Raw genomic sequence first — 111,736 nt, forward strand, 5'->3', positions numbered from 1 at the left:
AACCCGTCCAACGTCCGTGACGACGGCCGACGCCCTTCTGAGTAGGACGGGATGGGCGAATATATGCACCTGATTTGCCATTCTGGTAAACAGAAATATTTTTTATTTCGGGGCTTGACACGATTTCCGTAAATCAGAACTGATTTGCCCGTCGGGTTGTTTTGTCGCAGGCTCCGTCATTGCGAGCGCAGCGAAGCAATCCATGCCACGGCTTGGGGCCAATATGGATTGCTTCGCTGCGCTCGCAATGACGAGGGGAGAGCCGTGGCCTAATTCACGCTCGCCTCGTCCGGCGTGGATTCATACACCGACGAGCAGAATTCGCTCTCGGCGCGTTCCGGGCCGCGCTACATCACGCGGATGGGGATCGTGACGTTGACGCCGCGCCCGTTGGGAAAAAGCGCCTGCAGCACCACAAGGTCAGAGCCGAGATAGCCGCGTTGCGAGACGTAGGTCGCCTTCACGCCGGGCACGCGCCGCCGGTTGCACGCGCTACGGGGATTGATCGACGAAAAGCTCGGAAATACTCCGGCATGCTGGATCGAGACGCGACCGTGGGCGGGCGCTTGCGCGACGCGCAGTACGACAGTCCCGGCCGACGTACAGTCCGGATTGGTGGCAACGGCCCAATAAAGCTGCAGCGGCCTGCCGGACGCGACCACCTTACCGGCGTGGGCCGACCCAATCGACAACAGCAATGCAACAAACATCAGTATAATTCGCATCGTTCAATTCCCCAGCCCATTCGATGATGGCGGGGATATTTACACGTACTAATTGCATCGCGTCGAGAGGGCCTTCTCGCTATTCCACACCCGCCCGTTCCATCTTTGGACATATTCGTGGGCTGTCTGGGGTTCATTCCGCTGAAGGATACTGTCCGTGCTCAGAGCCATCCATGCGATCAATCTGGCGCTTCCAATCCTGGCACTGTCCTGCGGCGAGGCCAACGCACTCGTCGGCGCCGATCTCGCCGATCGCACGGTGCAACGCTACACCGTGGTCGTCGCAAGTGCGAAAGGCCGATGCAGCGGCGTGGTGCTGGCCCAGGACATCGTCTTGACCGCCGCGCACTGCGTGGAGGGAAAGTCGAATCTGCATATCCGCGGCAATACCGGAGGAGGTTACCAGACCCTCGCGCCGTCAGCGCTGAGTGCCGTCATCGAGACCATCCAGCACCCCCTCTACAGGGCTACGGAGAGCGGCTCACCCGACCTTGCAATCGTCAAACTCGAGAAACCCCTGCCCGATCGTTTCCTGCCAGTAGTGGTCAATCCTCGCAGCCTCAACGAGGGCGACAATTTGATCGCCGCGGGATACGGACAGAACTCGGACAGGGATACCGCGGCGGTGCTGCGAATGGTGTTGCTGCGGGTTTCAAGCGCAGAGAGAGATTGGGTGACACTTGTCCGCGCCGGCGCGGATGCGTCCGGAGCCCGCCCCGGCGATTCCGGCGGCCCCGTTTTTGCTTATCGCGGCATGCACAGCGTCGTCGCGCTCATGGTCGGCGCAAGACCCGACCGCACCAGGGCCGTCGCCCTGTCGGCGCATTACCGCTGGATCAGGGAGACCATCGAGAAGCTAAGCACGCCTTATTGGATCAGGAACACCACGGACAAATTGGGCACGCCCTGACCGCACCCTATTCCACACCCGCTTCATCCGGCGTGAACTCATAGACCGACGAGCAGAACTCGCAGGTCACCACCACCTTGCCGTCCTTGACCATTTCGGCGCGGTCCTGCGGCTGGAAGCTTTTCAGCATCGATGACACCGCGTCGCGCGAGCAGGAGCATTGCGCGCGCAGCGGCAGCGGCGTGAACACGCGCACGCCGCGTTCGTGGAACAGGCGATACAACAAGCGCTCGCCCGACAAATCCGGATCGAGCAGTTCGACATCCTCGACGGTCGAGATCAGCGACTGGCCTTCGACCCAGGCGTCGTCTTCGGCCACTGCATGCGTCACGGCGCCTTCCGGCGCATCGCCGGGATCGAGGTCGGCCTGCCGCGCCCGCTCCGGCGCCTGGGGCAGGAATTGCAGCAGCATGCCGCCGGCGCGCCAGCGGTGTTTCGGACCGTCGCCGCTGCCGCGCCATTCCTCGCCGACCGCAAGGCGCACGCGGGTCGGGATCTGCTCGGAGCGCAGGAAATATTCATGCGCGGCATCTTCGAGATTGCCGCCTTCCAGCGCCACCAGGCCTTGATAGCGGCTCATGTCCGCGCCCTGGTCGATGGTCATCGCCAGGTGACCGTTGCCGAGCAGCGCACCGGAATCTTGGCCCTCCTTCAGCCGCGTCGCATCGAAGCGCGCATAGGCGCGCAACCGATCCGGCAGCTGGAAATCAACGATCAGAAACGACACCGGGCCGTCGGTCTGGGTCTGCAGGATGAAGCGGCCGTCGAACTTCAGCGACGAGCCGAGCAGCGTCGCCAGCACAATGGCCTCGCCGAGCAGCTTGCAGACCGGGGCCGGGTAATCGTGCTTGGTCAGGATGTCGTCGAGCGCCGGGCCGAGCCGGGTCAGCCGTCCGCGCAGGTCGAGCGCGTTGACCTCGAACGGCAGCGCCGCATCGTCGATGGGAACCGCCGATGGCGCGCGGATCGGCGCTGAGGGCGTGATTTTGATGTCGGGGGATTGAGTCATGGCGCTTTATCTGGGGTCGGGGGACAGGAATCGGAAGGGGTATTACGTCGTCCCGGCGAAGGCCGGGACCCATAGCCACCGGCGGCAGTTGTTGCACGCTGGCCGTTGTCTTCCGTTTTCAACAATCGGGGCCGCGGCGTATGGGTCCCGGCCTTCGCCGGGACGACAGCTACATTGGGGCCTCTACGCCACTTCGTTAAAACACCAGGCCAGAATGCCCTTTTGCGCATGCAGGCGGTTTTCGGCTTCGTCGAACACCACCGATTGCGGGCCGTCGATCACCTCGTCGGTGACCTCCTCACCGCGATGAGCCGGCAGGCAGTGCATGAACAGCGCGTCGGGCTTGGCCAGCGACATCAGCTGGGCGTTGACCTGGTAGGGCTTGAGCACGTTGTGGCGATGCTCGCCGTCCTTGTCGCCCATCGACACCCAGGTGTCGGTCACGACGCAGTCGGCGCCGGCGACGGCGGCTTCCGGGTCGTTGCCGAGCACGATCGGCGCCTGCGTCGCCTTGATCCAGTCCTTCATCGCCTTGTTCGGCGCGAGCTGCGGCGGGGTGGCCACGTTCAGTTTGAACTTCAAACGCTCTGCCGCATGCGCCCATGACGCCAGCACGTTGTTGTCATCGCCGGTCCAGGCCACGGTGCGGCCCTCGATCGAACCGCGATGCTCCTCGAACGTCATCAGGTCAGCCATCACCTGGCAGGGATGCGAGCGCCGGGTGAGGCCGTTGATGACGGGCACAGTGGCGTTGGCGGCGAGCTCCAGCAGCGCATCGTGGTTGAGGATGCGGATCATGATCGCATCGACGTAACGCGACAGCACGCGCGCGGTATCGGCGATGGTTTCGCCGCGGCCGAGCTGCATTTCCGCACCGGTCAGCATGATGGCTTCGCCGCCGAGCTGGCGCATGCCGACGTCGAACGAGACCCGGGTGCGGGTCGACGGCCGTTCGAAGATCATCGCCAGCGTCTTGCCCTCGAGCGGCTTTCTGGGCGTCTCATGCGCCTTCAGCTTCGCCTTCATGGCGACGCTCAGGTCCAGCATGTTGCGCAATTCCTTCGGCGGCAGCTCGCTGATATCGAGAAAGTGACGTAGGGACTTGCTCATCACCCCGCCGCCTTCTTCTTGTCGCCTGACAGCGCGATGCAGGCGCGTTCGAGGCTTTGGACGGATTGCTCGATCTCGGATTCGGAAACGATCAGGGGCGCGAGGAAGCGCACGACATTGTCGCCGGCGCCGACCGTCAGCAGCTTCTGGTCGCGCAGCGCGGCGACGAGATCGCCCGAGGGCACCACGGCCTTGACGCCGATCAGCAGCCCTTCGCCGCGCACTTCCGCCAGCACGGCAGGATAGCGATCGACCACGGAAGCGAGCTTCTGTTTCAAGAGCAGCGACACTTTCTGCACGTGGTCGAAGAAGCCGGGTTTGAGCATCACGTCGAGCACCGCGTTGGCGGAAGCGATCGCAAGCGGATTGCCGCCGAAGGTCGAGCCGTGCGAGCCCGGCGTCATGCCGGACGCCGCCTCTGCCGTGGCAAGGCAGGCGCCGATCGGAAAGCCGCCGCCGAGCGCTTTTGCCAGCGACATGATGTCGGGGGTGACGCCAAGGCGCTTATAGGCAAACAGATCGCCGGTGCGGCCCATGCCGGTCTGCACCTCGTCGAAAATCAGCAGCAGGCCCTTGTCGTCGCACAATTGGCGGAGCGCCTTGTAGAACGCATGCGGCGCGCTGCGGACACCGCCCTCGCCCTGCACCGGCTCGATCAGGATGGCGGCAGTCTCTGGCCCGATCGCCTTCTTGACCGCTTCGAGATCGCCATGCGCGACCTGGTCGAAGCCGTCCAGCGGCGGACCGAAACCTTCCAGATATTTGGCAGATCCCGTAGCCGCCAGCGTGCCCAGCGTGCGGCCGTGGAACGCGCCCTCGAAGGTGACGAGGCGATAGCGCTCCGGATGTCCCTTGGCGGCGTGATAGCGGCGCGCGACCTTGATCGCGCATTCCATCGCTTCCGCGCCGGAATTACAGAAGAACACCAGATCGGCAAAGCTCTGCTCGCACAGCCTTGCTGCAAGCTTGTCGCCGTCCGGGCTCCGGAACAGGTTCGACATGTGCCAAAGCTTGGTGGCCTGCTCCTGCAAGGCCGCGACCAGATGCGGATGGCAGTGGCCGAGCGCATTCACCGCCACACCCGAGGTGAAGTCGAGATAGCGCTCGCCTGACGTCGAGATCAGCCACGCGCCTTCGCCGCGTTCGAAACCGAGATCGACTCTCGCGAATACGGGAAGCAGATGCGACGGGGCGCTGTTGGTCATGGCTATCACTGACGGTTAGAGACCGGCCACATAGCGTGCATTGGCGCGAACGCGGCACAGCCGGTCTTGCGAAAACAAAACGTGCCGCCTTTTCGGGGCGGCACGTAGCAAGCATTCTATGCTGGCTTTGGACCGTGTCAACACGCCTAAAAACCGCTTCCCTGCGGTGCAGGATAAAGCAATCCGTAGCATTCCGGTGCCGTGGAAAACGCCAATTGCAATGCATAAGTACCGGAACATGTGGACGCGCGGACGCGGACTCTTGCGCCAGAGTCCCGCCATATTGTAGCGTCTGGGCTGTCGGGTACGACATCTCGTGCGGAAGTACTGACCCCTAGAGTCCATTTTGTAAGGCGTAAACGTTCGGGCGGCTTTTTTGCGCCCGGCGAGGGCTAAGGGATTCTGCCCGCTGGGATTTTTGAGAATTGGCATCGCCAGCGCTGCCCCCGGTTTGGCCGGCTCTGTGCGAAGGGAAGAATGCGATGACGGTATTGACCTGGTCCGACGAGCGCGTCGAGCAGCTTAAAAAGCTCTGGGAGGGCGGACTTTCCGCCAGCCAGATCGCCGCGGAACTTGGAAATGTGACGCGAAATGCAGTGATCGGCAAAGTGCACCGGCTGGGTCTTTCCGGCCGTGCCAAGAGCCCCTCCTCGGCCGCGCCGCGTCAGCGCAAGGCGCGCCCCGCCCAGCAGATGATGCGGGTGGCGCGCCCGGTGTCGCGCGGCAACACCGCGCTGGCCCACGCCTTCGAGGTGGAGATGGAGCCGGATCCGGTCGCCTACGACAATGTGGTGCCGATGAGCCAGCGGCTGACGCTGCTCGAATTGAACGAGGCCACCTGCCACTGGCCGATCGGCGATCCCTCCAGCTCGGAATTCTTTTTCTGCGGCGGCAAGGCGCTCAGCAGCCTGCCCTATTGCGCGCATCACTCGCGCATCGCCTATCAGCCGGCCTCCGATCGCCGCCGCCCGGCGCCGAAGCCGACCAGGTAAGAGCTGCGCTCACAGATGTCGTCCCGGCGAAGGCCGGGACCCATAACCACAGGCGTTCGTGGTTATGCCCGGCTGGAGCTCCAGCTCATTTCAAAAATTGACATCAGTGGTTATGGGTCCCGGCTCAAGGCCGGGACGACAGCGGATTTTGCCGCGCCTTACGCGTCCTACTCCACCTTCGCGAACCGATCATCCAGCGCGTAGCCGGCGCCGCGCACGGTGCGGATCGGGTCCTGTTCGCGGCCGGGGTTGAGCAGTTTGCGCAGGCGGCCGATATGGACGTCGACGGTACGCTCGTCGATGTAGATGTCGCGGCCCCAGACGCTGTCGAGCAGTTGCTCGCGGCTGAACACGCGGCCGGGATGTTCCAGGAAGAACTCCAGCAGGCGATATTCGGTGGGCCCGAGATCGATCGGACGGCCCGAGCGCGCGACGCGGCGCTTCTCGCGGTCGAGTTCGATATCGCCATAGGTCAGCACGGTGGCGAGCCGCTCCGGGCTCGCCCGCCTGAGCAGGCCCTTCACCCTCGCCAGCAGCTCCGGCACCGAAAAGGGTTTTACGATGTAGTCGTCGGCGCCGGTCGCCAGCCCCCGCACCCGTTCGCTTTCCTCGCCGCGCGCGGTCAGCATGATGATCGGCAGCGCCTTGGTCTCCGGCCGTGCCCTTAAGCGACGGCACAGTTCGATGCCGGACAGGCCCGGCAGCATCCAGTCCAGCACGATCAGGTCGGGCACCCGCTCCTTCAGCCGTGTATCGGCGTCGTCACCGCGGGCGACGGTTTCGACCTCATAGCCTTCGGCATCGAGGTTGTAGCGCAGAAGCGTGGTGAGCGCTTCCTCGTCTTCAACCACCAGAATGCGTGCGTTCATCTATGTAAGCCTCTTGTGTTTTGACGCGCTGTCGATACGCGAAAAACGTCTCTCGTTCCGCTGTCAGTTCAGTAACTAGTTTCCCGGCACAGTCGTGGCGAAATTCGTCATGTCGCCCTTCGGGCGCTTGTCGAGGATCTGCTGGCCTTCGATCATGTAGAACACGGTCTCGGCGATGTTGGTGGCATGGTCGCCGATCCGCTCGATGTTCTTGGCGCAGAACATCAGATGGATACAGAACGAGATGTTGCGCGGATCTTCCATCATGTAGGTCAGGAGTTCGCGGAACAGCGAAGTGCAGATGGCGTCGACTTCCTCGTCGCCCTTCCAGACCGCCATCGCCGCCGGCAGGTCGTGCGACGCGTAGGCGTCGAGCACGGACTTGACCTGCGACTGCACCAGATCGGTCATGTGTTCAAGACCGCGGATCAGTTTCAGCGGCTGGAAATCGTTCTCCAGCGCCGCGACGCGCTTGCCCATGTTCTTGGCGAGGTCGCCGATCCGTTCCAGATCGGTGGCCACCCGCATGGCGCCGACGATCTCGCGCAGGTCGATGGCCATCGGCTGGCGGCGGGCAATCGTCAGCACCGCGCGTTCCTCGATCAGGTGCTGCAGGCGGTCGATCTCGGCGTCGGAGGCGACGACGCGTTTTCCCAGCGCAACATCGCGCCGGATCAAGGCATCGACGGATTCGGTGATCATGCGTTCGGCAAGGCCGCCCATTTCGGCGACCAGGCGGGTCAATTCCTGAAGATCGCTGTCGAACGCCTTCGCGGTATGCTCTGAAGCCATTGTCTTCTCCTCGCGATGTGCGCTTAGCCGAACCGGCCGGTAATGTAATCCTGGGTGCGTCGATCGCCCGGCGAGGTGAAAATCTTGTTGGTGTCGTCGAATTCGACCAGTTCACCGAGATACATGAAGGCGGTCTTGTCCGAGACGCGCGCCGCCTGCTGCATGTTATGGGTCACGATGGCGATGGTGTAGTCCTCCGCCAATTCTGTGATCAATTCCTCGACCTTGGCGGTCGAAATCGGGTCCAGCGCCGAGCAGGGCTCGTCGAACAGGATCACTTCAGGGCGCACCGCCACGGTGCGCGCGATGCAGAGCCGCTGCTGCTGGCCGCCGGACAGGCTGAGGCCCGATGCATTCAGCTTGTCCTTGACCTCGTTCCACAGCGCACCGCCACGCAACGCCTTTTCGACGCGGCCGTCCATCTCGGATTTCGATATCTTCTCATAGAGGCGGATGCCGAAGGCGATGTTTTCGTAGATCGTCATCGGAAACGGCGTCGGCTTCTGGAACACCATGCCGACCCGGGCGCGCAGCAGATTGAGATCGAGCTTGGGGTCGAGGATGTTGGTCTGGTCGAGCATCAATTGCCCGGTCGCCTTCTGGCCCGGATAGAGGTCGTACATCCGGTTGAAGATCCGCAGCAGCGTGGACTTGCCGCAGCCGGACGGCCCGATGAAGGCGGTGACGCGGTGGGTGCCGAGCGTGAGGTTGATGTTCTTCAGCGCATGGTGCTCGCCATAGTAGAAGTTCAGGCCGCGCGCGGTCACTTTCGGCGGCGCGTCGGGCAGCGCCACGTGGGGAACGCCCGCGTTGACGGCACTCATGGATACAGAAACTTCGGTCATTTTGCGGTCCTCTCGGCGCCAAGGATGCGCGCGCCAATATTCAGGGCGAGTACGGTCAGGGTGATGAGCAGCGCCCCGCTCCAGGCGAGCTGCTTCCAGTATTCGTAGGGGCTCTGCACGAAGTTGTTGATGGTGACCGGCAGGTTCGCCATCGTCTTGGTGAGGTCGAGGCTGAAGAACTGGTTCGACAGCGCGGTGAACAGCAGCGGCGCGGTTTCGCCGGCGACGCGGGCGGTGGCGAGCAGCACGCCGGTGATGAGGCCACTTCGCGCGGCGCGATAGGCGATCCGCTTGATCACCAGCGAGCGCGGCAGGCCGAGCGCGGACGCCGCTTCACGCAGCGGATTGGGCACCAGGCCGAGCATGTCCTCGGTGGTGCGGACCACCACGGGGATCACGATCACGGCCAGCGCCAGACAGCCGGCAAAGGCCGAGAAGCCGCCCATCGGCACCACGATGGCGCCGTAGACGAACAGGCCGATGATGATCGAGGGCGCGCTGAGCAGGATGTCGTTGATGAAACGGATCACCGAGGTGAGCCGGTCATGCTTGCCGTATTCGGCCAGATAGGTTCCGGCCAGCATGCCGAGCGGCGCGCCGATGCCGACCCCGATCACAGTCATGATGATCGAGCCGATGATGGCGTTGCGGAGGCCGCCATCGGTCGAGCCGGGCGGCGGCGTGTCCTGGGTGAAGACGGCCAGGTTGAGGCCGGCCAGGCCGTTATAGAACAGCGTGAACAGGATCAGCGCGAGCCAGGTCACGCCGAACAAGGCGGCGCCGACGCAGAGGCCCCGGATGATGATGTCGTTGCGGCGGCGGGAGGCGTAAATCGGGTTCATGGCTCAGTTCCCCGCCTTCTTTTCCAGCCGCATCAGCATCAGCCGGGCGGCCGACAAGACGAAGAACGTCAGCACGAACAACAGCAGGCCGAGCAGGATCAGGCCGGACTGATGCAGGCCGTCGCTCTCGGCGAATTCGCTAGCGATCGCCGCCGAGATCGTGGTGCCCGGCGCGAAGATCGAGGACGAGATCTTGAACGAATTGCCGATGATGAAGGTGACCGCCATGGTTTCGCCGAGCGCGCGGCCGAGCGCCAGCATCACGCCGCCGATCACGCCGACCCTTGTGTAGGGGATCACCACGTTGCGGACGACTTCCCAGGTGGTGCAGCCGACGCCGTAGGCGGCTTCCTTCAGCACCGGCGGCACCGTCTTGAAGACGTCGACCGAGATCGAGGTGATGAAGGGCAGCACCATGATCGCAAGGATCAGCGCGGCGTTGAACAGGCTGAGATAGGACGGGGGACCTGCGAAGATGGTGCCGAGAACCGGGACGCCGTCGAAGATGCTGATCATGAACGGCTGGAACGAGTTGGCCAAAAACGGGCCCAGCACGAAGAAGCCCCACATGCCGTAGATGATCGAGGGAATGCCGGCGAGCAGTTCGACCGCGAGCCCGATCGGACGGCGCAGCCAGATCGGACAGATCTCGGTCAGGAACACCGCAATGCCGATACCGACCGGAATGGCGATCATCATCGCGATCACGGAGGTGATCAGCGTGCCGTAGATCGGCCCGAGCGCGCCCAGCACCGGCGGATCGGCTGATGGCGCCCAGCGCGAGGTGAACAGGAACGAGAAGCCGTATTCCCTGATCGCAGGCCAGGCGCCCACGATCAGCGATAAGATGATGCCGCCGAGAATGAGCAGCACCGAGATCGCGCAGGCGCGCGTGAGCCAATAGAAGGTAACGTCACCAAGCTTGAAGGCGCTGAGGGCCCTGGCGCGATCGTAAGGTCCTGCAGCTTCCATCACGTCGCTCTGAACGGCCATGTCTGCCACGCCAATCCCCTGTACTGTATAGCCCAACTGCCCCGGACCCGGCGCCGGTTTTGCACCGGACTCTTGAACCAAGACCCCTGTCGGCCAAGACCCTGTCGACCAAGACCTTGTCGACCAAGTCACTCGGCAAACCAGACCCGCCTGTATTCGCCCTCCTGCCCGGAGGGAAAGACCCAACCCGGAAAGACCCGGGTTGGGCAGAGTGGGAGCACGCTCCCATTGTCGCCGGGCCGGAACGCGGCCCGGCTCTTGTTCTTAAGTTCAGCTCTTGATCTCGGCGGTCCAGGTCTTTTCGATCAGCTTGACCACGGAGTCCGGCATCGGGATGTAGTCGAGTTCCTCAGCCATCTTGCCGCCCTTCTCGAACGACCATTTGAAGAACTTGATGGCTTCCTGGGACGCGGCCTTATCGGTCGCGGACTTGTGCATCAGGATGAAGGTCGCGGCGGTGATCGGCCACGAGGTTTCGCCGGGCTGGTCGGTGAGGATGACGTAGTAGCCGGGCGCCTTCGCCCAGTCGGCGTTGGCCGCAGCAGCCTGGAACGAGGCTACCGTCGGCTGCACGGTCTTGCCTGCCTTGTTGACCATCGCGGCATAGGTCAGCTTGTTCTGCTTGGCGTAGGCGTATTCGACGTAACCGATCGCGTTCTTGGTCTGGCCGATGTTGCCGGCAACGCCTTCATTGCCCTTGGCGCCAACGCCCGTCGGCCATTCGACCGCGGTGCCGAGACCGACCTTGGCCTTCCACTCGGCGTTCGACTTCGACAGATAGTCGGTGAAGTTGAAGGTGGTGCCCGAACCGTCGGAGCGGCGGACCACGGTGATGGCGTCGGTCGGCAGCTTCAGCTTCGGATTGAGCTTGGCAATCGCGGGATCGTCCCACTTCTTGATCTTGCCGAGATAGATGTCGCCAAGCACTTCGCCCGAGAGCACGAGTTCGCCCGACTTGATGCCTTCGAGGTTCACGACGGGGACGATCGCGCCCATCACCATCGGCCACTGCACGAGGCCATCCTTTTCGAGGGCCTCAGCCTTCAGCGGCGCATCGGTGGCGCCGAAGGTCACGGTCTTGGCCAGGATCTGCTTGATGCCGGCGCCGGAGCCGATCGACTGGTAGTTCAGACCGTTGCCGGTCTCCTTTTTGTAGGCATCGGCCCACTTGGAATAGACCGGGAACGGGAAGGTGGCGCCCGCGCCGGTGATATCGGCGGCGAACGCCGAGGTCGAGGCGGCGACGAGGCCTGCCGCGACGATTGTCTTGATGAAATTCATGGCTGGTCTCCATCTGGTGAGCGAAGCGCCTGTTAACGCCCGATCGCGCTCACGCCGCATCCGTTTAGGTGCGGTCAATAGAGCTTTTACGAAGGTTCGATGACAGTTGGATGACAGCCTCAAGCAATTGAAATCGCTAGAGTTTAAGCCCCTGCCGGGGGTTTTGCCTGGGGAAAGCAGGCGGTAAAAGTGGCCCCGTTTTTGGGCACGCTTTCGATCAAAAGCCGGCCGCGATGGCGGTTAACAATATGTTTCACCAAGGATAAACCGAGCCCGGTTCCACCCTGCGCCCGGCTGTCGCCGACATCGACCCGGTAGAACCGCTCGGTGAGCCGCGGCAGGTGTTCCGGGGCAATTCCGGGCCCGAAATCGCGCACCAGCACGCGGACCTCAGGCGCGCCGTCGGCGGAATTCGCATGCACCAGCGAGACGATGACCTTGCCGCCGGACGCGCCATATTTGAGCGCGTTCTCGATCAGATTTTCGAACAGCCGCAGCAGCTCCTCGCGATCGCCCGCGATCGTCACCGGCAGCTCAGGCAGATCGATCTCGATGGCGACCTGGCGTTCATGCGCCAGCGGCTCCAGCCCGTCGGCGACCTGGCGGATGATGGGCACGATGTCGACCGAGGTATCGGGCCGAACATGCGCCGACAATTCGACCCGCGACAGCGACAGCAGATCGTCGATCAGCCGCGCCATGCGCGTCGCCTGCGCGTGCATGATGCCGAGAAAGCGCTCGCGTGCCTTGACGTCATCCTTGGCCGGCCCTTGCAGCGTATCGATGAAGCCGGACAGGGCGGCGAGCGGCGTACGCAGTTCGTGGCTGGCATTGGCGACGAAATCGGCGCGCATCTCCTCGACCCGGCGCAGCGGCGTCTGATCGTGGAACGTCATCAGCATGCATTTGTCGGTGCCGCCGAACAGCGTCGGCACCGGCACCGGCGTGATGATCAGCTCCATCCAGCGGTCGACCGGCACATGGTCGAGATAGGTCGCGCGGCGCGGCTCGCTGGTCGCGATCGCCTCGCGCAAAGCGGTGATGATTTCGGGCGAGCGAAGCGCGAACTGGGCAAGCTCGTTCTTGCGCAAAGCGGGGGCAAGCTGGGCTGCCGCCGCATTGAGATGGATCACGCGGCCGGCGCGGTCGAGCAGCACGGCCGGATCCGGCATGCCGGCCACGACGGCGCTGACGGCGGCGGCTTCGACCGGATTGACGCCGCGAACGTCTTCGCGCGAGGTGGCCGCGTCATGCAGCCGCCATGGCACCAGGGCTGCGGCGGCAATGCAGATAAAGGCGGCAATTGCGCGCGCCACCCCGAGTTCGCCGGTCGCAACGAATACCGACAAAGCGAGGCCCGCAACCAGCAGGATGATGGCCGAATGCCGTAACCGGTCGGACCATGGGGCAAAATAGGAGGAGGAAGAGGAGGAATCGTCTATCGCCATTGTTGGCTTTGTTCCCTCTGTCTTTTGCATCTTTTACGCGCTTTCAGGCGCCGGTGTCTCCACGCTCGCGCACATAGACGGCCTCACGTCTCGGCTCGGCGTCGGGGCCAGGCGCCAACTGGCGCAGGCGCTTCGACCGCGCACCCAGGATAACCTCCCGAAGCGTCAGCAAGATTACAGATATGACAAAAGGCGCAATATAATAGAGGACCCGGAACAGCAGCATCCCGGCCAGCAAATCCTCCCGGTCCATCTGCGAGAGGCCGACCAGCATGGCGGCATCGAAGACGCCGAGCCCGCCAGGGGAATGGCTGGCGAAACCCAGCAGCGTCGCCGAGACGAAGATGACCGCGACGAAGATAAAGTCGACATTGGACTCGTCCGGCACCAGCATATACATCGCCAGCGCGCAGAACCCGAGGTCGACGATGCCGATGCCGATCTGCAGCAGCGTCAGCGGCCCGCCCGGCAGCGTCACGCTCCAGGGTCCACGGCCGACGCCGCGGGGCTGGCTCCAGACCCAGACCACATAGCCGACGAGGCCGGCGATAATCGCAAACGCCAGGGCACGGTTGAGCCAGGCCGGCAACTGATCGATCGAGGCCGCGGCTTCCGGGTGATAGGCGATGCCCAGTCCGAGCACCGCGGCATTGCCGAGCCAGAAGGTGAGCCCGGCCAAGAAGCAGATCTTGGCGACGTCGATCGCGTTCAGCCCCCAAGCCGAATAGATCCGGTAGCGCACCGCGCCGCCGGTGAAGACGCTGGCGCCGACATTGTGGCCGATCGAATAGGAGGTGAAGGCGGCCAGCGCGGTGATGCGGTAGGGGACGTGGGTGTGGCCGATCGTCCGCACCGCAAACAGATCGTAGAAGGTCAGCGTGAAGTAACCCGCCGCCACGAACAGCGCCGCCAGCACGATCTGGCGTGGTTCGGTGCTCTTGATGGCCTCGATCACCTCGTTGGAGTCGATGCCGCGCAGCATGTGATAGAGCACGTAGCACGCGGTTCCGATGACCGCGATACTGATCACAACCCCGAGCTTATGCAGGACCTGCTTCTGGCGCAGAAACGAAATCGCCCTGCGTATTGCTTCCAGCATCTAGACCTCGAATTGCGATCCCGCGACGACGGCAACGGTGCGAATTCCGCCGACGCTCCGCTGCTCCCTAGGCACTCCAGTAGCGCGTTTTGGGCCGGAGTGGAATTCGTCTAACGACAATAAAACGCGGTTCTTCAATCTATTAGGCGGAATTGATGACAGTGGATGCACAGTTTTGCTGCATTCTGCGCGCCCAAATCGGGCTCCGGCCGGGTCCCTTGGGCAATCCCCTGGGCAATCCCTTGACCAATCCCTTGACCAATCCCTTGGGCTGGAAGGCGTCATGCCGGGCGTTTCAAGCCGCCGGCGCGCTGCGCGAGACCACCCAGGCCCGCAGCCACGACCCCACCGCGCAGCCGCAAAGATAGAGCGCAAACATGATCAGTCCGAGGTCGAGCCAATAGCCAAACCGGCCGGGAACCACGCGCGAAAGCGCGGCCGCCACCAGCACGACCGCCAACGCCGCCAGCCACCGCTTCCAGTTTTTCGATACGCCCTCGCCGTGCTGAACGATGGAAATCCAGCCCATCGCCAGCCCAAGCAGCAGCGAGCCCAACAGCCAGCCCCAGAAGAACGTCGTCAGATAGGCCATCCTTACCTCACCACGAAATCGATGCGGCGGTTCTGCGCCTTGCCCTGGTCGGTATCATTGCCGGCGATCGGCTGTGTGCTGCCATAGCCGACCGACGTGAAACGGTTCGCGGGCAGTCCGGCCTTGACCAGGTATTCGGTGACCGCCTGGGCGCGCTTCTCCGAGAGCGCCTGATTGGCGGGTTCCTCGCCGTCGGAATCGGTATGTCCAACGACCTCGATATTGGCGTTCGGGCAGCGCAATGCGGTCTCGATCAGCCGGTCGAGCAGCCCGGCGGAGTCAGCCACGATGTCGGCCTTGGCAGATTCGAACCGGATCCTGGCCTTGCCGAGCAGGTCGGTAAACAGCTGCTGGCAGACCGTGGGGTCGACCGGCGCCGCGGTCGGTTTGACCGAGATTTCAGGCTTGAATTGCCAGCCCTGCGGAAACTCCTTGCCAAGGCCGGCTCGGATCTGGGTCGCGGCCGCCTCGTAAAGCGCATCGCCCGACAGTTTCACCTCGCGGTCGCTGACCACGAGCGTCCCGGTCGACAGCCGCGACAGCGCGCCGAGCGCCGGCACGACGGCGGCGGCAAATCCTGATGGCGCGCCGATGCTCGCCTTCAGGTTGTCGACGACTTTCTCGCTGAAGAATTTGCGGCCCGCCGCCGCCACCAGCGCCGCATGGGCGTTGTTGTCCGGCACATAGCCGGTCAGCGTCAGCGTCACCGCGACCGGATCCTTGTAGGCCTGGAAGATGTAGGGCGGCGCCTTGACGTCGTTGGCCGCGACCGAATAGCCCTCCGGGAGATTTTTCAGCGCGGCGGCGATGGCTTCCCGGCCGCCAAGTTCACGCGCCATCCCCGACAGCGTGACCTTGTTGTCCGACAGCGTGATCTTTCCGTCCTTCAGTTTAGCGATCTGGTCGAGCAACAGCAGCGCGGCATTGTCGAAGCGCTGCGGCGCTCCGCGCGCCAGATTCATCCGGTCGGAGACTTCGACGCCACCGAGCATCGCGCGCGCGGCTTCCATGAGCTTGCTCTTGCTCGAAGGCAGCGGCGAACTGCCGCCCAGCGTCACCCGGACGACGTCGCGTTCAGCCGACCACACGAACGGCTTGGCTTCGGGAACGAGGCGGGTTTCGTCGTTAACCAGCCGCACGCCCGGCACCGCTTCCACCGACGCAACCGCGCTCAGCCGGCCCTCTTCCGAGAATGCTTCGGCCGCAAACGACACGTCGCGGCCCGCAACCGCTATTCGCCTTTTGTCGAGGACGGTATCCTTGAGCGCTGTGGTAGAACGTTGCGCCAGGTCGGCTTCCAGCGGTGCGGTGCTGGTCCAGGCGGCGAGAGCCCAAAGGATGACGAACGGAATCACACCCGGCCACCATTTGCCACTCCACCTGAAAAGTCCGTGCATTCGAGTTCCTAAAGGGCTAGTGCCCGTTTCCGAAGTTCGTCCGCTGTCGCGGCACCCTTGATACGAACTTCGGAAACAAGAGGGGCACTAGCAAAACAACAAATTCCGGTGCCGCTTGTCGATTTGAAGTCCCTAATCGAATTCGCGGAGCCCGTGTAGGGACTTCAAATCGGCGGCGCCGGGAACAGAGAGAAAACAAACCCTTGCGGGGCTGTCAAACCCGAAATAACACAGAAGCGTCGGGGTGCGGATATTTGCCCAGCTAACCGTTTATTCAACGGTCTGCCGCTAAGTTCGAAACATAATGAAACAGGCGGCAAGTCCTGATGAAAACGCTCCGCAACACCGTTATCCGCGCCGGACTGGAGGCGCTTTACTTCTCGGGTGCGCACTATCTGCTGCGACCAATCTTCGCAGGTATCGGCGCAATTTTCATGCTGCACCATGTGCGCCCGCGCCGCGACGTGGAATTCCAGCCCAATTATCATCTCGAGGTCGAACCGGAATTCCTGCGCGCGGTGCTCGCGCATCTGCGGTCCCTCAACGTCGACCTGGTTACCATGGACGAGGCGCATGCGCGGCTCTCCCAAGGCAATTTCGCGCGGCGCTTCGCCTGCTTCACCTTTGACGACGGTTATCGCGACAACCGCGATTTCGCGTTGCCCGTGATGCGTGAATTCGACGCACCCATGACAGTCTACGTCACCAGCGATTTCGCCGAAGGCACCGGCCGGTTGTGGTGGGTTGCAATGGAGCTGGCGCTCGCCAAGGCTTCCTCGATCGAGGTGCCGATCGGCGGCGTAGTTACCCGCCTCGATGCCTCGACGCCGGTTGCCAAGCAGCTCGCCTTCGACCGGCTGCACGAGTGGCTGCGTAGCCTGCCGGGCGAGCTCGACGTGCAACGCGAAATCTCCACGCTATGCACCCGCTATGATGTGGACGAGACCAAGATCGCCCGCGACCTCTGCATGTCCTGGGACGAGTTGAAGGCGTTTGCCGACGAACCGCTCGTGACCATCGGCGCGCATACAATCACGCATTGCAATCTGGCCAAGCAGATCGAGGCGACCGCCAGTTTCGAAATCGCCACCAGCCGGATGCGGATCGAGGCGGCGCTGCAACGCCCGGTGCTGCATCTTGCCTATCCCTATGGCGACAAGATCGCCGCCGGGCAGCGGGAGTTCACACTCGCCAAGGCGGCTGGCTTCAAGACCGCGGTGACGACCCGGCCGGGCATGATCTTCCCGGAAAGCGCCGGTCATTTGACCGCGCTGCAGCGGGTCTCGCTCAACGGAAATTACCAGGACGAGCGCATCATCCCGGTGCTGACCTCCGGCGCCGCCACCGCGATGTGGAACGGTTTTCGGCGCATCGACGCGGCTTGATCGTCGTCCCTGCGAAAGCAGGGACCCATACGCCGCGGCCCATCGGCTGAGCGATGGAGCAGTTACCTTCCCCTACAATCGGCTCCTGTGGTTATGGGTCCCTGCGTTCGCAGGGACGACAGGAGTGGACTTCCTTGACTCGCCCTCCCCTCGCGCTCAAAACCGCTGGCAAAGCAAAGGAGGAACGCATGTTCAAGGATCTGTTTTCACTGAAAGGCCGCGTCGCGCTGGTGACGGGCGGATCGCGCGGGATCGGCAAGATGATCGCGGCCGGGTTTCTCGCGCAGGGAGCTGCGAAGGTCTACATCACCGCGCGCAAGGCCGGTCCCTGCGAGGCGACCGCGAAAGAGCTCACCGCGGCCTATGACGGCGAGTGCATCGCGCTGCCGATCGATATTTCGACGGTCGAAGGTTGCGACAGGCTGGCAGCCGAGATGATCAAGCTCGAGCCGAAGCTCGACATCCTCGTCAACAATGCCGGCGCCGCCTGGGGCGCGGAGTTCGATGAATTCCCGGAGAGCGGCTGGGACAAGGTCATGGACCTCAACGTCAAGTCGCTGTTCTTCCTGACCAAGGCGCTGGCGAAACCGCTGCGCGCGGCGGCCTCGCACGAACGGCCCGCCAAGGTCATCAACATCGCTTCGGTGGATGGCATCTTCGTCAACCCGACGGAGACCTATTCCTACGCCGCGAGCAAGGCCGCGGTGATCCATCTGACACGGCGCATGGCGACCAAACTGGTCAAGGACAATATCAACGTCACCGCGATCGCGCCGGGCGCCTTCAAGTCGGACATGAACAAGGCCGCACGCGATCACGCCGACGACGTCGCGAAGCGCATTCCGGCGAAGCGGATCGGAACCGACGAGGATATGGCGGGAATTGCGATCTATCTCGCCTCGCGCGCCGGCGATTATGTCGTCGGCAACACCATCGCGGTCGATGGCGGCGTGGTGTACGCGAATGCGGGACTGGAAATCGCGGGGTAGTAGTTACTGCGCACGCGAGGACCGGCAAAAATGGTGTCGTCCCGGCCTTGAGCCGGGACCCATAACCACAGAAGTTAGTGGTTGAAAGCAAGTCGTCGAACAGCGCCTCTCATCATAGCTGCCGCGGCGTATGGGTCCCGGCTCAAGGCCGGGACGACAGAGAGATCACGTCTCGATTTTCACGTACTCGAAATCGCCGGGCTTGTTGTCGATGCCGACCTTGGGCGGCGAAATCCAGGAGGCGTAGGTGCCGGCTTCCGTGACCGGCGTCATCAGCGAGGCGATGAAGTCGCCATCGTCCGACGACGGCAGCCAATCGTTCTTGCGCGCGTTCCAGGTGGCGGCGTCGATCAACACGCCTTCCGGGGTCGCGTTGATGTCCTTGAACTCGCCGATATGGCGGTGGAACGCGACGTCGGGCAGCGTCAGCTTGTACTGGTAGCCGGCGAGCGAGATGATCTTGTTCCAGCGCAGCATGCCCTTGGCACAATCCTGCGTGTAGTCGTCGCGCAGGCGCATGTTGAGCGCGGTCAGCGCCGGCTCGTCGACGCGCTTGATCACGCCGTCGATCAGCTTCAGCACCGGATAGGTGGCGTTCTTCAGCTGATGGTCGTCGTCGATCTGGGTTTCCTTGTAGCGGCCCTTGATGCCGGCGTTGAAGGCATTCGCGGCGTTGGTGGAGACTTCCGAGCCGAACAGATCCAGTGACAGCGAGTAATGCAAATGCAGCTTCTTCTGGATGGTCGGCAGATCGATCACGCCGAGCGCGCGGACTTTTGCGATATCGGTGGGATCGGTGATGCCGGCCGCCTTCATCGCCTCGCAGGTGCGCTGCACGACGCGGCTGATGCCAGTCTCGCCGACGAACATGTGGTGCGCCTCTTCGGTCAGCATGAAGCGGCAGGTGCGCGACAGCGGATCGAAGCCGGACTGCGCCAGCGAGTGCAGCTGCATCTTGCCGTCGCGGTCGGTGAAGTAGGTGAACATGAAGAACGACAGCCAGTCCGGCGTCGCCTCGTTGAAGGCCCCGAGCATGCGTGGGCTATCCGCGTCGCCGGAGCGGCGGCGCAACAAATCATCGGCCTCTTCGCGGCCGTCGCGGCCGAAATACTTTTGCAAGAGATAGACCATCGCCCAGAGATGGCGCCCCTCTTCGACATTGACCTGGAACAAATTGCGCAGGTCGTACAGCGAGGGCGCGGTCTTGCCGAGATGGCGCTGCTGTTCGACCGAGGCCGGCTCGGTGTCGCCCTGGATCACGATCAGGCGGCGCAGCGTGGCGCGGTGTTCGCCCGGGACTTCCTGCCAGGCCGGCTTGCCAAAGTTCTCGCCGAACGGAATGACGCGATTTTCCTCCTGGGGAGCAAGGAGAATGCCCCAGCGATATTCCGGCATCTTGACGTAATCGAACTTGGCCCAGCCGCGCGGATCGACCGAATAGGCGGTGCGCAGGTAGACCAATGATTGCTGGAAGCCTTCCGGCCCCATGTCGCTCCACCAATCCATGTAGCCGGGATGCCAGCCTTCGAGCGCCTTGAGCACCTGGCGATCTTCACTGAGATTCACGTTGTTGGGAATCTTGGTTGAGTAATCGACGTTCATGAAGTTCATGGCGTGCTCCCTTTGTCGGTCTCGCGTCTTGCTCTGCCGTCATCCTGAGGTGCGAGCGCTACTTGCGCGAGCCTCGAAGGATGCTTGTCTGGCATTCTTTGTTTTCAATCATCCTTCGAGGCTCGCTTACGCTCGCACCTCAGGATGACGTCTGTGGTTGGTCTACACCCGCGTCATATCGAATTGCGCCTTCTGGCCGGTGCCGTAGCGGCGCAGCGCGCCGTCTTCGCCGACGGCGTTGGGGCGCTGGAAGATCCAGTTCTGCCACGCGGTGAGGCGCGAGAAGATCTTCGATTCCATGGTCTCAGGTCCGACGAAGCGCAAGTTTGCTTCCATGCCGGTAAGGCCGTCGGGCGAGAAGGAGGTGCGTTCCTCCAGGAACACCCGCACCTCGTCATCCCAGTCGATATCGTCGAGCGCGAAGGTGACGAGGCCGAGTTCTTCGGCCGCCTCCGCATCGAGCGTGGTACCGATAGTGGCCTCGGCGCGCTCGAGATCCGACGGATCGGCCTGGAAGCGCGACTGCAGCCGCGTCAGGCCATGGCTCATGGGATACGGCCCGAAATTCATCGCGGTCAGTTCGATGGTCGGCGGGGCGCGGTTGTCGCCCTGCTTCTGGCCGATCAGCATGTAGGAGCGGTCGGCGGCGAACACGAGTTCGGCCAGCGTGCCGACGAAGCAGGAGCCGGGCTCGACCAGCGTCACCAGCGTGCGCGAGGTGACGTCGATGCGTTTCAGCACCCGCTTCCAGTATTGCCTGATCTCGTTGACCAGCCAATGCGCCTTGTTGGCCTCGAGGAACGCGTCGCAGGCGACGACGCCTGCGCGGTCGCCATGCGACTTGAACAGCAGCATCGCGGTCTCGAGCTCGTTGATGCGCAGATGCAGGATCGCGTCATCGAGTTCGCGCGCGACCTGCAGCGGCCAGAACGACGCGCCTTGCGCGATCAGGCCGTCGATGTCGGCGGGCGGGGCTTCTTCCGGCGCCTTGATCGAGATGGTGGCGATGCGCTGTGCGCGGTCGATATCGACGCTGACAAAGCCGTAGCGGATGCCGGCCTCATTGATGGTGCGCTTGAGCGGCGTCAGCGCGAGACCCTTGCCATTGCCGTTGCGCCTGGAGGCGGCGGCGAATTCCTTGGCGCGGTCGGCGACCTTGGCCTCCAGCTTGCTGTTCGGCACGATCTCGTCGACCAGGCGCCATTGCACGGCGCGCTTGCCCTTGATGCCTTCCTCGATGGTGCAGAAATAATCGGCGTGATCGCGGCGCACCTTGCGCTTGTCGACCACGCGCGTCAGACCGCCGGTACCCGGCAGCACGGCGAGCAGCGGCACTTCCGGCAGCGACACCGCGGCCGAGCCGTCATCGGCGAGCATGATGTGATCGGTCGCAAGCGCCAGCTCATAGCCGCCGCCGGCCGCCGTGCCGTTGACGACGGTAATGAACCGCTGCCCGGAATTCTCGGAAGAGTCTTCCAGACCGTTGCGGGTTTCGTTGGTGAATTTGCAAAAATTGACCTTGTGGGCGTGGGTAGCGCCCGCCAGCATGCGGATATTGGCGCCGGCGCAGAACACGCGGTTCTTGCCCGAGCGCATCAGCACGACTTTTACTTCCGGATGCTCGAAGCGCAGCCGCTGCACGGCATCGGCGAGTTCGATGTCGACGCCGAGATCGTAGGAATTGAGTTTTAACTGATAGCCTTCGAACAGGCCGGCGTTCTCGTCGACGTCCATGGTCAGCGTCGCGACGTCACCAGCCACATCGAGCTTCCAATGCCGGTAGCGCGACGGATCAGTCTGGAAATCGATGTACTTTGCACCGCCTGCGAGGACGCGATCTTCGCCAGCCATTGGGCCACCCTGACGCTTTTGTTAGCCTTACCTGACATGCACAATAATGCATGTTTTTGATCAGGTCTAGTCTAAAACGTCGGAACATGCATTTTGTTTCATGTTCGGCTCACAGAGCCAAAGGCCACCCAATCGGCCTTGGCAAGCTGTGGCCGGGCCAGTTTGGACTTGATAAGTTCGCCCAACGCCGCGACCGGAAAGCCGTCGGCGAAGCCGTCGCCGCCGGCGTTGCGCATGCCGAGCGCCTTGAGTTCGGCGAGCGCTTCCCCAAGCAACCTTGCGGCGGCGTGCGGCTTCTGCATACGCAGGCGCAAATTCGCGGTCGCGATCTGGATGCAGGCGCGCAGCAGGATTCGCTCGCGGCCGCCTTGCGGTGCGGCGGCCCACACCGCCTCAAGGATCTCCTGCGACTCCCAGAAATAGCCGTGGTCGTTGAGCCGCAGCGCATAACGTAGCGCCGGATGCCGCGCCGGCACATGGCCGCCGAACCGCGACGGCACGAGTGCGGTGACCTGCGCCAGCGTTTCGTAGTCGGCGTCGGCCTCAACAGCCTCGCCCGGCACATAGGCCCATCGCGGCAACGGAAGGTTGCCTGCGGCCAGCGGCGGCGTGGTCATCGGGACATGACCCGACGACCGACAATCCCAAACAGTGCACGGAAAAATAGCTTACGCGGCCCGTCCCTGCGAGCCGTCAACACGCAACACCGCGTTTGCGAATTCCTGGACCGCATCCAGCGTCGCCCCCGGCGCTTCCCGATGCGGCTGGTGTCCCGCCCCCGGGATCACGGTCACATCAACAGGACAATAGCACTCTTCCTGGGCGATCTCGATCTGGCGCATTGTCCCATACTCGTCATCCCGACCCTGCAGGATCGCGACGGGCACGCGGATATAGGCGAGGTATTCGGAAATGTCCCAGTTGCGGAAGGCCGGATCGAGCCAGGCGCCGTTCCAGCCATGGAAGGCGTTGTCGACATCCTTGTGCCAGCGCGCCAGCTTTGCCTTCAGGTCCGAGGTCTCATAGGCGGCCTTGATCTTCGCGATGGACGCCACCGAGATGTCCTCGACGATGAAATGCGGCGCGATCATCACGACGCCTTCGACGCGGTGATCCTGATGCGCACCGGTATAGATCGCCGCGATCGAGGCGCCGTCGGAATGCCCGACGAGCAGCCCGCGGCGAAAGCCGATTGCGTCGAGCAGTTTCGGCAGCACGTCGAGCGCTTCGCTGTGCATGTAGTCGACGGCACGCGGCAGTTTCACCGGCGTCGATGCGCCGTAGCCCGCGCGCGAGTAAGCAAAGACACCGGCGCCGGTCGCAGCCTGAAGCTTGTCCGGGAAGTCACCCCACAGGCCGGCCGAGCCGAGGCCTTCATGCAGCATCACGATGGTCGGCGCGTCCGCAGGTGCGGGACCGATCATGCGGTATTCGAGATCGGACGCGCCGATGGTGAGGAAGCCAGTGGGGGAGAGTGTTTGCATAATATGATCCAGAGGTCGCAGTCCTTATGGGTGTCGTCCCGGCGAAGGCCGGGACCCATAATCCCGGTCATCTGTTGCTGAATGAAGGCGTCGACCAGTGCTCAACAATGCCTGCCGCGGCGTATGGGTCCCGGCGCCCGTGCGCAATTGCGCACTAGGCCGGGACGACGCTTGTTTATGGCGCACCATCCCGCAGCTTGAACCGCTGGATTTTTCCCGTCGCCGTCTTCGGCAAACTTTCCACCACATCGATCCAGCGCGGATATTTCCACGGCCCGATCTTCTGCTTGACGTGCTCCTTCAGCGCGTCATGCAGGCCGTCGGTTTTGGTATCGGCGCGCAGCACCACGAAGGCTTTTGGCTTCAGCAGGCCTTCCGGATCGGCCTCGGGCACCACGGCGGCTTCCAGTACCGCGGGATGGGTGATCAGCGCGCTCTCGACCTCGAACGGCGACACCCAGATGCCGGATACCTTGAACATGTCGTCGCTGCGGCCGCAGAACGTGTAGCGCCCGTCGGCGTCGCGGATGTATTTGTCGCCGGTGCGGGTCCAGTGGCCTTCAAACGTCTGCCGGCTCTTGCTGCGCTGGTTCCAGTAGCCTTCGCCGGCCGAGGGCGCATCGACCAGCAATTCGCCGACCTCGCCATCCGGCACGTCGCTGCCCGCTTCATTGACCAGCCGCACCCGGTAGCCCGGCACGGGGCGGCCGGACGAGCCGTATTTGATGTCGCCGGGCGCGTTGGACAGAAAGATGTGCAAGAGCTCGGTGGAGCCGACGCCGTCGAGAATATCGACGCCGAACCGTGCCTTCCAGGCATTGCCGACCGATTCCGGCAGCGCCTCGCCCGCCGAGGTGCAGACACGAAGCCGCTTGCCGGCTCCCGTGTCCTTCAGCGTCTCGTCGTTGAGCATCGCCGCGAACAATGTCGGCACGCCGAAGAAGATGCTGGGGTCGTATTTGTTCATCAGCGCGAACATCGCCGCCGGCGTCGGACGATCGGAATTCAGCACCGTTGACGCGCCGACCGACATCGGAAAGGTCAGCGCGTTGCCGAGGCCGTAGGCAAAAAACAGCTTTGCCGCCGACAGGCCGACGTCGTCCTCGCGAATGCCGAGCACTTGTTTGGCGTAGGTTTCCGCGGTCGCGGCGAGATTGGAATGCAGGTGGCGCACGCCCTTGGGCATGCCGGTGGAGCCCGAGGAATAGAGCCAGAATGCGGGCTCATCGGGATGCGTCGCCGCGGTCGCAAACGCGTCGCTTTCGCGCGCGAGTTCGTCGGCAAGCTTCTTGTGGCCGTGCGCCTCCTTGCCAGCCACCACGACATGTTCGAGGTCCGGCATCCGCCCGACGATGTCTTTCACGACCGGCAGCAGCGCCTCGGAAACGAACAGCACCCGCGCGCGGCAATCCGCCAGCACATAGGCATATTGATCCGCCGTCAGCAGCGTGTTGAGCGGCACCGGCACGATGCCGGCGCGGATCGCGCCCAGGAACACGCAGGGAAAATCGACCGTGTCGAGCATGATCATCGCGACGCGCTCTTCGCGGCGGACGCCGAGCCGGCGCAGCATGTTGGCGACGCGGCAGCTTTGCCGCTGCAGATCGCCATAGCTGAGTTCGGAGACCGTATCGGTGAAGGCGAGCTTGGCGCCGCGGCCCTCGTCGACATTGCGATCAAGCAGCCAGGTCACCGCATTGTAGGAACCGGACGTGCCGCTCAAGACGCTTCTCCCCAATTTTAAGAATTATAATTCATATAAAGACCACCGGGCGCGCTTGCTGTCAATCCTCATCGGCATTATGTTTCCGAAACGCGCTGATTTGCAGCCAGGGCGAGCTAAGGGCTACCCAAGGGAAATGTCCGAAACCAGCGATCCCGAAACCGGCTTTCTTGAGCAGCTCGGCCAGCGCGTGCGCACCATGCGGGCGTTGCGCGGCATGTCGCGAAAGGTGCTCGCGAAAGTTTCCGGCATTTCCGAACGCTATATCGCCCAGCTCGAAAGCGGCAAGGGCAACGTCTCGATCGTGCTGTTGCGCCGGGTGTCGAACGCGATGGGCGCGCATCTGGAAGATCTCATTCCCTCCACCGAGCCTGTGCCCGACTGGGCTGTCATCCGCGACCTCGTGCGCAAGGCGACATCCGCGCAGATCGCGCAGGCCAAGGATGTGCTCGCGGGCGGCAGTACGGCGGCGCATCGCAAGATGTCGTTCTCGGGCATCGCCCTGATCGGCCTGCGTGGCGCCGGCAAATCGACGCTCGGCAAGATGCTGGCGAAGAAGATCGGCTGGAGCTTCGTCGAGCTCAACAAGGAGATCGAGGCGCAGAACGGATTGTCCGTCGCCGAGATCATCGCGCTCTACGGCCAGGAGGGCTTTCGGCGCATGGAGCAGGCAGCCCTCGGGCAATTGCTGGCGCGCAAGGAACTGATGGTGCTGGCAACCGGCGGCGGCATCGTCTCCGAACCACTGACGTTCGACCTGATCCTGTCGTCGTTCTACACGATCTGGCTGAAGGCGAAGCCCGAAGAACACATGGCGCGGGTGCGCGGCCAGGGCGACCTGCGCCCGATGGCGGATGATCGCTCCGCGATGGCCGAACTGCGCACCATTCTGATCAGCCGCGAACCGCTCTACGCCCGCGCGTCGGCCGTGGTGGATACCGCGGGGCTCAACGTCAACGACGCCGCGGCGCGGCTGGTCGATGCGGTGGCGCCGGTGCTGCACGATGAAGCGCGGATGTTCGCGCGGGGCTGACAGGCGCAGTGTCTTCGTGCACCGCTCGCGAAAGAACGGCGCCATTAACCACGGCCGCGGTTAACCACCGCAACAGTTCCATGCGGAAACACACCCTCTAATAGTGTTACCAAAGCGTTAAACGTATGGAATACAGATCATGTCCGAGCGCCGCAAACTGCCGAGAAACCGCGTCTATTACGGCGGAAGGGTCGCGTTCAACGCCCGCTCTTCGACGCTCGCCTGCATCGTGCGCAACTTCAGCCAGTTCGGGGCCAGGATCGAATTTGAGAATGCCGCCCTCGTGCCCGACGAGGTGGATTTCGAAATCGAACGCAAGGGGATTTCCTGCCTGGCGCGCCTGGTCTGGCGCGATCGGTTCGCCGCGGGCCTGGTGTTTTCAGGCGCAAGCGAGGCGGGAGGCGTCGTTGAGCTGAACTGGGCGCGCAAGCTGCGCGCCAGCCAACGGGCGAACCGGCAACTACAGTCGCGGCTCGATCAGCTGCGATCCGAACACTGATGCGATCCGCTCAGCCGCCATACAGGATGAAATCGCATGAGTACCCTTGAAGACGACGCTTCCATCCGCACCGCCGCGAAGATGCCGAGGAGCCGGCCGCGCCCGCTTCGCGCGATACTGGCGGTGTTGACGGCGCAGTACACGATCGTCGCGATCGTCGTCAGCCTGTCGGTTGCCGGCACGCTTCGCTATCTGGTGACACCGCAGATCGTCGCCAAGTTCGAAATGATCGCCGCCGCGCTCAAGCGGATTTAGCATCCCATCAGATGTCGGCAATCCGGCAGACTTCTTCGTGAAACACGAGGTAGCGCTTCGGCGCGATCAGATGCGGCGTGTTCTCGCGCCACCATGCGGCGGCTTCCGGACTCGCTTTGGCGAGAATGCCGACGGCCGGCGCCGCCTCCACCGCATAGCCCGCGATCAGCTCCGCCTGCCCGCGAGACACGGCCGCCCATTGCGCCGGCCATGAATGCGGCCGCGACAGAACGCCGAAGGCGAGAAGTTTTCGATGCACCGCATAGCGGATGACCGGCAAATCGAGGCCGACCCATTTCTGGCGCACCCATAGCGGGGCTTCGCCGGGGGGAACGGCGACGATACGGACAGCCCAGTCGGGATTGCTCATTTCATTTCTCACGGCATCTGCATCGACTTCGTGCAGGCCGGAGGGGATCGCGTTCATGGCATGGGGCAGAAAAATTCAGCCATGCGGTTGTAGGATGGGTGGAGCCACCGGGTCGCGCGAATGCGCGCCCGATGACAAACTCCACGAAACCCATCACCTTCGTTGATGTGCGGCGTCAATAGCTGGTGGGTATCGCTGCGCTCCACCCACCCTACGGACTCACAACAACATCGACTTGACCGACTCCGCGCCCTCTTTCAGCAGCGGCAAAAACCGCTCGATCATCTCGTTCGTCGAGACGCGGTCGACATGCGCGCCCATGTTGATGGCGCCGACGATCACGTCGTCGTAGCGGCGCACCGGCACCGAGATCGAACGGAAATGCGGCTCGGCCTCGCGATCGACCAGCGAATAGCCCTGTTCGCGATCGCCGCGCACGCAAGCGAGCAATCGTTTTGGATCGGTCACCGTGTGTGGCGTCATCGGCTCGCGCCGCATGGCGGCGAGCCGCGCCGTGAGATCGCCATCATCGAACTGGCCGAGCATGACGCGGCCGACCGAGGTGCAGAACGCCGGCAGGCGGTAGCCGATGTCGAGGCCGGCGGAGAACACCCGCGTCGGACTGCCGCGCGCGATGAAAACGACCTCGTCGCCATCGAGCACCGCGAGCGAGCTTATTTCCTGCGCGGCCAGCGCGATCCGGTCGAGCACCGGTTGCAGCACCGTCACCACCTGGCTCGATTGCAGATAGGAGGCTGCGAGGGTCAGTACGCGCGGCGTCAGCGTGAACAGTTTGCCGTCTGACGTGACGAAGCCGCCGTGCTCGAGCGTGAACAGGATGCGGCGGGCGGTGGCGCGCGGCAAATCGGCGGCGCGCGCCAGATCGCTCAACGTCGCCGGGCCCCCGATCGTGCCGAACACCTGGAGCAGGCGGATGCCGCGGTCGAGACTCTCGACAAAATCGGTGGCGCGCTCTTCGCCCTCGGCGCGTTTCAGCTTTGGCATTGGCCCTTCCGATTGGAAGCGTTCAAAATTGTGCTTGCCGTCCTCTCCAGTCATGGCATAATTCGCCCATTCGTTCAATAGGCGAACAAACTGCCTCCGACGAAAGGGCCGAACGCCATGATGAGCCAGGAAGCGAACGACCTGATCACCCGCACCGGGGCAAAGGACCCCTGCGGGAAACTGATGCGGATGTACTGGCAACCGGCCGCACTGGTCGACGAGCTACAGGGCCCGCGGCCGGTCAAAGCCGTCAAGCTGCTCGGCGAGAACCTCGTGCTGTTCCGCGACGAGAACGACCGCTACGGCCTGATCGACCGCCATTGCGCCCATCGCGGCGCAGACCTCGCTTTCGGCCGGCTCGAACATGGCGGCCTGCGCTGCGCGTTCCATGGCTGGCTGTTCGACACATCGGGCCAGTGCATCGAAACGCCGGCGGAGCCGAAGGGCTCGAACCTGTGCAAGGGCATCAAGCAGCGCTCCTATCCCGTGATGGAAAAGAGCGGCATCCTCTGGGCTTATCTCGGCGAAGGCGAGCCGCCGGCATTTCCGGAGATCGACTGCTTCATCGCGCCCGACAGCCATACGTTCGCATTCAAGGGCCACATCAATTGCAACTGGCTGCAGGCGCTCGAAGTCGGCATCGATCCGGCGCACGCCTCGTTCCTGCATCGCTTCTTCGAGGATGAGGATACTTCGGCTTCCTACGGCAAGCAGTTCCGCGGCGCGTCCGCCGGGTCAGACATGCCGATGACCAAAATCCTGCGCGAATACGACAACCCGATCATCAATGTCGAGCATACCGAATATGGCCTGCGGCTGATCGCACTGCGCGAGATCGACGAGGAGCGCACCCATGTGCGCGTCACCAACCAGCTGTTCCCGCACGGCTTCGTCATCCCGATGAGCCAGGAGATGACGATCACGCAGTGGCATGTGCCGGTCGACGACGAGAACTGCTACTGGTTCGCGATCTTCACTTCCTACACGACGCCGGTCGACAAGAAAAAGATGCGCGACCAGCGCCTCGAACTCTATGAATTGCCCGATTATAAATCGCGCAAGAACAGATCGAACGATTACGGATTCGATCCGCACGAGCAGGCGACCGAGACCTATACCGGCATGGGCGCCGACATCAACGTGCACGACCAGTGGGCGGTGGAGTCAATGGGCGCGATCCAGGATCGCACCAACGAACATCTCGGCACCTCAGACAAGGCGATCGTGCAATATCGCCGCCTGCTGCGGCAGGAGATCGAAAAGGTCTCCGGCGGCGAGAAGCCGTTCATGTTTCTCGACCCGTCCCGCGCGCGCAGCATCCAGGGTCCGGCCACCATGGACGGCATCGGGCCGACCCGGGGCTGGGAAATCTACTGGATGGAAGTCGACGTCAAACGCCGCCGCGGCGCGCCATGGGCCGCGCCGGTGCCGGGCGAGATATCGGACAAGATCCGGCATCTGACGGCGGCTGAGTGATGTTTGAGGCATTGTCATTCCGGGGCGACGCGAAGCGTCGAACCCGGAATCTCGAGGTTCCGGGTCTGGTCCTTTCGGACCATCCCGGAACGACGGCAACGAATGGAGTGACGCGTTGAGTTTCGTGGAGCGTCACGGCCTGTGGTCGGCGGAGCAGAAGGAGGCGGCAAGCCGCCTGCGCCGCATTGTCGAGGAACAAAAACTCGAAGTCATCCGGCTGTCGTTCCCGGACCAGCACGGCATCCTGCGCGGCAAGACGCTGGTCGCAAGCGAGGCGCTGGCCTCGCTGGAGAGCGGCTGCTCGATCACCACGACCATGCTCGCCAAGGACACCTCGCACCGCACGGTGTTTCCGGTGTTCACGTCCGGCGGCGGTTTTGGCATGCGCGAGATGGAAGGTGCTGCCGACGTGCTGATGGTGGCCGACCCGACCACGTTCCGCGTGCTGCCCTGGGCGCCGACGACCGGCTGGCTGCTGTGCGACATCTATTTCAGCGATGGCCGCCCGGTTCCGTTCGCCACAAGGCATCTCTATCGCGGCGTGCTCGATCAACTCGGCCAGCGCGGCTACGATTTTGTGGCCGGGCTGGAGGTCGAGTTTCACATCTTCAAGCTCGAAGACGCGCACATGGCGCCGGAGGATGCCGGGCAGCCGGGTCAGCCACCGTCGGTGAGCCTGCTGTCGCACGGCTATCAATACCTGACCGAGCAGCGCTACGACCAGATGGAGCCGGTGCTGGAAATCATCCGGCGCGACGTGCTGGCGCTCGGCCTTCCGCTGCGATCGGTCGAGGTCGAGTTCGGCCCGAGCCAGTGCGAGTTTACGTTCGCGCCGACCAGGGGCCTGACGCCCGCCGACAACATGGTGCTGTTTCGCAGCGCCGTAAAACAGGTCGCCCGGCGCCACGGCTTTCACGCCACCTTCATGTGCCGGCCCAAACTGCCGAACGTATTCGCGTCCGGCTGGCACCTGCACCAATCCATCGTGTCGCGCGCCAGCGGCGCGAACGCCTTCATGACCACCGAAGGCGACGAGGTGCTCAGCCCGTTTGCCCGCAACTATCTCGCCGGATTGCTGGTCCACGCCCGCGCCTCCGCCGTGTTCACAACGCCGACCATCAACGGCTACAAGCGCTATCGCACCTATTCGCTGGCGCCGGACCGGGCGATTTGGGGCCGCGACAACCGCGGCGTCATGATCCGCGTGCTCGGCGGCCCCAATGATGCTGCGACACGTCTGGAAAATCGCATCGGCGAACCCGCCGCCAATCCCTATCTCTACATGGCCTCGCAGATTCTCTCAGGGCTCGATGGCGTCGACCGCAAGCTCGATCCTGGCCCGTCAGCCGACACGCCCTATGAGACCAAGGCGGCGCTGTTGCCGAAGACGCTGCGCGAAGCAGTGACCGCGCTCAGCGACGATCCGTTTTTCCGTCAAGCGTTCGGAAAAGAGTTCGTCGACTATTACGTCCACATCAAGAACGCCGAGATCGAACGCTTCCAGGCCGAGGTCTCGGAATGGGAGCATCGCGAATATTTCGAGATGTTTTGATTCGTCGCCCCGGCCTTGAGCCGGGGCCCATACTCCGCGGCGGTCGTTGTTTTAGAAGATATCTGACGCCGTCGCTTTCACGGAAGGATCACGCGGTATGGGTCCCGGCCTTCGCCGGGACGACAGCGACAACCACACGCGGCCACCTCACACCACCGCGTTCTGCCTGATAACCTCCCGATAGAACGACGCACTTAGTTTCGGCGTGCGGCGCTGGGTGTTGAAGTCGACATGGTAGATGCCGAAGCGTTTCTGGTAGCCGTCCATCCATTCGAAATTGTCGATCAGGCTCCACAGGAAGTAGCCGGCCACCGGGACGCCCTCCGACGTCGCGCGCTGCAGATGGAACAGATAGTTGCGCAGATACATGACCCGGTCGACGTCATAGATGTTGCCGTCCGCGGCCGGCTGATCGGTCGACGACGTCCCGTTCTCGGTGATGTAGATCGACTTCACGCCCCAAATCTTCGCTGCGTGACGCGGCGCCCAATACAGCGCCTCCGGCCCGATCCTCAGCCACGACGCATCCATATGCGGGAACGATGCCGGAAACGGCGCCAGCGTGTAGCCGCGCGCATTGTCCGCGGCCAGCACGTAATGATCGGGCGTGTAGACATTCAGCCCTACGAAATCGATCGGCGACGAAATGATGCTGAGATCGTCGGCGGTATGTTTCGGGGCGTCGGGCTGCGCCAGATAGGCGTCGGTGAATTTTCCCTCGAGGATTGCGGTCAGGTAGCCGGCATTGAGCTCGCGTACCGCGATCTCGGCGGCGCGGATATTCGCCGGCGTCTCGATCGCGGGGATGCAGTTGACCATGTTCTCGGCGAGGCCGATTTTGGTTCCGGCCTTGGCGTGCGCCCGGATCGCCTGCACGGCAAGGCCGTGTCCGAGGGCAACGTGGTGACGAACCTGGTTCTGTTCGCCTAGCGACAGTTTCAGGCCCGGCGCGTCGAGGCCAAGGCCATGGCCGAGATGAACCAGCCTCGAACATTCGTTGATCGTGAAGATATGCTTGACGCGATCACTCAGGCGCTCGGCGACATAGCCCGAGTAATCTGCAAAGGCTTTCGAAGTGTCGCGCGACATCCAGCCGCCGAAGCGGTCTTGCAGCGCCTGCGGCAAGTCCCAATGATACAGCGTGGCAAACGGTTCGATGCCGTTTGCCAGGAGCTCGTCGAGCAACCGGTTGTAGAAGTCGAGGCCTTTTGGATTCGGCGTGCCCGTTCCTTCCGGGAAAACGCGAGGCCATGCAATCGAGAAGCGATAGGTCTTCGTCCCCAGCGCCTTCATCAATTGGACGTCGTCCTTGTAGCGATGAAAGTGGTCGTCAGCGACGTCGCCCGTGCTGTGATCGACAATTTTTCCGGGCGTGTGCGCAAAACGATCCCAGATCGACGGCCCTCGACCGTCCTCGTTGACGGCGCCTTCGATCTGATAGGAGGAGGTCGCGGTGCCCCATCTAAAATCAGCGGGAAAGGCCGCGATGGATTTCTGGCCGCTGGAACTGCTTTGGGCATCGGCTGACTTGACCGATCCCGTCGACAGGCCGAGCGCCGCCCATCCTGCAAGCTTGCCCAAACGGCGCCGGGAAAATTGGTTCGACCACATACGTTCGTTCCCGGACCAGAGCCCTGTTCAGCACACAGCTATTTGTCGCATTCGACCTTTGACGTCGCCGCAACGAAGCCGCCGGCGGTAGCGGCCTGCGGTTTAGGCGGCGGCAGGGAAGCGACGGCGATCGGTTGTACGGCGAGTTGTTGCTTGCGGAGCGTCTTCCGGAAGACGAACGGCATGTTCGGGAGCACGCTCCACACGGCAACGAAGCGCGGCGGCGACAGCGCGGCGCCAAACAGGACGAACGCCGCTGCGGTCCACAGCGATTGCCAGTTGTGAACACCCTCATTGAAAAAGAGGAAAAGCGCAGCCGCCACGAGCAGCCCAGCGAACATAGCCTCGGCGGTGACGCCGACGTCCGACTTTCGACGGCAGAGCAGCGCCACCGTCCAGACCGGCACAGCCGCCATGGTCACGCTGGCAAACGGGAAATCCCGCGAACGCGGATCGAACACGAGGCCGAGCGCGACCTCTACGGTGATCAGCGTGGTGACCATCAGCACAACGCCCAGGACCAGCGCAGGCCATGATGAGGGCCAGCCTTCGCGCGGGCCGAGCAATTCCCGGAACGACGGCAACGGCCGTCCTTCCATCAACGCGTTGGCGCACAGCAGCGGCAGCGTGATGGCCGCGGTCAGAAGCCATCCCTGGTTCAACAGCCCGGCGATGCCATAGTTTTCATAAAAGGCCTTTTCGGCGCCGAGCCCCAGCAGGATTCCGCCCATCGTCGCGCACGCCGACACCGCCAGCCACGGCGCCGATCCTGTCGCCGTCGGCCGACGCCAAAGCGTCAACAATGCAACGGCAAAAACACAAATGCCGAAAGCAAGGCCAGCTCCCAGTTGCAGCTTCCAGAACGGATAATTGCTGACGGCCGCTCCGTGCGCGTGCTTGATCTGACGGCTATCACCGTCGAGAAGGCCCCAATGGGCGCCGACCGTGCCTTCCCACTGGCGCTTCCATGATTCGTCGTAGGCCTCAAACACATTGACGCGGATTTTTTCCCGCTCCGCCCGGTCGAGCAGTTCGGAAACGAAGCGAGCCTGATTGATGCGTGACGGCAGCGAGACCTCCCGCATGCGTCCCTTGCTCGGCCAACCCGCCTCCCCGATCAGGATTTCCTTGCCGGAAAAAGCCTGCGCGACCTTGTGGTAGATATCGATGACATGTGCCGCCGCGTTTTCGGCTCGGATCGGCTCATCTTCCCAGAACGGCAACATGTGGACCGTCACGAAATCGACGTCGGCCGCCATCTCGCGGTAACGCAGCCAGTAATCCCAGGAATCGGCGTAGGTTATCCGCGTCGTGATACGCGACCTGACGGAGCGGAGGATTTCGCGAAGGTCTGCCACCGTCATTTCGCCGCGGAGCAGCACCTCGCTGCCGACGATGACGGAGGTCACGGTCCCCTGATAATCCTTGGCCAGCGATACCGCGGTGTCGATCAGCGTTGCGTTCTTCACGCGGTCGCGTCCGAGCCAGATGCCGAGAATGACTTTCAGCCCGACCTTCGACGCCAGCTGAGGCACCTTGTCGAGCCCGTTCTCGACCGAGTAGGTGCGGATGCAGTTCGATATCCCGGCCAACTGGCCGAGATCTTCCGCAATCTGCTCCGGGCTGATGATGATGTCGGAATTCCACGGCGTCTGCCCGTTCCGGAACGGCGCGTAGGACACGCAGTCGAGCTTCTTCGCGGGATCGATCAGCGCATGATCCAGCAGCACCGGGCTCGCCAGCCAGTACCAGACCGCAACAATGATGCTCATCGAAACAAGGAAAAGCGCCAGCGGCGCGCTCTTGCGGGAAGCGCCGGCCGGCCGGACCGGCAAACCAGATCGCAACGCAGTGGGAGCATCGAGGGACATCGCGCAGCCCTAGGCTAGATCAGGAGCAAGCGGTGCTCAACGTCGTATTGCGGCGCGGTGGTCGCGGCGCCGACAATTGTGAAAACCTGCCGGTCAACAGGAAGGCAATTGAATACTTTGTTCGACATACTTTGGCCTGATGGAGGTCACGATCCAGCTTGAGGTTTGATGGCACGCGGCCCCGAGAGAACATTTCAGTTTGACGAAAAAGAGTATACCAGCGTTCTTCATCTTCCAACAATCCCGCCAGGCGATGGCTGGACTGCGCGCCGTCGTGATCGCCGCGGCTTTTGCCCTCGGCGGCTGGCCGCACGAATCCCCGGCGTCGTCGGCAGCGTCAACGTTCTCACGTGCGGCCCCTGATCGTATTGGCGATTACATTCGCAACGAAATCGCGACAAACAAGATTCCCAGCTCGATCTTGCTGATCCAGCAGGACGGCAAGCCGGTCTATCTCGAATCGTTCAGCGTGCGGGATCCCGAGACCGGGCAGCCGATGACGGCGGACACGATTTCCAGATCTATTCGATGTTGATCGGACTCACGCCGTCGCCGCAAGATCCTTTCCGGCGATCGCCAATACCTCGGCGGCGTGAGAAATCGCGATGAAATGCCCGCCATCGGCGACTTCGTGCCACATCGCCCCAGGCATGCGCTCACCCAACGGCTTGTTCACTGCGTAGGGCACAAACGTATCCGCGGTGCCCTGCCACAGATGGACCGGCCGATGGATGGCCGCTATGTCGAACGGCCATTGCTGGTAGAGCATCCGCGCGTCGGCCACGAGGCCTTCAGCGCCCTGCCGGAAGCACTCGCGTCCGGACTCCGCCATGGTGTTCAACACATGCGCATCGGCAAGTACGTCGAGATCGGCGGGACAGCTCGCCTTCAGTAGCCCTTTCTTGTACTGCTCCGGAAACCGGGTCGCGGCGATGTCGATCAACTCGTACATGAGCTGGAAGCCGGGCCGAAAATGCAATGCAAGGAAACCGCCCATCGCGTCGGCCTGGGACAGATACTTGGCCGCCCAATTGGTCCCGAACGCGCCATAGGATCCGGGTGCGATGCTGCTGACATGAACCAGCCTTGCGGGATCGATATACGCTGCCGCCGCGAGCGCCCACGGGCCGCCTTCGGACCAACCGGTGACCGCGAAGCGATCAGCCTCAAGCGCGCTGGCAATTGCTTCCAGGTCGGCTGCCCAACCGGCGAAGGTGCGGTTTTGTTGAGGATCCGATTTGCCCTGGCCTGGACGGTCCACGCATACGAATCTCAAACCAAGATTGAGCGCATGAGTGGCGAAGACCTGCGCTTCGAGCCGACTGGAAGGGCCGCCATGATTGTGAATGACGAGCGGACCGTTGGGATCGCCGACCTGCAAGTAACAAAGTGACCGACCGCCGATCTGCACCGTGCCTTCGGCAGCGCTCATGGTCTCATTTGAATTTGCCATGCGTCCTCCGCAAACAAGTCCAACCCTAGCCGGTTTCGAACTGCGCCAGCCAGACCGTATGATTGCCGCAGTCCGGATCCTCGATCACATGTGCGACCACCTCGAAACCGTTGGCGTTCAATAGCGCGCGATATTCGGCAGCATCGAGGCTTGCATGATCGAGCGGCTCGCCCCTGTAGCTCCCGATTGCTTCGCCGTGCGCCGGACCGCTCGTGAACATCAATGCCGCGCGCGGCGCAGCATGATTCCGGAAGATGGCAAACATCCGGCGCTGGTCATCGGTACAGAGGTGGAAGAAACTATCCCACGCCAGCAAACCATCGAAGCGCCGCGTGAGGGCGAGCGTGCGCATGTCGGCTATGTGCCACGCAAGATCCGGAAAAGACGCCGAGCACAGGGCAATCAGTTCCGGCGACGAATCCACACCGGTGACATGACATCCCTGCTGGATGAGGTAACGGGCGATCGGCTCACCTGAGCCGCAGCCGATGTCGAGCACGGCAGCTCCGGCCGGCAGCAGCGCGCCAAACCGGTCGAGCCACGCGCGCTCCATCAGCCGGTTGCCGCGCTCCTGCGCCCAGGCGCGGGCGTGGCGCTGATAGAGTTCGATGATCCGGTCGGCGTCGGGGTTCATGGTGGCAAATTTGGGGTAGGCGCTATGGCCAGGCAAGAGGCCTTGCTGAATCGCGCGCTTTCTCGTCGTCCCGGCGAAGGCCGGGACCCATAACCACTAATGTTTATGGCTACGACAGGTCGTCGAGTTGCGTTGTCAAATCGATAGATCACGCGGTATGGGTCCCGGCCTTCGCCGGGACGACGACAGAGATAACTCAAATCCCCAGATACCGGTGCTGCAAATCCGGCTCGGCGATCAACTGCTCGGACGTGCCGCTCCACACCGTGCGTCCCCGCTCGATGATGTAATGCCGGTCGGCGATGCGGGAGAGGTTGGCGACGTTCTTGTCGATCACCAGCACCGACTGCCCACGTCCCTTGAGCATCGACAGGCAGCTCCAGATTTCCTCGCGGATCAACGGTGCGAGGCCTTCGGTGGCTTCGTCGAGGATCAAGAGCTTCGGATTGGTCATCAGCGCGCGGCCGATCGCGAGCATCTGCTGCTCGCCGCCGGACAGCGTCACGCCCATGTTGCCGCCGCGCTCGGCGAGGCGCGGAAACAGCGCGTGGATTTTTTCGATGGTCCAGGGATCGGAGTTGCCGGCGCGATTGCCGGCAGCCGCGACCAGGTTTTCGTACACGGTGAGGTTCGGAAAGATCTGGCGGCCTTCCGGCACCAGGCCGATGCCGAGTTTTGCGATCTTGTACGACGGCAGGCTGCGAACCTCCTGTCCGCCGAAACGGATGGTGCCCGCACGCGCGCCCGTCATGCCCATGATCGAGCGGATGGTCGTGGTCTTGCCCATGCCGTTGCGGCCCATCAGAGCGACCATTTCGCCCGACCGGACCGACAGCGAGAGGCCGAACAGCACCTGGCTGAGGCCATAGCAGGTTTCGATGCCGTCGACTTCCAGAAGAGTTTCAGCCGTTTTTGTTTCAACCATGAGCGACCACCACGTGCTGATCGCCGAGATAGGCGCGCTTGACTTCGTCGTTGTGGCGGATCGCATCGGGATCGCCCGAGGCGATGACGCGGCCGTACACGAGGACGGTGATGCGGTCGGCGAGCGCGAACACCGCCTCCATGTCATGCTCGACCAGCACGATGGTGACTTCCTTGCGCAGTTCCTTCAGCAGCGCCACCATGCGTGCCGACTCGGTGACGCCGAGCCCCGCCATCGGCTCATCGAGCAGCAGCAATTGCGGCTTGGTGGCGAGCGCGACCGCAAGCTCCAGTTCGCGTTGTTCGCCATGGCTGAGTTCGGACACCGGCACGTCGGCGCGCGCCCCGAGCCCGACCCGCGTCAACGCGGCTTGCGCGGCGTCGCGCAGCGGTTTTTCCTTGCGCGCATTGCCCCAGAACCGGAACGAGTGCCCGTCATGGGCTTGCGCTGCGAGCGCGACATTATCGGCCGCGGTAAAATTCGGCAGCAGCGAGGTGATCTGGAACGAGCGCGCCAGCCCGAGCCGGCTGCGCTCATAGGACGGCATCCCGGTGACGTCGCGGCCGCCGAAAACAATGGTGCCTGAGTTCGGCATCAATTGCCCGGTCAACTGGCTGATCAGCGTGGTCTTGCCGGCGCCGTTGGGGCCGATGATGGCGTGCAACTCGCCAGGTATGACGTCGAGCGACAGATTGTCGGTGGCGAGAATGCCGCCGAACCGCCGCACCAGATTTTCAACGCGGAGCAAGGGATCAGCCAAAGAATTAGCCACGGCTAAACCTCCCGAGCAGGCCCATGATGCCGCCGCGCGCGAACAGCACGATCAGCAGCAACAGCGGGCCCATGATCAACGCCCAGTATTCGGTGAATTGCGACAGCAGTTCTTCCAGCAGCAGAAAGAAGATCGTGCCGATGACAGGACCGAACAGCGAACCCATACCGCCGAACACCACCATCACCATGAGCTCGCCGGAACGGGTCCAGTACATTCCGGCCGGGCTGATGAAGTCGGTATTATTCGCCAGCAGCGCGCCGGCCAGGCCGCAAATGGTGCCGGAGATGACGAAACAGACCAGCCGGTAGCGGTTGGCATGATAGCCGATCGCCTGCATGCGCTGCTCGTTGGAACGAATGCCCTGCACCACCAGGCCGAAGCGCGAATTGATGATCCGCCAGATCAGATAGATGCCGCCGAACAGGCAGCCGAGGCAGAGATAATAGAACTGCACGCGGTTCGACAGGTCGATCAGGCCGCCGAAATTGCTGCGCTTGTAGATGGTCAGGCCGTCGTCGCCGCCGTAGCGCGACATGCCCGAGGCGATGTAATAGGCCATCTGGGCAAAGGCGAGCGTGATCATGATGAAGTAGACGCCGCGGGTGCGCAAGGACAGCGCGCCGATCACGAGCGCATACAGCGCCGACGCCACCAGCGCCACCGGCCACTGGATGAAGCCGGAGCCTATGCCTTCAAAGGCGAGGATGCCGACCGCATAGCCGCCGATGCCGAGGTAGGCCGCGTGGCCGAAGCTCATCATGCCGCCATAGCCCATGATGAGATTGAGGCTGGCCGCGGCCAGCGCGAAGATGATGATGCGGGTGAACAGCGTCAGGATGAAGATGTTGCCGGTGAGCTGCGAATAGAGCGGCAGCACGACGAGTCCGATGGCGACCAGCGCCACGACGACGTTGCTTGTATTGATTTGTAGTTTCATCGTTTGGCGGCCGGAAACAGCCCCTCCGGCCGCACCACCAGCACGATCGCCATCAAGAGATAGATCAGCATCGACGACAGCGCGGGTGCGGCGGTGGAGGCGGCGGCTGAACTCAGCACCATGCGCAGGAGATCAGGCAGGAAGGCGCGGCCGAGCGTATCGATCATGCCGACAAAGATCGCGGCCAGGAACGCGCCGCGGATCGAACCGATGCCGCCGATGACGATGATGACGAAGGCGAGGATCAGGATGTTCTCGCCCATGCCGATCTGCACGGTGAGGATCGGCGCCTGCATCAGTCCGGCAAGACCGGCCAGCGCCGCGCCAAGCCCGAACACCAGCGTGAACAGCAGTTTGATGTTGATGCCGAGCGCGCCGATCATTTCGCGGTTCGAGGCGCCGGCGCGGATCAGCATGCCGATCCGGGTCCGCATCACAACGACGTAAAGCAGCGCGGCGACCGCGAGCGCGACGATGATGATCGACAGCCGGTAGGCCGGATAGTACACGCCGGGGATGATCTGGACCGGCACGGTCAACCAGGCCGGCAGCGGCAGCGCGAGGCCAGCCGGCCCCCAGATCAACCGCACCGCGTCATTGAAAAACAGGATCAGTCCGAACGTCGCCAGCACCTGGTCGAGATGGTCGCGGCCGTAGAGATGCCGGAGCGCGACGAATTCCAGCACGATCCCGAGCAGCAGCGTGGCGCCGAGCGCCAGCAGCACGCCGAGGATGAAGCTTCCGGTCCAGGCGGTGAACGTCGCGGCGAAATAGGCGCCCATCATGTAGAGCGAGCCGTGCGCCAGATTGACGAAGTCCATGATGCCGAACACCAGCGTCAGCCCGGCCGCCAGCAGGAACAGCAGCAGGCCGAACTGCAACCCGTTCAGCGATTGTTCGACAAGAACCAACTTAGCGCCCTCTCCATGATACCGGCGTCAACGCCACGCGTTGGTCGCGATCATGCCCCTCAACTCGAAACAAAACAGCGGCAGCGCGTTTGCGCCGCCGCCATTTTCTTATTGGATGCATGATCCTTGCCAAGTTTCTTGCCAGGATGCTGGCCAAGTCGTCAATTTCTGGCGGACCATGCGTCGGCAGAACCCGTGATCACTTCATCGGGCATTTGTCGTGGAAGCCATCCTGGCTGTCCTTGACGATGGTGGCCACCGTCTTCAGCGCCAACTGGCCGTCGGCATCCTTGACCACGTCCTGCAGATAGAAGTTCTGGATCGGAATGTGGTTCTTGCCGTATTTGAACGGGCCGCGCACCGATTTGAAGTTGGCTTTCTCCATCTCGGCCTTCATCGCGTCCTTCTTGGTCACGTCGCCCTTGACCGCAACCACCGCGCTGTTGATCAGCTGCGCGGCATCATAGGATTGCGCGCCATAGAAGGTCGGGCGCAGGTTCGGATATTTCTTGCGGTAGTCCTCGACGAACTTCTTGTTCTCGGGGTTCGGCAGGTCGTTGACCCATTGCTGCGCGCCGGGAACGCCGAGCGCGTTGTCCTTCTGCAGCGGCAGCGACAATTCGTCGATGGTGAACGCCGTATAGAGCGGGATCTGCGCCTTGATGCCGGCCTGCGCATACTGGTTGAGGAACTGCACGCCGGCAGCGCCCGGATAGAACACGAAGATCGACTCGGCCTTGGAGTTCTTGGCCTTGGTGAGTTCGGCGGAGAAGTCGAGCTGGCTCGGCCACACCGTGTATTCCTCGCCGACCACCTGGCCCTTGAACGTGCTCTTGACGCCGGCCAGCATGTCCTTGCCGGCGGCATAGTTCGGGCCGATCAGGAACACCGACTTGACGCCCTTCTGGTTCATGTAGGTGCCCATCGCCTGCGGCGTCTGGTCGTTCTGCCAGGAGGTCGAGAACACGTAAGGCGAGCACAATTCGCCGGCGAGCTGCGAGGGACCGGCGTTGGCCGAGATCAGGAAGGTTTTGGAATCGACCGCGGTCTTCAGCGAGGCCAGCAGCACGTTCGACCAGATGTAGCCGACGATGAAATCGACCTTGTCGGACTGGATCAGCTTTTCGGTCTTCTGCTTGCCGACATCCGGCTTCTGGCCGTCGTCCTCATAGATCACCTCGACCGGCTTGCCGTCTATCTTGCGGCCCAGATGGTCGAGCGCGAGCTCGAACGAGTTGCGCATGTCGTTGCCGATCGCGGCCGTGGGGCCGCTGAAGGTCGAGACGAAACCGATCTTGATGCTGTCGGCGCCAAGCGCGGGCTGCGCCAGCGCCAGAGCCATTGCGCCCGCCAGCCAGAATGTCTTTTTCATATTCACTCCCCTCCTCATTATCTATTTTGTTCCGCCAGCCAGTGCGGCTGCCGTCTCGAGGCCTGCGCCTTCGTCAATCCCGGTAAGCCCGGATATTTTGTGCGCGAAATCTCCGGCCCACAGCAAGCACGAACCGAAAGCTCCGATTAGAACCTTCGGCCCATACCCCAGCGGCCTGCACCATAATTCGCAGACGGCGCCGAAGGCAAGAACTATAGTTCCGGTTGCCGGGGCAACAAATGTCGCAGGTGCGGCGGCCGCAGCACAATCGGAAGAGACAGCGCGCGCCATCATGTTCATGGCGCCTGATCCGGTCGGGGCGCGGCGTTTCGCCGCCACTCCGCCCAGCTCGGCCGGTCGAGTTGGAACAGATCGGTGCAGCGAGCATACCAGCCGCTGCCATGCATGCGGCCGATCAACCGCAGCGCAGGCGTGTCGATATGGCAGCGCTCCCTGTCCTGAACCGCCGCACCATCCACGTGCGCGCACAGGATGTGGCCGATCACCGCCGTCTGGCGCGGCCCCGTCACCATCGAGCTCAGCACCCGGCATTCGAAGGAAACCGGGGACTCCGCAATGCGCGGCGGCCGTATCGCATGTGACGCGGCGGCGGTGAGGCCCGCCAGCGCGAGTTCGTCGATATCGGGCGGCGCATCGACGCAGGTGACGTTCATGGCCGCGGCATTCTGTTCGGAAACCAGGTTCACAACGAACTCTCCGGTCGCAAGAATATTCGTCGCGGTATCCTTGAAGCGCCCCGGCCCGGCGAGCAGCCCGATCGCAAGCGTCGGCGGCTCGTGCCCCAACACATTGAAGAAGCTGTAGGGAGCCGCGTTGATGACACCGTCTTCGGACAGCGTCGTCACCCAGGCAATCGGCCGCGGGGTCACCGTCGCCGTCAATATCTTGTAGCGTTGTTGAGCCTCCAGCGTCTCCATGTCGAACAGCATCGCCGGCCCCCGCGCTCAGACCGCCACGACCGGATGACGCAGCCGGCCGATGCCGGCCACTTCCGCCTCCACGACATCGCCAGGCCACAGCCATTCCTGCGGTGTCCGCCCCGCGCCCACGCCGTCGGGCGTGCCGGTCGCGATGATGTCGCCCGCCTCGAGCGTGATCGCTGCCGAAATATCCGAGATCAGCAGCGGCACCTTGAACAGCATGTGGCGCGTGTTGGATCGCTGCTTCTCGACACCGTTCACCGTGAGCCAGAGATCGAGCGCGTGCGGATCGCCGATCTCCTCAGCCGTCACGATGCACGGACCGAACGGCGCGTAGGTGTCCTGGCCCTTGGAATAGATCCACTGCCCGGCGCGGCGATTGTCGCGCGCGCTGACGTCGATCATCACGCTGTAGCCGAAAACGAAATCGAGGGCCTGCGCTTCCGGGATCCGGCGCGCCGTTCGCCCCATCACGACGGCGAGCTCGACTTCCCAATCGAGCTGCTGCGTAATCGTCCGGTTGTGCTCGATGGCCTCATTGGGCCCGATCACGCTGGTCGGAGGCTTTGAAAAGATGATCGGCTGCTTCGGCAATTCCTTCGCCGTATCCAGCGCGCGTGACGATTCCGCGACGTGCTCGACATAGTTCAGCCCGATCCCGAAGATGTTCTTGCGCGGCCGCGGGATCGGCGCCAGCAGCCTGACATTGGCAAGCGGCAGCGCGGCACCCACCGGCCAATGGCCTGCGTGCTCGCTCAATATCTTCTTCAGCGCCATCGTCGCCGGCGGGCCGAGATTGATCAGATCGAGCATCGACGATGGCAGCGCGACGCCGGCATGCGCGCCGATCCGTTCGACGTCCACGACCAGGTCATCGACGACGGCACCGAGGCGGGCCGCCGCCTCGACATTGGCGCGGTAGGTAACAAGACGCATGGTTGGTTTCCCTAGGATGTCAGCGGCTGCCGGCCTTGATTGTCGCCATAGGCTTCCTCGCGATACAGGCCGAGGGCGTGCATCACAGGCAGATCGTTGAAGGTGAACAGGCAGGCGTCGTCGCGTTCGGAGCCGTTGACATGCTCATGCCAGGACCAGGACGGAACACAGAAGATGTCGCGCTCTTTCCAGTCGAAGCGCTTGCCGTCGATGATCGAGTGACCGCTTCCCTTTGCGACCTGGTAGATGAAACTGCCGGTGTGACGATGGGCCTTTGTGGCCTCGCCGGGCCGGAGCATCTGCATCGACGCACCGATCGTCTGCATCACAGGGCCGCCGGTGACGGGATTGACGTAGTTCATCAGTACGCCGTCATAAAGCGAGCCGTCGGAGGCCTTGCCGTAGCGTTGCAGCGCCTCGTAGGTCGGCCCCCACTCGTATTTCAGCAGCGGTGAATATCCGCGCGTCCATTCCGCGCCCGCGGGGCGCAGGCCCGGATTGCCCCAGGCGTGGGTCATGTCGTCGACGGGATAACCGACCTCCTGCTGCATCTTCGGATGCACCGCGTAGAAATTGGCCTCGAGCGTGTTGACGAGCGGGATGTCGAGACCGTCCTGCCAGATGCACGGCGTGCCATCGCTGGAAACACCGTGTTCGTGCCACGTGCCGTTTGGGGTCAGGACGAAATCATTGGCGCCGAGCGTGAGCTTGTGGCCATCGACAATGGTGTAGGCGCCCTCGCCTTCCATGATGAAGCGCAGCGCAGAGGCTGAGTGCGCATGGGCGGAGGCAACCTCTCCGGGGTGCATCACCTGCAAACCGGAATACAGCCAACCGACGGCGGCGGCATGGTCGCGACGTCCGGGATTGTTCAGGTAGATGACGCGTCGGCCGGCCTTTTCGGGCGACACCAGTTCGACGGACCGCAGCACATGCTTGCGCAGATCCTCATAGCGCCAGAGCACCGGGACGGATGACGACTTGGGCTGCCAGGGTTCGATCTTGTTGGCGACCGTCCACAGCGCACCCGCGTCCAGATTTTCCAGCTCGTCGTAATAGGCGAGCAATTCCGGGGTGTCCTCGACATTGGCGCGCCCGGCGACGTCTTCCCGGTGGTTTTCGCGGCGTCCTGTTGCCATTTCGCTCTCCCTGGATTGCCAATCATATAAAATAGGATATATCTTCGAAGCAATAGGAAATTTTCGAAAGAAATTGAACCGATGGTGGCGGCCGCGAAAGCAGGAAACGACCGCCGGATCGTCAGCGAAGGAGCCGGCGAGCCCGCAACATTGAGCGAAGTCGCCTATCAGCGCCTGCGTGCCGACATCGTCTCCGGCGCGCTCGACGCGGGCAAGCCGCTGCGGCTCGAAGCGCTGAAGCAGCGCTACGGCCTGAGCTTTTCGCCGCTGCGCGAGGCGTTGATGCGGCTGCAATCCGAGCGGCTCGTGCTCTCGACGGCACTGCGCGGTTTTTCGGTCGCGCCGCTGTCGCGCGCGGAAATGAAGGACGCGACGGAAACCCGCATTCTGATCGAATCCGACGCGCTGCGCCGATCGATGCGCGACGGCGACGATGATTGGGAAGCCGCCATCGTGGCCGCCTTCCATGCGCTCAGCCTGCAGGCCGAACGGCAAGCGCGCCTCTCCGGCGAAGTAGGCGCCGTCGACATGCATGCGATGGACGAGCGGCACTATCAATTCCATCGGGCGCTGATCGCCCATTGCGGATCGCCGCGGCTGCTTGACCTGGCCGACCAGCTCTATGTCGAAACCCAGCGCTACCGGCTGCCATGCCTGGTCGGCCGGGTGGCGGGAACGCCGGCGCGCGACGTTGCCGCCGAGCATCAGCAGATCATGGACGCCACGCTACGCCGCAGCGAAGACGCCGTGCGTTATTTGGCCGAGCATTACCGGCGAACCGCTGCGATCATCGAAGCGTCGACCGTGTGGCCGTCGTCAGCGTAAGCAAAATTTTTCGACGCTGTGTTTCACCGCTCACGATGCGCTTTCGCTATCGGTCGATTGGCAAACACGCCTTGAAGCTTCTCTTGGAAGCAGTGCACAAATAACTACATAATGAGGCACGGAGACATCTCGAACCGAGGCTGGATTCCCATGACGAGCGCGCCGAAACGTCAGCACCACGTGGTGATCGTCGGCGCCGGTTTCGGCGGGCTGGAAGCCGCCTTCGGGCTGGCCGGCGCAGCGGTGAAAATCACGCTGATCGACCGGCGCAACCACCATTTGTTCCAGCCGCTGCTCTATCAGGTTGCCACCGCATCGCTGGCGACCTCCGAGATCGCCTGGCCGATCCGTTATCTCTTGCGCGACCGGCCCGATGTCACGACGCTGTTCGCCAACGTCAATGGCGTCGACGCCGCGGGCAAGCGTGTGCTGCTCGATGACGGCGAGGCGCTGCCCTATGACACGCTGATCCTCGCCACCGGTGCGCGCCACGCCTATTTCGGCCATGACGAATGGGAACCGTTCGCACCTGGGCTGAAAACGCTGGAGGACGCCACCACGCTGCGGCGGCGCATCCTGGTCGCCTTCGAGCGCGCCGAACGCGAGACCGATCCGGCGCGGCGCGCCGCACTGCTGACTTTCGTCATCATCGGCGCGGGACCCACCGGCGTCGAGCTCGCCGGCACCATTGCCGACCTCGCCAAGGACACGCTGCCGCAGGATTTCCGCAACATCGACACCAGCAAGGCGCGCGTGGTGCTGATCGAGGCAGGTCCTCGCGTGCTCGCGGGCTTTCCCGACGATCTCTCGGCCTACGCTCAAACGTCGCTTGAGGGCCTCGGCGTCGAAGTGATGCTGGGAAAGCCGGTGACGGAATGCAGCGCCGATGGCGTGGTCTATGGCGACAACAGGCTCGACGCGAAAACCATCATCTGGGCCGCGGGCGTGCGTGCCTCGCGCGCGGCCGAATGGCTGGGCGCGCCCGCCGATCGCGCCTACCGCGTGCAGGTGCGACCGGACCTTACCGTACCCGGCCATCCCGATATCTTCGCTGTGGGTGACACCGCAACGATTGCGGATGCGAGCGGAAATCCGGTGCCCGGCATTGCGCCGGCGGCCAAGCAACAGGGCCGCTACGTCGCAGCCCTCATCAAGGCGCGGCTCGGCGGCGGCACGCAGCCACCCTTCCGCTACAAACATGCCGGCAGCCTGGCGCAAATCGGCAAGCGCAAGGCGGTGATCGATTTCGGCTGGATGAAGCTGCGCGGCAATCTCGCCTGGTGGATCTGGGGCATCGCCCACATCTATTTCCTGATCGGCCTGCGCCACCGGCTCAGCGTCGCCATGAGCTGGCTCTGGATCCACGCCAGGAATCAGCGCGCGGCACGGCTGATCACGCAGGGGAGCAGCAAGGTGACGGGGTGAGGCTTTATGCGCTCACTCTCCTTCCGTCATTGCGAGGAGCGCTGCGACGAAGCAATCCATTCTTTCTTTCACGTAGCCAGATGGATTGCTTCGCTGCACTCGCAATGACGGTGTGGCGGTATTTTCGGTCAACTCACTTCACCAGCGAGCACCCGCCATCGGCCATCGGCCGGAACGCCTGGTCGGCGGAAATCGTCGAAACCAGCTTGTAATAATCATACGGATATTTCGACTCCGCCGGCTTCTTCACCTCGAACAGGAACATCGGGTGGATGACGCGGCCGTCCTGGCGGATGGTGACGTCGCCGAACAGCTTGTCCTTGCCCTTGAACTTCTTCATCTCCGGCACGGCATCCCTGGCATGGTCGCTGCCGGTCGCCGCCACCGCGTTGAGATAAGCGAGCGTGGAGGCGTAGACGCCGGCCTGATTGCCGCTCGGCATCTTGCCGTTCATGCCGGGCCGCGCCGCAAAGCGTTTTGCGAACGCGCGGGTGTCGTCATCCATATCCCAGTAGAATGCCTCCAGCAGTTGCAGCCCCTGCGCGATCTTCAATCCCATGCCGTGCACGTCGTTGACGAACAGCAGGAACGCCACCATGGTCTGGCCGCTCTGCTGGATGCCGAACTCATTGGCCTGCTTGACCGCATTGATGGTGTCGCCGCCGGCATTGGCAAGGCCGATCACCTTGGCCTTGGAGTTCTGCGCCTGCAGCAGGAACGACGCGAAGTCCGACGTACCGAGCGGATGCTTGCTCGAGCCCAGCACCTTGCCGCCATTCTTTTCAATGTAGTTGGTGGCTTCGGCCTCGATGCCCTTGCCGAGCGCATAGTCGACCGTGACGAAGTACCAGTCCTTGCCGCCGCGCCCCATCATCGCCGCCGCCGTGGTGTTGCCGGTGGCCCAGGCGTCGTTGACCCATTGAATGGTGTTGGGCGAACAGGCCTTGCCTGTGAGGTCGGAGCTCGCTGTCGATGACGCCAGGAACGTCATGCGGGAGTCCCGCACCAGCGCATTGACGGCGAGCCCGACCGCCGAATTCGGCACGTCGACAATGGCATCGACACCCTCGACATCGAGCCATTTGCGCGCGATCCCCTGACCGACGTCAGCCTTGTTCTGGTGATCGGCATAGACGATCTCGACCTTGATGTTCTTGCCGCCGCCGCCAAAATCTTCCGCCGCCATCCTCGCGGCTTCCACCGACCCCATGCCGTTGGTGTCCTGGAAGATGCCGGAGATGTCGTTGAGCACGCCGATCCGGACGACGTTTTCGGAAATCTCCGCCCGCGCCGGTCCGAACGCGGCGCAGGACAGCGCGAGCGCCAGATAGACCCTGATATTCTTCATCGCTTATCTCCCTATGGATGTGATCGTTGTTGTTCCCGGACTGCGCCGGGTTTGAATTCAGATCTGCCGGTCCGGCAGCCGCACGACGAGGCCATCGAGCTCCGGCGTGATCTTGATCTGGCAGGACAGCCGGCTGTTCGGCAGCCGCTCGGCGGCGACGCCATTGAGCAGTTCGTCCTCTTCCTCGCTCATGGGCGCGAGCCGCGCGATCCAGCCCTCATCGAGATAGACATGGCAGGTCGCGCACATGGCGTTGCCGCCGCATTCGGCCACGATCTCGTCGACGCCGTGTGTGGTTGCGACCTGCATGACGCTGTCGCCGGCGCTCGCGTCGATGCGTTCGGAACGGTTGTCGGGACGATTGAAAATGATGGTCGGCATGATCACGCTCACGCTGCTTTGATGGACACGGGCAGGCTTTCGAGGCCCCGCAGCGTGTTGTTGAAGCGCCGCGTCGCCGGCCCCGTGATCTCGATCGCACTGACCCGTTTGGCCAGCGCCGAAAGCACCGCCTCGCCTTCGAGCCGCGCGACGAGCTGGCCGACGCACATGTGGATGCCGGAGCCATAGCCGACGTGACCGCTGGTCTTGCGCGTCACGTCATATTCGTCAGGCCGGTCCCATCGCCGCGGATCGCGGTTGGCGGCGGCGAGGAACATAAGGATTTTCTCGCCCTCGCCGATCCGCGACCCGCTGATCTCGACGTCCCGTGTGGTGGTCCGGAAGAACGTCTGCACCGGGCTTTCGAACCGCACCGCCTCCTCAAAGGCGTTGCGCGCCAGCGTCGGGTCGCTGCGCAGCCGCGCCCATTGCTCGGGAAAGCGCGCCAGGCAATAGACCGCGGCGCCGATGCCGTTGACCGTGGTATCGAGGCCGGCGCTGAGCAGCGAGCGCACCAGCAATGGCGCTTCCGCGGCCGTGATATCGCCGGCATCGGTGCGAGCATGGATGCAGGCGCCGAAACCGCCGGGCGCGAGATTTTCACGCTGGCATTGGTCGGCGACATAGGCCTGATGCGGCGCCGAGCGCTCGATCGCGTCCTGACGCAGCTTGTTCGGCGGCCCGAACGAGTTGAAGACGAGGCTGGCATAGGGCAGCAGGTTTTCGCGCCCCTCCGGCTTGAGCCCGAGCGCATCGGGAAACACCGACAGCGGATAGGCCTCGGCGAGATCGGCGATGGCGTCGAAGCTGCCTTTGGCGAGCAGTGCTTCCACCCGGGCTTCGGCGGCTGCGACAAAGCTGCCGCGCAATTGCTTCATGACCGTCGGCGAGAGCACCCGGCTCAGCACCGCCCGCGTGCGCGCATGTTCCGGCGGATCGGCCTCCAGAATGATGCTTTGCGGCCGCCAGGCCTTTTCCTTCGCAAAGTCGCTGAGGCCGACGCCGCGGCTGGAGCAGAAGGTCAGGGGATCGTTGAGGACGGCGTGGACCTCGGCATGGCGGGCAACGCCGTAGACCTTCCACTTGTCGAACCAAACCACCGGCCCTGCTTCCCGGAGCACCTCGTGGGCAGGATGCGGGTCTTCGAAGAACTCGATCGAGAACGGATCGATGTCCATATGCGGCACGCCTGCCGATGGCGCGAAGCCTGATGCACTCATTCCGACCTCCCAAAGTTTGTTCTTGTAAAGCGCTGGCGCATGTCTCTATCTCTCAAGCCTAGCGTTTGCAGATGATCAGGGACATGAGCAGTCAACCACCCGCCAGGAATGCGCGCCGGCCGAGACCGGCGGAGGTCGCAGATGCCGATGACGGCCCGACCCTCGATCTCGAGCGCTACGTTCCGGCGTTCATCACCTTCATCGCCAACAAGCTCTCGAACAGCGCCACCTCGTTCTATCAGCGCAATTTCGGCGTCAACGTCACGGAATGGCGGATCATGTCGCTGCTGGCGATCGAGCCCGGCATCCCGGCCTCGCGGATCTGCCACGTGATCGGCTTCGACAAGGGACCGGTCAGCCGCACCCTGTCGATGCTGCAGAAACGCGGCCTGGTCGCGATCCGGACCGCCCCGGACGACGGTCGCACCCATTCGATATCGCTGACCGCGAAGGGACGCTCGACCCACGACAAGGTCATCGTCGCCGCGCTCGAACGCGAACGACGGCTGCTGTCCGTCCTGCGCAAGGACGAGCGGGAGGTGCTGATCGACCTGCTGCGCCGCGTCCACGGCAATCTCGATGCCGTCAAGGGCGTCGGCGGCCCGTAGGCGGCCCAGCAACGACCATTTCATGTGAAGCGCATCGGTCCGCGCCGCGGATGACGCGGCCGCGTTCCGTGACCCGCCTTGGCTTTCGCCCATCCATTCCTCCCTGCGAGACCCGGCAGTTGGACTGCTTTTGTGGCCATCATTGATCACGAGACTGGCACGAATTAGTTGCCGTGGCAACAATATAGTGTTGCTAAGGCAACGAAATGCTCGGTCGGGAACTTTGGCTGCTGCCTGCGGGCTACGCTCGTCATGCCCGGCCTTGTGCCGGGCATCCACGTCTTTGCATCCATTAAGCGGAAAGACGTGGATGGCCGGGCATAGGCGAGCGGAAGCGACGCCGTCCTTCGGACGGCTATGCCCGGCCATGACGAGAAAGCGAACCTAGTTAGACTAGGAAGGCCCGAAATTCGGACTGCTTTTCGGCCAGACCCTGACGATGATCGCGCCGCGGCGCGCCGTCTATTTTGACAGCGGACAGCCGCCGTCCTTCTCGGGCCGGAATGCGTCCTCGCCTTTGATCGTGCCGACCACTTTCAAAAGGTCCCATTTCGACTGCGACTCATCCGGCTTCTTGACCTCGAGCAGATAGAGCGGATGGATCTTTCGTCCATCGGCGCGAATGAAACCCTTGCCGAACAGGGGATCGTCGGTCGGCATCGCCTTCATCGCTTCGACAACCGCCTTGCCGTCGGTGGCGCCGCCGACCTTGTCGACGGCCTTGAGGTAGTGAATCACCGAGGCATAGACGCCGGCCTGCATGTCGTTGGGATAGTTCTTTTGCGGGTGGCGCTCGGCAAACTTTGCGGCGAAGCGGCGGGTGCCGTCGTTCAGATCCCAGTAGAACGGATTCATGATCTGCGCACCCTGCGCCGCCTTCAGCGTCAGCGCCGGCAACCCGTTCATGCCAAGGATCAGGCCGACCAGCTTCTGCTTCTGGGTGAGGCCGAATTCGGCCGCCTGCTTCATCGACGTGATGGTGTCGTCGCCGGCATTGGCGATGCCGACGATATCAGCGCCGGAGCCTTGCGCCTGCAGCAGGAAGGAGGCGTAATCCGCCGTCCCGAGCGGATGGCGGACGGCGCCAACCACCTCGCCGCCGGCGGCCTTGACCGCTTCCATCGCCTGCTTTTCGAGATCGTGACCGAACGCGTAGTCGGCGGTCAGGAAGAACCATTTCTTGCCGCCCTTCGCCACCACCGCCTTGCCGAGCCCGTGGCCATAGGCGTAGGTGTCGTAGGTCCAGTGCACGGTGTTGGGGGTGCATTTCGCGCCGGTCAGCAGCACGGTTCCGGCGCCGGAGCCGATGAACACCTTGTTTTTCTGTTCGCTGATGCCTGCGACCGCGAGTGCGATCGCCGAGTTCGGCAGATCGAAGATCGCATCGACGCTCTCGTTTTCATACCAGCGCCGCGCGATGCCGACGCCGATGTCAGGCTTGTTCTGGTGATCGGCCGCGACCACCTCCACGACCTTGCCGGCGGCCTTGCCGCCGTAATCCTCGACCGCCATCTGGGCCGCGACCACCGAACCGATGCCCTGGTAGGTCGCGAACACGCCGGACTGATCGTTCAGGATACCGATGCGGACTTTTTCCTGCGCCTGCGCGCCGGAGACGAGCAGGGCCGCGGTCGCAGCGACGAGCGGCGTCTTCAGCCGCGAAAAAACATAACCCATCAGGGCCTCCTTGTGTTTACAAACCCAAAAGGCAATCTTCACGCCGCCGAAATTACTTATATAATATAAGTATTTTTCGGAGAGTCAATCTCGACCGGGAATCACTGAACAAATGCAAAAGCCCCGCAGCCGCGCCGCGGCGAAAAAATCCCCGCTGGTTGAAACCGCCGATGACAAGAAAAAGTCGCTCGATCTGAGCGCGTTACAGCAGACGCCCGGGTTCATGATCCGGATCCTGCAGCTCTTGAATTTCGAAGCTTTTTTTCGGCACTTCCAGGCGCTGGAAGTTTCGCCGGTCGAATATTCCATCCTCATGACGGTGCGCGACAACGAGGCCGTGACGCAGAGCGAACTCGCCGCCGTGCTCAAGATGCAACTGCCCAACCTCGTAAAGATCCTGTCCACCATGGAAGAGGCCGGCATCGTGAGGCGCAAGCGATCGTCCCGCGACAAGCGCGCGGTCGAACTTTCGCTCAGCGCGGCCGGGCAAAGGCGGGCCGATGAGGCAAGCCGGGCTGGCGAGATCTTCAACGAACACACGCTCGCCCCGCTCAGCAAGCCAGAGCGGGCGGCATTTCTTCACATGCTGACGCGGCTGGTCGAGGCCTACCGGCGCGACCTTTCGCGAAGCAACGCATCTTGAAGCTTAGCCGGCGCACCCGATCCACTCGGTCGACGCGCCGTCGTCCAGCGTCGCCACCGCGCCTGCCCGGCGGGTCAGCACCGCGCGCTGGTTGATGTAGCCCTTGTCGGTGATCTCGCCGCCATCGACGGAAGCAGGTTCGGCCAGCAGCAGCGCGCGCGTGGCGTGGCCGGACGAGTTGCCGCCCTGCGCTTTCAGCTTGGCGAGGCCCTGGCCGATCGCGGCGCGAACTTTTTCGTGGCCGATGACCTCATCGGCAGCGGCGTTGTCGGGCAGACCGGCATGGGCACGACAAGCGGCGATGTTGGGGAACACCAGAAAGCGGACTTCATCGCCGCCATGTCCGGTGACGACAATATCCTGCGCCAGCGGCGCGAGTGCTGCGATGCCGGCGACGCGCAGCGTGCCGACATTGACCCAGGTACCGGAGTTGAGCTTGAAATCCTCGGCGACGCGGCCGTCGAAAAACAATCCGAGTTCTGGCCGCTCGGGATCGGCAAAGGTCACGGCGTCGCCGATCAAATAAAAGCCTTCCGCATCGAACGCCTGCGCGGTGAGTTCCGGCGCCTTCCAGTAGCCGGGCGTGACATTCGGTCCGCGCACCCGCACCTCGAGCTTGTCGCCTGACGGAACCAGCTTCAGTTCGGTGCCTGATATCGGCACGCCGATATTGCCGGAGCGCCTGGCCTGGAAATGGCAGTCGGTCGCGAGCGGCGAGGTTTCGGTCGAGCCCCAAGCCGACACCATCGGCAACGCACGACCGACCGTCTTGATCGAAAGCTCTTCCAGAGCGTCCCAGAGATTCTGCGGCAGCGCGGCACCCGCATAGAAGGCGAACTTCACCTCGCCAAAGAATTTTTGGCGCAGTTCCTCGTCACTGCGCAGCGCCGCGATCAGCATATCAAAACCGCGCGGCACGTTGAAATAGACCGTCGGCATCACGCTGCGCAGGTTCGCCAGTGAAGTCGCGAACAGCCCCGGCGCAGGCTTGCCGCCGTCGACATAGAGCGTGCCGCCATTGCGCAGCACCAGATTGAAATTGTGGTTGGCGCCGAACGTGTGGCTCCAGGGCAGCCAGTCGAGGATCACGAGATCGCCGCGCGCGGCTTCCAGGAACGTCCAGGTCTGCGCCTTGGCCTGCTGGCTCGAGGTCAGCATGCGCTGGGTGTTAATCACGGCCTTCGGCGTGCCGGTCGAACCCGAGGTGAAGAGGAACTTTGCGATTGTGTCCGGCGTCACGGCCTTGAAGGCTTTTTCGACGGCCGGCGTTTCCGGTGTTGCCGCGATCTTTGGGAAGGGGATCACGTCGCTATCGCCGGAATCGCTGCTGACGATCGCAGCCGAGTGCAGCGGTGCGATCGCCGCGAGCGCCGCTGCGAATGGCTTGGCGCCGGAGACATAGATCGCGCCGGGCCCGAGCAGACTGATCATGCCCTTGAGCTTGTCGAAATCCCTGGACATCAGCGAATAGGCCGGCGAGATCGCCGCCGAGGGCACGCCGACATGCTGGGCGGCCAGCGCGAACAATGCATGGTCGACGCTGTTGTCGGACAGGATCACCAATGGCCGTTCCGCGCTCAGCCCCTGCGCCAGGATCCACGCCGCGGCCGAGCGAACCTGCCGCAATGCACCGGCATAAGTGACGGTGTTCCACGGCACATCTGGTGTCTTGCGGTCGGCAAGAAAAATCCGCTCGGGCGTCTGCCGGGCCCAATGTTCGAGCCAGTCGCCGACGCAGCGCACGCCTGGCTTCAGCGGCACCGTCGATTTCAGGATGATGCTGCCGTCCGTGCGGCGATCGGCAGAGATCGCGGGCTTCGCAAACAGCGCTTCGGATTGGTCGCGGCCTGTGGCGGCGGCTGTCGTCATCGGTTTCCTCCTCGCGCGGCCCATCGGCCGCCAGCCTCTGTGAGCCGCTCTTGCGCATATTGTTGGTCGCAACAATTGTTGTCGTCAACAACAATATTTCCTTCGCCGCTGCAAAGCGCTAGAAGGGGAGCGACGCCGGGAGAAACGATGTGTCCAACAGAGCGGCCCAACCAGCCTTGAAAACCCCGGTTTCCGCGAACGGCAAGCGCGGCGGAAATGGCAAGGCACGCCACCAGGAGCAGGATATCGAGATCGGCCTCGACGGGCTGGTCGGCCATGCCGGCTACGCGGTGCGGCGCTTCCAGATCTGGATCTTTCAGGATTTCATCCGGACGCTGGCGGCGGTCGATATCAAGCCGACGCAATATTCGGTGCTGACGGTGATCGGCGCCAATCCGGGCCTGAGCCAGATGGCGGTCGCCAAACGGCTCGGGATCGAGCGCGCCCGGCTGGTGCACCTCCTGGACAGTCTCGAAGACCGCAAGCTGGTGCGCCGCGTCCAATCCAGGACCGACCGCCGTTCCCACGCGCTGCATCTGACCGCACGGGGCGAGGCATCGCTGCGGCAGTTCAAGCTGCTCGCGGCCGAACATGAACGTCACGTAGCCGAGAAGATCGGGGCCGAGAACCGGGAGCACCTGCTGCGGATTCTGGCGGCGTTCACCTGAACGCTGGCCCATGGCCTTGGCGCCCTTTGGCCTCAGCTCTCGGCGCTGTCCTCGATGACGATCGCGCCCTCCGGACAGTTGGACTGCGCGGTAAACGCCTTGTCCTCGAGTTCGCGCGGGACAAGGGTACGGCTCGTCTCGCGCGCATTGCCGAACTCGTCGAGTTCGAACAATTCAGGTGCGAGCGCGTGGCAACGGGCGTGTCCCTGGCATTTTTCCGACGCGACCCGCACGGTTATGCGCCCGTTCATGCGCGCTGGCTCGCCGATTGCGCCGCCCAGCGCTGCTCGACCAGCCGTTTGATGTTAGCCAGCCCAATGATGGCTTCTTCATCCATACGCTGGAGTTGCGCGTCGCTCGGTGCGGAGGGCCGGGCGGGGTTTCGCAGATGCCTCGTGTATTTGGTGACATCGCCGGCACGCTCGAACGTGTAGCGAATCACGATTGGCCCGATGAAGTCGGTTGCGGCCTGCACGGTCCAGGCATTCGGGCGATCGCTCTCGGTGACTATCCAGTCCAGCACCACCTCGCCGCGCCTGATGTGCCATTGCTCGCGAAAGGCTTCACCAGTTGCGAGCGCCCGATCGGCGCCATCGATACGATGCGAGGCAGCCAGCCATTCCGGCCAGGAATTCGGATTGCAGACGTAGTCGTAAATCGCCTCCGGCGGCGCCTCGATCAGAATATCGTGGCGGCGGTCGAATGAGTATGACATCGCTAGCTCCAGTTCCTTGGCGGATGATTCAGCCAAACACGATCGGCAGCAGGCGCGGCCCACGCACGGTACCCTGCGACCAGGTCATCGGCCGGGATGGGTCCAGCCGAAACTCCGGAATCCGCCGCAACCACTCTTCCACCGCCACCCGCATCTCCATGCGCGCAAGGTTGGAGCCGATGCAGCGGTGGATGCCAAGGCCGAACGCGACGTGCGGATTTTCCTTGCGGTCGATCACGACCTTGTCTGCGTCGGGAAACTTGCCGGGATCGCGATTGGCGGCCGGGAACGACAGCAGCACCATCTCACCCCGCTTCATCGGACAGCCGCCGACCGCGACGTCATCGACGATCTCGCGTGCCATGGTTACGGGTGCATACGCCCGCAGCAATTCTTCTATCGCCGTGGGGATCAGTTCCGGCTCCCTGACCAGCCGCTCGCGATCAGCCGGCACGGTCGCCAAATGCCAGATTGCCGAGCCGATCGCGCTCCATGTGGTATCGGTTCCGGCGACCAGAAGCAGGCGCAGCGCGCCGAGCACTTGATGGTCGGAGAAGGCTTCGCCGTTCGGCTGCCGAGCCTGGATCAGGAAGCTGACGAGGTCTTCGCCCACCTGCCCTCGGCGTTGCCTGATCTGTTCGACGAAATAGGCCGCGATTTCCTCTTCCGCCTGCTTCAGCGCAGCCTGGTTGGTGATGCCGTCCTGCAGCGCCATCGTGATCCAGCCGCGAAAGCGGTCGCCGTCCGACGCCGGGATTCCGAGCATGTGGGCGATGATCCGCACCGGAATATGCTGCGCATAATCGACCGCGCCGTCGCCGATACCGTTTTCAATGAATGCATCGATCAATTCGTTGCAGACAGCTCTGGTCCGGCCTTCCAGCGCGGCCACGGCCTGCGGCGTGAACGGTGGAATCAGCACCATCCGCAGTGGACGATGATCCGGCGGATCGGATGTGATCGGTGGCGAGTTGACGCGGTAATCGCCTTCGCGGACGACGACCCGGCGTGAGGAGAAATGCGCAGGATCGTAGGCGATCTCGCGGATATCGCTGTAGCGGGTCGGGAAATACACGCCGCGATAACGGCCGGTGTGAGCCACCGGGCAGGCTTCGCGCAATTCGCGCCAGATCGAATAGGGATCGGACAGCCACGACGGATCGAGATGATCCCAATCGCTGGTCCAATCGGTGACCGGAGGCCGAAGCGTCATGTTTCTTTCTCCCCGACCTGCGTTGCACCGTCGCGATGGGCTGTCGATATCTGATATATCAGTAGTATATCAATCGACGGCGGTCAACCGCCGTGCTAGGGAGGCAGCATGCGTCGCCCCAGGAAGCCCTCCCCCAAGCGAAACGACCTCGCGAACCTGACGGAGCGCGCCTATCGCGAGCTTGAGGAAATGATCGCGACGCTGGCGCTTGCGCCGGGTACCGTGGTTTCCGAAGCGGCGCTATCGAAGCAGCTTGGCATCGGCCGCACGCCGGTTCGCGAAGCCATGAAGCGGCTCGCCCGCGAACGGTTGCTGCAAATCCTGCCGCGGCGTGGCTGCATCGTCGCCGACAGCCGGCCCGACGAGGAACTGAACGTGATCGAGGCGCGCCGGCCGATCGAAATCCTGGTGGTCCGCACCGCTGCCATCCGCGCCAATGCCGAAGAACGGCAGGCGTTCGAGCGGATCGCGAACGCGATGGCATCTTCACTCGCGAGCGAGGACTTCAACGGCTTTGCCCGTCTGGACGCGGAGTTCAACGATCTCTGTCTCGCGGCGTGCCGCAATCCGATCGCGGCATCCATGATGCAGCTGATCACGACGCTGAATCGCCGATACTGGTTCATGCATCACGGGCGGACCCTGCCGGCCGAAGGCGTCGAGCATCACGTCGAGATCGCTCGCGCCATCGCCCGAGGTGATGCCGAGGCCGCCGCCGGCGCCGCCGGGCGTCTGCTGGACTACATTGAAAGCTGGCCGCGGAAGGTGCTCGCCCCGGTTCGCTTCAGCCAGTGATTTCGAGATCAACGACGCCGCCTATAAATTAGGCATCCGCAAAGCTTCGTGCCTCGAGAGCGAGTCCGCATCGGCTCCCGGCAATAAGATTAAACCACAGATACTACATGCCTATTTTAACTCCGCCGATTGCACTCCTAATTGTACACAATGGCACATCGCTTGCTTCAATCCGGATGGAACTCCTCGCTTTGGTAAGTCGATGGTGACTGACCTCAGCCAACCCAGGACGGGGCATCACGTGACTGAAACCGTTGCTGCGATCGTCGCCGCGCACCGCGCCGGCACCATGACGCCGGCCCAAACCGTCGCGCGCAGCTATCAGCGCATCCGCGACCACAACGATCCCGCGATTTTCATCTCCCTGCGCGACGAAAAGGACGCGCTGGCGGAAGCCGAAGCGCTGAGCGCAAACGATCCGGCGGCGCTTCCGCTGCTGGGCGTGCCGGTCGCGGTGAAGGACAATATCGACGCGCTGGGCCTGCCGACCACGGCCGCCTGCCCGGCGTTTTCCTATTTGCCGACGCGGGACTCGACCGCGGTTGCAAAGCTGCGCGCGGCAGGCGCCATCATCATCGGCAAGACCAATCTTGACCAGTTTGCGACCGGCCTGGTCGGCGTGCGCTCGCCCTATGGCATCCCGGTCAACCCGGTCCGCAACGATCTCATCCCAGGCGGATCGAGTTCGGGATCGGCGGTCGCGGTGTCAGCTGGGTTAGTGCCGCTCGCGCTCGGCACCGACACGGCAGGAAGTGGCCGTGTGCCGGCGATGCTCAACAACATCGTCGGGTTGAAGCCGAGCCTCGGGCTGATCTCCAATGCCGGAATGGTGCCGGCCTGCCGCACGCTGGATTGCGTTTCGGTGTTCGCGCTCACGGTGGACGACGCCGTGACGGCACTATCAGCGATGGCCGGCCCTGATGACGCCGATCCGTTTTCACGCGACCGGCCGCTCGGCGCGGTCACGGCATTTCCCGGACAACTCCGGCTCGGCGTTCCCCGCGACGGTCAATTGGTCTTCTTCGGCGACCGTGAGTCGGAGCAGGCCTATGGCGAGGCGCTGAAGCGCTGGACCTTGCTGGGCGCGACGCTGGTCGAATTCGATCTCGAGCCGTTTTATGAGACCGCGCGGCTGCTCTATGAGGGACCTTGGGTCGCCGAACGCTATCTGGTGATCCGCGACCTCCTGGCGTCGTCGCCGGATTCGATTCATCCCGTCACGCGCGAGATCACCATAGCCGGCGCGCGGCCGACCGCGGCCGATACGTTCGCCGCGCTCTATCGTTTGCAGGCGCTGCGGCGCGTCGCCGAGCGCACCTTTGGCAATATCGATGCGCTGGTGCTGCCGACCGCGCCGACCGCCTACTCGACCGCGCAGGTGCTGGCCAATCCGATCGAGCTCAACTCCAGGCTCGGCACCTACACCAATTTCGTCAACCTGCTCGATCTCTGCGGGCTGGCGCTGCCATCCGCGATGAGGTCCGACGGCATTCCGTTCGGCATCACGCTACTCGCGCCCGCCGGACATGACGCGCAGCTCGCCAGCATCGGCCGCGCCTTCCATGCCGATACCGGATTGAAGATGGGTGCCAAAGGCCTGACGCAGCCGCCGCTCGCAACGCCCTCATCGCAGCTGAGTGGCGACGAAATCGCGATCGCGGCGGTCGGCGCGCATCTCTCCGGCATGGCGCTGAACGGCGAACTGACCGATCTCGGCGGACGCCTGCTGGAAGAAGCCTCGACCGCACCGGACTACACGCTCTACGCGCTCGACACCACGCCGCCAAAACCCGGCATGCTGCGCGTCGAGGCTGGCGCGGGGTCGTCGATCAAGCTCGAACTCTGGGCACTGTCGGCGGCCGCATTTGGAAAATTCGTCGCCGCGATTCCGCCGCCGCTGTCGATCGGCACCATCCGTCTCGCGGATGGCCGCGGCGTGAAGGGATTTTTGGTCGAACCGGCGGCGGTGAGCGGCGCGCGGGATATTTCAGCGTTCGGCGGCTGGCGCGCGTTCATGGCGCAGAAGGCGTAGGCCGTCATTCCGGGGCGCGCGAAGCGCGAACCCGGAATCCATAGCGCCAACAAGTTGGTCCTGATTTCAAGCGAAGCACCGTCCCCGCAGAGAAATGGATTCCGGGTTCGCCGCGTTGCGGCGCCCCGGAATGACGGCGCTTACGGATGCGACACCGCGTAAATCTCATACTCCCCGCGCACCAGTTCGATATGCGCGCGCATCGCGCCCGCCGCGCCGGTTTTGTCGCCGCGCATGATCGCGACCACGACGCGGTCGTGCTCGGCGTGCGATTTGGCCAGCCGCCCGAGATTGCGAAATTGCGCGCGGCGGAACGGCTGCACCCGCACCCGCGTCGCCAGGGTCATCTCGGCGATATAGCCGTTCTGCGAGCCGGCATAGATCGCGTTGTGAAAGCGCTCGTTGACTTCGTGGAAGCGCTCGGGATTGCCGGCATAGCTCAGCACCCGCAGTTCCTCGTGGATCGCCTCCAGCTTCTGGCGCTCCGCGGCCGGCATCCGCTCCGCAGCGAGGCCTGCGCACAGCGCTTCCAGCTCCGCCATCGCCTCGAACATTTCAGTCAGACGCTCGATCGACGGCTGCGCCACCACGGCGCCGCGATGGGCGCGGGATTCGACCAGGCCGCTCGCCACCAGCTGCCGCAGCGCCTCGCGCACCGGCGTCCGCGACACGCTGAAGCGCCGCGCAATATCCGTCTCGTCCAGCCCCGATCCCGGCGCCAGCACGCCGCGCACGATCTCGTCGGCAAGCTGCAGCCGCAATTCCTCCGCGCGCGTGACCTTGTCCGCCTGCGGCGAGGCGCGGTCGACGCGCCGCACCACTGGCTCGGACTCCAGGCCGGCTTGCGGGATACGCGTTGGAAGATCGTCAAGGCTCATGTGATTTGATCCAAATCCTTTCGACTCATGTCCCTTTACGATGCAGGCTCGTCGATGATGCTGACATGGGCGGCGACGATTCTCCACCCCTCGGGAAACCGTATCCAGGTCTGCATCTGCCGCCCCACCTTCTTGCCGCTCCACATGTCGCGATAAAACAACGTCGAGGCGACTGCGGTATCGCGGCCATAGGTGGTGATCACGGTCTTGTCGGTCGTACGCATCAGCCCCACCGGCGAGCGGCCGGCTCGGAACGCCATGATCGCCTCATAGCCGTAGAGATTTTCGTTGATGCCGTAGCGCAGTGTGCGGGGATCGTTGCGGAACAATTCATCCAGCACCGTGACGTCGTTCGACACCAGCGCTTTCTCATAGCGCGCGAACTGCGCTGACACCTCAGCGAGCACGTCGGGAAGATCGATATCCATGGTCAAATTCCTCGCTAAATTCCTCTTGGCGCAGGCGCCGCAGCAACGCCGGATTGCTCCAGCGCGTGAGCGACGCGAAGCGCTATATCCTCGCGCCACGGCGCGGCGATGATCTGAACCCCGATCGGCATCGGCTCCAGCGGCACCGGCACCGCGACCACGGGCAGTCCGATGAACGAAATCGGCTGGGTATGGATGCCGATATTGGCGCGCACCGGCAGTTCGACGCCGTCGAGCTTGAAGGTCACCTGCCCGAGTTTGGGCGCGATGCAGGGCGTCGCCGGCGCGATGATCACGTCGACCGATTTGAACAGCTCCAGCACTTGCGTGCGATACCAGCGGCGGAATTTCTGCGCGCGATCGACCAGCGGCGCCGGCACCATCGCGCCCGCGATCAGCCGATCACGCACCGCCGGATCGAAATCGTTCGGGCGCTTGCGCAGGCGGTCAAGATGCAGCGACGCGCCTTCGGTGGTGGAGATGACGTAAGCCGCGGCCCGGGCGCGCGCGGCCTCGGGAATTTCAATCGTCTGGGTCGCACCGAGCGCCTTGGCAACGCGCGCCACGGCCTCGACCGCCTCCGGAAACACATTCTTCTGGAAATAACCGCCGGCTATTGCGACGCGCAACCCGCCGATGCCTTGCGCGAGCTGCGACGTCACAGGCTCGAGCGGCCGCGTGGTGCACGCGGCGTCATCCGCATCAGGCCCCTGCATCGCATCGTAGGCCAGCGCGAGATCGCCGACGCTGCGCGCAAAAGGCCCGAGATGATCGAAGCTCGCCACGAACGGAAACGAGCGCGCCCGCGACAGACGGCCGTAGGTCGGCTTCAAGCCAAAGATCCCGCAGAACGACGACGGCACCCGGATCGAACCGTTGGTATCCGAGCCCAGCGCGATCGGCACCAGGCCGCCACCGACCGAACTGCCGGAACCACCGGAGGAGCCGCCCGTCATGCGGGTCGGATCGTGCGGATTGCGCGACGGGCCGTCATGGACGTTCTCGCCGGTGAAGTCGTAGGCGTATTCGCCCATGTTGAGCGCGCCGACCAGCACCGCGCCCGCCGCCTCCATGCGCTCGACCAGCGTCGCATCGCGCGACGACGGCGCGAGGTCGCGGTTGATCTTCGAGCCCGCGCGCGTCGGCAGGCCCTTGACGTCGAACAGGTTTTTGACCGCGAACGGCACGCCCGCGAGCGGGCCCACCTTTTGTCCCGCCGCAATCGCCGCATCGACCGCGCGCGCCTTGGCCCGCGCGCGATCCGCGGTGACGTCAGTGAAGGAGTTCAGAACGGAATCATGTTTGGCGATCCGCGCCAGCGCGTCTTCGGTCGCCGCAAGCGCGGTCATCCTGCCACCGCTCACGGCCTGCGCGATCTCTTGAGCGGTCTGTTGGACGGTCATGGCGCGATCAGGCTGCGAAGACACTGGCGGGCTCGGTTTCGTCGGGCAATGCAAATTCATCGACCAGCCGCGCCAGCCTCAGCGAGACTTCGAGGTTCGCGCGCACCGCCGGCCGCCAGGAATCTTCCACCGGCAGCGCCAGCGCTTTGGCGACGGCGTCGATATAGTCGTCCAGGGGTTCGGCCATTTCGCTCCCATCCAGGTTTATGAGTGAACCGGCAACGGCGGATGCGGGATCGCCGTCAACAGCTCCTTTGTATAGGCGTCCTGCGGATTGCCCAAGACCTGTTCGGACGGGCCCTGCTCCACGATTCGTCCCGCGCGCATCACGATGACACGATCGCACAACAGGCGCACCACATTCAAATCATGGGAGACAAACAGATAACTCATACCCATTGACGACTTGAGGTCCTGCAGCAGATTGAGCACCACCGCCTGCACGGAAACGTCGAGCGCCGCGGTCGGCTCGTCGAGGATCACGAGTTTTGGGTGCAGCGCAATCGCGCGGGCGATGCCGACGCGGGCCTTCTGGCCGCCGGACAATTGGTGTGGAAAGCGATCCAGCAGGTTAATGGGGAGACCGACCAGCCCGGCGAGTTCCTCGCAACGGGCGCGCAGCGCGTCGCGTCCCCTGATGTCGCCGAGCTGCATGATCGGATCGACGATGGCGCGCGCCGCCGTGAAGCGCGGGTTGAGGCTGTCGGTCGGATCCTGGAACACCATCTGGATGCTTTTGCGCAGCGGCAGCCGCGCAAATGCGTTGGGCAGCATGGAGCCAATCTCGTCGCCGTCGAACACGATGCGGCCCGAGGTCTGGTCGAGAAGCCGCATCACCATCATCGACGTCGTGGATTTGCCGCAGCCGGATTCGCCGACCAGGCCGACGCTCTCGCCGTGACCGACCGCAAAGCTGATGCCGTCGACCGCGCGGAACAGTTCGGCCTCGACCGGCGGCTTGCGCGAGAACAGCTTGCCAAGCACGGCCGTGGCGCCCTGGCGCGGATATTCCTTGACGAGTTTTTCGACCAGCAGCAGCGGTTTGGTTTCACTGTCGGCCGGAGCCGCTGACGTCAGCACCGGCAGCGCCGCCGCGTCTTCCTCCGGCAACAGATCGCGCAAGGAGACACCGAGCCGCGGCGTCGCGCGCATCAGCTTCTTGGTGTAGGCATGTTCGGGGTTGGCGAAGATATCGGCGGATTTCGCGGTCTCGACCACGCGGCCCTTTTCCATCACAACCACGCGGTCGCAATAGGCGGCGGCGAGGCCGAGGTCATGCGTGATCAGGATGGTCGACATGCCGCGCCGTTTTGTGAGTTCCACGATCAAATCCATCACCGCTTTCTGCGTCGTGACGTCAAGGCCGGTGGTCGGCTCGTCTGCGATCAGAAGCTGCGGATTGCAGGCCAGCGCCAGCGCGATCACGACGCGCTGGCACATGCCGCCGGAAAGCTCGAACGGATAGGCGTGGTACCGCTCGCGCGGCCGCGCGATCTTGACCTGCTCCAGCACCTCGATCGCCTTCTCGCCGCGATCACTGGCTGCTGACTGCACATGCTGGCGCAGCACGTCCTCGATCTGGTCGCCGACCTTGCGAATCGGATTGAGCGCCGCGCGCGGGTTCTGGAAGATCATCGAGATTTCGCGGCCGCGCAAATCGCGCATCTGGTTCTCAGTCGCGGCCTTGACGTCGATGCCGGAAAACATCACCGAGCCCTCGGCGATCTTGCCGGCGCGGTCGAGGATCCGCATCACAGCGTAAGATGTCACCGACTTGCCGGAGCCGGACTCGCCGACGATGCCGAGCGTCTCGCCCTTGGCCACGGAGATGTTGACGTGCTGCACCGCCTTCACGATACCGCGCCGTGTGGCGAATTCCACCGTGAGGTTATTGACGTCGAGCAATGGCTGCGCGGTCATGATGTGCGTCCGATTTCCTGATTGTCATGCGCGGGCTTGACCCGCGCATCCATCAAAACTTCAAAGATGCGCTTCGCGCGATGGATCGCCGGGTCAAGCCCGGCAATGACAATGTTCTGAGTTGCGCCGTCCATGATCACGTCCGTCGCTGCGGATCGACGATATCGCGCAGACCATCGCCGAGCAGGTTGAAGCAGAACACCGCGATCATCAGTGCGAGGCCCGGGAACAGCGCGATCCACCATTCGCCCGACACCATGAAGCCGGCGCCCTCCGCGACCATGATGCCCCATTCGGCGGTCGGCGGCCGCACGCCAAGGCCGATGAACGACAGGCCTGCGGCGTTGAGGATCGCGTAACCCATGGTCAGCGACATCTGCACGATCATGATCGGCATGATGTTGGGCAGGATGTGCACCAGCAGAATCCGGAACTCGCCATTGCCGGACAATCGCGCCGCCTGCACGAAGCCGGCGTTGCGCCGGACATTGGCCTCGGCGCGGGCGACGCGGGCATAGAGCGGGAAATTAACGATCGCGGTCGCGATGATGATGTTCTGCACGGTATTGCCCAGCGCAGCGACGATGCCCATCGCCAGCACGAACAGCGGAAACGCCATGATGGTATCTGCGATGCGGCCGACGATGCGGTCGGTCCAGCCGCCGAAATAGCCGCCGGCGACGCCGGCAAGCCCGCCCATCAGGAACACCAGCGCCACGGAAGCCACCGCGATGAACACATCCAGCCGTGTGGCCACGATGACGCGGCTGAAAATATCGCGGCCCAATTGATCGGTGCCGAACCAGTGCGCCGCCGACGGCGCCTTCAGCGCGGCTGAAGTGTCGCTTGCCAGCGGATCATAGGGAACAACATAGGGGCCGAATATCGCCGCGAACAGGATCACGACCAGCAGCCCGAAGGCAAAGGCGGTGACGCGGTTCTCGCCGAGCACATAGCGGGTATGTTCGAAGATCGCCGATAGTCCCGAGGTTCGCGCGGGACCGACAGGTTCAACGGCAGGCGCAACGGTGCTCATGCTTATTACCCTTCCAATCTCACGCGCGGATCAATCACGCCATACAGAATGTCGATGATCAGATTGAGCAGCACGTACATGACCGCCATGGTCAGCACGAAGCCTTGCACCGGCGCGAAGTCCGACGAGATCAGCGCTTCCACGGCGTAGGAGCCGATGCCGGGCCAGGCGAAGACTTTCTCCACCAGCACGTTGGCCCCGAGCAGGAACGAGAACACCATGCTGAGCGTGGTGATCACGGGCAGCATCGCATTGCGGAAAGCATAGGTAACGATCACGGTGCCCGGCGACAGGCCGCTGGCGCGCGCGGTGCGGACGAAATCCGAGGCCAGCACCGCCAACATCGAGGCCCGCGTCATGCGCGCGATCGGCGCCAGCGAGAAGATAGCCAGCGTCGTTGCGGGGAGGATCAGCTGGCTCAGCGCGGAACGAAACGCCTCGAGATCGCGCGCGATCAGGGTGTCGATCAGATAGAAGCCGGTCACCGTCGGCGGCGCGCTGTAGAACACATCGAGCCGGCCGAGCGGCGCCGGCGACCAGCCGAGCCGGAAATAGAAGATGTAGACCAGCACCAGGCCGGTAAAGAACACCGGCAGCGACACGCCGGCCGTCGTCGTTATCCGGCAGAGGTGGTCGATCCACGAGCCAGGCCGGGTGGCGGCGAGCACGCCGAGCGGAATCGCAATCACGATGGAAACGAACAGGCCGAGCAGCGTCAGCTCGGCGGAAGCCGGCAGGCGATTGCGGATTTCGGCGGCGACGGGCTGGCCGGTGGTCAGCGAATTGCCGAAATCGCCATGGGCGAGATCGTTGGTGTAACGGAAGAACTGTTCGATCAACGGCTTGTCGAGGCCGAGTTTTTTCCGGATCTGCTCGACCGCCTCCTTGGTCGCGGCGGGCCCGGCAAAATACGCGGCGGGGTCGCCGGGCAGCGCCCGCGTCAGCAGGAACGTCACGATCACGACCCCGATCAGCGACGGGATCGCAAACATCAGCCGCTTGCCGATCATGGTCAGCATGGCGGATTACGCCTTCACCAGCGCGCGATAGTCGAGCCGTCGGTGGAACCAGTATTGATAGCCCGAGATGTTTTTCTGCATCGCAACATTGACGAAGGGCTGATACAGCGGAATCCGCGGGATGTCCTTGTAGGCGAGATCGACGAAACCCTTCACGTCGCTGTCGTAGGCCGCCTTGTCGCCGGTCGAGGCCGCATTGCGCGCGCCGTCGATCAGCTTGTCCATCTCCGGCGACTTGTAGCTCATGGTGTTGAAGACGGAATTGTTGCCGTGATAGCACCAGTAGAAGAAGTATTCGGGGTAATCGAGCCAGCCCGAGAACACGTTGGTGTAGAGCGGCATCTCCTTCTTGTTCAACTCGGTGCGCCAGTTGGCGCCAGGGATCTTGTTGATCGTGGCCTTGATGCCGATTTGGGCGAGGCTCTCCTGCACCAGCACGCAGAGCGGCTCGTTGACGCCGGCGAAATTGAGATCGAACGAGATCGTGGTCTCGAAACCGTTGGCATAGCCGGCTTCCGCGAGCAGCGCTTTCGCCTTGGCCATATCGGTGGAATATTTGGTCGGCTGCGGCCACGCCACTTCGGTGGCCTTGTCGGCGGACGCGCCGAACATCGGATTGGCGAGGCCGAACAGCACGACGTCCATGATTTTTTGATAGGGAAGCGCGTAGGCGATCGCCTGGCGCACCTTGGGATTGTCGAACGGCGGCTTGGTGACGTTCATGCCGATATACTGGATGCCGTTGGAGAACGGTAGCGACACCACGTTGAGCTTGCCGTTGGCCTTCATCTCCTGGAAATCCTTGAACGGCAATTCATAGGAGATGTCGGCGTCGCCGCGCTCCAGCAGCGCGCGGCGGTTGCCGGCCTGCGGCACCATGCGCCAGATCACGCGCTTGATCTTCGGCAGGGGGCCACCGACCCAGGCGTCGTTGCGCTCCATGATGACTTCGGTGCCGGCGGTCCACTTCGACAGCTTGTACGCGCCCGAGCCCGCGGTCTGCTGTTTTGTATACTCGAGGCCCCAGGGGTCCTTCTCGCTCGCGTTTTTCTTCACGAGCTCGGAATTCACGATGCAAGGCACGATGACGGCGAGGTCGGGGATCGTCAGGCGGTCCTTCTTGGCAAAGTCGACGCGCAGCGTGTTGTCGTCGACAACAACGAACTGCTCGGGCTTGGTCAGCGAGCCCGCGCTCATCTGGAAGGTCGGGAAGCCGCCGACCGAGACCGCGCGATCGAGCGACCATTTGACGTCCTTGGCCGCGACCGGCGTGCCGTCATGGAATTTCGCGTTCTTCTTCAGCTTGAAGGTCACCGACATGTCGTCGATCTTCATGTCGTCGGCGAGTTCGCCCTTGAACTTGTCGCGGTCGTAATACGGCACGCCGCCGGGACCGCTCTTCATCTCGTGGGTGATCAGGCGGTCGTAGCAATTCCACGACACTTCATAGCCGGGCACGTTGGTGCCGACGCCATGGATGTCGAGGTTGTTGGGACCGCCTTCCGAGACGATCAAAAGCGTCTCCGACCGCGCATCGGCCTTGGCGGGAGAGAAAATGGCCGGCGCCGGCACCAGGGCGCCGGCGGCGACCCCGGTGACGGATTTCAGGAAATCGCGACGCTTCATGTGATGCTCCAACGCCTGAGGGGAACGGCTTTGGAACTGGGAATCGCAAGGTTCGTGCCAAACCTTAATGAAGGGCTAACCTCTCCCTAGTCGATTGATATCACATAGTAATATCAATTATCTGACGAAATCGACTCGACGAGGCGAGTGTCAAATTGCATACAAAGATGCATAATTGCCCGCTCTTTAAGCAGAAAGTTTTGCACGCCTCTTTGATGTGCGATTTCGTCGCACCCGTCAAACCGGCCACACCAGGTCCTGCAATTCGGAAAGGTTGCCGGCCCTGCCCTGCCAGTCCTCGATGCAGATATGCCGGAGCGGATCGCTGGCCCGATGCAACAGCATCAGCGCCATCAGCCGCCGTTTCATGGCCGGATTGATATCGGCGGGCGCGTATCCGAACCCTTCGAACAGGCTGCGCATCCGCCGTGGGCTTCCCGCGGCCATGAACGCGCTCGGACCCAGCAGGTCATATTCGCCCCAACCGGTCATCACGTCGCCGAAATCAAACAGCCCCGACAGGCGCCAGCCGGTGCCTTGCTGGCTCAACAAGAAGTTCTCCGGAATGTATTCGCCGGTCAGGATGACCGGCGGCTTGTCCAGCGGAATAAGCGTCGCGGCATCGCGCAGGATGTCGTCGAAGCCCTCGAGAAACTTCTTTGACATCCCGAGGCGCTCGTGCCGCGCGCGGCAGCCCTCGATTTGCCTGGACACGAACCGGTCCCATTGCGGCTCGATGTTTGCGAGTTCTCCGAGCGGGGCGCGCTGCACTTCGGCGATAACAGCGCCGATCTGCGCAAGCACGCGTTCCTTCTGGTCTTCAGGCAGCGTCGGCCAGACCTCGGAGCCGACGACACCATGCAGCCGCGTGATGATGAGATAAGGCCACCCGTCGCACTCGCCTTCGAACAGGATTTCCGGAATCGGGATGCTCAATTGTCCGCGTAGCTGCCGCAGCGATGCGCGCTCGGAGACAAACTGGCCGCGAAGGATCGGCGGAAAGAGCTTCAGGATCAGGTCATCGCCGAGACCGATGACGAGGTTGGTACCGGTCGCGAAAACATGCGGCGCCGCCGCTTTCAAGCCGTGGCCATGGGCGATGTCTGATACCACCGGCAGCCAGCGCGAAGTGTCGGCGCGCCAGGCGTGGAAGGCTTCGTAGTTTGCGAGGACCGGCAGTGAAAGTGTCATTAACTCAGCCGTCATTGCGAGGAGCGATAGCGACGAAGCAATCCATCCTTCCGTTATGCCGAGCGATGGATTGCTTCGCTTCGCTCGCAATGACGGAAAGTCGAGATCGTGCGCGCCCTATCGGTCCGGATTCGCCCGCTCGAACTGGCGCAGCAGGCGGTTGCCGCGCTCGGCTGCGAGGTCGAGGGCGGCTTGCGCGGTTCGCTTGCCGCTGAAGACCTGCTCCAGTTCCTCGTCGATCGCGTCGCGGATCAGCACGAACGAGCCAAGCCGGATTCCCTTGGAGTGCTCGGTCGGCGGCTTCAAGGTCATCTGCTCGATCGAGATCGCCGCTCCGGGATTGCGATCATAGAACCCCTGCGCACGCGAGAGATCGAAGGCGGCACGGGTGATCGGCAGATAGCCGGTGTTCTGGTGCCAGGCTGCCTGGACTTCAGGCTTCGAGAGAAACGCGAAAAACTTCGCAACCCCGGTATATTCGGCGCGTGGCCGGGACCGCAGCACCCACAAGGTCGCGCCGCCGATGATGGTGTTCTGCGGCGCGCCGTTGACGTCGGGATAATACGGCATCAGGCCGTAGCCGACCTCGAATTTCGAATTCGCCTTGATGTCGGCGCGGGTCGCCGATGAGCCGATGAAGATTCCGCACTCGCCCTTCTGGAAGCGCGGCTCGGCCGACTGGCCGCGGCCGCTATAGTCGTACACTTTCGTGGCCTGCCATTCCGCAAGCTGCGTGATGTGGCGCACCACGGTCGGGTTGTTGAAGGTCAGTTCGGCATCGAGACCGCCAAACCCGTTGCCCTTGGTCGCCAGCGGCAGGTTATGGAAGGCCGAAAAATTCTCGACATTGATCCAGGAAGGCCAGGAGGTGGTCAGGCCGCAGACCGCGCCTGCCGCACGCAGCTTCTTCGCCGCGGCCCCAATTTCGGGCCAGGTTTTCGGCGCCGCTTCCGGATCGAGACCGGCAGCGCGGAAGAGGTCCTTGTTGTAGTAGAGGATCGGTGTCGAGGCGTTGAACGGGAACGACAGCATGTTGCCGGCGACGTCGGAATAATAGCCGGCGACGGCCGGCAGATAGGCAGCCGGCGAGAACGGCTCCGACTGGTCGCGCATCAACTCGAACACCGGATAGATCGCGCCCTTTGCCGCCATCATGGTCGCGGTCGCGATCTCGTTGACCTGAACGATGGCGGGCTGGCTGCGCGAACGAAAGGCGAAGATCGCCGCCGTCACCGTTTCGGTGTAATTGCCCTTGTAGGTCGGAACGATCCGGTAGTCGGATTGCGAGGCGTTGAAATCGGTCGCGAGCTTCTCCAGCTGCTTGCCGAGTTCACCCGACATCGCGTGCCACCACATGATCTCGGTGGTCGCCTGCGCCGGAGTTACCAGCACGGTGAGTGCGAGCGCGACGAACTGAAACAACCTCAAGACCGACTTCACTGATGAATCACTTTGCCAAAACCGCTTGTCAGGACCGCGACCAAATCTGCGCGCTGCGCCCTCATAGATGCCCGCGCCCGCCGTTTCAATCCACCACCGCCGTCGCACCGCACAATTAACGATTGCAGCGGCTCCGGATAGCCAAGTGTGGGCGCCTTCTGCTAAAAAAACATTGAACCTTTTCTTCCCGCCGCAGACTTCTTCACAAGGGGATTTGTTGCCTGTGTATCGCCGCGCCGACCTTTCGCGGATCATAATGCTTGTTCTGGCGTTGTTCCTGACAGCGGCCGCAACGAGCGTTTTTGCGCGCGAATTTCGCGCCGCCGATACCCAGAACGAGAGTTATCCGACCGTGCAGGCGCTGCACCACATGGGCAGCCTGGTTGCGGAACGCACCGGCGGCCGCCACGAGATCAAGGTGTTCCATTCGCGCCAGCTCGGCGAGGAAAAGGAAACCCTGGAGCAGACCCGCGCAGGCGCCATCGATATCAATCGTACCAACGTCGCATTGATCGGGACCATGGTGCCGGCGATGAATGTGCTGGCGATGCCGTTTCTGTTCCGCTCCATCGAGCATCTGCAGAAGGTGCTGGATGGTCCGATCGGCAACGAGATCCTGGACAGCTTCGAACCTTACGGCTTCGTCGGCCTCGCGTTCTACGATTCCGGCGCCCGTTCGATCTACAACCACCTCCGTCCGGTCACCTCGATGGCCGACCTCAAGGGCTTGCGGATTCGAGTGCAGCAATCCGAGCAGATGGTCGAGATGATCCGCTCGCTCGGCGCCGATCCGGTCGCACTGCCCTACGGTCAGGTGCTGACCGGACTCTCGACCAAATTGATCGACGGCGCCGAGAATAACTGGCCGTCCTTTGTCACCACCGATCACTACAAATTCGCCGGCTTCTACACCCTCACCGAACATACGATGAGCCCGGAAGTGCTGGTGATGTCGAAAAAGGCGTGGTCTAGCCTGTCGCCCGAAGACCAGAAGGCCTTTCGCGAAGCCGCACAGCGCTCGAGCCGCTTCATGCGCGAAAAATGGCGCGATCTCGAAGAGCGCTCGCGCAAGCAGGCGGAAGACGCCGGCGTCAAGATCGTCACCGATTTCGACCGCAAGCCGCTCGAGGCGGCGATGGCGGGAATTTACGCCAAGGCGCAGCAAGACCCCGCTATTGCGCAGCTCATTGAACGAATTCGCAAGGTGCAGTGAGTTGGCCGCAACCTCGCAACAGGACGGATCAGTGGAACGGCCGGCGAGCCTCGCCGCACGCGGCCGTATTCGCATCGTCCAGGTGCTGCGCGCGGTCCCGATCCGCTGGCGCATCCTGTCGATCGCGGCCTTGAACTCCGCCGTGGTCGTGGTGCTGGCCGCGCTGATATGGAACGGCGCCAAGGTGCTCGGTTCGGCCTGGGAAGATGTTCGCCACGTCAGGGAATCCGACAAGATCCTGGCGCTGCTCGAAAGCGAGACCAGCCGGCTGCAGAACCTGATCCATCGCTACATCAACCAGCCGAGCCCGGAACTGTTCGCGGAGATCCTGCTGCTGCGCGAAGCCGTGCTCGGCACACTGACCAACCGCGCCTCGAACGACCCGATGCTTTCGGGCTCGGTCGAGCAGCTCGAGCAGGTCACCGACCGCTTCCTCAACGGTTTCGGCGAACTGCGCGCGGTGCAGGCGACGATCTCTAAAACCTACGAGCAACAGGTGCTGGGCCCGGCCAGGGACATGGCCGGGCTCTATTCCATCATCGAGGGCGCCACCGGGCACCGCGATGCGCTGATCTGGCCGTCGCTCGGAAAATCCCGCGAGGCGTTTACCGGGATGCTGGTCGCCGCCAACGCCTATTACCTTTCGCTGGCGTCGGCTTCAGCCGAGGACGCCCGCCGCAATACCGAGACGATCGAAAAAACCATCCCTGTCATGTCCGACCTTGCCGACAATGATTTGCAGCGCATGGCGCTGACGCGGCTGCATGCGAAAACCCTGGCGTTGCGCGAGGGACTGGCGAAGCTGACCGAGCAGCTTGCGATCCGGACCGAATTGTTGCGCAACACCATCGACGCCAGCCAGGCCGACGCGATCGGCGTGATCGACAGCCTGTCGGTGAAGATGCGCCAGCGCGAGCAAAAGGCGCAGGAAACCTTCGACCGCACGCTGGCGGGCATTTCGCGCCGGGTGCTGTCGATCGCCGTGATCTTCCTCGGCATCATCCTGTCCGCGGGTGTCCTGATCGCGCTCTCGATCCGGCTGCCGCTGCAGCAGATCATGGCGTCGATGCACGCGATCACCTCGGGCAATTACGATCGCGCCGTGCAGGGCACGTCAGCCAAGGACGAGGTCGGCGCGATGGCGCGCGCGGTGGAGGTGTTCCGCGAAAACGCCATCGCCAAACGCAAGACCGAGGACGAGCTGCGCGCGTCGAAGGAAAAGGCCGAGGGCGCGCTGCTCGAACTCAACGCCGCCCAGCAGAACCTGATCGACGCCGAACGGCTGGCGGCGCTGGGCGGCTTGGTTGCCGGCGTCGCCCACGAAGTCAACAACCCTATCGGCATCAGCCTGACGGTGGCGTCGAGCTTCGCGCGCCGCGCGGAAATCTTCGAGACCGAGCTGCGCACCGAGCCGCTGCGCCGCTCCAAGCTCGACGAGTTCGTCAAGAGCTCGCGCGACGCCGCCGGGCAACTGGTGGCCAATCTGCACCGTGCCGGCGAACTGATCCAGTCGTTCAAGCAGGTGGCGGTGGACCGCTCCCATGCCGAGCGCCGGCAATTCAGCCTCAGCGAGGCCACCGACCAGATCGTCGCGAGCCTGCGCCCGGTGTTGAAGAAGGCGACGATTACGCTGTCGGTCGACGTGCCGGAGGGTCTGTTGATCGACGGCTATCCCGGCTCCTACGGCCAGATTTTAACCAATCTTTTCCTCAACGCAGCCAATCATGCCTTCGCCGACGGCCGTTCCGGGGCGATCTCGCTTTCGGCACGGGCCCGCGGCAGTGACGATGTCGAAATCATTTTTGCCGATAATGGGGCCGGAATGACGCCGGACGTCCAGCGGCAGGCGTTCGATCCGTTCTTTACCACACGCCGCAACGAGGGCGGTACCGGACTGGGCTTGCATATCGTCTATAATCTTGTCACTCAACAGCTCGGCGGCCGGATGATGCTGGAGTCAAGGCTAGGACAAGGCACCACTTTCCGCATTATCATGCCCAAGGTCGCCAAGGGAATCGTAACCAGCGGACCCACGATCACAGACGCAGCAGCCGACGGAACCCCTCAATGGCCGAACAGGACGATGTCCTCCACCTGATCGACGATTCCGAAACCGCCCCGGATGATTCGTCTGTACGCAAATGGAAGATCGCCGTCATCGACGACGATCAGGCGGTGCATGAAGGCACCCGGTTTGCGCTGAGCGACTACAACCTCCACGGCGCCACGCTGGAAATCCTCTCCGCCTATTCCGCGGCTGAAGGCCGCGTCCTGATGCGCGAGAATCCCGATATCGCCGCCGTGCTGCTCGACGTCATCATGGAAACCGACGTCGCCGGCCTCGACCTCGTCGAGTACATCCGCAACGACATCAAGAACGAGACCGTCCGCATCATCCTGCGCACCGGCCAGCCCGGCCAGGCGCCGGAGCGCCGCGTCATCGTCCAGTACGACATCAACGACTACAAGGCCAAGACCGAGCTCACCGCCGACAAGCTGTTCACCTCGCTGACCGCCGCCTTGCGCAGCTATCAGCAGCTCGAGCGCATGGTGCAGACAAGGCGCGGGCTCGAAATCATCATCGACGCCGCCTCCACCCTGTATGATTTCAAATCGATGCAGCGCCTCGCCGAAGGGGTGTTGACGCAACTGGCTTCGCTGCTCAATGTCGATTGCGCCGGTATACTGGTGCTGCGCGACGACGGCGCCCCCGGCAGCGAATTCTCCGTGCTCGCGGGCTCGGGTTGCTACAGCCGCTTCATCGGCTCGACCAGTTCAAAATCACTCGATCCGGATTTGCGGCAGATGGTGGAAGACGCCTTCACGCGCCGCAAGAACGAGTTCGCCGACCACCGCAGCGTGCTTTACCTGCGCACCGGCTCTGGCCGTGAGGTCGTGGTGCTGCTGCAGGCCGAGCGCCAGCTTTCCGACACCGATCGCGCGCTGGTCGAGATTTTCTCCAGCCGGCTGTCGATCGCGTTCGACAATGTGATCCTCTACCAGCAGCTGCATGCGGCCAATACCCAGCTCGAAGACCGCGTCGCCCAGCGCACCCGCGCGCTGATGCAGGCCAACCGCCGGCTTTCGGCGCAGTGGCTGCGGCTGCAGCGCGCCAACGGCTTCAAGAACGAAATCCTCGGCACCGTCGCCCACGACCTGAAAAACCCGCTCGGCGTCATTCTCGGCCGCACCGAAATGCTGAACGAACTGATCAGCGCCGGCTCGCCGAAGGAAAACGTCACTGCGCAGGTCGACCACATCCGCGACGCCACCAAGCGCCTGACCTCGATGGTCGATCATCTGATTTCGGATGCGATGGCGGACGCCTTCGACATCACCATCCGCCGCGAGCCGGTCGACGTCGGCGCCCTGGTGGCCGAAGTCACCGACGCCAATCTGCCCTCGGCCGTGAACAAGCAGCAGACCATCAACGTCTCCGCGCCGCCGAATTTCGTCACCATGTGTGACGTCGACCGGATCCGCGAGGCGATCGACAATCTGGTCAGCAATGCCATCAAATATTCACCTATCGGCGGCAAGATCACGGTGGGCGTCACCCATGAGGGTGACAACACCGTCGTGCGGATCACGGACGAGGGCGCGGGCCTGTCGCCCGAGGATCTCGGCCGGCTGTTCGGCCGCTTCCAGCGGCTGTCGGCCAAGCCGACCGCGGGCGAAAGCTCGACCGGCCTCGGTCTATCGATCGTCAAACGCATTATCGACATGCATGGCGGCCATGTGACCGCGGATAGTCCCGGCCCCGGACAGGGGTCGACGTTTACGGTTACACTGCCTGCAGCAGAGACATCATGAGCCAGAGCCAGCACATCATCATCGTCGACGACGAGGCGCCGGCCCGCGAAATGGTCGGCGATTACCTCAAGATGCACGGTTTCGCCGTGACGCTATGCGACGGCGGCAAGAGCCTGCGCGGGGTCATCGAAACCAATGTGCCCGACCTCGTCGTGCTCGACCTCAACATGCCCGAGGAAGACGGGCTCTCGATCATCCGCGACCTGAAAAGCCGCATCAACGTCCCCGTCATCATGCTGACGGCGACCGCAAGCCCGATCGACCGCGTCGTCGGCCTCGAGCTCGGGGCTGACGATTACATCGCAAAGCCCTGCGAGCTGCGCGAATTGATGGCGCGCATCCGCTCGGTGCTGCGCCGCAGTGCGCCGGTCAAGGCGGCGACGCCCGAGGCCGCCGGCGCCAAGGCGGAAAAGGAGCAATTGGTGCGGTTCGGCACCAAATGGCTCGATCTCGAAGCCCAGGCGCTGCGCGACGACGAAGGCAACGAGCATCCGCTGACCGCGTCCGAATTCGGCCTGTTGAAAGTGTTCGCCGCCAATCCGAAGCGGGTGCTGTCGCGCGAGCGGCTGCTGGAGCTGGCGAATGCGCGCGACGCCGAAGCCTTCGACCGTGCGGTCGACCTCCGCATCATGCGGATCCGGCGCAAGATCGAGATCGACCCGACCAAGCCCGCCGTGATCCGCACCATCCGCGGCGGCGGCTACCTGTTCTCGCCGACCGGCGAGAAGGGTTAGCTGCTAGCGCCGATGTCGTCCCTGCGAACGCAGGGACCCATACGCCGCAGCAGTCATTTTGCGCGCAATAGTAGCTACCTTTCCAAACAACAACGCCCTGTGGTTATGGGTCCCTGCGTTCGCAGGGACGACGATCGATTTGTGGGTCCTGCGGAACGATTTTCGATCTGAAATCCTCCAATTTTCCGCACATTGAAATCATTATCATTTTCGCCCGAAATGTTTCGTCGCAGCCGCTGTGACGAAACAATTCTCCCCGGCACGAAACCATTTTCCCCCTTCCGTGCAGACATCCCGAAACGTTCATTAACTAGAAATCTCCCAACGACACGCCGCCAAGCGGCGAACTGGGAGTTTGTCATGCCGAACGTGATTGCCATCAACGCTGCAGCCCGCAAGCACATTGCCGATGCCCGCGCGACATCGGACGAATCGCTGCTGGAGAGCATTGCCAAAGGCGACCGCACGGCGATGCACGTGCTTTATTCCCGGCATCACGTACGGGTTTACCGCTTCATCCTGCGCATGGTGCGCGATACCACGATGGCGGAAGATCTCGTCAGCCAGGTGTTTCTGGACGTGTGGCGCACCGCCAGCCAGTTCGAAGGCCGCTCCCAGGTTTCGACCTGGCTGCTGTCGATCGCCCGCTTCAAGGCGCTGACCGCGCTGCGCCAGCGCAAGCATGAGGATATCGATCAGGACGACGTGCTGGAGATCGCCGACGAGGCCGACACCCCGGAAGCCTCGCTCGACCGCAGCAACACCAGCGCCATCCTGCGCGCCTGTGTGGCCAAGCTGTCGCCGGCGCATCGCGAGATCATCAATCTGGTCTACTACCACGAGAAGTCGGTGGAAGAGGCCGGCGCGATCATCGGTATTCCCCAGAGCACGGTGAAGACCCGGATGTTCTATGCCCGCAAACAATTGGCCGACTTGCTTAAGGTCGCCGGCGTGGACAGCATCGCCGCATAAAACTTAGATATTTCAATCAGTTAGATTGGCGTAGGGAGCAGAAACCGGGTCGATTTCGAAGCCAAAGATTAAAGGCGACGAAACAAATGAAACAATCCACGACATCACCCGGAAAAACTCTGCCCCTATACCCATCATCAACAACGCACCACCAACGCCGAACAGGAGAGCGAACATGCTGAAGCCGTCCTTCCGCCTCTTCATTGTCCCGCTCGGCGCGGTCGCTACCCTCGCTTCACTGTCCGCCCAGAACGTCTCGCCTCGCGCCCAGCGCGATACCGGTTCGATGTTCGTGCGCGAACAAGTGGTCGATTGCAGCACCAAGAGCGCCGCTGAGGTCTGTGTGATCCCGGACGTCGTTCGCTAAACAAGTTTCTTACGAGCCGACCAAGCTTTAACCGACCAAGGCTTAACCTCCCAAGAACCTCCAACGACCCGGCCGGGATGCCCCCCGCCCGGGTCGCTCTGTATTTGGGGCGGGGCCAATGCGCCGCGCCTGGAACCAAGTTGGCGGGGCTCCAACGTCCGGGACCGGGCCTGGACAAAAATCTCGAAAGCAACCCCATGCAAAGTTAAAGCGGGCCCCCTCTTGTCCGGACCTGGGTACCGCTACCGATTTATTTGCAACTAATTCGCACTTGCATTAGCATCAACATCGTTTCCGGCAATGCTCGGACCACAGGGGAGGCCACCATGTTCGTCTCGTATCGCGCAGCCATTGGCGCGTCTGTTTTGCTCGGCCTCGTCTCGGGCGGGGCGATCGCGGCCGGCGATTTGTCGCGGCAGACGCCGATCGAGGTCACCGTCACATTGGGCTCGCCGGGCAAGCATGAATTCACGCCGAAGCAACTGAAGCTCGAGACCGGCAAGCTCTACAAACTGATCCTGCGCAACGACAGCAACGATCCGCACTACTTCACCTCACACGCCTTCTCGCAGATGGTGTGGACGCGCAAGGCGCAGGTCACGCAACAGCGCGACGGCAAGACCGTGACGCTCGCCGAGTTCAAGGGCGCGATGCGCGAGATCGAAGTTTATCCGGGACAATCCGCCGAATGGTGGCTGGTGCCGGTCGCCGCCGGCCGCGCCACCGATCTGCGCTGCGACATCAAGGGCGCCGACGGCAAGACCCACGCCGATCTCGGCATGACCGGCGAGATCGTGATCGAGTAATGTTGCACTTCTTGCTTGACGCGATCGAGCCGCTCGTGATGTTTGCCGCTGACAATGGATGCTGCGGCAAACCCGGATGAAGTTCGGCTGCGCAAGGGATCCTCGCTCAGGGAAAGGTTTGTCCAGGCGGGCTCCGGCGCTGTAATTTTGCTGATTATTGTCCCAGGCCTGCTTACCTGGGCCTCGGGCGGCCGACCATTCATTCCTGCACTCTGGGTCGTGCCGCTCGGCTTGTTCCTGATCGGCGTTGCCGCCCTTGAACGCAATGTAGCCTGGATCATCACGCAAGACGGCATCCTGATCGGCGAGCAGCGCCCGCTTGGCCAGGTGCACAAGCGAATGATCAGCAATCACGACATCGCAGAGGTTCACGTCCGCAAGAACAAGTTCAGCTATCCCGCGAGTTTCAGCCTCGTGTGCAGGCTGGCCTCAGGGCATGTCTTGATCTCGCCGCCGCTGCCGGACATCACGCGCGTCAACGAAACCGCCGCAATTGTTACGGGATTGCTCGGTTGTGCCGATGCCGCGCCCATCGACAACCCGCTTGAGGCCGGCAACGCCGAAATCACCCTTGGCTCGCCGGTCAACCCCGATCTCGGCCGCGTGATTCGAATGGCCGTACCGGTTGTGGCCGGCCTCTGCGCTCTGCCATTCCTCATCGCATTCTGGATCGGCGAGTGGGAGATGGCGCTCGGATTGCTCTTGCCGCTCGGCTTTCTTGCTGCCTTTGCACTCTACCGCTACGCGCACCGATTAGCTGGCGCGTGCTGGATCATTCGGCAGGGCGAGATCCGTGTCGAGCGGATTGCGTTAAGCGGTAAGCCATCCGCCGAGACGATCCGAGCAGGTGACGTCGCAGCGATCGAGGTTGACGAGCCCGATTCCAAGGACCGGACCAGCACCATCAGCATTCGGTTGCACACGGGCCAGACCTTCTGCAGCCCGACAAAGCACGACGAAAATGCGGCACGTGCCGTGCGCGCAGAAATCATTCGGCGCCTCAATGCTCCTCCGGATGCCGGAACACTGACCGGATAGCGGGCCTCTGCTGCAAAAGGGGCGGTACTGTTATCGTATTCGGCATGATAGGATTCACGCCTGGTTAGGTGCGATAGGTGGTGCCGATGTTCGAAGGCTGGGATGCCGTTGTATTGGCCCGGGCGCAGTTTGCCTTCACGATGTCGTTCCACATCGTATTCCCGGCCTTCTCGATCGGGCTCGCCAGTTATCTCGCGGTGCTTGAAGCGCTGTGGCTGTGGACCCGGCGCGAGGTCTATATCAACCTGTTCAATTACTGGCTGAAGATTTTCGCCGTCGCTTTCGGCATGGGCGTGGTGTCGGGCATCGTGATGTCCTACCAGTTCGGCACCAATTGGTCGGCCTTCTCGGACAAAACTGGCCCCGTGATCGGCCCGCTGATGGCCTATGAGGTGCTGACGGCGTTCTTCCTCGAGGCGGGCTTCCTCGGCGTGATGCTGTTCGGGCTCGATCGCGTCGGCCCCAGACTGCATTTTTTCGCGACGCTGATGGTCGCGGTCGGCACGCTGATTTCAGCGTTCTGGATTCTGTCGGCCAATTCCTGGATGCAGACGCCCACAGGTCACGCCCTCAATGCCGAAGGCCAGTTCATCGCCGTCGACTGGTTCAAGGTGATCTTCAATCCATCATTCCCTTACCGGCTCGTGCACATGGTGCTGGCGGCGTACCTGACCACCGCGTTGGTGGTCGGCGCAGTGGGCGCCTGGCATCTGCTGCGCGACCCGCATCTGGCCGGCCCGCGTGTGATGTTTTCGATGGCGATGTGGATGGCGACGATCGTCGCCCCGCTCCAGATCCTCGCCGGCGACCAGCACGGGCTCAATACGCTGGAGCATCAGCCGGTGAAAATCATGGCGATGGAAGGCCATTTCCAGAGCCACCAACACGGCGCGCCGCTGATTCTGTTCGGCTGGCCCAATCAGGCCGCAGGCAGGATGGATTACGCGATCGAAGTCCCCAAACTCGGCTCGCTGATCCTCAAACATTCGCTCGACGCGCCGATGGCCGGCCTCGACACCGTGCCGCGTGAAAACTGGCCGCCGGTGCCGATCACCTTCTGGTCGTTCCGGATCATGGTCGGCATGGGGTTGCTGATGGTGGGGCTCGGCCTGCTCAGCCTGCTGATGCGCTTCCGCGGTACGCTGTACAACTCACGCCTGCTGCACATCTTTGCGGTCGCGATGGCTCCGTCGGGGTTCATCGCGGTGCTGGCGGGCTGGATCACCACCGAGACCGGGCGTCAGCCGTTCACGGTGTATGGATTGCTGCGAACCGTTGATTCAGCGTCGCCGCTGGCAGCGCCCGCGGTCGCCTCGTCGCTGATCGCCTTCATCATCGTCTATTTCGTGGTGTTCACCGCCGGCGTGATCTACCTGCTGCGCCTGATGGCGCAGCCGCCGCACCACGGCGAGGAAGGTCCGCGCAGCGACGTCCCAGCACGTGCCGCCGGCATCACGCCGGCCGCCGGTACTGTCGCCGAGGGAGCCGCGCGATGATCCCCGTCGACCTTCCGACCATCTGGGCCTTCATCATCGCCTTTGCGGTGTTCGTCTATGTCGTGATGGACGGCTTCGATCTGGGGCTCGGCATCCTGTTTCCGCTGTTTCCGAAGAAGGAAGACCGCGACGTCATCATGAACAGCGTCGCCCCGGTCTGGGACGGCAACGAGACCTGGCTGGTGCTCGGCGGCGGCGGCCTGATGGCGGCGTTCCCGCTGGCCTATGCCGTGCTGATGCCGGCGCTCTACACGCCGATGATCGTGATGCTGCTCGGCCTGGTGTTCCGCGGCGTCGCCTTTGAATTCCGCTGGCGCACCACGCGCGAACGCAACCGCTGGGACATTGCGTTTGCCGGCGGCTCGCTGCTGGCGACGCTGGCGCAGGGCATCGCGCTCGGCGCCATCCTGCAGGGCATTCATGTCTCGGGGCGACATTATGCCGGCGGCTGGTGGGATTGGCTGACACCGTTCAGCATCCTCACCGGCGTCGCGCTCGTGATCGGCTATGCCCTGCTCGGCGCGACCTGGCTTGTCATGAAGACCGAAGGCGAATTGCGCGACCGCGCCTATCAACTGAGCTGGCTGCTGCTGGTCGCGATGCTGTGCGCCATCGGCATCGTCAGCATTGCAACGCCGTTCCTGCATGTGCAGTACACCCATCGCTGGTTTGCCTGGCCCAACATCATCCTGACCGCGCCGGTGCCGGTCGCGGTAGCCGTCGTCACCGTGTTGTTGCTGCGCAGCCTCGCCAACAAATATGACTACCAGCCGTTCTTCCTGACGCTGGCGCTGTTCGCGCTGTCCTATGCCGGGCTCGGCATCAGCATGTATCCCTATATCGTGCCGCAGAGCATCACGATCTGGCAGGCGGCCTCGCCCGCAAACAGCCAACTCTTCATGCTGGTCGGCGTCGCGATTCTCATACCGCTGATCCTCGGCTATACCGCGTGGGCCTATTGGGTGTTCCGCGGCAAGGTCAAAGCCGGAAGCGGTTATCACTGATGACCAAAGCGTTTTCCAGCGAAGTGGACCCCGGTTCGCGTCAAGAAAACGCGTCCAATCAAGAATCCAGCGAGCCGACACCGCGGCCGCTGACGCAGCGCCTGCTGTGGTTTGCCGCGCTGTGGCTCGGCGGCGTCGGCACGGTGACGCTGATCTCCTACGGCCTGCGGCTCTGGATCGCGCCGAAATGAGGCCTTTGTCACAATCACCGGCGATTGTGATGTCAGAAAATAGAAGCCATTCCAGCAAGATACCGGCCCTGCTGCCCTAAACTTGCCATCAAGCTGGCCCTGAGATTTGATGGTTCCGCTGATTTGGCTAAAAGCGCCAACCAATTGGCCAACGCGCCAACAAGGAGAGCTCCGCAATGACGAAGTTTCGGCACCTGATCTGGATGATGATCGCAACGAGCGGTCTGGTCCTCTCAGCCTCGCAGAGCAACGCGCAGCTGCGGCAGCCCGATGTGGGCGACCAGCCGGGGCTGGTCGCCGACGAATCCGTCCAGCTCGATCCGCAATTCAGGAAGACGGCGGTGCTCTACCGCACCAACGAAGCGCCGGGCACCATCATCGTGGTCACGGCCGAGCGTCATCTCTATCTGATCCAGGGCGGCGGCCGCGCGCTGCGCTACGGCATCGGCGTCGGCCGCGAGGGTTTCACGTGGCAGGGACTCGTCAACATCACGCAAAAGAAGGAATGGCCGGATTGGACGCCGCCGCCGGAAATGATTCAACGCCAGCCCTATCTGCCGCGCTTCATGGCCGGCGGCCCGGGTAACCCGCTCGGTGCGCGGGCGATGTATCTCGGCACCACCGTCTACCGCATTCACGGCACCAACCGCCCCGACACGATCGGCACCGCCGTCTCCTCCGGCTGCTTCCGGCTCGTCAACGCCGACGTCGCCGATCTCTATGAGCGCGTCCCGGTCGGCACCAAGGTGATCATCCGGCAGAAGCCCGAACTGTAATTGCGACAGCACCGTCTCTTCCGCAGATCCATTTCCCTGAAATTGGTGAGTTAAAAAATGCTACGTACATTTCGAGGCGGCCTCCTCATTGGGCTGGCGGTCGCAATCGCGGTCGCGGCTGGCGCAATCACATATGAACGCTATGACACCAAGACCCTGAAGCGGACGCTCAAGCGCGGCGAACTGCTGTGCGGCGTCAACAAGGGCCTCCCCGGCTTCTCGATCCCCGACGACAAGGGCGACTGGACCGGCTTCGACGTCGATTTCTGCCGCGCGGTGGCGGCGGCTATCTTCGACGATCCCAAGAAGGCGAAGTTCATTCCGCTCGACGCCAGCGAGCGGTTCAAGGAGCTGTCGAGCCGCAAGGTCGACATTCTCTCGCGCAACTCCACCTGGAGCATGTCGCGTGAGGTCAACAACGCGCTCTATTTCCCGGCCGTCGCCTACTACGACGGTGAAGGCTTCATGCTGCCGGCCTCGCGCAAGATCGATTCCGGGCTGGATCTGAACAACAGCAAGATCTGCGTGCAGGACGGCACCACCACGGTGCTCAACGTCGCGGATTATTTCCGTGCCAACAACATGAAATACACGGAGATGAAATTCGCCAAGCTGGAGGATGTCGTCAAAGCCTATAATGAGGGCAAGTGCGACACCCTGACCGCGGACGTCTCCCAGCTCTACGCGCTGCGCCTCAACCTCTCCAAGCCGGACGATCACACCATCCTGCCCGACGTCATCTCGAAGGAGCCGCTGGCACCCGTGGTGCGGCAGCGCGACGACGACTGGATGATGATCGTGAAGTGGACGCTGTACGCGATGATCAACGCCGAGGAGCTCGGCATCACCTCGAAAAACATCGACGACGCGCTGAAGTCGAAGAAGCCGGACGTGATGCGGTTGGTCGGCACCGAAGGCGCCTATGGCGAGGACCTCGGCCTCACCAAGGATTGGGCCGCCCGCATCATCCGCCACGTCGGCAATTACGGCGAGATCTACGACCGCAATGTCGGCGCCGAATCCAAGCTGAAGATCCCGCGCGGACTGAACTCGCTCTGGAGCAACGGCGGCATCCAGTACGCCCCGCCGATCCGGTGACGGCCGATAAGGCCGTCATCGCGGGATGGTGCGTTAGCACCAGACCCGGAATCTCGAGATTCCGGGTTCGCGCTACGCGCGCCCCGGAATGACTGCCTAGATTCTCAATAACTCTTCATCCGCGCCAGCTGATCGGCGTGATAATTGCTGTCGCCAAACAATTCCTGGCAGACCCGGGCGCGTTTCATGAAGAAGCCGATGTCGAACTGGTCGGTCATGCCCATGCCGCCATGCATCTGCACGCCTTCCTGCACCGCCCGCGTCGCGGTGGTCCCGGCGCGCGCCTTTGCAACCGCAACCGCGGCACTGGCGTTGGCGAAATCGCCATCCAGCGTCTGCAGCGCCTTCAGCACGGCGGCGCGCGTGATCTCGATGTCGATATAGAGCTCGGCGGCGCGATGCTGCAGCGCCTGGAATTCGCCGATCAGTTTTCCAAATTGCTTGCGCTCTTTCAGATAGGTCACGGTGCGACCGAACACTTCCTCGCTGAGGCCCACCATTTCGGAAGCCACCGCGCCGCGGCCGATATTGAGCACGCCTTCGAGCAATGCTGCGCCCTGATCGACCTCGCCGAGCACGCTGTCGGCGTTGACCTCGACATTGTCGAACTCGATGCGCGCCGCATTGTGCGAATCCACCATCGCGGTGCGCTCGACCGCGAGGCCCTTGGACTTGGGATCGACCAGGAACAGCGTCAGCCCGTTGCGCTCGCCGGCAGAGCCAGCGGTGCGCGCCGCGACGATCAGGAGATCGGCGGTGTGGCCGTCGACCACAAAAGCTTTTGCGCCGCTCAGCTTGAAGCCGTTGCCGGAGCGCACGGCCTGCAATTTGGTCTGCAGCGGGCGATGCTTGGCGCCTTCGTCGACCGCGAGCGCCGCGAGCAGCGAGCCGTCCGAAATTCTGGGCAGATGCGCGGCCTTTTGCGCGTCGCTGCCGCCACGCGTCAGTGCGGAGGCCGCCAGCACCGCGGTCGAGAGAAACGGCGACGGCATCAAGGTGCGGCCGATTTCCTCCATCACCACGCCTGCCTCGACGGCGCCTAACCCGCTGCCGCCAAAGTTTTCCGGCACCAGCAGGCCCGAAAAGCCCATCTCGGCAAACGCCTTCCAGAGCTCGCGGGAAAATCCCGTGGCGTCCTTCGCATCGCGCAAGGCTCGCAGATGCGACACCGGCGCCTTGTCGCTGATAAGGCCGCGCGCGCTGTCGCGCAGCATGGATTGTTCTTCGGTGAGGACGAGTGCCATTGGAGAGGATTCCGGTTTCGAGATGAACTAAGTTGCTTCGTCGTCCCTGCGAAAGCAGGGACCCATACGCCGCGGCCTATCGAGTAGGAAAGGAGCTTGCGTCACAACCAAATACTCAACAGCGGTGGTTATGGGTCCCTGCGTTCGCAGGGACGACGAGAGAGGTTGGGCACTACGCCCCCGGCAGATCGAGGATCCGCTTGGCGACGATGCCGAGCATCACCTCCGAGGTGCCGCCTTCGATCGAATTGGCCTTGGTGCGCAGCCAGGCGCGCGGGCGGGCGCCGCCTTTGGAGCGCTCACTCTCCCATTCCAGCGCGTCGACGCCGCCGGCCGACATCAGGATTTCATGGCGGCGCTTGTTGAGCTCGGTGCCGTAATATTTCATCGCCGAGGAAAACGCCGGATGCGACTGGCCGGCTTTGGCCAGATCGACCGCGCTCTCCGCCGCCGCCGACAGCGCCGCCTCGTCGATCTCAAAGGTCGAGATCTGGCCGCGCAGCATCGGATCCTCCAGCCGGCCCTGCTCGTCGCTGCCGACCGAATCGGCCGCGACCTGGCCGAGCGGCCGGCCGACGCCGCGCTCGCCCATGCCCGAGATCATCGCGCGTTCGTGCTGCAGCAGATATTTCGCCACATCCCAGCCGCGGTTGACGGTGCCGACCACATGCGATTTCGGCACCCGCACACCATCGAAGAAGGTTTCGCAGAACGGCGAATAGCCCGAGATCAATAGGATCGGCTTTGTCGTGACGCCCTCCGACGTCATGTCGAACAGAATGAAACTGATGCCGTCATGCTTCTTGGCTGACGCATCCGTACGCACCAGGCAGAAAATCCAATCGGCGTAGTTGGCGTACGACGTCCAGATCTTCTGGCCGGTGATGACGAAATCATCGCCATCGCTCTCGGCACGGGTCTGCAGCGAGGCAAGGTCCGAGCCGGCATTCGGTTCGGAGTAACCCTGACACCAGCGGATCAGACCCGCGGCAATCTTCGGCAGGTGCTCCTTCTTCTGCGCCTCGTTGCCGTACTTCAGCAGCGCCGGCCCGAGCATCCAGATACCAAAACTCGACAGCGGCGAACGCGCGCCCATCGCGGCCATTTCCTCGCGCAGCACCTTGTGCTCGGCGCGATCGAGCCCTCCGCCGCCATATTCCTTTGGCCAGTCGGGCACGGTCCAGCCCTTGTCGCGCATCCGTTCGAACCAGACACGCTGCGGTTCGGAAGAGAATTTGGCGTTGCGGCCGCCCCAGTACGTGTCGCCCTCCGAGGTCATGGGCTTGCGCATCTCCGGCGGGCAATTGGCCTCGAGCCAGGCGCGGGTTTCACGGCGGAATTGATCAGGATCGGACATGGTGCGTTTCCATATGGGGCGAGTTGAAACGACCTTAGTCGCCGCATCGCGGAATTCAACATCTCTCTGCGCCGCGCCATGCTCGTATCGCCGTAGTCACGCGCCGGGATCGGGTGTATCGCAGAGGCGGCAACGATTGAAAAACAAGAGGAAACCGACATGCGGCTGAAGTTGCTTTCGCCTGGCGAAATGAACCCCGAGCAAAAAGAAACCTACGACGAGTCGATTGCCGGCAAGCGCGGCGCCGCGCCGGCGCCGATGATGGCCTGGCTCAACAGCCCCCAGATGGCCAAGCATGCCACGCGGCTCGGCGAGCAACTTCGTTTCAACACGATCTTTCCCGCAAAGCTTTCCGAGATCGCGATCCTCGTCACCGCACGGCACTGGACCTCGCATTACGAATGGTTCGCGCACAAGCGCCTGGCGCTGAAGGGCGGCATGGACCCGAAAATCATCGACGACATCCGCGACCGCCGCACGCCCACCTTCGACGACCCCAAGGGCCAGATGATCTACGACGTCGCGAAATCGCTGCACGAGGGGCACGGCGTCTCCAAGCCGTTGTACGACGCGGCGGTGGAATTGCTTACGGTGCGCGGCGTGACAGAGGTCATCGGGCTGTGCGGATACTACACGATGGTTTCGATGACGCTGAACACGTTCGAGTTCGGGCTGCCGGATGGGGAAGTTTCGGACTTGGCATAAGATTTGGAAACGCATGGTTTCTGAATTGCCGGTATCCGTCTCCCGGATTCTCCCTACTTTAAGATCTCGGCAAGGCAAATGGAGACATCGACATGCCCGACAACACTCCCATCATCGCCGGCACACGGATCGGGCATGTCCATCTCAAGGTCGCCGACCTCGAACGCGCGCTCGGGTTCTACTGCGGTGTGCTCGGCTTTGAGATCATGCAGCGGATGGGCTCGGCCGCGGCGTTCATTTCGGCCGGCGGCTATCATCATCACATCGGCCTCAACACCTGGGAAAGCAAAGGCGGCCATCCGCCGCCGCCGGGCACCACCGGGCTGTTCCACACCGCGATCCTCTACCCCACCCGCCCGGCGCTGGCGGACGCACTGCATCGGGTGATGCAGGCCGGCATTGCGCTCGACGGCGCCAGCGACCACGGTGTCAGCGAGGCGCTGTATCTGCGCGACCCCGACGAGAACGGCGTCGAACTTTACCGGGACCGGCCCAAGGAGGAATGGCCGCGCGCGGCTGATGGTTCGCTGTCGATGTTCACGAAGCGGCTGGACCTCGAAGATTTGCTGCGGCAACGGGAAGCGTAGTCGTTTCTCACCGTCATTGCGAGCCAAGCGAAGCAATCCATCTCTCCGCCCGCGGCGCTATGGATCTTCGTCGCTACGCTCCTCGCAATGACGCCGTCTTCCCGCGAATCATGATCAGCACGGCGGCAATCAACTCAAGACCAATGCAGCCGTAGAACGGCAGCGAATAGCTTCCCGACATGTCGCGCAGCAGTCCGACCACGCCGGGACCAAATGCATAGGTGATCTGGTTGATCGCGGTGATCAGGCTCACCAGCACGCCGAACGAGCGCGGATCGAATTCGCGCTGCACGATCAGCGCCGGCAGCGTGATCAGATTGCCGACCGAAAAGCCAAACAGCGCGCAGGCCGCCATCAGCGCGTAATCATTGTGCACGTTGATGACGACCACCAGCGCCACCGCCTGGCTGACGAACGAGAGCGCGGATGCCAGCCGCTGGTTCATCTGGTCGATCACGAACGAAAACAGCACGCGGCCGACCACCGCCATGGCGGTCAATAGCGCGACCGCGATCGCCGCGCGCTCGCGCCCGATCACCGAATCCAGAAACGAGATCAGATGCACGATGAAGCCGACCTGCGCGAACAGCACCAGCGCGAAGGCTAACGATACCGACAGGAAGCCGATATCGCGAAATGCCCGCGCGCGAATCTGGGTCGGCGACGGCGCGTCCGCGGCGCTCACCGCGCCCCCGTTTACGCTCGCATGGCCCGGCGGCCGTCCGACGTAGATCAGGATGACCGGTACCATCAGCGCGACCATCACCACCGCCGCGGCAATCATCGCGCCCGGGAAACCGAAATAGCCGATCGCCAGTACCAGCAGCGGCACGCCGGCGATACCGCCAAAGCTGGCGCCGTTCAGCGCCAGGCTGATCGCCATGCCGCGCTTCCTGTCGAACCAGAGGCCCAGCGTGTTGGTGATCATGCCGAGGCTGGTCCCGGCCCAGCCGAAGGCGAGAAAAGCGTTGGCGAGATAGAGCTGCCAGGGTTCGCGCACCTGGCCGATCGCAACAGCGGCGATCGCCATCGTGCCTATGCCGGCGATCATGCAGTTCCGGGGACCGAACGCCCTAATCGCCTCGCTGACGAAGGCAACCAGCGCCGCGCCGGACAGATAGAAGAACGTCGTGCCGAGCGAAATCAGCGACGCCGGCCAGCCGTGCAGCCGCTGCAGCTCGGCGACATAGACGCTCTGGCCGTAAAAGCCGAGCCCCCAGCCGAAGGTCGCGAGCAGGAAACAGACGAGCACAATCCGCCAGCCGTCGTAGCGGAGCGAGGTTTCGTCGGGTGTGGTGTGAATGGGGCCTTTTAACATTCTTGTTCTTTGTTCTTGCACCGTCATGCCCGGGCTTGTCCCGGCCATCCACGTCTTTTGCCTCTGCGGCAATAGCAAGACGTGGATGCCCGGCACGAGGCCGGCCATGACGACGGTTAGCAGATAGCAAAGCAAAAAGCTTCGACCGCCGCCGAAATGTCAGCAGCTGTCATCAGGCCTTCTTCGGCGGCTCATAGAAGAACCGCTCGCGAAAGATCCGGTCGCCGCGCCATTCCTGCATCGCAACTTCATCGATCCGCATCGTCTTGCCGGATGGATAGGTGAAATCGAAGATCCAGTGGATCGCGACACGATCGCCTTCGAGGACCGAGGACAAGCAGGTGGTGACGACATCAGACACCCGCTCCAGCGTCGCGCGCTCCTGCCCCACCAGCACGTCGCGGCCGACGCGCGGCGGCGCGCTGTTCTCCTGCATGGTGGCGTCTTCGGTGTAATAGCGCTCGATGGCGCCGGCATGGTCGCCGGAAACGACGACGGCGATGAATTCGTCAAGACGCGCGCGTGAGGGCATGAAGATCTCCGGCTGAATGCTGCGATAGAGCATCAGATGGTGGGTCCGGAAATTTCGTCAACCTGATGCACGCGCGTTACGCGCGGCGTTCGAAGACCAGGATCATGTTGTTGGCGGGCATCGGCACCGCCTCGATCAATGCAAGCCCAACGCCTTCAGCCAACCGGCTGACATCGGCAATATCGCGCACGCCCCATTCGGGGTCGCGGTCGCGAAGGCTGGTGTCGAAGACGGCGTTGCTGAGCGCGGTGTGCTTGCCGTCGCGCTTGAAGGGGCCATAGAGAAACAGCCGACCGTCGCTGCGTAAGTAGCGCGCCGCGCCGGCGAACAATCCTTCCGCGACGCGCCAGGGCGCGATGTGAATCACATTGGCGCAGAACACCGCCAGCAAGTCGGAAGGCCCGCCGCCGTCCTGCATCTGAGAGCACCATGCGGGATCGCTGAGATCGATCCGCATTTCGGGACGGATGTTCGGCAGACCCGCATGCGCGCGCCACGCCGCAATGCTGTTCAGATGCGCGTCGTTGAAATCGCTCGGCCACCAGATGACGTCGGGCGCATGGCGGGCGAAATGCACCACATGCTGGCCGGTGCCGCTGCCGGCCTCCAGCACGTCGCCGGATTTGCCGGCGAGGAATTTCTGCAGCACCGCCCAGATCGGCGCATGGTTGCGATGGAATGCGGCCGCATCCAGCCGGCCGTCGGCCTCAATCGGCCGGCCATCCTTGCCAAACTCCACCACAAACTCAGCCACCGCAAAATCTCACTTCAAGTCTTCGCAATAGATTTCCTTCAAGAGCTGCAAGACGCGCAGGGCGCGCTGATCGACCACGCGATAATGCAGCGTCTGCGAGGCGCGCCGGAATTCGACCAGGCCGTCGGCACGCAATTTTGCCAGATGCTGCGACAACGCCGACTGACTGAGCTTGGCGACGTCGACGAGTTCACCGACAGTCATCTCGCCGCGCACCGCGAGAAAGCAGAGAACCAGCAGCCGCTTCTCGTGACCGAGCAATTTGAGCAGTCGCGCGGCCTCACCGGCCTGTTTCGCCAGCTTCTTCAGGGACGCCTCGTCCTCTGCGGCGTTGCCGATGGGCATCTTGTTGGTTGTTGCCGCTTCTGCTCTCATCGCCTGTATCCGGATCGAAATCAGCGCCGACTGGGCGCGGTGTATCAGTTTATCGCGCCCATTGTTATTTAGCATTGACTAAATTAGTGAATGCCGATAAACCCGCGAAAAAGCAACAAATGATGCGGCCATGTGGCGTCAAGGGGAATGAAACGTGCGGCCTGATCTCTGGCGCAGCATATCTCTACTGTCGAGCACGGGCGCGCACACGCGGCTCGGCCGGCGTTCCCTGCTCGGCCTTGGCGCGGCGCTGACCGGCGGCCTGACGCTCGGTCCAGAACAGGGGAATGCAGAGCCCTCGCCGGCTTCCCCGCCCGCGGACGCGCCATGGTCGCAATCGATCGGGCCCGGCGTGGTGGACCGGCCCTATGGCCGGCCCGCCGATACCGAGGCCGGCGTCATCAGGCGCAACGTGCCGTGGCTCACCGCCGGCACCGAATCCTCGATCAGCTTTTCGCCGCTGCAGGATCTGCACGGCATCATCACGCCCAACGGGCTGTTTTTCGAGCGCTATCACGCCGGCCGGCCCGACGTAGATCCGGACCAGCACAAGCTCATGATCCATGGCCTGGTCGAGCGCCCGCTGTTGCTCTCGATGAAGGACATCGTCCGTTTCCCGTCCGTGACGCGCATCCATTTCATCGAATGCCCGGCCAATGGCGGCATGGAGTGGCGCGCCGCGCAGTTGAACTCGCTGCAGTTCAATCACGGCATGATCTCCTGCGCGGAATGGACCGGGGTGCGGCTGTCGACCCTGCTGGAAGAGGTCGGCATCAAGAAGGAGGCCAAGTGGGTCATGGTCGAGGGCGCCGACGGCGCGCACATGAACCGCAGCCTGCCGCTCGACAAATGCCTCGACGATTGCCTCGTGGTCTACGCGCAAAACGGCGAGGCGCTGCGGCCCGAACAAGGTTATCCGCTGCGGCTGGTGGTGCCGGGCTGGGAAGGCAATGTCAGCATCAAATGGCTGCGCCGGATCAAGCTCGGCGACAAACCCTGGCATTCGCGCGAAGAGACCTCGAAATATACCGACCTGATGCCGGACGGCACCTCGCGCGGCTTCACCTGGCTGATCGACGCCAAATCCGTCATTACCTTCCCCTGCCCCGAAAAGCCGCTCTCGGGTCCCGGCCTCTATGAAATCAGGGGATTGGCATGGACCGGCAACGGCAAGGTCAAGCGCGTCGACGTCTCGACCGACGGCGGCGTCAACTGGCAGAGCGCGCGGCTGCATGAGCCGGTGCTTTCGAAAGCGCTGACGAAATTCACGATACCCTGGCGCTGGGACGGCGCGCCGGCGCTGCTGGAATCCCGCGTGATCGACGAGACCGGCTATGTGCAGCCGACCATCGCGCAGCTGCGCAAGCAGCGCGGAACCAATTCGGTCTACCACAACAATTCGATCCAGACGTGGCAGGTTAAGGGCGACGGAAGCGTGTTCGATGTCCAGCTCGGTTAAGCACCTCGCGCTGCTTTGCGCCGGCATGATCGCCGCCGCCGGCACCTGCGCTTACGCCGCCGAGCCCGGACATCCCGGATATTACGGCTATGGCGAGCGGGCGACGCCTGGGCAGATTGCCGGCTGGGATATCGATGCGCGCGGCGAGGATGGTGTGGGCCTGCCCGCGGGCCGCGGCGGCGTGATCAGGGGCGCGGAGGTCTATGCCGAGCAATGCGCGGCCTGCCATGGAACCTTCGGCGAAGGCGAGGGCCGGTTTCCCAAGCTCGTCGGCGGGGCCGGGACGCTCAGGGACGATCGGCCGGAGCTGACGGTTGGCAGCTACTGGCCGTTTGCGCCGACCCTGTGGGACTACATTAACCGCGCCATGCCGATGGCTGCACCGCACACATTGTCAGCCGATGACGTTTATGCTTTGACCGCCTATATTCTGAACCTGAACGACATCGTTCCCAGTGAATTTGTCGCCGACCGGGAAAGCTTGCCGAAAGTCAAAATGCCCAATCGCGACAATTTCCTCTGGACCGATCCGAGGCCCGATACGGCAGCGAAACCGTGCATGAACGCATGCGTTGACCCCGCCGGCGTCAAAATCGTGTCCACGGCGGAAGGCAAGAACCTGACGCCACGTACGACGGGTCCGCTCGACACGATGCAAGCAAAATAGAGTTGGCAAGCTTGAATAGAAATTACGGGAAACGTCCTTGAGCAACACACCTCAAAACAAGCTTGGGCTGATCGCGGCGATGGTGCTGGCGCTATCGATCGGCGCAGCCGCGAGCCCCGCTTCTGCCCAGTCCGCGGCGGCGGAAGGCCAGAAACTGGCCTTCGACCGCAGCAAGGGCAATTGCCTGACCTGCCACGCGATCAAGGGCGGCCAGTATCCCGGCACGCTCGGGCCGGAACTGGTCGACATCAAAAGCAAATACCCCAACCGCGACGAGCTCGTCGCCATTATCTACGACGAAACCAAGCGCAATCCGCTGACGGTGATGCCTCCGTTCGGACGAAACCGGATTTTGACCGACAAGGAAATCAGCGCGGTCGTGGATTTCCTGCAAACATTGTGACGGCGCGCCTTTCAGGAGAACTTTCGGATGACAAATACTGACAATGGATTTTCCGCCACGCGGCGCCTGATCCTGCAAGGCGCGGGCGCGGTGGCGCTGGTCGGCCTTGGCAGTTCTTTTGGCAATCTTCCCTTTGGCCTCGCGCCGGCGTTCGCGGCCGCCAACGACAAATATCCGGAAGAGGCGTTCAAGCAGAAGACCGAAGCCGACGCGATCAAGTCGCTCTACGGCAAGACCGCGGAGGCTTCCGACAAGGTGAAGATGGACGCGCCCGAGATCGCCGAGAACGGCGCGGTGGTGCCGGTATCGGTCACGACGACGCTCGCCGACGTGACCTCGATCTCGTTCCTGGTGGCTGAAAACCCGGTCGCTCTGGTGGCCTCCTACAAGATTCCGGCCGGCACGATGCCGAACGTTGCCAACCGCATCAAGATGGCGAAGACCAGCAACGTGATCGTTGTCGTCGAAGCCGGCGGCAAGCTCTACAGCGCCACCAAGGAAGTCAAAGTCACCGTCGGCGGCTGCGGCGGTTAAGACACAGATAATCGAAGGATCGAAACAATGGCATCGACCATTCGCGTGCGCGCCACCTCGTCCGGCGAGACCACCGAAGTGCAGGCGCTGATCCAGCACCCGATGGATTCCGGCTTCATCAAGGATTCCAAGGGCGAGCTCATTCCGCCGCATTTCATCCAGCAATTGACCTTCGAATATGACGGCAAGCCGGTATTCACAGCCGATTGGGGCGGCGGCGTCTCCAAGGATCCCTATGTCAAGTTCGCCTTCAAGGGCGGCAAGAAGGGCGACGAGCTGAAAGTGAGCTGGGTCGACAACAAGGGCGCCACCGACACGACAACGGCGAAGATTCAATGAAGCTGCGATCCACGATACAGTTCGCGGCGACGGCGTTCGCGCTGGCTCTGCTGGCGTTCGCCGCGCCGCCTGCGGTCTCCGCCGACAAGGTCGATCCGGTCGCCGACGAGAAAGCGTTCAAGAAATTCTTCTACGACAAATTCCCCAAGCTGAAGCCGGAGGATTTCGTCAACGGCCCCTATTCGATGGACGCGGACCTGTACAAGCAATGGCAGGACAAGGAACAGTTCCCGCCCTACGAGTTCTCGCTCGAACTGGGCAAGGAGATGTTTTCCAAGCCGTTCAAGAACGGCAAGACCTATGGCGACTGCTTCCCCAATCAGGGCATCGGCATCCGCCAGGACTATCCCACCTTCGACGAGAAAGAAGGCAAGGTCATCACGCTGGAGCTGGCGCTGAACCGTTGCCGCGAGGCCAATGGCGAGCCGGCGTTCTCCTATGTGCGGGACGAGATGGCGGCGCTGACCGCCTATATGGCCTTCACCTCGCGCGGCAAGCCGTTCAACATCAAGGTTCCGAACGACCCGCGCGCCCTGGCTGCTTATGAAAACGGCAAGGAGTATTTCTACACGCGGCGCGGCCAGCTCAATTTCTCCTGCGCCACCTGCCATGTGCAGAGTCCTGGCGAGAAGGTCCGCACCGAAGTGCTGGCGCCGGCGCTCGGCATTGTCAACGCGATGCCGATCTATCGCTCCGAATGGAACGGCATGGGCACGACGAGCCGGCGCTTCACCACCTGCAACAGCCAGATCCGCGGCGTGCCGCTGACGCCGCAGGACGATGAATACCGCAACGTTGAATACTACCTGTCCTATGTCAGCAACGGATTGCCGATATCAGGCCCGGGAGCGCGGCCATGAGGATCACGACACTCACATCGATCGCGGCGTTGCTGCTGCTTGGTGCGACCTCGGCGCTGGCCGCAGGCGAGGACGACTACAAGGCCGCCTACGCCGCGGCGGAAGCTGCCAACAAGCAGGCGGCTTCCTTGCGCAATCAATGGACCACGACGGCCTCGACGCTGGCGGCCGCCAAGAAGTTCGCCGATGGCGGCGATTTCGACAAGGCCACCGCGTCAGCCAAAGAAGCGGAAGCGCTGGCCAAAGCTTCGATCTTCCAGGCCACCAGCGAAAAGGAACGCTGGAGAGATTTGGAAATTCGTTGAGAGCGTTTTGCGACGCGCGGAGATTAGTATGCCGATCCGCCGCCGAGAATTTCTGACGCTAGCAGGCGCGGCTACCCTCGCAGGCGGCCTGCCGCGCCTCGCGCGCAGCGCCGACAGCGTCTACGACCTCGAACGCTTCGGCAATGCGCGCATCCTGCACATCACGGACACCCATGCGCAGCTCAAGCCGGTGTTTTTCCGCGAGCCCAGCGTCAATCTCGGCGTCGGCTCGATGCAGGGCAATCCGCCGCATCTGGTCGGCAAAGCATTTCTCGACCGCTTCGGCATCCGGCCCGACAGCGCCGACGCCTATGCCTTCACCTGCATCGAATTCGAAAAGGCCGCGCAGCGGTTCGGCAAGCTCGGCGGCTTCGCGCATCTGAAGACGCTGGTCGACCGCCTGCGCGGCGATGTCGGCGCCGGCCGCTCGCTGCTGCTCGACGGCGGCGATCTCTGGCAGGGCACGGGCCTTGCCAATGTCATGCAGGGCGCCGACATGGTCGCCGCCTCGAACCTGCTCGGCATCGACGCGATGACCGGCCATTGGGAATTCACCTATGGCGAGAAGGCGCTGCGCAGCAACCTCGAGCGCTTCAAGGGCGAGTTCCTGGCGCAAAACGTTTTCCTGACCGAGGAAGCCGCCTTCAACGACGCCAAGGCGTTCGATCCGGCCTCGGGCCGCGTGTTCAAGCCGAGCACGATCAAGGAGATCGGCGGCCGTCGGGTTGCCGTGATCGGACAGGCTTTTCCTTACGTGCCGATCGCGCACCCCAAGCGCTTCACGCCGGACTGGAAATTCGGCATCCGCGACGAAGAGCTGCAGAAGCTGATCGATGGCTTGCGCAACACCGACAAGGTCGATGCGGTCGTGTTGCTGTCGCATAACGGCATGGATGTCGATCTCAAGCTCGCCAGCCGCGTCACCGGCATCGATGTCATTCTGGGTGGCCACACCCACGACGCGGTGCCGCAGCCGATTGCGGTGACCAATCCGGGCGGCGTCACGCTGGTGACCAATGCCGGTTCGAACGGCAAGTTCCTTGCCGTGCTCGATCTCGACATCGGCAAGGGCAAGGTCGCGAACGTGCGCTACCGGCTGCTGCCGGTGTTCTCCGAACTGCTGAAGCCAGATCCGGCGATGCAGGGGCTGATCGACAAGACCCGCGCGCCGCATGCGGGCGACTGGGTCGACAAGATCGCTTCCGCCGATCGGCTGCTCTACCGCCGCGGCAATTTCAGCGGCAGCATGGATCAGTTGATCTGCGACGCACTGCGCGGCGAACTCGATGCCGAGATCGCGCTGTCGCCGGGTTTCCGCTGGGGCACCACGGCGCTGACCGGCCAGCCGCTCACGATGGAAGACGTGCTGGCGCAAACCGCGGTCACCTATCCCGAGACCTACGTCGTGACCATGACCGGCAGCCAGATCAAGGACGTGCTCGAAGACGTCTGCGACAACCTCTTCAACACCGATCCCTACTACCAGCAGGGCGGCGACATGGTCCGGCTCGGCGGCCTCGCCTATGCCTGCACGCCGGCGGAAAGCGTCGGCAAGCGAATCTCCGAACTGACGCTCGATAATGGCTATCAGCTGCAGGCCGCCAAGAGCTACAAGGTGGCGGGATGGGCCTCGGTCAACGAACAGACCGGCGCGCCGGTCTGGGACGTGGTGGCGAAGCATCTGAAGTCGGGCAAGCCGCCCAACCGCTCGGCCCCGGGCGTGACGCTGAAAGGCGTCGAAGGCAATCCGGGCATTTCGAAACAGGTATGACGGGCCTTATCACCACCCTGCGCATCATGACCGCGGCGCTGTTGATCGCAGCGACTGCACCGGTCGTGCGCGCCCAGCAGGCGCCGCTGCAGGACAAGCCGTTTGCCGAGCACAAGATCGTGCTGCAGCTTTCGGACAATGACCCGCGCAAGCAGGGCCTCGTGCTCAGCGTCGCCAGCAACCTGATGAAGCACTACGACCCCGACAAGGTCGCGATCGAAATCGTCGCGTTCGGCCCGGGCATCGAATTGCTGCGCCCGGAAAATCCCAACCGCAAAATGGTCGAGAGCCTGGTCGCCCAGGGCGCGCGGTTCGATATCTGCCTCAACACCGTCGACACGCTCGAACGCGAAAACGGCAAACGACCGGAGTTCATCGCGGCGGCGACGCCGGTGCAGGTTGGTGTCGCGCAGATTCTGTTCCTGACCGAGAATGGATATACGCTGGTCAGGCCGTGACTGTTTCCACCGTCATTGCGAGCGGAGCGAAGCAATCCACCTCTCCGCGCGGGGATAGATGGATTGCTTCGTCGCTTGCGCTACGTTGCGCAAACGCTTTGCGTTTGTCGCAGGCAATGACTGGAGAGCTGTGGCCGGCCCTGAGGAAGCAAGACTACCTCGAAAAAGCCGCGCACAGAGACGAAAGCCGTTTGAGGAGGCGGCCAAAATAGAATAATATCCTCCGCGAGACTCCAATAGCGAACGCGGCAGCGACCATGATTTTTCGTCAGCTCTTCGACAGCGTTTCGGGCACCTACAGTTACCTGCTGGCCAGCCGCGCCGGCGGCGAGGCGTTGATCCTCGATCCCGTGCTGGAAAAGGCCGACCGTTATTGCCAGCTGCTGCGCGAACTCGATCTGCGGCTGGTCAAGGCGGTCGACACCCATTTGCACGCCGACCACGTCACGGGCCTCGGCGAACTGCGCGATCGCACCCAGTGCATCACCATCATGGGCGAACAGAGCAAGGCCGACGTGGTGTCGATGCGCGTCTCCGACGGCGACAAGGTGATGATCGAAGGTTTGAGCCTGGATGCCCTGTACACGCCCGGCCACACCGATGATTCCTACAGCTATTTGATGGGCGACCGCGTCTTCACCGGCGACACGCTCTTGATCCGCGGCACCGGCCGCACCGATTTCCAAAACGGCAGCGCGCGGGCGCAGTATGATTCGATCTTCAACCGGCTGCTGAAGCTGCCGGATGAGACCATGGTATTCCCCGCCCATGACTATAAGGGCGACACGGTTTCGACCATCGGCGAGGAGAAGCGCTACAATCCGCGCCTGCAGGTCCGCGGCATCGACGAGTATGTCGAGTTGATGAACAATCTCAATCTGCCGAATCCAAAACTGATGGACGTGGTGCTGCCGGCCAACATGCATGTCGGCCTGCACCAGGACGATCTCGCCAAACAGGGCCTCGCACTGTCGGCGCGCGCCGCGATCGACAGTATCGGCAAGCCCGACATCCTGCTGGTCGATCTGCGCGAAGCCAGCGAGCGCGCCAAGCACGGCACGCTGTCGGGCGCGCTGCATGCGCCCTACCCCGGCATCGCCGAAAGCTTGGCGCCGGGCGGCATGCTGCGCGAAGTCGCGGCCGCGACCGGCCGCCGCGTGGTGTTCTTCTGCGCGTTCGGCGAACGCTCGGCGATGGCGGTGACCGCCGCCAAGAACGCCGGCCTTGCCAACACCGCCCATATTGAAGGCGGCATCGACGCCTGGAAGAAAGCCGGCGGCCCTGTGGTGATGGGGTAAGCGTTGCTGTCGTCCCTGCGAACGCAGGGACCCATACGCCGCGGCACCGATGATGGAAGGCAGTGGCCGACGCCTTGCTTAGGTTACAGCGACCTGTGGTTATGGGTCCCTGCGTTCGCAGGGACGACGGAAGTACTTCACCGTCCCACCCGCTTCAATTCCGCCGTCAACACGTCCAGCGCTTCCGCCAGCATCACGCCGCCGCATTCGGTCAGCCGTTCCGGAATCACGATACGTTTTTCCGGCGGATAGAACCGCGCGAGCGCCGGATGCAACAGAAAAGCCTGGCCGTCGTCGCGCGCGAAATCGCCGGCCTGCGACACCAGCAGCAAATCCGGTTTCTGGCTCACGATCGCCTCGAGCGAGGCGAAGCCGCCAAAGTTGAAGCCGAGATCGCCGGCCGTGTTGAACAGCCCGGTCTCCGCCAGCAGCGAGCCGACAAAGCTGTCGCTGCCGGCCACCCAGCCGCGCCGCGACAGCGGCAGCACCCGATAGTGTTTTGCGGCGACAGCCTGGCGCGCCCGCGCCAACGCCGCATCGAGCAACGCGATCTGCGCCGCCGCGCGATCGGGGTGGCCGACGATGTCACCGAACTCGCGAATCTGGTCCTTCACCTCGGGCAGCGTTCGCGGCACCGGGAGTTCGGCGAGACGCAGCCCATGCGCTTTGAGCAATTCCCGCGTCGAACGCTTGTCGTACAGATTGGCGACGACGATGTCGGGCTTCAGCACCATCACGTCTTCCGCGCCGCCCGACAGTTTTGGATAGCGGGCGACGTCACCGGCCACCCAGGCATCGCGCGAATAACGCGAAAGCCCCAGGATCTGTTCGGGATCGGCCAGCGACAGCAGCAATTGATCGCTACAGACGTTCATCGACACGATGCGCGGCAGCTTGGCGGCCAGCGCCGCCCCGCCCGGCATCGCCAGCGCGGCAACCGCCAGCAGCACGCCAAGCCGGCCGCGCATCACAGATCCGCCCACGGCACGATCACGGCCTCGCGCTGGTATTCGGCGCGGTAGGCGCTGATCCGGAACACGTCGGCTATCACCTGCTCCGACAGCGCTTCCACCGGTGCGCCCTGCGACACCAGCCGGCCCTCCTTCAGAACCAGCACATGATCGGCGAATCGTGCGGCCAGGCCGAGGTCGTGCGTCACCACGATGACCAGCACGCCCTTGTCGGCGGTGGCGCGCAGATTCTTCATCACGTCGATCTGGTGGCGCGGATCGAGCGAGGCGGTCGGCTCGTCGGCCAATATCACCGGCGCTTCGACCGCCAGCACGCGCGCCAGCGCGACGCGGCTGCGCTCACCGCCGGACAGTTCGGTGACGCGGCGTTCGCTGAACTCCACCACATCGACCGCCTGCATCGCGCGCAGTACCGCTTCGGCATCCCTTGGCGACAGCCGCGCCGGATCGGTCGCGCCGTGTGGATAGCGGCCGAGCGCCACGATGTCGCGCGCCGGCAGTGGCCAGTGCACGATGTGGCCCTGCGGCAGATAGGCAAAGCGTTTTGCGCGTTCACGCAGCGACAGATCGGCCAGCGCATCGCCGCCGATATGGACACTGCCTGAGGACAGCAGCAGCCCCGACAGCGCCCGCAGCAGCGTGGTTTTGCCGGCGCCGTTCGGCCCGACCAAGGCGACCAGATGACCCGCGGTCAGCGACAGCGAGACATCGCTGAGCACATGGCGGCCGGCCAATGTCACGTTCACGCCCTGCGCCGTGAGAAGCGTTGCTTCGCTCATGCGACACCTCCCCCGAGCGCGCGGCGTTCGCGCGCGATCAGATAGAGGAAGAACGGCACGCCAATGATCGAGGTCAGCACGCCGACCTTGATGTCGCTGGTCGAGGGAATGATCCGCACCGCGATGTCGGCGGCGAGCAGCAGCGCCGAGCCTGCCAGCGCACTCGGCACCAGCAGCCGCGCCGGATCGTGGCCGATCAAGGGCCGCATCAGATGCGGCGCGACGAGGCCGATGAAGCCGATGGTGCCGGTGACCGCAACCGCGCCGCCGACCCCAAGCGCTACGCCGGTGATCACGATCAGCCGCAGGCGCCCGACATCGACGCCGAGGCTCTGCGCGGTTTCCTCACCGAGGCTGAGCGCGCGAAAGGAATGGCGCTGGCTGAACAGGATGATGCCACCGGCAACGATGAACGGCAGCGCCAGCATCACGTGCTGAAAACTGCGATCCTCCAGCGATCCGAGCAGCCAGAACGCGATCTCCAGCACCACGAAGGGATTGCTGGAGAGGTTCATCACGAGCGCGGTGGCGGCGCCCGCCAGACTCGAAATCGCAAGGCCCGCCAGGATCAGGATCAGCAGCCCGGCATTGCGGCCGGCGATCGTCAGCAGCACGAACACCGATCCGAACGCGGCCACGATCGCCACCACAGGCAGCGCATAGGAGCGCACATCTGCCCAGCCCAGCGCGATCACCAGCACCGCGCCGAAGGCGGCCGATTGCGGCGCGCCGAACAGCGAGGGCGAGGCCAGCGGATTGCGCAGCAGGCCCTGCAGCGACGCGCCTGACATGCCCAGGATGGCGCCGATCGCCAGCGCCAGGATGGTCCGCGGCAGGCGGATTTCCCGCACGATCACCTGCGACACATCGCTGCCGCCGCCGAGGAGAGCTTCCATCACCGCCAGCGGCGACAGCCGCACCGGCCCGATGCCGAGCGAGATCAGCACCAACAGCCCGACGAGGCCGGCAAGCGCGGCCGTCACGCCAATCCGGCGCCGTGCGGCCTCCTCGTTTGCAGCAATGATGGTCTCAACACTCATCGATCGTCCCCGAACGGTCAGCCCGTACCGCACTACGCGTTCGAACGGTACTGCTCATGCGACATAAAAGACGCACTCGTCCAGTGAGGATCGCAGGCGAGGCCTGATGGGATTGACTCTATCTTTGACAAACTTCTACCATAATTTTCGACGGTTCCCGTTTTGGGGATCAAAAGGGAATGCGGTGCGGGGACAGTCCCCCAATTCCGCGGCTGCCCCCGCAACTGTAAGCGGTGAATCTTTCGTCCTACGCCACTGGGATTCTCGGTCCTGGGAAGGCGACGAAAGGTAACGACCCGCAAGCCAGGAGACCTGCCGTCAGCCGTGGTCACACGCGAAGATGTCGGTCGGGGAGTACAGGCATTAGTTTCACCAGAGCTGCTTACAGCACGATGGTGGGACTTGGTTCGCTGTGACGTGCCACTGACGTCATACCGAGGCCTGAACCATGTCTTCCACCACCACTGCCGCCAAGCGGTGCCGCCGTCTTTTGCTGGCGTCCAGCTTTCTGGCACCGATCATGGCGCTCGGCATTTCCGGCGCGCAGGCCCAGCAGACCGCCGCGGCCGCCGATCAATTGCCGGCGATCGAGGTCAACCCGCCCGGCGACCAGAACCGGACCCGCGCCAAGCCTGCTTCAGATCAGGGCTCGGGCACACGCCGCGTCGTCGCGCCGAATCCGAGACCGTCAAGCAATCGGAACCCTGCGCCGGGGACCGGCTCGAACGTCGCGTCGCAAGGCGATGGCCCGGGCGGCGGCGGAGCGCCCGTCCGGCAATTCGCCGGCATCGTCGGCACATCGGCGACCGTCATCACGGCTGAAGAAATCGCGCATTCACCCGCGCAGACCTTGCAGGAAATCATCGCGCAAACACCGGGCGTGCAGCTCACCAGCCTGTATGGCGGCGTCAACGGCGCGAAGACCAGCGTCGATCTGCGCGGATTCGGCGCGTTTGCGACCTCCAACACCCTCGTGCTCATCAACGGCCGCAGGCTCAATGACGTCGACATGGCCGGTGTCGATTTTTCCACCATCCCGCGCGATTCGATCGAGCGCATTGAAATCACCCGCGGCAACAGCGGCGCGGTGCTGTACGGCGACAATGCGGTCGGCGGCGTCATCAACATCGTGCTTAAAAACGGCGTCGGCGGTCCGCCGGTCGCGATCCGCGGCGAAGCCGGCGTCGGGTCCTTCAACCAGCGCATGGCCTCGGTCTCGGCCGCGACCAATTTCGGTCCGTGGTCGACGTCGTTCTACGGCAACGCCATCAAGTCCGACGGCTACCGCGTCAACAACGCGCTCGACCAGCGCAACGGGGTCGGCAACCTCAATTACACCACGCCCGGCCTTACAGCGTTCCTGACCCTGTCCGGCGACGACCAGAAGCTGGGTTTCCCGGGCGGCCGTCTCGTCGATCCCTCGATTGGCCTCGATGAACTCGCCACCAACCGGCGCGGCGCCGCCACGCCGTTTGACTACGGCAACCAGCAGGGCGCCAACGCCACCGCAGGGTTCACCAAGACGCTGATGAACGGCGTCGATCTGATCGTCGACGGCGGCGTGAGAGACAAGAAGCAGCAGGCCGCCTTCTTCAATCCCTTCGGTAACAGCTACGTCGACGCCCACCTGCAGACCTGGTCGATCACGCCGCGATTGAGCATCAAGCATGTGCTGTTCGGGATGCCCTCACAGATTTTGACCGGCATCGATTATTACGACGCGACCTTCCACCAGGAACGTCCGACGGACCGGGGCTTGCCGCCGATCCATACCTATGATTTGCAGCAACAAACCTTGGCCGGCTACTTCCAGCAAACCATCGGGCTGTTGCCGACCACCGATTTCTCGTACGGGGCCCGCGTGCAACAAACCACGTTGAAAGCCAGGGACATCGTCAACAACGATCCGAATTGCGCCTTTTTCTTTACCTGCGCGGCGCAAAACCTGCCTCTCGACAGCCGGGAAGGCCAATACGCGCTGCATGTCGGCCTCGAACATCGCTTCAACAATATCGTCTCGGTATTCGGCCGGGCCGCCCGCGCGTTCCGCACGCCGAATGTCGACGAGAGATTGTCCTCCGGACCCTCCTTCGATCCTGTCTTCTTCACCCCAATTCCCGGCACCTTCCAGCTGAAAACCCAGACCTCGCACGACGTCGAAGGCGGCTTCCGCATCAAGTCGGGCGGATTCCAGATGCAATCGAGCATCTACAACATGGACCTCGAGAACGAGATCCATTTCGTCCCCGCGCTGTTCTACAACGTCAACCTCGATCCGACCCGCCGTTACGGCTCGGAAACCAGCGCCTCGCTTCGCATCAGCGACAGCGTGCTGCTGCGGGGCGGCGTGGCCTACACCCGGGCGGTGTTCCGTGAAGGGCAGTTCGCCGGCAATGACGTTCCGCTGGTGTCCCGCTACACCGCCAGTGGCGGCGTGACTTGGAATATCTGGCAGAACTATCTGGTTGCGGACGCCACGGTGCGCGGCTGGAGCGAGCGCTACATGGACAACGACCAGAAAAATACCCAGCGCCGCATCCCGGCCGATGCAACCATCGACTTCAAGCTGAGCGGGGCCTATCAGCACTTCTTCTGGTCGGTAAGCGTCAACAACGTGCTCAACGCGCTATACTACGACTATGCGATCGCAAGCTCGTTCACCGACGGCCGCTTCAGCGCCTATCCGCTGCCGGGCCGGACCTACATGGTGAAGGCCGGCGCGACGTTCTGAGCCCGGACGCCGGTCCGGGGCCCGCTCCGGACCGGCTTGTCCTGACCTGACAAGCCAGTATTCTCTTTGGCCCCGAGGGTTAAGGGAATGCTGGTTGATGCATGATGTTTCCGCCGTCGCGGCGACCGATCTGTTGCAGCGGGAAATCGCCGATCCCGACACGCAATGGAGCCTCGGCACGTTCGGCGCCATCGCCGAATTCGCACGCGACCGCGACGAGCCGGTGCGGCTGACGCAATCGATCGAGGCCGTTGCAGCCGTGACGCCGCGCGGCGGCATGGCGCTGAAACCGGGCGGCAACAGCCGGCCGTTCGCCTCCGAGAGCATCACCAAATCAGGCTGGAGCCATCGGATCGCGCTGTGCCTGCCGTCAGGCGATTGTGCGATGAACGGCCGCAACGCGCTGACGGAAATCGGCGCCGATCACGAGGCGCTGCGGCCGGAGGACCGAGAGTCCTTCCTGTTCGATCTCGGCCTCGGTGCGCTGCAGGCGGATTTCTGCGTGCGCGTCGGCGACCCCTATCTCGCCGCGCGGCTGCGCGAACTCTGCGGCCGCGCCGTCTTCGAACACGACAATCCCGCGATGGGGATGATCCTTGGCGCGAACCCCCATCGCGTCTTCATCAGCCGGCTCGGCCGCATCGAGGTCTATCAGCCGATCCCGCCGCCCTCGGGCAAGAGCCCGGAAGGGCCCCACACGCATGTGCTGCCAAGACTGCTGAAAAGCGGCCGGACCCATGCAGCCACCGAGCCGGTTCCCGAAGGCTGGATCCCCTGCGCGCACATCTATCCGCCGCATCCGTTGCGTGACGGAATGGGCGAAGCCCGGCCGTTCGACCGGGCACATCACCAGCGTTTTCAACGTATCCTGGCGGCGTGCGGCGATCCCGAAACGCTGGCGATCAAGCAGCGCGTCGTCGATGCGGTGCTGGCGGGGGAACCGCCGGTGGCGATCGCCGGTGACCGTCACGGCCGCGCCGGCATCCGCATCGCGCTGCGCCAGGTCAAAGCCGAAGGTCAGGCGTCAACGACATTGGCAGCCTGGCTGGCCACTTTCGACCAGAGCGGTCCTGAAGACGGCGATGACCTCGCCGCTCTTCACCATGAGGGCTGAATCAACGCGATAACGGGGGCGTTTTCGACCCAAATTCGCCCCCTCAGCGGCGCAATCCATGGTATTACCGCCGAAACACCGCCCGACGGCATGCGTCGCGGTTCCAGAGGTATATGATGAACGACGAACCGAAGAGTCCGGCCGAAATGAAAGAGATTCGGCTGCACCGCAAGCGTACCCAGGAGGTCGAGGGCATCAAGGCGATGGCCGAGATCGCGGCCTCCGACATTGCGATTCGCAAGCGGACTGAAAAGCTGCGCGCGCTGCGGCTGGCCAAGGAAGCTGAAGACCTTGCCAATCCGCCCGAACCGAAGGCCAAGCCCAAAGCGAAAGCCAAAGTGGCGAAGAAGGCTGACGTAAAATGAGCAAAGATGATCGCGACCGCGCCCAGGCGCGTCTGGATAAAACCACCCGCGCAGCCCAGGACGCGCGGTCCGGCAAGGCCGACCGCGATGCGGCCTCGAGGGCCATGCTCGACAATATGGCGAAGCTGAAGGCGTTGCGGCTTGCCCGCGAGGCCGCCGCACCTCCGGCTCCCGTCAAGGCAAAGAAGGCAGCGGCCAAATCGAAGAAGCCGGGCGAGAAGCGCCCGACCCCGGCATTGGGCGATTGGCTGGCGAGCCAGCAAAGCGGCGGACGACGGACTTGAGATCGAAGACCCTGAGCTGAGCTCCTTGAGCTCAGCCTTGAAGTCCAGTCTTGAAGTTCAGTTTAAAAATTCGGTCTTGCAGCGTTACGCCGGTGGCCAATGGATCATCGAGCGCGTCTTGGTCTCGGCGTCATAGACCTGCACTTGCAGCATCTGGAATTTGTTCTTGAGCGCCGTGCCCGCCTCTTCGGCGGCTTCGACCGTGTCGTGGTGCGATTTGAAGTGACCATCCACGACAAGCGAATATCCATTGGTCGGCGCCTTGTCGGCGCGAATGATCTTGCGCGGCTGCTGTTCTTCGGTCTCGATGCGAGGCTTCTTCATTTTGGCTCCGTGTGATTGCCCCGTTTGAAGCAATATCGGCAAAAAGGGCAAGGAAAATTCGTGTTGCTGCCGCTAGTATAATGCGCAAAGTCGGTCGTATTACGGTGAATGCGTCAATTCGTCCGGATAAAGCCGGTTGAGCCGGCAAAAAGGCGCGATATGGGCGGAAACGGCAAAAAGAGCGAGCCTCCCAGGCAGGACAACGACAAGCCCGTGAAGCCGAAAAGCCCGCCTGTCGAGGACGACGATTACGAGGATGGCGACATCGCCACGCCCAAGCACGACCGCCACGGCACTGACGACGAGCCGTTGTAGGCCTCAGTCGCAAATGCTTGTCGTCGTCCCGGCGAAGGCCGGGAAACATACGCCGCGGCCGTTGTGAAACGGCAAGCGGGTAGAGACCTTTCAACAACAAGCATCGGCCGCTATGGGTCCCGGCCTTCGCCGGGACGACGTGAGAATCCCTCGCTCTCGATCTTCCGGATACTCCCGACATCGAGCAGATGCGCGCCAAAACCGCCGCGCGCCAGTTTGATCGCCGACGACGGCGAGGCCAGCAGAAATGCTGCGGTGATCGCCAGCGGCACCGCGCTGAACCAGTCCAGCCGCACCGGCGTGAGTTCTTCGTGGCTGCCGGCATAGGGTCCGCTGGCGGTAAACACCCGGCCGCATTCCCGGATAATATCGCCCCGCGTGCCGCCGCGCGATGCGCAACCGAGCAGCGCCTGCATCGCGAGATGCGTGAGCACGCCCTCGCGGCTCTCCGGCAACGGCTCCGGCGTCTCGCCTTGCGAGACACGCAGCAGCAACCCAACGAGGTCGATACCGGCGCGGTAGGCGTTGACCGGCTCGACCAGCCGCGGGTTGCAATCGATCAGGAGCGGCGCCGTACCATCGTCGGGCATGATAAAATCGACCGACAACGCACCATGCCAGCCGAGTTGCCCGCCGATCGTCTCGAGATAGGCGCGCACTATCGGCCGGCCCACGCTTTGCTTGATCGACTCGCCGCCACCGACGCCGGCAGCGACTTGCCGATAGGCATGAAAGCCGACCAGCCGTCCCCGGCAAAACACCGACTGCGCCTTCTCGGTGGTGCCCGTGATGAGGTCCTGCGCCAGCACCTCGCCCGCGAACGCATCGCCGGCGTCGAGATCACACAGTGCTATTTCCAGATCATCCGTATTGCGCACGAACCAGACGCCGCGGCTTGCGGTGCCGATCGAGGTCTTGACCACGGCTGGAAAACCGATGGCGTCGCGCAGCGCGCGTGCAGATTTCACGATCCGCGTCGGCGGCTGCGGCAGCTTCCACTGATCGAGCAGCCGGCTGAATCCGGCCTTGCTGTGCGCGGTGCGATAGCTCTCGAATGAAGGCAGCGCAACACCGGTACGGCCTTCCAATCGCGCGCGCATCCGCGCAAACAGAAAACCCTGCTCATGCGTCGGCAGCAGCACATCGAAACGTTCGCGCGCCAGCAATTGTTCGACAAACGCCAGAAATCCGGCGGGGTCCGTGCGCAGGCCCGGGCAGCGGTGAAATTTGCGGACGAAGCGTGAGAACCGCGCCAGGCAATGGGCGGAGGGATCGCAAACCTCGACATGATGGCCCGACAGGCCCAGTATCGTGATGGCCTCGCGGGCTGAGGTACTGGAACCTTCTGACACCAGCACCCGGAGCGGCTTCGCCGGATCGATCATGCCGGATCATTGCCGCGCCAGCCGACTTTGTCCCTGAACTTATTGACGCATTTGGCCCCTTCCGCTCCCTGCGCCGGGGCAGCCATGCAGCGGTATTCATGGACAAATAACCGCTAACCACTATTTTCGGCGGACATTTTAGAAGCCAGCCTTTGCCGGGCCGTAGATCGAGACGGGGTTTGACGCTGATATGGTCGATGTTCTGACCGCACCGCAACACGTGAAAGCGGACAGTTCTCTGCGCACGCTGGCGGGGATTTCGGTGGCCCATTGGGTCAGCCATTTCCATATCTTCGTGTTGCCGATGCTGTTTCCTTATCTGAAGGCGCAGCTCGGCGTCGGCTATATCGAGCTCGGCTTCGCCCTGACCGTGTTCGGGCTCGTATCCGGCCTGACCCAGGCGCCGATCGGTTATCTCGCTGACCATATCGGCGCCCGCAAGGTGTTGCTGATCGGCCTTTGTGTCGGTGGTCTCGCGCTGATCATGCTCGGCATGAACCTGAGCTACACCTCGCTGATCCTCTGCGCCGCACTGCTTGGTCTCGCCAACAGTGTCTATCACCCCTGCGACTACGCCATCCTCTCGGCGCATATGGATGTAAGGCGGATGGGCCGCGCCTTTTCGATCCATACGTTTGCGGGCTTCCTCGGCGGCGCGGTGGCGCCTGCGATCATGGCGGCACTGGTGGCGTGGCTTGGCGGCCTCGGCGCACTGATCGTGGCCGGCGCCGTCGGCCCTGTGGTGGCGCTGCTGTTGATCGTCGTCGGCATTCCCGATGCGAGCTCGGCCGACCGCAAAGTGGATGGCGCGACACCCGAGAGACAAAGCGTCATCACGCCGGCGATCATCATGCTGACGTTCTTCTTCATGCTGCTTGGTCTCTCCAACGCCGGCATCAGCAATTTCGGCGTGGTCGCGCTGATGAGCGGCTATGGCGTGACATTCTCGGCCGCCAATATCGCGCTGACGGCGTTTCTCGGCGCCAGTGCGGCGGGCGTGCTGGCGGGCGGTTATCTCGCCGACCGCACCACGCGCCACGGTCAGGTCGCCGCCGCCTGCTTTGGCATCAATGCGCTCATCATGCTGGTGATCGCGACGACCACCCTGCCGTCGGTGGTGCTGACCGCGGCGATGGGCATCGCCGGGTTCCTCGGCGGCGTGATCGCGCCCTCGCGCGACATGCTGGTGCGCAATGCCGCCCCTCCGGGTGCGGCCGGCCGCGCCTTCGGCATCGTCTCCACCGGATTCAACTTCAGCGGCATTTTGAGCCCGCTATTGTTCGGCTGGATCATGGACCAGCACCTGCCGCATTGGGTGTTCGGTGCCTCCGTCGCCTTCATGGTCCTGACGGTCCTGCTCGCATTGATCACCGACCGCAAACCGAAAACGCGGTCCGAGAGCCCGGTCACAAGCGTGGTGCATTCCTGAACCTCATTCCCGGCCGTTGACTGCATCAGGGGATATCCGATGATGCAGTCAACAAAACTTCAACCCGGGATGAATCGCCATGACCAGTTCCCATGACCTCGTGATCCGCGGCGGCAACATTGCCGATGGCAACGGCGGCGACCTCTATGAAGCCGATATCGCCATCTCGGGCGGCCGCATCACCGAGGTCGGCAAGGTTTCGGGGAAAGGCAAGGAAGAGATCGACGCCCGGGGCAAACTGGTCACACCCGGTTTCGTCGACGTCCACACCCATTATGACGGCCAGGTCACCTGGAGCCAGGAGATTACGCCGTCGTCGCAGAACGGCGTCACCACAGCGATCATGGGCAATTGCGGCGTCGGCTTCGCGCCGTGCCGGCCGAGCGACCATGTCCGCCTGATCCAACTGATGGAAGGCGTCGAGGATATTCCGGAGCCGGTGTTGAGCGCCGGCATTCCCTGGGCCTGGGAAAGCTTTCCGGATTACATGGAATGGCTGTCGAAAAGGAATTTCGACATGGATGTCGGCGCGCAACTGCCGCACGCGGCCTTGCGGGTCTATGTGATGGGTGACCGCGGCGCGCGCCGCGATCCTTCCACGCCTGACGACAACAAGGCGATGGCGGTGCTCGCCGCCGATGCCGTGCGCGCGGGCGCGCTCGGCTTCTCGACCTCGCGCACCCTCAACCACCGCACCTCGACCGGCGACTACACGCCGACCTTGAAGGCCGGCGAGGACGAGCTGACCGCGATTGCCGCCGCGATGCACGGCCAGGGCCGCAGCGTGCTGCAGTTCGTGCTCGATCTCTCCACCCTCAACGAAGACCTGCCGATGATGCTGCGGGTGGCCGAGAACACCAAAATCCCGGTGACGTTCTCGATCACGCAGAACGATAAAGAGCCGCAGCGCTGGCGCAAGACGCTGGACATGATCAGCGCAGCATCTGCGCGCGGCCTCGACATCACCGCGCAGATCCCTGCCCGTCCGGTCGGATTGATGCTCGGACTCGAATTGTCGCGCAACCCGTTCCAGACTCATCCGAGCTACAAGGCGATCGCCCACCTGCCGCTGGAAGAACGCTTGAAGCGCCTGCATCAGCCCGAGATGCGCAAGGCGATCCTGAGCGAGCATGCGACCGCGACCGACGATCCGCTGTTCTTCCGCCCGAACTACGACAAGATGTACCTGCTCGGCAATCCGCCGGATTACGAACAGCCGCCCGAAAACACGCTGGGTGCGCAGGCTCGCCGCCAGGGCCGGCAGCCGGAAGAACTTGCCTACGACGCGATGCTCACCGACCACGGCCGTGGCATGCTC

The 111,736-nt window shown here is 63.2% G+C and carries 113 protein-coding genes and 1 riboswitch (1 of these 114 cut by a window edge); of the genes, 49 read left to right on the plus strand and 64 right to left on the minus strand.

The window, feature by feature from the left end; genetic code table 11:
• Window positions 1–347: 347 nt before the first annotated feature.
• A complete protein-coding gene (locus JQ629_RS04240) occupies window positions 348–725 on the minus strand; it encodes a hypothetical protein (protein ID WP_212411431.1) in 378 nt (125 codons plus the stop codon).
• 157 nt (window positions 726–882) lie between these two features.
• On the opposite strand from JQ629_RS04240, the gene JQ629_RS04245 reads away from it, so the two are divergent.
• Window positions 883–1,635 carry a trypsin-like serine protease gene (locus JQ629_RS04245; protein ID WP_212411432.1) on the plus strand — a complete coding sequence of 251 codons (753 nt, stop codon included), beginning with the start codon at window positions 883–885 and terminating at the stop codon, window positions 1,633–1,635.
• A 7-nt stretch (window positions 1,636–1,642) separates the two neighbouring features.
• Here the strand turns inward: JQ629_RS04245 and JQ629_RS04250 are convergent, their stop codons facing one another.
• From JQ629_RS04250 to JQ629_RS04260, 3 genes are all read right to left on the minus strand, one after another.
• Complete coding sequence (locus tag JQ629_RS04250) at window positions 1,643–2,644, minus strand: Hsp33 family molecular chaperone (RefSeq protein ID WP_212411434.1); 1,002 nt, start codon at window positions 2,642–2,644, stop codon at window positions 1,643–1,645.
• A 183-nt stretch (window positions 2,645–2,827) separates the two neighbouring features.
• Complete coding sequence (argF, locus tag JQ629_RS04255; protein ID WP_212208805.1) at window positions 2,828–3,754, minus strand: ornithine carbamoyltransferase; 927 nt, start codon at window positions 3,752–3,754, stop codon at window positions 2,828–2,830.
• The gene (locus tag JQ629_RS04260) at window positions 3,754–4,959 is read right to left on the minus strand and encodes an aspartate aminotransferase family protein (RefSeq protein ID WP_212411436.1); all 1,206 of its coding nucleotides are present in this window, start codon (window positions 4,957–4,959) and stop codon (window positions 3,754–3,756) included. The genes argF and JQ629_RS04260 overlap by 1 nt, the downstream gene beginning before the upstream one ends.
• 482 nt (window positions 4,960–5,441) lie before the next feature.
• Between JQ629_RS04260 and JQ629_RS04265 the strand changes: the two genes are divergently transcribed.
• A complete protein-coding gene (locus JQ629_RS04265; RefSeq protein WP_212267534.1) occupies window positions 5,442–5,951 on the plus strand; it encodes a GcrA family cell cycle regulator in 510 nt (169 codons plus the stop codon).
• Between the two features lie 167 nt (window positions 5,952–6,118).
• Here JQ629_RS04265 and phoB read toward each other — a convergent pair whose 3' ends face one another.
• From phoB to JQ629_RS04315, 10 genes are all read right to left on the minus strand, one after another.
• Window positions 6,119–6,820 carry a phosphate regulon transcriptional regulator PhoB gene (phoB, locus tag JQ629_RS04270; protein WP_192735463.1) on the minus strand — a complete coding sequence of 234 codons (702 nt, stop codon included), beginning with the start codon at window positions 6,818–6,820 and terminating at the stop codon, window positions 6,119–6,121.
• Between the two features lie 75 nt (window positions 6,821–6,895).
• Complete coding sequence (gene phoU, locus JQ629_RS04275) at window positions 6,896–7,612, minus strand: phosphate signaling complex protein PhoU (protein ID WP_212033448.1); 717 nt, start codon at window positions 7,610–7,612, stop codon at window positions 6,896–6,898.
• 23 nt (window positions 7,613–7,635) lie between these two features.
• Window positions 7,636–8,457 carry a phosphate ABC transporter ATP-binding protein PstB gene (gene pstB / locus JQ629_RS04280; protein ID WP_212411438.1) on the minus strand — a complete coding sequence of 274 codons (822 nt, stop codon included), beginning with the start codon at window positions 8,455–8,457 and terminating at the stop codon, window positions 7,636–7,638.
• A complete protein-coding gene (gene pstA / locus JQ629_RS04285; RefSeq protein ID WP_212033450.1) occupies window positions 8,454–9,299 on the minus strand; it encodes a phosphate ABC transporter permease PstA in 846 nt (281 codons plus the stop codon). The genes pstB and pstA overlap by 4 nt, the downstream gene beginning before the upstream one ends.
• A 3-nt stretch (window positions 9,300–9,302) precedes the next feature.
• Window positions 9,303–10,292 (minus strand): phosphate ABC transporter permease subunit PstC, encoded by a 990-nt coding sequence (gene pstC / locus JQ629_RS04290; RefSeq protein ID WP_212267572.1) that lies wholly within the window; start codon window positions 10,290–10,292, stop codon window positions 9,303–9,305.
• A gap of 270 nt (window positions 10,293–10,562) precedes the next feature.
• Window positions 10,563–11,573, minus strand: a complete 1,011-nt coding sequence (gene pstS, locus JQ629_RS04295) for a phosphate ABC transporter substrate-binding protein PstS (RefSeq protein WP_212267525.1) — start codon at window positions 11,571–11,573, stop codon at window positions 10,563–10,565.
• A gap of 143 nt (window positions 11,574–11,716) precedes the next feature.
• Window positions 11,717–13,021: an ATP-binding protein gene (locus tag JQ629_RS04300; RefSeq protein ID WP_212411440.1), complete on the minus strand. Its 1,305-nt coding sequence runs from the start codon at window positions 13,019–13,021 to the stop codon at window positions 11,717–11,719.
• A gap of 43 nt (window positions 13,022–13,064) precedes the next feature.
• Complete coding sequence (locus tag JQ629_RS04305; RefSeq protein ID WP_212411441.1) at window positions 13,065–14,120, minus strand: lysylphosphatidylglycerol synthase domain-containing protein; 1,056 nt, start codon at window positions 14,118–14,120, stop codon at window positions 13,065–13,067.
• A 295-nt stretch (window positions 14,121–14,415) separates the two neighbouring features.
• Entirely contained in the window at window positions 14,416–14,712 is a 297-nt protein-coding gene (locus JQ629_RS04310) for a hypothetical protein (RefSeq protein ID WP_212411442.1), read from the minus strand.
• Between the two features lie 2 nt (window positions 14,713–14,714).
• The gene (locus tag JQ629_RS04315) at window positions 14,715–16,109 is read right to left on the minus strand and encodes an OmpA family protein (RefSeq protein ID WP_212411443.1); all 1,395 of its coding nucleotides are present in this window, start codon (window positions 16,107–16,109) and stop codon (window positions 14,715–14,717) included.
• A 326-nt stretch (window positions 16,110–16,435) separates the two neighbouring features.
• Here JQ629_RS04315 and JQ629_RS04320 point away from each other — a divergent pair, with 326 nt between their 5' ends.
• Both JQ629_RS04320 and JQ629_RS04325 read left to right on the plus strand, forming a co-directional pair.
• Window positions 16,436–17,494 carry a polysaccharide deacetylase family protein gene (locus JQ629_RS04320; protein ID WP_212411444.1) on the plus strand — a complete coding sequence of 353 codons (1,059 nt, stop codon included), beginning with the start codon at window positions 16,436–16,438 and terminating at the stop codon, window positions 17,492–17,494.
• Between the two features lie 188 nt (window positions 17,495–17,682).
• Complete coding sequence (locus JQ629_RS04325; protein ID WP_212267515.1) at window positions 17,683–18,483, plus strand: SDR family NAD(P)-dependent oxidoreductase; 801 nt, start codon at window positions 17,683–17,685, stop codon at window positions 18,481–18,483.
• Window positions 18,484–18,648: 165 nt separating this feature from the next.
• Here JQ629_RS04325 and boxB read toward each other — a convergent pair whose 3' ends face one another.
• From boxB to JQ629_RS04350, 5 genes are all read right to left on the minus strand, one after another.
• On the minus strand, window positions 18,649–20,085 hold the full coding sequence (boxB, locus tag JQ629_RS04330; RefSeq protein ID WP_212411667.1) for a benzoyl-CoA 2,3-epoxidase subunit BoxB: 1,437 nt from the start codon (window positions 20,083–20,085) through the stop codon (window positions 18,649–18,651).
• A 171-nt stretch (window positions 20,086–20,256) separates the two neighbouring features.
• Complete coding sequence (gene boxC / locus JQ629_RS04335) at window positions 20,257–21,945, minus strand: 2,3-epoxybenzoyl-CoA dihydrolase (protein WP_212411445.1); 1,689 nt, start codon at window positions 21,943–21,945, stop codon at window positions 20,257–20,259.
• A 98-nt stretch (window positions 21,946–22,043) separates the two neighbouring features.
• Window positions 22,044–22,562: a DUF309 domain-containing protein gene (locus JQ629_RS04340; RefSeq protein WP_212411446.1), complete on the minus strand. Its 519-nt coding sequence runs from the start codon at window positions 22,560–22,562 to the stop codon at window positions 22,044–22,046.
• Between the two features lie 51 nt (window positions 22,563–22,613).
• Complete coding sequence (locus JQ629_RS04345; RefSeq protein WP_212411447.1) at window positions 22,614–23,429, minus strand: alpha/beta fold hydrolase; 816 nt, start codon at window positions 23,427–23,429, stop codon at window positions 22,614–22,616.
• A 175-nt stretch (window positions 23,430–23,604) separates the two neighbouring features.
• Window positions 23,605–25,152 (minus strand): benzoate-CoA ligase family protein, encoded by a 1,548-nt coding sequence (locus JQ629_RS04350; protein WP_249134818.1) that lies wholly within the window; start codon window positions 25,150–25,152, stop codon window positions 23,605–23,607.
• Between the two features lie 136 nt (window positions 25,153–25,288).
• Between JQ629_RS04350 and JQ629_RS04355 the strand changes: the two genes are divergently transcribed.
• The 3 genes from JQ629_RS04355 (at window position 25,289) to JQ629_RS04365 (ending at window position 26,939) form a co-directional block, all read left to right on the plus strand.
• Complete coding sequence (locus JQ629_RS04355) at window positions 25,289–26,185, plus strand: helix-turn-helix transcriptional regulator (protein ID WP_212411448.1); 897 nt, start codon at window positions 25,289–25,291, stop codon at window positions 26,183–26,185.
• 139 nt (window positions 26,186–26,324) lie between these two features.
• Window positions 26,325–26,684, plus strand: a complete 360-nt coding sequence (locus JQ629_RS04360) for a PilZ domain-containing protein (protein WP_212411449.1) — start codon at window positions 26,325–26,327, stop codon at window positions 26,682–26,684.
• A 36-nt stretch (window positions 26,685–26,720) separates the two neighbouring features.
• Window positions 26,721–26,939, plus strand: a complete 219-nt coding sequence (locus tag JQ629_RS04365; protein WP_212411450.1) for a hypothetical protein — start codon at window positions 26,721–26,723, stop codon at window positions 26,937–26,939.
• A gap of 7 nt (window positions 26,940–26,946) precedes the next feature.
• Here the strand turns inward: JQ629_RS04365 and JQ629_RS04370 are convergent, their stop codons facing one another.
• Entirely contained in the window at window positions 26,947–27,309 is a 363-nt protein-coding gene (locus JQ629_RS04370; RefSeq protein ID WP_212411451.1) for a hypothetical protein, read from the minus strand.
• A 219-nt stretch (window positions 27,310–27,528) separates the two neighbouring features.
• The gene (locus tag JQ629_RS04375) at window positions 27,529–28,314 is read right to left on the minus strand and encodes an IclR family transcriptional regulator domain-containing protein (protein WP_212411452.1); all 786 of its coding nucleotides are present in this window, start codon (window positions 28,312–28,314) and stop codon (window positions 27,529–27,531) included.
• Between the two features lie 117 nt (window positions 28,315–28,431).
• Between JQ629_RS04375 and JQ629_RS04380 the strand changes: the two genes are divergently transcribed.
• Together JQ629_RS04380 and JQ629_RS04385 are read left to right on the plus strand one after the other, a co-directional pair.
• Window positions 28,432–29,790, plus strand: coding sequence for an aromatic ring-hydroxylating dioxygenase subunit alpha (locus JQ629_RS04380; protein WP_212411453.1), 1,359 nt, complete (start codon window positions 28,432–28,434; stop codon window positions 29,788–29,790).
• A 115-nt stretch (window positions 29,791–29,905) separates the two neighbouring features.
• Entirely contained in the window at window positions 29,906–31,342 is a 1,437-nt protein-coding gene (locus JQ629_RS04385; protein ID WP_212411454.1) for a glutamine synthetase family protein, read from the plus strand.
• Window positions 31,343–31,489: 147 nt separating this feature from the next.
• Here the strand turns inward: JQ629_RS04385 and JQ629_RS04390 are convergent, their stop codons facing one another.
• Together JQ629_RS04390 and JQ629_RS04395 are read right to left on the minus strand one after the other, a co-directional pair.
• A complete protein-coding gene (locus tag JQ629_RS04390) occupies window positions 31,490–32,953 on the minus strand; it encodes a GH1 family beta-glucosidase (RefSeq protein ID WP_212411455.1) in 1,464 nt (487 codons plus the stop codon).
• A 38-nt stretch (window positions 32,954–32,991) separates the two neighbouring features.
• Window positions 32,992–34,824: a glycoside hydrolase family 17 protein gene (locus tag JQ629_RS04395; protein ID WP_212411456.1), complete on the minus strand. Its 1,833-nt coding sequence runs from the start codon at window positions 34,822–34,824 to the stop codon at window positions 32,992–32,994.
• A 274-nt stretch (window positions 34,825–35,098) separates the two neighbouring features.
• Between JQ629_RS04395 and JQ629_RS04400 the strand changes: the two genes are divergently transcribed.
• Window positions 35,099–35,359 carry a serine hydrolase gene (locus tag JQ629_RS04400; RefSeq protein ID WP_212411457.1) on the plus strand — a complete coding sequence of 87 codons (261 nt, stop codon included), beginning with the start codon at window positions 35,099–35,101 and terminating at the stop codon, window positions 35,357–35,359.
• 6 nt (window positions 35,360–35,365) lie between these two features.
• Here JQ629_RS04400 and JQ629_RS04405 read toward each other — a convergent pair whose 3' ends face one another.
• The 10 genes from JQ629_RS04405 to JQ629_RS04450 form a co-directional block, all read right to left on the minus strand.
• The gene (locus JQ629_RS04405) at window positions 35,366–36,277 is read right to left on the minus strand and encodes an alpha/beta fold hydrolase (RefSeq protein WP_249134819.1); all 912 of its coding nucleotides are present in this window, start codon (window positions 36,275–36,277) and stop codon (window positions 35,366–35,368) included.
• A 25-nt stretch (window positions 36,278–36,302) separates the two neighbouring features.
• Window positions 36,303–36,947 carry a class I SAM-dependent methyltransferase gene (locus tag JQ629_RS04410; protein ID WP_349631208.1) on the minus strand — a complete coding sequence of 215 codons (645 nt, stop codon included), beginning with the start codon at window positions 36,945–36,947 and terminating at the stop codon, window positions 36,303–36,305.
• 160 nt (window positions 36,948–37,107) lie between these two features.
• Window positions 37,108–37,836: an ABC transporter ATP-binding protein gene (locus tag JQ629_RS04415; RefSeq protein ID WP_212411458.1), complete on the minus strand. Its 729-nt coding sequence runs from the start codon at window positions 37,834–37,836 to the stop codon at window positions 37,108–37,110.
• Window positions 37,829–38,596 (minus strand): ABC transporter ATP-binding protein, encoded by a 768-nt coding sequence (locus JQ629_RS04420; protein WP_212411672.1) that lies wholly within the window; start codon window positions 38,594–38,596, stop codon window positions 37,829–37,831. The genes JQ629_RS04415 and JQ629_RS04420 overlap by 8 nt, the downstream gene beginning before the upstream one ends.
• 4 nt (window positions 38,597–38,600) lie before the next feature.
• On the minus strand, window positions 38,601–39,548 hold the full coding sequence (locus JQ629_RS04425; RefSeq protein WP_212411460.1) for a branched-chain amino acid ABC transporter permease: 948 nt from the start codon (window positions 39,546–39,548) through the stop codon (window positions 38,601–38,603).
• Window positions 39,545–40,459: a branched-chain amino acid ABC transporter permease gene (locus tag JQ629_RS04430; protein WP_212411462.1), complete on the minus strand. Its 915-nt coding sequence runs from the start codon at window positions 40,457–40,459 to the stop codon at window positions 39,545–39,547. The genes JQ629_RS04425 and JQ629_RS04430 overlap by 4 nt, the downstream gene beginning before the upstream one ends.
• A 199-nt stretch (window positions 40,460–40,658) precedes the next feature.
• On the minus strand, window positions 40,659–41,831 hold the full coding sequence (locus JQ629_RS04435) for an ABC transporter substrate-binding protein (RefSeq protein ID WP_212411464.1): 1,173 nt from the start codon (window positions 41,829–41,831) through the stop codon (window positions 40,659–40,661).
• 296 nt (window positions 41,832–42,127) lie between these two features.
• Window positions 42,128–42,781, minus strand: coding sequence for a flavin reductase family protein (locus JQ629_RS04440; RefSeq protein WP_212411466.1), 654 nt, complete (start codon window positions 42,779–42,781; stop codon window positions 42,128–42,130).
• A gap of 15 nt (window positions 42,782–42,796) precedes the next feature.
• Entirely contained in the window at window positions 42,797–43,708 is a 912-nt protein-coding gene (locus JQ629_RS04445) for a fumarylacetoacetate hydrolase family protein (protein WP_212411468.1), read from the minus strand.
• A gap of 11 nt (window positions 43,709–43,719) precedes the next feature.
• Window positions 43,720–44,847, minus strand: coding sequence for a cupin domain-containing protein (locus JQ629_RS04450; RefSeq protein ID WP_212411469.1), 1,128 nt, complete (start codon window positions 44,845–44,847; stop codon window positions 43,720–43,722).
• 81 nt (window positions 44,848–44,928) lie between these two features.
• Between JQ629_RS04450 and JQ629_RS04455 the strand changes: the two genes are divergently transcribed.
• Complete coding sequence (locus tag JQ629_RS04455) at window positions 44,929–45,672, plus strand: GntR family transcriptional regulator (RefSeq protein WP_212411470.1); 744 nt, start codon at window positions 44,929–44,931, stop codon at window positions 45,670–45,672.
• Between the two features lie 150 nt (window positions 45,673–45,822).
• Entirely contained in the window at window positions 45,823–47,097 is a 1,275-nt protein-coding gene (locus JQ629_RS04460) for an NAD(P)/FAD-dependent oxidoreductase (protein WP_212267462.1), read from the plus strand.
• 133 nt (window positions 47,098–47,230) lie between these two features.
• Here the strand turns inward: JQ629_RS04460 and JQ629_RS04465 are convergent, their stop codons facing one another.
• From JQ629_RS04465 to JQ629_RS04475, 3 genes are read right to left on the minus strand one after another with little or no spacing between them, the layout of a single operon-like run.
• Complete coding sequence (locus JQ629_RS04465; protein ID WP_212411471.1) at window positions 47,231–48,445, minus strand: ABC transporter substrate-binding protein; 1,215 nt, start codon at window positions 48,443–48,445, stop codon at window positions 47,231–47,233.
• 57 nt (window positions 48,446–48,502) lie between these two features.
• The gene (locus JQ629_RS04470; RefSeq protein ID WP_212411472.1) at window positions 48,503–48,826 is read right to left on the minus strand and encodes a 2Fe-2S iron-sulfur cluster-binding protein; all 324 of its coding nucleotides are present in this window, start codon (window positions 48,824–48,826) and stop codon (window positions 48,503–48,505) included.
• Between the two features lie 8 nt (window positions 48,827–48,834).
• On the minus strand, window positions 48,835–50,046 hold the full coding sequence (locus JQ629_RS04475; RefSeq protein WP_212411473.1) for a cytochrome P450: 1,212 nt from the start codon (window positions 50,044–50,046) through the stop codon (window positions 48,835–48,837).
• A gap of 83 nt (window positions 50,047–50,129) precedes the next feature.
• On the opposite strand from JQ629_RS04475, the gene JQ629_RS04480 reads away from it, so the two are divergent.
• Window positions 50,130–50,654: a MarR family winged helix-turn-helix transcriptional regulator gene (locus JQ629_RS04480; RefSeq protein WP_212411474.1), complete on the plus strand. Its 525-nt coding sequence runs from the start codon at window positions 50,130–50,132 to the stop codon at window positions 50,652–50,654.
• 462 nt (window positions 50,655–51,116) lie between these two features.
• Here JQ629_RS04480 and JQ629_RS04485 read toward each other — a convergent pair whose 3' ends face one another.
• Entirely contained in the window at window positions 51,117–52,331 is a 1,215-nt protein-coding gene (locus JQ629_RS04485; protein WP_212411475.1) for an ABC transporter substrate-binding protein, read from the minus strand.
• Between the two features lie 112 nt (window positions 52,332–52,443).
• Here JQ629_RS04485 and JQ629_RS04490 point away from each other — a divergent pair, with 112 nt between their 5' ends.
• Window positions 52,444–52,974: a MarR family winged helix-turn-helix transcriptional regulator gene (locus tag JQ629_RS04490; protein ID WP_212411477.1), complete on the plus strand. Its 531-nt coding sequence runs from the start codon at window positions 52,444–52,446 to the stop codon at window positions 52,972–52,974.
• Between the two features lie 3 nt (window positions 52,975–52,977).
• Here JQ629_RS04490 and JQ629_RS04495 read toward each other — a convergent pair whose 3' ends face one another.
• Window positions 52,978–54,843, minus strand: a complete 1,866-nt coding sequence (locus JQ629_RS04495) for a feruloyl-CoA synthase (protein WP_212411478.1) — start codon at window positions 54,841–54,843, stop codon at window positions 52,978–52,980.
• Window positions 54,844–54,992: 149 nt separating this feature from the next.
• Here JQ629_RS04495 and JQ629_RS04500 point away from each other — a divergent pair, with 149 nt between their 5' ends.
• Window positions 54,993–55,511, plus strand: a complete 519-nt coding sequence (locus JQ629_RS04500; protein ID WP_502752360.1) for a MarR family winged helix-turn-helix transcriptional regulator — start codon at window positions 54,993–54,995, stop codon at window positions 55,509–55,511.
• A gap of 32 nt (window positions 55,512–55,543) precedes the next feature.
• Here JQ629_RS04500 and JQ629_RS04505 read toward each other — a convergent pair whose 3' ends face one another.
• Genes JQ629_RS04505 through JQ629_RS04515 form a run of 3 tightly spaced genes read right to left on the minus strand, consistent with a single transcriptional unit; the run spans window position 55,544 to window position 57,439 of the window.
• Complete coding sequence (locus JQ629_RS04505; RefSeq protein ID WP_212411479.1) at window positions 55,544–55,762, minus strand: ferredoxin; 219 nt, start codon at window positions 55,760–55,762, stop codon at window positions 55,544–55,546.
• Window positions 55,759–56,226 carry an SRPBCC family protein gene (locus JQ629_RS04510; RefSeq protein WP_212411480.1) on the minus strand — a complete coding sequence of 156 codons (468 nt, stop codon included), beginning with the start codon at window positions 56,224–56,226 and terminating at the stop codon, window positions 55,759–55,761. The genes JQ629_RS04505 and JQ629_RS04510 overlap by 4 nt, the downstream gene beginning before the upstream one ends.
• A 28-nt stretch (window positions 56,227–56,254) precedes the next feature.
• Window positions 56,255–57,439 (minus strand): cytochrome P450, encoded by a 1,185-nt coding sequence (locus JQ629_RS04515; protein ID WP_212411481.1) that lies wholly within the window; start codon window positions 57,437–57,439, stop codon window positions 56,255–56,257.
• Between the two features lie 108 nt (window positions 57,440–57,547).
• Here JQ629_RS04515 and JQ629_RS04520 point away from each other — a divergent pair, with 108 nt between their 5' ends.
• On the plus strand, window positions 57,548–58,234 hold the full coding sequence (locus JQ629_RS04520; RefSeq protein WP_212411482.1) for a GntR family transcriptional regulator: 687 nt from the start codon (window positions 57,548–57,550) through the stop codon (window positions 58,232–58,234).
• A gap of 202 nt (window positions 58,235–58,436) precedes the next feature.
• A complete protein-coding gene (atzF, locus tag JQ629_RS04525) occupies window positions 58,437–60,266 on the plus strand; it encodes an allophanate hydrolase (RefSeq protein ID WP_212411483.1) in 1,830 nt (609 codons plus the stop codon).
• 140 nt (window positions 60,267–60,406) lie between these two features.
• Here atzF and JQ629_RS04530 read toward each other — a convergent pair whose 3' ends face one another.
• The 11 genes from JQ629_RS04530 to ugpB form a co-directional block, all read right to left on the minus strand.
• Window positions 60,407–61,144, minus strand: coding sequence for a GntR family transcriptional regulator (locus JQ629_RS04530; protein WP_212267443.1), 738 nt, complete (start codon window positions 61,142–61,144; stop codon window positions 60,407–60,409).
• Window positions 61,145–61,179: 35 nt separating this feature from the next.
• Window positions 61,180–61,572: an oxalurate catabolism protein HpxZ gene (hpxZ, locus tag JQ629_RS04535; RefSeq protein WP_212411485.1), complete on the minus strand. Its 393-nt coding sequence runs from the start codon at window positions 61,570–61,572 to the stop codon at window positions 61,180–61,182.
• Between the two features lie 14 nt (window positions 61,573–61,586).
• On the minus strand, window positions 61,587–62,975 hold the full coding sequence (locus JQ629_RS04540; RefSeq protein WP_249134820.1) for an AtzE family amidohydrolase: 1,389 nt from the start codon (window positions 62,973–62,975) through the stop codon (window positions 61,587–61,589).
• 7 nt (window positions 62,976–62,982) lie between these two features.
• Window positions 62,983–63,162, minus strand: coding sequence for a DUF4089 domain-containing protein (locus JQ629_RS04545; protein ID WP_192735513.1), 180 nt, complete (start codon window positions 63,160–63,162; stop codon window positions 62,983–62,985).
• 17 nt (window positions 63,163–63,179) lie between these two features.
• A complete protein-coding gene (locus JQ629_RS04550) occupies window positions 63,180–64,895 on the minus strand; it encodes a dipeptide ABC transporter ATP-binding protein (protein ID WP_212411489.1) in 1,716 nt (571 codons plus the stop codon).
• Entirely contained in the window at window positions 64,892–65,035 is a 144-nt protein-coding gene (locus JQ629_RS04555; protein WP_212411491.1) for a hypothetical protein, read from the minus strand. The genes JQ629_RS04550 and JQ629_RS04555 overlap by 4 nt, the downstream gene beginning before the upstream one ends.
• Window positions 65,032–65,931, minus strand: a complete 900-nt coding sequence (locus JQ629_RS04560) for an ABC transporter permease (protein ID WP_212411492.1) — start codon at window positions 65,929–65,931, stop codon at window positions 65,032–65,034. Before JQ629_RS04560 ends, JQ629_RS04555 begins: the two co-directional genes overlap by 4 nt.
• Before the next feature lie 5 nt (window positions 65,932–65,936).
• Window positions 65,937–66,950, minus strand: a complete 1,014-nt coding sequence (locus JQ629_RS04565) for an ABC transporter permease (protein WP_212001749.1) — start codon at window positions 66,948–66,950, stop codon at window positions 65,937–65,939.
• A 6-nt stretch (window positions 66,951–66,956) separates the two neighbouring features.
• Window positions 66,957–68,576, minus strand: coding sequence for an ABC transporter substrate-binding protein (locus JQ629_RS04570; RefSeq protein WP_212411493.1), 1,620 nt, complete (start codon window positions 68,574–68,576; stop codon window positions 66,957–66,959).
• 237 nt (window positions 68,577–68,813) lie between these two features.
• The gene (locus tag JQ629_RS04575; protein ID WP_212411494.1) at window positions 68,814–69,767 is read right to left on the minus strand and encodes an aminoglycoside phosphotransferase family protein; all 954 of its coding nucleotides are present in this window, start codon (window positions 69,765–69,767) and stop codon (window positions 68,814–68,816) included.
• 117 nt (window positions 69,768–69,884) lie between these two features.
• Window positions 69,885–71,195: a sn-glycerol-3-phosphate ABC transporter substrate-binding protein UgpB gene (ugpB, locus tag JQ629_RS04580; RefSeq protein WP_502752414.1), complete on the minus strand. Its 1,311-nt coding sequence runs from the start codon at window positions 71,193–71,195 to the stop codon at window positions 69,885–69,887.
• A gap of 229 nt (window positions 71,196–71,424) precedes the next feature.
• Between ugpB and JQ629_RS04585 the strand changes: the two genes are divergently transcribed.
• From JQ629_RS04585 to JQ629_RS04605, 5 genes are all read left to right on the plus strand, one after another.
• Window positions 71,425–72,420, plus strand: coding sequence for a TRAP transporter substrate-binding protein (locus JQ629_RS04585; RefSeq protein ID WP_212411496.1), 996 nt, complete (start codon window positions 71,425–71,427; stop codon window positions 72,418–72,420).
• A 31-nt stretch (window positions 72,421–72,451) separates the two neighbouring features.
• Window positions 72,452–74,518: a sensor histidine kinase gene (locus JQ629_RS04590; RefSeq protein ID WP_212390828.1), complete on the plus strand. Its 2,067-nt coding sequence runs from the start codon at window positions 72,452–72,454 to the stop codon at window positions 74,516–74,518.
• Window positions 74,488–76,233, plus strand: coding sequence for an ATP-binding response regulator (locus tag JQ629_RS04595; protein WP_212411497.1), 1,746 nt, complete (start codon window positions 74,488–74,490; stop codon window positions 76,231–76,233). Before JQ629_RS04590 ends, JQ629_RS04595 begins: the two co-directional genes overlap by 31 nt.
• Window positions 76,230–76,967, plus strand: coding sequence for a response regulator (locus tag JQ629_RS04600; protein ID WP_212001768.1), 738 nt, complete (start codon window positions 76,230–76,232; stop codon window positions 76,965–76,967). Before JQ629_RS04595 ends, JQ629_RS04600 begins: the two co-directional genes overlap by 4 nt.
• A gap of 360 nt (window positions 76,968–77,327) precedes the next feature.
• Window positions 77,328–77,939 (plus strand): sigma-70 family RNA polymerase sigma factor, encoded by a 612-nt coding sequence (locus JQ629_RS04605; RefSeq protein WP_192735524.1) that lies wholly within the window; start codon window positions 77,328–77,330, stop codon window positions 77,937–77,939.
• 12 nt (window positions 77,940–77,951) lie between these two features.
• Here the strand turns inward: JQ629_RS04605 and JQ629_RS04610 are convergent, their stop codons facing one another.
• The gene (locus tag JQ629_RS04610) at window positions 77,952–78,116 is read right to left on the minus strand and encodes a hypothetical protein (protein ID WP_212411498.1); all 165 of its coding nucleotides are present in this window, start codon (window positions 78,114–78,116) and stop codon (window positions 77,952–77,954) included.
• Between JQ629_RS04610 and JQ629_RS04615 the strand changes: the two genes are divergently transcribed.
• The 8 genes from JQ629_RS04615 to JQ629_RS04650 all read left to right on the plus strand — a co-directional run bounded on the left by JQ629_RS04615 (window position 78,115) and on the right by JQ629_RS04650 (window position 84,715).
• On the plus strand, window positions 78,115–78,306 hold the full coding sequence (locus JQ629_RS04615) for a hypothetical protein (protein ID WP_212274167.1): 192 nt from the start codon (window positions 78,115–78,117) through the stop codon (window positions 78,304–78,306). The genes JQ629_RS04610 and JQ629_RS04615 overlap by 2 nt on opposite strands.
• 326 nt (window positions 78,307–78,632) lie before the next feature.
• The gene (locus tag JQ629_RS04620; protein ID WP_212411500.1) at window positions 78,633–79,112 is read left to right on the plus strand and encodes a cupredoxin domain-containing protein; all 480 of its coding nucleotides are present in this window, start codon (window positions 78,633–78,635) and stop codon (window positions 79,110–79,112) included.
• A 54-nt stretch (window positions 79,113–79,166) separates the two neighbouring features.
• Window positions 79,167–80,150 (plus strand): hypothetical protein, encoded by a 984-nt coding sequence (locus JQ629_RS04625; RefSeq protein WP_212411502.1) that lies wholly within the window; start codon window positions 79,167–79,169, stop codon window positions 80,148–80,150.
• An 86-nt stretch (window positions 80,151–80,236) separates the two neighbouring features.
• Window positions 80,237–81,646 carry a cytochrome ubiquinol oxidase subunit I gene (locus tag JQ629_RS04630; protein ID WP_212411504.1) on the plus strand — a complete coding sequence of 470 codons (1,410 nt, stop codon included), beginning with the start codon at window positions 80,237–80,239 and terminating at the stop codon, window positions 81,644–81,646.
• Window positions 81,643–82,650 carry a cytochrome d ubiquinol oxidase subunit II gene (gene cydB / locus JQ629_RS04635; RefSeq protein WP_249134821.1) on the plus strand — a complete coding sequence of 336 codons (1,008 nt, stop codon included), beginning with the start codon at window positions 81,643–81,645 and terminating at the stop codon, window positions 82,648–82,650. The genes JQ629_RS04630 and cydB overlap by 4 nt, the downstream gene beginning before the upstream one ends.
• Window positions 82,651–82,739: 89 nt before the next feature.
• A complete protein-coding gene (locus JQ629_RS04640) occupies window positions 82,740–82,841 on the plus strand; it encodes a DUF2474 domain-containing protein (RefSeq protein ID WP_192735727.1) in 102 nt (33 codons plus the stop codon).
• 176 nt (window positions 82,842–83,017) lie between these two features.
• Window positions 83,018–83,617, plus strand: coding sequence for a L,D-transpeptidase (locus JQ629_RS04645; RefSeq protein ID WP_192735530.1), 600 nt, complete (start codon window positions 83,018–83,020; stop codon window positions 83,615–83,617).
• Window positions 83,618–83,674: 57 nt separating this feature from the next.
• Window positions 83,675–84,715 carry an amino acid ABC transporter substrate-binding protein gene (locus tag JQ629_RS04650; RefSeq protein ID WP_212411506.1) on the plus strand — a complete coding sequence of 347 codons (1,041 nt, stop codon included), beginning with the start codon at window positions 83,675–83,677 and terminating at the stop codon, window positions 84,713–84,715.
• Window positions 84,716–84,819: 104 nt separating this feature from the next.
• Here the strand turns inward: JQ629_RS04650 and JQ629_RS04655 are convergent, their stop codons facing one another.
• Both JQ629_RS04655 and JQ629_RS04660 read right to left on the minus strand, forming a co-directional pair.
• A complete protein-coding gene (locus JQ629_RS04655) occupies window positions 84,820–85,959 on the minus strand; it encodes an acyl-CoA dehydrogenase family protein (protein ID WP_212411507.1) in 1,140 nt (379 codons plus the stop codon).
• 172 nt (window positions 85,960–86,131) lie between these two features.
• The gene (locus JQ629_RS04660) at window positions 86,132–87,316 is read right to left on the minus strand and encodes an acyl-CoA dehydrogenase family protein (RefSeq protein ID WP_212411508.1); all 1,185 of its coding nucleotides are present in this window, start codon (window positions 87,314–87,316) and stop codon (window positions 86,132–86,134) included.
• 159 nt (window positions 87,317–87,475) lie between these two features.
• Here JQ629_RS04660 and JQ629_RS04665 point away from each other — a divergent pair, with 159 nt between their 5' ends.
• On the plus strand, window positions 87,476–88,021 hold the full coding sequence (locus tag JQ629_RS04665) for a carboxymuconolactone decarboxylase family protein (RefSeq protein WP_212411509.1): 546 nt from the start codon (window positions 87,476–87,478) through the stop codon (window positions 88,019–88,021).
• 92 nt (window positions 88,022–88,113) lie between these two features.
• Window positions 88,114–88,608: a VOC family protein gene (locus tag JQ629_RS04670; RefSeq protein ID WP_212390822.1), complete on the plus strand. Its 495-nt coding sequence runs from the start codon at window positions 88,114–88,116 to the stop codon at window positions 88,606–88,608.
• 73 nt (window positions 88,609–88,681) lie between these two features.
• Here the strand turns inward: JQ629_RS04670 and JQ629_RS04675 are convergent, their stop codons facing one another.
• The 4 genes from JQ629_RS04675 to JQ629_RS04690 form a co-directional block, all read right to left on the minus strand.
• Window positions 88,682–89,926 (minus strand): MFS transporter, encoded by a 1,245-nt coding sequence (locus tag JQ629_RS04675; protein WP_212411510.1) that lies wholly within the window; start codon window positions 89,924–89,926, stop codon window positions 88,682–88,684.
• 172 nt (window positions 89,927–90,098) lie between these two features.
• A complete protein-coding gene (locus JQ629_RS04680; RefSeq protein ID WP_212411511.1) occupies window positions 90,099–90,458 on the minus strand; it encodes a nuclear transport factor 2 family protein in 360 nt (119 codons plus the stop codon).
• Window positions 90,459–90,534: 76 nt separating this feature from the next.
• Window positions 90,535–91,212: a DUF938 domain-containing protein gene (locus JQ629_RS04685; RefSeq protein WP_212411512.1), complete on the minus strand. Its 678-nt coding sequence runs from the start codon at window positions 91,210–91,212 to the stop codon at window positions 90,535–90,537.
• 9 nt (window positions 91,213–91,221) lie between these two features.
• Window positions 91,222–91,557, minus strand: coding sequence for an ArsR/SmtB family transcription factor (locus JQ629_RS04690; RefSeq protein ID WP_212411675.1), 336 nt, complete (start codon window positions 91,555–91,557; stop codon window positions 91,222–91,224).
• Between the two features lie 208 nt (window positions 91,558–91,765).
• On the opposite strand from JQ629_RS04690, the gene soxC reads away from it, so the two are divergent.
• From soxC to JQ629_RS04740, 10 genes are all read left to right on the plus strand, one after another.
• A complete protein-coding gene (soxC, locus tag JQ629_RS04695) occupies window positions 91,766–93,046 on the plus strand; it encodes a sulfite dehydrogenase (protein ID WP_502752415.1) in 1,281 nt (426 codons plus the stop codon).
• Window positions 93,047–93,071: 25 nt separating this feature from the next.
• Entirely contained in the window at window positions 93,072–93,713 is a 642-nt protein-coding gene (locus tag JQ629_RS04700; RefSeq protein ID WP_249134822.1) for a c-type cytochrome, read from the plus strand.
• Window positions 93,714–93,792: 79 nt separating this feature from the next.
• Window positions 93,793–94,116 carry a sulfur oxidation c-type cytochrome SoxX gene (gene soxX / locus JQ629_RS04705; protein ID WP_212267552.1) on the plus strand — a complete coding sequence of 108 codons (324 nt, stop codon included), beginning with the start codon at window positions 93,793–93,795 and terminating at the stop codon, window positions 94,114–94,116.
• A 27-nt stretch (window positions 94,117–94,143) separates the two neighbouring features.
• On the plus strand, window positions 94,144–94,650 hold the full coding sequence (soxY, locus tag JQ629_RS04710; RefSeq protein WP_212411516.1) for a thiosulfate oxidation carrier protein SoxY: 507 nt from the start codon (window positions 94,144–94,146) through the stop codon (window positions 94,648–94,650).
• A gap of 27 nt (window positions 94,651–94,677) precedes the next feature.
• Window positions 94,678–94,989 carry a thiosulfate oxidation carrier complex protein SoxZ gene (soxZ, locus tag JQ629_RS04715; protein ID WP_212411518.1) on the plus strand — a complete coding sequence of 104 codons (312 nt, stop codon included), beginning with the start codon at window positions 94,678–94,680 and terminating at the stop codon, window positions 94,987–94,989.
• Window positions 94,986–95,849, plus strand: a complete 864-nt coding sequence (soxA, locus tag JQ629_RS04720; protein ID WP_212411520.1) for a sulfur oxidation c-type cytochrome SoxA — start codon at window positions 94,986–94,988, stop codon at window positions 95,847–95,849. The genes soxZ and soxA overlap by 4 nt, the downstream gene beginning before the upstream one ends.
• Complete coding sequence (locus tag JQ629_RS04725) at window positions 95,846–96,154, plus strand: hypothetical protein (protein WP_212267363.1); 309 nt, start codon at window positions 95,846–95,848, stop codon at window positions 96,152–96,154. The genes soxA and JQ629_RS04725 overlap by 4 nt, the downstream gene beginning before the upstream one ends.
• Before the next feature lie 28 nt (window positions 96,155–96,182).
• Window positions 96,183–97,925, plus strand: coding sequence for a thiosulfohydrolase SoxB (soxB, locus tag JQ629_RS04730; RefSeq protein ID WP_212411523.1), 1,743 nt, complete (start codon window positions 96,183–96,185; stop codon window positions 97,923–97,925).
• The gene (locus JQ629_RS04735) at window positions 97,922–98,383 is read left to right on the plus strand and encodes a DsrE family protein (protein WP_502752375.1); all 462 of its coding nucleotides are present in this window, start codon (window positions 97,922–97,924) and stop codon (window positions 98,381–98,383) included. Before soxB ends, JQ629_RS04735 begins: the two co-directional genes overlap by 4 nt.
• Before the next feature lie 257 nt (window positions 98,384–98,640).
• Window positions 98,641–99,681: an MBL fold metallo-hydrolase gene (locus JQ629_RS04740; protein WP_212267358.1), complete on the plus strand. Its 1,041-nt coding sequence runs from the start codon at window positions 98,641–98,643 to the stop codon at window positions 99,679–99,681.
• Between the two features lie 137 nt (window positions 99,682–99,818).
• Here JQ629_RS04740 and JQ629_RS04745 read toward each other — a convergent pair whose 3' ends face one another.
• Genes JQ629_RS04745 through JQ629_RS04755 form a run of 3 tightly spaced genes read right to left on the minus strand, consistent with a single transcriptional unit; the run spans window position 99,819 to window position 102,471 of the window.
• Complete coding sequence (locus tag JQ629_RS04745) at window positions 99,819–100,649, minus strand: ABC transporter substrate-binding protein (protein WP_212411525.1); 831 nt, start codon at window positions 100,647–100,649, stop codon at window positions 99,819–99,821.
• Window positions 100,649–101,431, minus strand: coding sequence for an ABC transporter ATP-binding protein (locus JQ629_RS04750; protein WP_212411527.1), 783 nt, complete (start codon window positions 101,429–101,431; stop codon window positions 100,649–100,651). The genes JQ629_RS04745 and JQ629_RS04750 overlap by 1 nt, the downstream gene beginning before the upstream one ends.
• Window positions 101,428–102,471, minus strand: a complete 1,044-nt coding sequence (locus JQ629_RS04755) for a FecCD family ABC transporter permease (RefSeq protein ID WP_212411529.1) — start codon at window positions 102,469–102,471, stop codon at window positions 101,428–101,430. Before JQ629_RS04755 ends, JQ629_RS04750 begins: the two co-directional genes overlap by 4 nt.
• Before the next feature lie 134 nt (window positions 102,472–102,605).
• Window positions 102,606–102,805: riboswitch (cobalamin riboswitch) on the plus strand.
• A gap of 114 nt (window positions 102,806–102,919) precedes the next feature.
• Here JQ629_RS04755 and JQ629_RS04760 point away from each other — a divergent pair.
• From JQ629_RS04760 to JQ629_RS04775, 4 genes are all read left to right on the plus strand, one after another.
• Window positions 102,920–105,202: a TonB-dependent receptor gene (locus tag JQ629_RS04760; protein ID WP_212411531.1), complete on the plus strand. Its 2,283-nt coding sequence runs from the start codon at window positions 102,920–102,922 to the stop codon at window positions 105,200–105,202.
• A gap of 97 nt (window positions 105,203–105,299) precedes the next feature.
• On the plus strand, window positions 105,300–106,316 hold the full coding sequence (locus JQ629_RS04765; protein WP_212411533.1) for a DUF6925 family protein: 1,017 nt from the start codon (window positions 105,300–105,302) through the stop codon (window positions 106,314–106,316).
• 116 nt (window positions 106,317–106,432) lie between these two features.
• Window positions 106,433–106,681: a transcriptional regulator gene (locus JQ629_RS04770; RefSeq protein ID WP_249128059.1), complete on the plus strand. Its 249-nt coding sequence runs from the start codon at window positions 106,433–106,435 to the stop codon at window positions 106,679–106,681.
• Window positions 106,678–106,965, plus strand: coding sequence for a hypothetical protein (locus JQ629_RS04775; RefSeq protein ID WP_249134823.1), 288 nt, complete (start codon window positions 106,678–106,680; stop codon window positions 106,963–106,965). The genes JQ629_RS04770 and JQ629_RS04775 overlap by 4 nt, the downstream gene beginning before the upstream one ends.
• Window positions 106,966–107,049: 84 nt before the next feature.
• Here the strand turns inward: JQ629_RS04775 and JQ629_RS04780 are convergent, their stop codons facing one another.
• Window positions 107,050–107,289: a hypothetical protein gene (locus JQ629_RS04780; protein ID WP_212267341.1), complete on the minus strand. Its 240-nt coding sequence runs from the start codon at window positions 107,287–107,289 to the stop codon at window positions 107,050–107,052.
• Window positions 107,290–107,448: 159 nt separating this feature from the next.
• Here JQ629_RS04780 and JQ629_RS04785 point away from each other — a divergent pair, with 159 nt between their 5' ends.
• Entirely contained in the window at window positions 107,449–107,604 is a 156-nt protein-coding gene (locus JQ629_RS04785) for a hypothetical protein (RefSeq protein ID WP_212411535.1), read from the plus strand.
• Between the two features lie 110 nt (window positions 107,605–107,714).
• Here JQ629_RS04785 and JQ629_RS04790 read toward each other — a convergent pair whose 3' ends face one another.
• Window positions 107,715–108,989: an ATP-grasp domain-containing protein gene (locus tag JQ629_RS04790; RefSeq protein WP_212411536.1), complete on the minus strand. Its 1,275-nt coding sequence runs from the start codon at window positions 108,987–108,989 to the stop codon at window positions 107,715–107,717.
• Window positions 108,990–109,179: 190 nt separating this feature from the next.
• Between JQ629_RS04790 and JQ629_RS04795 the strand changes: the two genes are divergently transcribed.
• A complete protein-coding gene (locus JQ629_RS04795) occupies window positions 109,180–110,418 on the plus strand; it encodes an MFS transporter (RefSeq protein WP_212411537.1) in 1,239 nt (412 codons plus the stop codon).
• 79 nt (window positions 110,419–110,497) lie between these two features.
• On the plus strand, window positions 110,498–111,736 hold the 5' portion of the coding sequence (locus tag JQ629_RS04800) for an N-acyl-D-amino-acid deacylase family protein (RefSeq protein WP_212411538.1). Its footprint extends 504 nt past the window's final position; only the first 1,239 of its 1,743 coding nucleotides appear in the window; the start codon lies at window positions 110,498–110,500; its stop codon lies beyond the right edge, outside the window.

It is taken from the genome of Bradyrhizobium sp. AUGA SZCCT0222, assembly GCF_018130205.1.
Taxonomy (GTDB): Bacteria; Pseudomonadota; Alphaproteobacteria; order Rhizobiales; family Xanthobacteraceae; genus Bradyrhizobium.

Excerpts from the sequence above, each read along its gene's own strand:
- JQ629_RS04240 (WP_212411431.1), bottom strand. The coding sequence starts at position 725 with ATGCGAATTATACTGATGTTTGTTGCATTGCTGTTGTCGATTGGGTCG.
- JQ629_RS04250 (WP_212411434.1), bottom strand. The coding sequence starts at position 2,644 with ATGACTCAATCCCCCGACATCAAAATCACGCCCTCAGCGCCGATCCGC.
- argF (WP_212208805.1), bottom strand. The coding sequence starts at position 3,754 with ATGAGCAAGTCCCTACGTCACTTTCTCGATATCAGCGAGCTGCCGCCG.
- JQ629_RS04260 (WP_212411436.1), bottom strand. The coding sequence starts at position 4,959 with ATGACCAACAGCGCCCCGTCGCATCTGCTTCCCGTATTCGCGAGAGTC.
- JQ629_RS04265 (WP_212267534.1), top strand. The coding sequence starts at position 5,442 with ATGACGGTATTGACCTGGTCCGACGAGCGCGTCGAGCAGCTTAAAAAG.
- phoB (WP_192735463.1), bottom strand. The coding sequence starts at position 6,820 with ATGAACGCACGCATTCTGGTGGTTGAAGACGAGGAAGCGCTCACCACG.
- phoU (WP_212033448.1), bottom strand. The coding sequence starts at position 7,612 with ATGGCTTCAGAGCATACCGCGAAGGCGTTCGACAGCGATCTTCAGGAA.
- pstB (WP_212411438.1), bottom strand. The coding sequence starts at position 8,457 with ATGACCGAAGTTTCTGTATCCATGAGTGCCGTCAACGCGGGCGTTCCC.
- pstA (WP_212033450.1), bottom strand. The coding sequence starts at position 9,299 with ATGAACCCGATTTACGCCTCCCGCCGCCGCAACGACATCATCATCCGG.
- pstC (WP_212267572.1), bottom strand. The coding sequence starts at position 10,292 with ATGGCCGTTCAGAGCGACGTGATGGAAGCTGCAGGACCTTACGATCGC.
- pstS (WP_212267525.1), bottom strand. The coding sequence starts at position 11,573 with ATGAATTTCATCAAGACAATCGTCGCGGCAGGCCTCGTCGCCGCCTCG.
- JQ629_RS04300 (WP_212411440.1), bottom strand. The coding sequence starts at position 13,021 with ATGGCGATAGACGATTCCTCCTCTTCCTCCTCCTATTTTGCCCCATGG.
- JQ629_RS04305 (WP_212411441.1), bottom strand. The coding sequence starts at position 14,120 with ATGCTGGAAGCAATACGCAGGGCGATTTCGTTTCTGCGCCAGAAGCAG.
- JQ629_RS04310 (WP_212411442.1), bottom strand. The coding sequence starts at position 14,712 with ATGGCCTATCTGACGACGTTCTTCTGGGGCTGGCTGTTGGGCTCGCTG.
- JQ629_RS04315 (WP_212411443.1), bottom strand. The coding sequence starts at position 16,109 with ATGCACGGACTTTTCAGGTGGAGTGGCAAATGGTGGCCGGGTGTGATT.
- JQ629_RS04320 (WP_212411444.1), top strand. The coding sequence starts at position 16,436 with ATGAAAACGCTCCGCAACACCGTTATCCGCGCCGGACTGGAGGCGCTT.
- JQ629_RS04325 (WP_212267515.1), top strand. The coding sequence starts at position 17,683 with ATGTTCAAGGATCTGTTTTCACTGAAAGGCCGCGTCGCGCTGGTGACG.
- boxB (WP_212411667.1), bottom strand. The coding sequence starts at position 20,085 with ATGAACGTCGATTACTCAACCAAGATTCCCAACAACGTGAATCTCAGT.
- boxC (WP_212411445.1), bottom strand. The coding sequence starts at position 21,945 with ATGGCTGGCGAAGATCGCGTCCTCGCAGGCGGTGCAAAGTACATCGAT.
- JQ629_RS04340 (WP_212411446.1), bottom strand. The coding sequence starts at position 22,562 with ATGACCACGCCGCCGCTGGCCGCAGGCAACCTTCCGTTGCCGCGATGG.
- JQ629_RS04345 (WP_212411447.1), bottom strand. The coding sequence starts at position 23,429 with ATGCAAACACTCTCCCCCACTGGCTTCCTCACCATCGGCGCGTCCGAT.
- JQ629_RS04355 (WP_212411448.1), top strand. The coding sequence starts at position 25,289 with ATGTCCGAAACCAGCGATCCCGAAACCGGCTTTCTTGAGCAGCTCGGC.
- JQ629_RS04360 (WP_212411449.1), top strand. The coding sequence starts at position 26,325 with ATGTCCGAGCGCCGCAAACTGCCGAGAAACCGCGTCTATTACGGCGGA.
- JQ629_RS04365 (WP_212411450.1), top strand. The coding sequence starts at position 26,721 with ATGAGTACCCTTGAAGACGACGCTTCCATCCGCACCGCCGCGAAGATG.
- JQ629_RS04370 (WP_212411451.1), bottom strand. The coding sequence starts at position 27,309 with ATGAGCAATCCCGACTGGGCTGTCCGTATCGTCGCCGTTCCCCCCGGC.
- JQ629_RS04375 (WP_212411452.1), bottom strand. The coding sequence starts at position 28,314 with ATGCCAAAGCTGAAACGCGCCGAGGGCGAAGAGCGCGCCACCGATTTT.
- JQ629_RS04380 (WP_212411453.1), top strand. The coding sequence starts at position 28,432 with ATGATGAGCCAGGAAGCGAACGACCTGATCACCCGCACCGGGGCAAAG.
- JQ629_RS04390 (WP_212411455.1), bottom strand. The coding sequence starts at position 32,953 with ATGTGGTCGAACCAATTTTCCCGGCGCCGTTTGGGCAAGCTTGCAGGA.
- JQ629_RS04395 (WP_212411456.1), bottom strand. The coding sequence starts at position 34,824 with ATGTCCCTCGATGCTCCCACTGCGTTGCGATCTGGTTTGCCGGTCCGG.
- JQ629_RS04405 (WP_249134819.1), bottom strand. The coding sequence starts at position 36,277 with ATGGCAAATTCAAATGAGACCATGAGCGCTGCCGAAGGCACGGTGCAG.
- JQ629_RS04415 (WP_212411458.1), bottom strand. The coding sequence starts at position 37,836 with ATGGTTGAAACAAAAACGGCTGAAACTCTTCTGGAAGTCGACGGCATC.
- JQ629_RS04425 (WP_212411460.1), bottom strand. The coding sequence starts at position 39,548 with ATGAAACTACAAATCAATACAAGCAACGTCGTCGTGGCGCTGGTCGCC.
- JQ629_RS04435 (WP_212411464.1), bottom strand. The coding sequence starts at position 41,831 with ATGAAAAAGACATTCTGGCTGGCGGGCGCAATGGCTCTGGCGCTGGCG.
- JQ629_RS04440 (WP_212411466.1), bottom strand. The coding sequence starts at position 42,781 with ATGCTGTTCGACATGGAGACGCTGGAGGCTCAACAACGCTACAAGATA.
- JQ629_RS04445 (WP_212411468.1), bottom strand. The coding sequence starts at position 43,708 with ATGCGTCTTGTTACCTACCGCGCCAATGTCGAGGCGGCGGCCCGCCTC.
- JQ629_RS04450 (WP_212411469.1), bottom strand. The coding sequence starts at position 44,847 with ATGGCAACAGGACGCCGCGAAAACCACCGGGAAGACGTCGCCGGGCGC.
- JQ629_RS04455 (WP_212411470.1), top strand. The coding sequence starts at position 44,929 with ATGGTGGCGGCCGCGAAAGCAGGAAACGACCGCCGGATCGTCAGCGAA.
- JQ629_RS04460 (WP_212267462.1), top strand. The coding sequence starts at position 45,823 with ATGACGAGCGCGCCGAAACGTCAGCACCACGTGGTGATCGTCGGCGCC.
- JQ629_RS04465 (WP_212411471.1), bottom strand. The coding sequence starts at position 48,445 with ATGAAGAATATCAGGGTCTATCTGGCGCTCGCGCTGTCCTGCGCCGCG.
- JQ629_RS04470 (WP_212411472.1), bottom strand. The coding sequence starts at position 48,826 with ATGCCGACCATCATTTTCAATCGTCCCGACAACCGTTCCGAACGCATC.
- JQ629_RS04475 (WP_212411473.1), bottom strand. The coding sequence starts at position 50,046 with ATGAGTGCATCAGGCTTCGCGCCATCGGCAGGCGTGCCGCATATGGAC.
- JQ629_RS04480 (WP_212411474.1), top strand. The coding sequence starts at position 50,130 with ATGAGCAGTCAACCACCCGCCAGGAATGCGCGCCGGCCGAGACCGGCG.
- JQ629_RS04485 (WP_212411475.1), bottom strand. The coding sequence starts at position 52,331 with ATGGGTTATGTTTTTTCGCGGCTGAAGACGCCGCTCGTCGCTGCGACC.
- JQ629_RS04490 (WP_212411477.1), top strand. The coding sequence starts at position 52,444 with ATGCAAAAGCCCCGCAGCCGCGCCGCGGCGAAAAAATCCCCGCTGGTT.
- JQ629_RS04495 (WP_212411478.1), bottom strand. The coding sequence starts at position 54,843 with ATGACGACAGCCGCCGCCACAGGCCGCGACCAATCCGAAGCGCTGTTT.
- JQ629_RS04505 (WP_212411479.1), bottom strand. The coding sequence starts at position 55,762 with ATGAACGGGCGCATAACCGTGCGGGTCGCGTCGGAAAAATGCCAGGGA.
- JQ629_RS04510 (WP_212411480.1), bottom strand. The coding sequence starts at position 56,226 with ATGTCATACTCATTCGACCGCCGCCACGATATTCTGATCGAGGCGCCG.
- JQ629_RS04515 (WP_212411481.1), bottom strand. The coding sequence starts at position 57,439 with ATGACGCTTCGGCCTCCGGTCACCGATTGGACCAGCGATTGGGATCAT.
- JQ629_RS04520 (WP_212411482.1), top strand. The coding sequence starts at position 57,548 with ATGCGTCGCCCCAGGAAGCCCTCCCCCAAGCGAAACGACCTCGCGAAC.
- atzF (WP_212411483.1), top strand. The coding sequence starts at position 58,437 with ATGGTGACTGACCTCAGCCAACCCAGGACGGGGCATCACGTGACTGAA.
- JQ629_RS04530 (WP_212267443.1), bottom strand. The coding sequence starts at position 61,144 with ATGAGCCTTGACGATCTTCCAACGCGTATCCCGCAAGCCGGCCTGGAG.
- hpxZ (WP_212411485.1), bottom strand. The coding sequence starts at position 61,572 with ATGGATATCGATCTTCCCGACGTGCTCGCTGAGGTGTCAGCGCAGTTC.
- JQ629_RS04540 (WP_249134820.1), bottom strand. The coding sequence starts at position 62,975 with ATGACCGTCCAACAGACCGCTCAAGAGATCGCGCAGGCCGTGAGCGGT.
- JQ629_RS04545 (WP_192735513.1), bottom strand. The coding sequence starts at position 63,162 with ATGGCCGAACCCCTGGACGACTATATCGACGCCGTCGCCAAAGCGCTG.
- JQ629_RS04550 (WP_212411489.1), bottom strand. The coding sequence starts at position 64,895 with ATGACCGCGCAGCCATTGCTCGACGTCAATAACCTCACGGTGGAATTC.
- JQ629_RS04560 (WP_212411492.1), bottom strand. The coding sequence starts at position 65,931 with ATGAGCACCGTTGCGCCTGCCGTTGAACCTGTCGGTCCCGCGCGAACC.
- JQ629_RS04565 (WP_212001749.1), bottom strand. The coding sequence starts at position 66,950 with ATGCTGACCATGATCGGCAAGCGGCTGATGTTTGCGATCCCGTCGCTG.
- JQ629_RS04570 (WP_212411493.1), bottom strand. The coding sequence starts at position 68,576 with ATGAAGCGTCGCGATTTCCTGAAATCCGTCACCGGGGTCGCCGCCGGC.
- JQ629_RS04575 (WP_212411494.1), bottom strand. The coding sequence starts at position 69,767 with ATGACACTTTCACTGCCGGTCCTCGCAAACTACGAAGCCTTCCACGCC.
- JQ629_RS04595 (WP_212411497.1), top strand. The coding sequence starts at position 74,488 with ATGGCCGAACAGGACGATGTCCTCCACCTGATCGACGATTCCGAAACC.
- JQ629_RS04600 (WP_212001768.1), top strand. The coding sequence starts at position 76,230 with ATGAGCCAGAGCCAGCACATCATCATCGTCGACGACGAGGCGCCGGCC.
- JQ629_RS04605 (WP_192735524.1), top strand. The coding sequence starts at position 77,328 with ATGCCGAACGTGATTGCCATCAACGCTGCAGCCCGCAAGCACATTGCC.
- JQ629_RS04615 (WP_212274167.1), top strand. The coding sequence starts at position 78,115 with ATGCTGAAGCCGTCCTTCCGCCTCTTCATTGTCCCGCTCGGCGCGGTC.
- JQ629_RS04610 (WP_212411498.1), bottom strand. The coding sequence starts at position 78,116 with ATGTTCGCTCTCCTGTTCGGCGTTGGTGGTGCGTTGTTGATGATGGGT.
- JQ629_RS04620 (WP_212411500.1), top strand. The coding sequence starts at position 78,633 with ATGTTCGTCTCGTATCGCGCAGCCATTGGCGCGTCTGTTTTGCTCGGC.
- JQ629_RS04625 (WP_212411502.1), top strand. The coding sequence starts at position 79,167 with ATGGATGCTGCGGCAAACCCGGATGAAGTTCGGCTGCGCAAGGGATCC.
- JQ629_RS04630 (WP_212411504.1), top strand. The coding sequence starts at position 80,237 with ATGTTCGAAGGCTGGGATGCCGTTGTATTGGCCCGGGCGCAGTTTGCC.
- cydB (WP_249134821.1), top strand. The coding sequence starts at position 81,643 with ATGATCCCCGTCGACCTTCCGACCATCTGGGCCTTCATCATCGCCTTT.
- JQ629_RS04645 (WP_192735530.1), top strand. The coding sequence starts at position 83,018 with ATGACGAAGTTTCGGCACCTGATCTGGATGATGATCGCAACGAGCGGT.
- JQ629_RS04650 (WP_212411506.1), top strand. The coding sequence starts at position 83,675 with ATGCTACGTACATTTCGAGGCGGCCTCCTCATTGGGCTGGCGGTCGCA.
- JQ629_RS04655 (WP_212411507.1), bottom strand. The coding sequence starts at position 85,959 with ATGGCACTCGTCCTCACCGAAGAACAATCCATGCTGCGCGACAGCGCG.
- JQ629_RS04660 (WP_212411508.1), bottom strand. The coding sequence starts at position 87,316 with ATGTCCGATCCTGATCAATTCCGCCGTGAAACCCGCGCCTGGCTCGAG.
- JQ629_RS04665 (WP_212411509.1), top strand. The coding sequence starts at position 87,476 with ATGCGGCTGAAGTTGCTTTCGCCTGGCGAAATGAACCCCGAGCAAAAA.
- JQ629_RS04670 (WP_212390822.1), top strand. The coding sequence starts at position 88,114 with ATGCCCGACAACACTCCCATCATCGCCGGCACACGGATCGGGCATGTC.
- JQ629_RS04675 (WP_212411510.1), bottom strand. The coding sequence starts at position 89,926 with ATGTTAAAAGGCCCCATTCACACCACACCCGACGAAACCTCGCTCCGC.
- JQ629_RS04680 (WP_212411511.1), bottom strand. The coding sequence starts at position 90,458 with ATGCCCTCACGCGCGCGTCTTGACGAATTCATCGCCGTCGTCGTTTCC.
- JQ629_RS04690 (WP_212411675.1), bottom strand. The coding sequence starts at position 91,557 with ATGCCCATCGGCAACGCCGCAGAGGACGAGGCGTCCCTGAAGAAGCTG.
- JQ629_RS04700 (WP_249134822.1), top strand. The coding sequence starts at position 93,072 with ATGATCGCCGCCGCCGGCACCTGCGCTTACGCCGCCGAGCCCGGACAT.
- soxX (WP_212267552.1), top strand. The coding sequence starts at position 93,793 with ATGGTGCTGGCGCTATCGATCGGCGCAGCCGCGAGCCCCGCTTCTGCC.
- soxY (WP_212411516.1), top strand. The coding sequence starts at position 94,144 with ATGACAAATACTGACAATGGATTTTCCGCCACGCGGCGCCTGATCCTG.
- soxZ (WP_212411518.1), top strand. The coding sequence starts at position 94,678 with ATGGCATCGACCATTCGCGTGCGCGCCACCTCGTCCGGCGAGACCACC.
- soxA (WP_212411520.1), top strand. The coding sequence starts at position 94,986 with ATGAAGCTGCGATCCACGATACAGTTCGCGGCGACGGCGTTCGCGCTG.
- JQ629_RS04725 (WP_212267363.1), top strand. The coding sequence starts at position 95,846 with ATGAGGATCACGACACTCACATCGATCGCGGCGTTGCTGCTGCTTGGT.
- soxB (WP_212411523.1), top strand. The coding sequence starts at position 96,183 with ATGCCGATCCGCCGCCGAGAATTTCTGACGCTAGCAGGCGCGGCTACC.
- JQ629_RS04735 (WP_502752375.1), top strand. The coding sequence starts at position 97,922 with ATGACGGGCCTTATCACCACCCTGCGCATCATGACCGCGGCGCTGTTG.
- JQ629_RS04740 (WP_212267358.1), top strand. The coding sequence starts at position 98,641 with ATGATTTTTCGTCAGCTCTTCGACAGCGTTTCGGGCACCTACAGTTAC.
- JQ629_RS04745 (WP_212411525.1), bottom strand. The coding sequence starts at position 100,649 with ATGCGCGGCCGGCTTGGCGTGCTGCTGGCGGTTGCCGCGCTGGCGATG.
- JQ629_RS04750 (WP_212411527.1), bottom strand. The coding sequence starts at position 101,431 with ATGAGCGAAGCAACGCTTCTCACGGCGCAGGGCGTGAACGTGACATTG.
- JQ629_RS04755 (WP_212411529.1), bottom strand. The coding sequence starts at position 102,471 with ATGAGTGTTGAGACCATCATTGCTGCAAACGAGGAGGCCGCACGGCGC.
- JQ629_RS04760 (WP_212411531.1), top strand. The coding sequence starts at position 102,920 with ATGTCTTCCACCACCACTGCCGCCAAGCGGTGCCGCCGTCTTTTGCTG.
- JQ629_RS04765 (WP_212411533.1), top strand. The coding sequence starts at position 105,300 with ATGCATGATGTTTCCGCCGTCGCGGCGACCGATCTGTTGCAGCGGGAA.
- JQ629_RS04770 (WP_249128059.1), top strand. The coding sequence starts at position 106,433 with ATGAACGACGAACCGAAGAGTCCGGCCGAAATGAAAGAGATTCGGCTG.
- JQ629_RS04775 (WP_249134823.1), top strand. The coding sequence starts at position 106,678 with ATGAGCAAAGATGATCGCGACCGCGCCCAGGCGCGTCTGGATAAAACC.
- JQ629_RS04780 (WP_212267341.1), bottom strand. The coding sequence starts at position 107,289 with ATGAAGAAGCCTCGCATCGAGACCGAAGAACAGCAGCCGCGCAAGATC.
- JQ629_RS04785 (WP_212411535.1), top strand. The coding sequence starts at position 107,449 with ATGGGCGGAAACGGCAAAAAGAGCGAGCCTCCCAGGCAGGACAACGAC.
- JQ629_RS04790 (WP_212411536.1), bottom strand. The coding sequence starts at position 108,989 with ATGATCGATCCGGCGAAGCCGCTCCGGGTGCTGGTGTCAGAAGGTTCC.
- JQ629_RS04795 (WP_212411537.1), top strand. The coding sequence starts at position 109,180 with ATGGTCGATGTTCTGACCGCACCGCAACACGTGAAAGCGGACAGTTCT.